Here is a 111420-nt window from a genome sequence, read left to right as displayed (position 1 = left end):
GCCGATGCTGGTCTTGCTGGTCTTGCCGATCTGCGAGTTGGCGTTCTTGCTCGCCTGGGTCTTCTCGTTGAGGGTGATGGTGATGATGTCACCCACCCGGAACGCCTTGCGGTCGCTGTACAGGTTCTGTTCGAAACCGGCCTGGTAGATCGAGCCATTGTTGGCGGCCGCCGGCAACGGCGTGCGCGGCAACACCGGCGCATAGTACGGGTCATTGGGCTTTGGCGTCGGGGCGACACAGCCCGCGAGCACAGCAATCCCACTCAATGCCAGAACAGAAACATAGCGATTCATGACCCATACCTCACGGTGTTGCAGGCGCCTTCGAGGGCGCCCCATAGACTTGATTACAGATTCTGCGTTACGAACGAAAGCATCTGGTCGGCGGTGGAAATCACCTTGGAGTTCATCTCGTAGGCGCGCTGAGTGGTGATCATGTTGACCATCTCTTCAACGGTGCTGACGTTGGACGTTTCCAGGGTGCTTTGCAGGGTGGTACCAAAACCGTTGAGGCCCGGGGTGCCGATTTGCGGCGCGCCGCTGGAGGCGGTTTCCAGGAACAGGTTGTTACCAATGGCCTGCAGGCCGGCCGGGTTGATGAAGTCGGCGGTTTGCAGGTTGCCGATCACCTGGGACGCCGGGTTGCCGGCCACGGTGATCGACACGGTGCCGTCGTTGCCGACGGTGAAGGTCTGGGCGTTGTTAGGCACAACAATCGCAGGCTCCAGCGCGAAACCGTTGGCGGTCACGACCTGGCCGTTGGAGTCCAGGTGGAACGTACCGTCGCGGGTGTAGGTGGTGGTGCCGTCCGGCTGCAGGATCTGGAAGAAACCTTTGCCGTTGACGGCCAGGTCCAGCGGCTGACCGGTTTGCTGCAAGTTACCGGCGCTGAAGTTCTTCTGGGTGCCAACAATCGCCACACCGGTACCCAATTGCAGGCCCGAGGGTAATTCGCTGTCCTGGGTCGACTGGGCGCCCGGCTGCTTCTTGATCTGATAGAGCAAGTCCTGGAACTCGGCGCGGTCACGTTTGAAACCCGTGGTCGACACGTTGGCCAGGTTGTTGGAAATGGTGGTCAGGTTGGTGTCCTGGGCGGACAAACCTGTTTTGGCAACGTATAGAGCCGGAAGCATGTTCTTCTCCTTCGTGCGCCTGTTTTATGGCGCCGCGCTACAAAAATTGGGGTGTGGCTGCTATCAGCTCATCGCCAGGACGCGGGTCATGGCCTGGTCGTCTTCTTTGGCGCTGTTCATCATCTTGATGTGCAATTCAAACTGCTTGGACAGAGCCAGTACTGCCGTCATTTCTTCGACGGCGTTCACATTGCTCGCCTGCAGGAAACCCGACGTCAGCTTGACGTTGGCATCGGCCTGGGCCGGCTGGCCATCCTTGGTGTGGATAGTGCCGTCCAGCCCCTTGGTCATGTTCTTGAGGTCGGGCTGCACCAGCTTGATCCGGTCCACTTCAGCCATCACCCGTGGGCCTTCGCCCATGGCGCGAATGCTGATAGTGCCGTCCTGGCCGACTTCGATCTGCTGCTGGGGCGGCACGGCAATCGGGCCACCGTTGCCCATGATCGGCATCCCATTGCCGGCCCGCAGCACGCCCAATGCATCGACGTTCATGCTGGCGCTGCGCACGTAAGACTCGCCGCCATCGGGGTTTTGCACGGCCATCCAGCCGTCGCCGCTGACGGCCACGTCGAGGTCACGGCCGGTTTCAATCATCGCGCCAGGGGAAAAGTCCGTGCCTGGGCGTTCGGTCAAGGCAAAGGCCCGCGCCGGAAAGCTGTCACCAAACACCGGCATCGAGCGCGCCTGTTCCAGGTCACGCTGGAAACCATTGGTGGAAACGTTCGCCAAGTTGTTGGCGTGGGCCTTCTGCGCCAGTGCATTCTGGCTGGCGCCGGTCATTGCCACGTAAAGGTACTTATCCACGCTCTTTCCTCTTTCTGACGGACGCTTGCCGCCCACCGCTGTACTAATGAGGCTTAAGCAATTTGCGAACCAACTTTTAGAATTCAGGAAAAGTCCAGGCGGGGCGGGGGTTTGCGGTTTGAGTTGCGGAAATGGCGGCTTGAGGGGAGTCGAAAAAACGGCGGACTTATGCCGTTAACGGCAAGCGCGGGTATCAAGACCGACAAAGATCAACTGTAGGAGCTGGCTTGCCTGCGATGGCGGTGTATCAGCTACCACCTGTTTTGCTGACCCACCGCTATCGCAGGCAAGCCAGCTCCCACAGGTTTAACCGCGTTCGGCCTTGAGCACTTCGTAGTCGCGCAGCTTGTTGGCGATTGTGGTGTGGGATACGCCCAGCCGCTTGCCCAACAAACGGCTGCTGGGATGCTCCGCATAAAGCTGCTCCAGCACCGCCTTCTCGAAACGCCCGACAATCTCCTCCAGCCCGCCTTCCAGGGAGAAATCCCCCAGCGGCTGACGCACGCCATAATCCGGCAGGCGAATGTGCTCCGCCTTGACCGTGCCGCCCTCACACAGCGAAACCGCCTGGAACAGCACGTTCTCCAACTGCCGCACGTTCCCCGGCCAGTGGTAATGGCTGAGTCGATCCATCGCCGGCGGCGCCAGCTTGGGCATCGGGCAGCCGATTTGCCGGCTGGCCTGGTCCAGAAAGTGCTCCACCAGCGGCGGTAAACCATCAAGGCATTCGCGCAGTGGCGGGATATGCAGCGAAAGCACGTTCAGGCGGTGATACAAATCCTGACGAAACTCGCCTCGCGCACACAGCTCCGACAGGTCTACCTGGGTCGCGCAAATCACGCGCACATCCAAATACACCTCTTCATCACTGCCTACCCGGCGAAAGCAACCGTCTTGCAGAAAGCGCAGCAACTTCACCTGCAACCGCGCGCTCATTTCCCCGACACCATCGAGAAACAGCGTACCGCCCGCCGTTAGCTCCAGCAGCCCCAACTTGCCCTCCGCACGCGCCCCTTCAAAGGCGCCGGGGCCATACCCAAACAACTCGGTCTCGGCCATGGACTCGGGCAAACCGGCGCAGTTAAGCGCCATCAACGGCGACTGGCCGCGTGGGCTGGCCAAATGGCAGGCACGGGCCAGCAGCTCTTTGCCGGTGCCGGTTTCGCCTTCTATTAATAGAGGCGCATCCAGCGGCGCCATGCGCCGTGCTTCACGCACCACGGCGGCCATGACCTTGGAGCTTTGGAAAATACTGTCGAAGCCGCGTAGCTCTTGCTTGCGCACATTGTAGATACGCTCACCGACCCGGTCGGCGCGGTGCAGGGTCAACACGGCGCCGGCCATGGCTTCACTGTCGTCGTGTTCAGAGGATTGCAGCGGCGCGATATCGGCGAGAAACACGTCACCCTTGACCTTGACCCGCAGGCCATTGATCCGCGATTTGCTGGCCCGCACCAGTTCCGGTAAGTCGAAGTCTTCGGCGTAGCGCGACAACGGAATGCCTGGCACCTCATCCACGCGTACACCCAGCAACTGCGCCGCCGCGCGATTGGCTGCGACGATGGAGCCGCCCATGTCGATGGACAGCACCGGAAACTCCAGCGCCCCCAGCAGTGCATTGAGCTCCATGTGCCGACGTTCGCTGGGCATCAGCCCTACCCGCTTCACCCCAAATACCCCGGCAATCGCTTCGAACTGCGGGCGCAGTGCCTGAAACTGCAGGTTCACCAGGTTCGGGCAATACAAGTAGATGGCATTGCCATGCTCGCCGCCGACCTCGCCCTTGGCGACGTTCACGCCGTACTCAACCAACAGGTTAAGGATGTCCCGCAGGATGCCGATGCGGTTCTGGCAATGCACTTTGATACGCATGAGAGGGCCCGAAGAGGTAGAGGCGCTGCGTCTTTTTGCCGCTGGGCGCAGATAATCGTCAAGATTATGTGACAGCTGTGAGGCGATTCACACCCAAAATACGCCATATGCAGAACGAATCGCCTCATGCGTAACGAAAACTTTACGAAAACCAGTAACTTTTCCTACGGAACTGTGGCAACCGAGGATGGCTTCCTGGGCCAGGCGGCGTATCAATAGGCTCATCCCAGGACATAACAAGAACGAATGCCTAGCAGGAGAGCAGTATGAAGCAGACGCAGTACGTGGCCCGCGAGCCCGACGCGAACGGTTTTATCGACTACCCGCCAGAAGAACACGCGGTGTGGAACACCCTGATCACGCGCCAGCTGAAAGTCATCGAGGGCCGCGCCTGCCAGGAATACCTGGACGGCATCGACAAGCTCGGCCTGCCTCACGAGCGCATTCCGCAACTGGCCGAAGTCAACAAGGTGCTGGCCGAGACCACCGGCTGGCAAGTTGCCCGGGTACCGGCGCTGATCCCCTTCCAGACCTTTTTCGAATTGCTTGCCAACAAACAGTTTCCGGTGGCGACGTTTATTCGTACCCGTGAAGAGCTGGATTACCTGCAGGAACCGGACATTTTTCACGAGATCTTCGGCCATTGCCCACTGTTGACCAACCCCTGGTTCGCGCAATTCACCCACACCTACGGCAAACTCGGCCTGGCGGCCACCAAGGAACAGCGTGTGTACCTGGCGCGCCTGTACTGGATGACCATCGAGTTCGGCCTGGTGGACACGCCTGAAGGCCGGCGTATCTACGGGGGCGGCATTCTGTCGTCGCCCAAAGAGACGGTGTACAGCCTCTCCGGCGCGCCCGAGCACCAAGCCTTCGACCCGCTCGAAGCGATGCGTACGCCGTATCGCATCGACATCCTGCAACCCGTGTACTTCGCCCTGCCCAACCTCAAGCGCCTGTTCGAAGTGGCGCAGGAAGACATCATGGGCATGGTCGAACGCGGCATGCAGCTGGGGCTGCACGCACCGAAGTTCCCACCCAAGCCAAAAGCTGCTTGAGCTGCGACTTTCAGGGCCAGGTGAGTCTGTTCCCCGGCCGCGCGTTGCTTTAGGGTGACGCCACTGACGACCGTTTTCCAAACACTCGATTTCAGGAATACCCACATGACCACGTTGAACCAAGCCCACTGCGAAGCCTGCCGCGCCGACGCCCCGCAAGTCAGCGACGAAGAGTTGCCGGTACTGATCAAGCAGATCCCCGACTGGAACATCGAAGTACGCGACGGCGTGATGCAGCTGGAAAAGGTCTTCCTGTTCAAGAATTTCAAATTCGCCCTGGCGTTCACCAATGCGGTGGGCGTGATTGCCGAAGCCGAAGGCCACCACCCAGGCCTGCTCACCGAATGGGGCAAAGTCACCGTGACTTGGTGGAGCCACTCCATCAAGGGCCTGCACCGCAACGACTTCATCATGGCCGCGCGCACCGACGAAGTGGCGAAGGATGCCGAGGGTCGCAAGTAATGCATTTCGACGCGATCGGCCGGGTACCCGGGGACCCGATCCTCGGGCTGATGGAGCTGTATGCCCAGGACACCAACCCGAACAAGTTCGACCTCGGCGTGGGCGTGTACAAGGACGACCAGGGCCTGACGCCGATCCCGCACTCAGTGAAGCTGGCGGAGCAGCGCCTGGTGGAGCAACAGACCACCAAGACCTACATCGGCGGCCACGGCAATGCTGCATTTGGCACGCTGATCTCTGAGCTGGTACTGGGCGCCGGTTCACCGCTGCTGAACGAACGCCGTGCCGGCGCCACCCAGACGCCAGGCGGCACCGGCGCGCTGCGCTTGAGTGCCGACTTTATCGCACACAGCCTGCCCGGCCGTGGCGTCTGGCTGAGTAACCCGACCTGGCCGATCCACGAAACCATCTTCGCCAAGGCTGGCCTCAAGGTCAGCCATTACCCGTATGTGGGCAGCGACAATCGCCTGGATGTGGCGGCGATGCTGGCCACGCTGTCCGAGGTGCCAAAGGGCGACGTGGTGCTGCTGCATGCCTGCTGCCATAACCCGACGGGCTTTGACTTGTCCCAGGCTGACTGGCGCCAGGTGCTGAAAATCGTCCAGGAGCGCGAGCTGCTGCCGCTGATCGACTTTGCCTACCAGGGTTTTGGCGACGGCCTGGAGCAGGATGCGTGGGCGGTACGGCTGTTTGCAGCTGAACTGCCCGAGGTGCTGATCACCAGCTCTTGCTCGAAGAATTTCGGCCTGTACAGCGACCGTGTGGGCGCGCTGATTGTGTGCGCGACGAACGCCGAGAAGCTTGCAGATGTGCGCAGCCAACTGGCATTTATTGCACGTAATTTATGGTCGACCCCGCCGGATCATGGTGCTGCTGTGGTGGCGACCATTCTCGGTGACGCAGGGCTGAAAAAGCAGTGGGCCGAGGAAGTTGAAGCGATGCGGGCGCGGATTGCGCAACTGCGTTCCGGGCTGGTGGAGGCGTTGGCGCCCCATGGGTTGTCGGCGCGGTTTGCACACATCGCGGCGCAACGCGGGATGTTTTCCTATACCGGCTTGAGTGCCTCGCAGGTGCAACAACTGCGGGAAAAGCACAGCGTGTATATGGTCAATTCCGGGCGTGCGAACGTGGCGGGGATTGATGCGACGCGGTTGACGCTGCTCGCGCAAGCAATCGCAGATGTAAGCAACATTTAAACTCGCAAAAACCACCCGTGGCGAGGGAGCTTGCTCCCGCTGGGCTGCGCAGCGGCCCCAAGATTTTTTGGGCGCGCTACGCACTCCAGCGGGAGCAAGCTCCCTCGCCACAGGTTATTCATATCCAAGCAAAAAACAGCGGTTCAGCCCGCAACCATTTCGGCCTTGAGCTGCGCCTCTTTGGCCTGCGCATCCGCCAACCGATACAGCTCGATATGCCCATCCCAGTGCTCGATCAACGCCGTGCATGACTCCACCCAATCCCCGCAATTGAGATAGTCCACCTCGCCCACCTTGCGAATCTCTGCATGGTGAATATGCCCGCACACCACGCCGTGCAATTCGCGCTTGGTCACTTCGTGGGCGATCGCTTCTTCAAAATCACTGATAAAGCTGACGGCCGTCTTGACCTTGTGCTTGAGGTAGGCCGACAGCGACCAATAGCCATAGCCATACCGCGCCCGCCAGTGGTTCAGCCAGCGGTTCAGCGTGAGGGTGAACTCATAGGCCGAATCACCGAGGAACGCCAGCCAGCGGTGATAGCGGGTGATCACGTCGAACTGATCGCCATGGATCACCAGCAAATGCCGGCCATCGGCAGTCACGTGCACGGCCTCGTCAACCAGCTGGATATTGCCGAGGATCAGCTTCGAATAGCGCCGCAGGAACTCGTCATGGTTGCCGGTGACATAGATCACCTCGGTGCCGCGCTTGCTCATGGTCAGCAGGCGGCGGATCACGTTGGTGTGGGCCTGGGGCCAATACATGCCGCTGCGCAGTTTCCAGCCGTCGATGATGTCGCCCACCAGGTAGACCTTGTCGGCGTGGTAGCCCTTGAGAAATTGCGAGAGGTGTTCGGCCTGGCAGTCCCGCGTGCCCAAATGCACATCGGAAATCCACAGGGTACGCACGCGTTGCTTGCGGCTGGGTTTGGCGAGTTCGGCGCTGGTCATGGGCATGCCTCACGGTGTTTTCGCGAGCTTGCGCCCATGGGATTAATAGCCCATGACAGTGTGGCGTCAGTCTGATGACAGCGCCCAAGCCTTACGAAGCGATGTAAACTGCGGGCCTGCCCAGGAGACTGCGATGAGACCGAACCTCACGCTACGCCACTACGTTGAAGAGCCCATCGCCCACAGCCACGACCACGCGCAGCTGGTGTTTGGCCTGTCCGGGCATCTGGACTTCGAGGTGGACGGCCGTGGCAGCCAGGTGCAGCACAGCAGCGTGATGGTGCTGCCCTACGCCGCTCATCATGCGTGCATCAGCCGCGATGGCAGCCGCTGCCTGGTGCTGGACGTGCCCGATGAACACTGGTTGGCGCAGTCCCTGGGCGAGCATGCCGACGCCAGCCGCCGCTTGCTCGACCAACCCGCACACCTGCTCCTGGACAATCGCCAAAGCCAACTGGTGCAGTGGCTGGCGAGCAGCCCGGTAGATGACCCGCTGATCGCCCAACAAGGCGCGGTATTACTGCTGGCCAGCCTCAACCTTGCACAACCGCTGGCGGGCAAGCGCCTGCCGTATGCCGCGTTCAATGCACATATCCAGCGGCACGCCGCGCACCCGCTGCAAGTGGCGGACCTGGCGAAGATCGCCGACCTGTCCGTGGCCCGCCTGCATGCCCGGTTTGTCGCGGAGTGCGGGCAAACACCGATGGACTACATCCGCACCCGGCGCTTGCAGATGGCGCGCGGCCTGTTGCGCGACAGCCAGTTGCCCATCGGCGAGGTCGCCGCGCGAGTTGGCTACGGTTCGCAAAGTGCATTTGCTGCGGCGATGCTGCGCGAGTTTGGCCTCTCGCCCCGAGCCTTCAGACAAGCACCGTGCAATGTAGGAGCTGGCTTGCCTGCGATAGCATCACCGCGCGCCATCTGAACGACCGAGTTGCCTGCATCGCAGGCAAGCCAGCTCCCACAGGGAGCTTCACCAGGCAAGAGTCCTGCGACAAAACTCGCGAGCCCAACGACAGACGCAGACGCCTGCAACCCTCTAGACTGCGATCCTGTAAACCCGTTGTTCAAGGATCGCAATGACTCCCCGCACAGCCCTCGGCGCCCTGCATATCGGCGCATTGATGTTTGGCCTCACTGGCGTATTCGGCAAGCTGGCGGCCGCCTCGCCGGCAATTATCGTGTTCGGCCGCGCTGCGTTCGCCGTGATTGCCCTGGCGATCTTTGCGCGCTTTGCCAGCAACACCGCCTGGCACAAGTTGCAAGCCCGCGACTGGCGCCGCCTGCTGGTCAGCGGCCTGCTGCTGGCCGGGCATTGGGTGAGTTTCTTTATTGCAGTAAAGGTCGCCGGTGTGGCTATCGCCACCCTGGGCTTCACCACCTTCCCGGCGTTTACGGTGATCCTTGAGGGCCTGATTTTCCGCGAGCGGATTCGCGCCAATGAGATCCTGCTGGTGGTGCTGGTGAGCATCGGCCTGGTGCTGGTCACGCCGGACTTCAACCTCGCGAGCCAAGCCACCAGTGGCCTGTTATGGGCCGTCGGATCCGGCTTGTTGTTCTCGCTGCTGTCACTGAACAACCGCGCCAGCGGGCGCATTCCGCCGGTGCAAGCCGCCTTGTGCCAGAACGTGGTGGTTGCGCTGTGCCTGTTGCCGGTCGCGGCGCCCGGGCTGGCCGAGGTGCGTGCGCTGGACTGGCTGTGGATCGGCCTGCTCGGCGTGTTCTGCACAGGACTGGCCCACAGCCTGTTTGTCGCCAGCCTCGCGGTGCTCAAGGCGCGCACCGCGGCGGTGGTATTCGCCATGGAGCCGGTGTACGGCATCACAGTGGCCTGGCTGCTGTTTGCAGAAACACCCACGTTGCGCATGCTGATGGGCGGCGCGCTGATCATCGTCGCCATCGTGGTGTCCGGGCTGATGGGCAGCGCCAAGCCGGCCAAGCAGCCGGCCGCCACGGCCGACGCTCACTGAGTACGGTCGTTATGCCCCAGGTCCCGTTGCGGGTCGATCTGGTCGCGCACCCGCTGCTTGAGCACTTTGGCTTCCGGGAAGCCACCGTCGGCCTTGCGCTCCCAGATTTGCACGCCGTCGCAGGTGATGCGAAACGCACCGCCGGTGGCCGGTTCCAGGGCCACTTTACCGAGGTCATCGGCAAACGTGCTCAACAGCTCCTGAGCCAGCCACGCGGCGCGCAGCAGCCACTGACACTGTGTGCAATAGGTGATGACAATCTCGGGTTTGGCCACAGACATGAATTGACGGACTCCTGTTTGGCGAGTTGAAAGGATCGAGTGGCTATAATACCGGCCTTTATCGTCCTGCCTTGAGATTGATGATGCGCCGCCTGTTGTCCTGCCTGTTGCTGTGCCTGTTCCCCGTTCTCGTCCAAGCCGTCGAAAACCCACGCCCGAAGATCGGCCTGGTGCTCTCCGGTGGCGCCGCCCGAGGCCTGGCACACATTGGCGTGCTCAAGGCCCTGGAAGAACAAGGCATCCACATCGATGCGATTGCCGGCACCAGCATGGGCGCGGTGATTGGCGGGCTGTACGCCTCGGGCTACAAGATCGACGAGCTGGAAAAACTCGCGTTGAGCATCGACTGGAAGCTTGCCCTGTCCGATGCGCCGCCCCGGGAAGACGTGCCGTTCCGGCGCAAGCAGGATGACCGGGATTTCCTGGTCAAACAGAAACTCAGCTTCCGTGACGACGGCAGCCTTGGCCTGCCACTGGGGGTGATCCAGGGCCAGAACCTGGCCCTGTTGCTGGAAAGCATGTTCGCCCACAGCAGCAACACCCGGGATTTCGACAAACTGCCGATCCCCTTCCGCGCCGTGGCCACCGACATCACCAGCGGCGAGAAAGTGGTGTTCCGCAAAGGCCATTTGCCGCAGGTGATCCGCGCCAGTATGTCGATCCCGGCGGTATTTGCCCCGGTGGAGCTGGATGGCCGGCTGCTGGTGGACGGCGGCATGACCGATAACATCCCGCTGGATGTGGCGCGGGAAATGGGCGTCGACATCGCCATCGTCGTCGACATCGGCACGCCGCTGCGCACACGCAAGCAACTCAACACCGTGGTGGACGTGCTCAACCAGTCCATCACCCTGATGACCCGGCGCAACTCCGAAGAACAACTCAAGGCCCTGGCGCCACGCGACGTGCTGATCCAGCCGTCGCTGGCCGCGTTTGGCGTGACAGACTTCGGCCGTGCCAAAGACATGATCGACGCCGGCTACCGCGCCACCCGCGCCCTCGACGTGCGCCTGGCGCACCTGCGCCCGCCCGAGCCGGTGGACCCAACACTGATGGCCGCCCGCACGCCCGGCGAGCGCAACCCGGTGATCACCGCGATCAAGGTGGAGAATGACTCCAAGGTCGGCGACGAGGTGATCCGCTACTACATCCGCCAGAACCTCGGCGAGCCCCTGGACCTCGCCCGCCTGCAAACCGACATGGGCACGCTCTATGGCCTGGATTACTTCGAGCAGGTGCAATACCGCGTGGTAAAAAAGGGCAAGGACAACACCCTGGTCATCAGCGCCCGGGGCAAACGCAGCGGCACCGACTACCTGCGCCTGGGCCTCAACCTGTCGGATGACATGCGCGGCGACAGCGCCTTCAACCTCGGCGCCAGCTACCGCATGAACGGCATCAATCGCCTCGGCGCCGAATGGCTGACGCGGGTGCAGATCGGGGACCGGCAGGAGCTGTACAGCGAGTTCTACCAGCCGATGGACACCGGCTCGCGCTACTTCGTCGCGCCCTATATCAGTGCCCAGGCGCAGAACGTTGAACTGATTGAAGACAACAACCCGATCTCCGAGTACCGCCTGGAACGCTACGGCTTCGGGCTAAACGTGGGCCGGCAGATCGGCAACAGCGGCGAGATTCGTTTCGGCGTCGGCGAAGCCTGGGGCAAGGCAGATGTACGCATTGGTGACCGGGATTCGCCGAGCATCAACTTCAGCGAAGGCTTTTATGAGCTGAAGTACTCCTTCGACTCGTTCGACAATGTGTACTTCCCGCACACCGGTGAAGACATTGGGCTGGCCTTGCGGGAATTCGAACCGGGGCTGGGCTCTGACCAGCGCTATCGCCAGTGGGAGTTCAAGCTGGACAAGGCCATGAGCAGCGGGCCGGACACGCTGATTCTCGGCGGGCGTTATGGGCGCACCCTGGATAAGTCCGACGTGGTGATTTCCAGCTTCCTGCTGGGGGGCGCGCGGCAGTTATCGGGCTTCCGTGAGGATGCGATTGCCGGGCAGAACATCAGCCTGATGCGCGCGGTTTACTATCGACGGCTGACGCCGCGGTCTTATTTGCCGCTGGAGTTCCCGCTGTACCTGGGCGCGTCACTGGAACGTGGACGGGCGTGGAACAACGACAATGAGTACGACAGCGGGTATATCAACGCGGCCAGTATTTTCCTGGGGTTTGATACACCACTGGGGCCGTTGAATTTCAGTTACGGGTTTAACGATGACAATCAGCAGGCGGTGTACCTGAACCTGGGGCAAACGTTCTAAGCACACCACAACCCCATGTGGGAGCGGGCTTGCTGTGGTGAGCGGGCTTGCTGTGGTGAGCGGGCTTGCCCCGCGCTGGACTGGGCTGCGAAGCAGCCCCATCAACCTGCGGTGAACCCGACGGGGGACAAGCCCCCTCACCACAGCAAGCCCGCTCCCACACGTTTTATCTCCGGCGCATCGGAAATCAGGACTTCTCGAGGTTTGCGAGGATGTGCTCATGAACCCGCATGCACACCCCCAGATCCTCTTCTTCAACACCCACAAACAGCTCATGGCGCAAGGCCGTGGCGATGGTTTCAATCTGTTCGATCAACGGCTTCGCGGTGTCGCACAGCACGATGCGCTTGGCGCGGCGATCTTCCACCACGGCCTGGCGTTGCACCAAACCCTGGCCTTCCAGGCTGTCGAGCAACCGCGCCAACGTGGGCCCTTCTACCCCGACGCTTTGCGCCAGCTCACGCTGGGTCGGCGGCTCGGTAAAACGCGCCAGATGCAGCAGCACCAGCCAGCGTGCCTGGGACAAACCCAGGCCTGCCAGGCGACGATCCAGCTCGGCACGCCAACCTCGGGACATCTGTGCCAACTGCATGCCAAAACGGTGTTGATCGGTGAACGGCATAAAAAACTCATGGGTTAGACTGAAAATAAAGTGTGGCTAATTATTAGCCAGCTAATCATGACCCATGCCAGTAGGCAAGACCTGGTATGTACTGTTTCGTTACATTGGCCTAACTGCGGCATCAAATCTCGAATTCGGACTGCAACGCGGCCCTCACACAGTACAAAACGCCCTCGGGGACACGGCCGGTAAACAGCGGCGAAATCTCGGAAACAGGTGGCAACTCGCCTTCTCCATCGAGGAAGGCATCCTGGATTTCACCGAGCAAATCCTCCGGCAAATCAAGCGCCTGCTCCAACGACAGCTGCTGCTTGCCGATGGACTCGGCGAGCAGTGTGTAGACGTTCTTTTCCGAGCACTGCAACTGCCCGGCGATCTGGATCGGCGTCATGCCGGCCCGGGCCAGGCTGATCAGCTCGTGGCGGATGTCGGCGACCTCTTTCGGTGCCTCGACCTGGCCGCCGAGCACTTCGAGGAATGCCTGGCCATAACGCTCCAGCTTGCGTGCGCCGACACCGCTGACCCTGGCCATTTCGCCCAGGGTGGTGGGGTGCTCGCGGAGCATTTCCAGCAAAGTTGAGTCAGGGAAAATGACGTAAGGCGGCACGCTGTGTTCCTGAGCGAGCTTTTTGCGCAGCGCGCGCAAGGCTTCCCACTGTTCGCGCTCTTCGAAGCGCACCAGTTGGCTGGCCTGGCTGGTGCTGCTCTTGGCGGTGGTTTGCGGCTTGAGGTCGCGGCGCAGCTCCAGGCTGACTTCGCCCTTGAGCAGCGGCCGGCAACTGTCGTTCAGGCGCAGGCCGCCATAGCCTTCGAGGTCTATGTCTACCAGGCCACGGGCGACCATTTGCCGGAACAGCGAGCGCCATTCGCCTTCAGCGCGGTCCTTGCCCACACCATAGACCGAGAGTTTTTGGTGGCCGAAGCTGCGGATCTTTTCGTTGTCCTTGCCCAGCAGCACATCTACCAGATGGCCCACGCCATAGCGCTGGCCGGTGCGGTAGATCGCCGACAAGGCCTGGCGTGCCGGCTCGGTGGCATCCCAGGTCTGCACGCCGTCGACGCAGCTGTCGCAGTGGCCGCAGGGCTGGGGCATGTCTTCGTCGAAGTACGCGAGCAAGGTCTGGCGACGGCAGCGGGTTTCTTCGCACAGCGACAGCATGGCGTCGAGCTTGTGCTGTTCCAGGCGCTTGTGCCGCTCGTCACCTTCGGAGTTTTGCAGCATCTGCTTGAGCATCACCACGTCTTGCAGGCCATAGACCATCCAGGCATCCGCCGGCAGGCCGTCACGGCCGGCGCGTCCGGTTTCCTGGTAGTACGCCTCGAGGGATTTTGGCAGGTCCATGTGGGCCACGAAGCGCACGTTGGATTTGTCGATGCCCATGCCGAACGCGATGGTGGCGACCATGATCAGGCCTTCCTCGTTGAGGAAGCGCTTCTGATGGTGAGACCGCGTTTCATTGGGCAGGCCGGCGTGGTACGGCAGCGCCGGGTAACCTTGCTCACTGAGGAATGCGGCGACTTCGTCGACCTTCTTGCGCGACAGGCAATAGACGATGCCGGCGTCGCTGCGCCGGTCGGAGAGGAACGCCAGCAACTGCTTGCGCGGCTGTTCCTTGGGCACGATGCGGTAAAAAATATTGGGGCGGTCGAAGCTGGAGAGAAAACGCTCGGCGTTTTGCAGGTGCAGGCGCTCGACGATTTCTTCGCGGGTGCGTTTGTCGGCGGTGGCCGTCAGGGCAATGCGCGGGACGTTGGGAAACAGTTCGGCCAGTTGGCCCAGTTGCAGGTATTCGCGGCGGAAATCGTGGCCCCACTGGGACACACAGTGGGCTTCGTCGATGGCGAACAGGGCGATTTCCAGGCTCTGCAGGAACGCCAGCATGCGCGGTTGCACCAGGCGCTCGGGGGCGAGGTAAAGCATCTTCACTTCGCCGCGCTTGATGCGGGCGGCGAGGTCACGCTGCTGTTCGGCGCTGAGGGTGGAGTTCAGAGCCGCGGCAGCCACGCCGAGCTCTTCGAGGGTAGCCACCTGATCGTCCATCAAGGCGATCAACGGTGACACCACCACCGCCAGCCCTTCACGCAAAAGTGCCGGCACCTGGAAACACAGCGACTTGCCGCCGCCGGTAGGCATCAACACCAGGGCGTCACCGCCATTGGCCACGCGCTCAATGATCGCACCCTGGCGGCCACGAAAACTGTCGTAGCCGAAGATGTCCTTGAGGACGCGTTGAGCCTGCTCGAGCATGAAAAACTCCAAATATCGCCGAAATCCCTCTGTACAGGCTGGTCGAAAAAGCGCGCTTGAGTGGAAATTAATCCGTAAGCGAACTTTTCCCGCGACGGGCGCCTGGCCTGTAGGGGCATCACAAAACGCGGCAGTATACCCGAGCGTCACCCGGCAAAGGGTGCCGTTGAGGATATAGCCGGGACGGGAGATGCTGAGGTTGCATTGCGCCAGATAGACCCATTTGATCCCTTCGCGAGCAAGCCCGCGCCCACAGAATCTGTGCTGCGGCTGGCCTGGGCGCTCAAGAAAGCCTAGAATTGCCCATCGTTTATTCCCAAGGTAGCCCGTCAATGTCCTTCGCTGAGCAACTAACCCGCCTGCAAGCCTTCCTCGATGCCGATGAGCTGCACGACGAGGCGCTGGACTACGTGGCCGCCCACGGCTATCTGACCGCGCTGTCGATCTGCTCTGACGTCGTGCCCGACCGTGAATGGATCGACGCCCTCTTCTCCGAAGAGCCTCACTACAGTGATGCCGCCCAGCGCGAAGAAATCGAATCCACCCTGCTGGCCCTCAAGGCTCACATTGGCCGCCAACTGGCTTCCGATGAAGAGTTCGAACTGCCTTGCGACCTGGACCTGGGCGAAGACCCGGACGACTCCGAACTGCGCGGCTGGTGCATCGGCTTCATGGAAGGCGTGTTCCTGCGTGAAGAGGCCTGGTTCGAAACGGCTGAAGAAGAAGTCAGCGAAATGCTGCTGCCGATCATGGTCGGTTCGGGGCTGTTCGACGAACAACCTGAATTCTCCGACATCGCCTCCGACGCCAACCTGATGGACGACATGATCGTGCAGATCCCGGAAGCGCTGACCGCCCTGTACCTGCTGTGCAATGCACCTGACGAAAAGCCGGCGATCCTCAAGCCTCGCCACCACTAAGACCGTTGCCCGTGGCGCCCATGGGCAACGCTCTGTGATCACGCGTTACGTTCTGCTGGCCATCGGCTGGTTGAGCGTGGCGCTCGGGGTGATCGGCATTTTCCTGCCGGTGCTGCCCACCACGCCCTTCCTTCTGCTGGCTGCCGCCTGCTTTGCCCGTAGCTCCCCGCGCTTCTACCAATGGCTGGTGGAACACCCGCGCCTGGGGCCGTGGATCCGTGACTATCTGGATGGCAACGGGATTCCGCTCAAGGGCAAGGTGTATGCCATTGGGTTGATGTGGGTGAGTATCGGGTTTTCCTGCTACCTGGTGCCGCTGATTTGGGCGCGCGGGTTCATGCTGACCAGTGCGGTGTTGGTGACGGTGTATATTTTGCGGCAGAAGACATTAGCCAAGCGTTGAAGCACGCTCAAGACGAGCAATGACCTGTGACCAGGGAGCTTGCTGTGGCGAGGGAGCTTGCTCCCGCTGGAGTGCGCAGCGCTCCCGCTTTTTTTGGGGCCGCTGCGCAGCCCAGCCGGAGCAAGCTCCCTCGCCACAAAAGCCACTCACCAGACAGTCTTGCCAGAGGGTGTTTAGCGCATCGGCGGCAAGCCATACGCCGCCAGATCAAAATCCGCCAACTTGCGAATAATCTGGTCGGCATGGTGATACTTGCTGTCCGCCATCGCCTCATCCGGCACGGCAATCGCGGTCATGTACGCAGCTTTGGCCGCGGTCACGCCAAACGGCGAATCCTCAAACACCAGGCAGTCTTGCGGCGCCACACCCAAACGGCGCGCCGCCGTGAGGAAGATATCCGGAGCAGGCTTTGCCGCCCCTACTTCCGGGTCATCTGCCGTGACGATGGTGTCGAACAACCCAAACCACTCACGGTGCAACGTGGTCTTGTGGCCAAACGAGTTGCGCGACGAACTGGTGCCTACGGCAATCGGAATGTTATGCGCCTTCAAGTGCCGCACCAGCGCTTCAGCGCCCGGCATACCCAGGGCCTTGGGGAAACGCTCGCTCATCAGCGGCTCGCGGATCACCAAAAATTCTGCGGGGGTAATCGGCAGCTCCAGCGCCTTGACCACGTAGTCGGCCAGGTCCTGGGCGCCACGCCCAATGATGTGCTGCTTGATCCCCCAGTCATAGGTGCGGCCGTAGCGTTCGGCGATGATCTGCGTGACTTCGGTGTAGATGCCTTCTGTATCCAGCAACAACCCGTCCATATCGAAAATAACAGCCTTGATCGGGACAGCGGTACGCGGTGCATTCATCACTACAGATCCGTGGGCAAAAGGACTAAAAGGATTCAGCACAATAACGGCCCGCCTACGCTGCAAGCAACCGTTAAAGGCCGGTGTTGATAATTACTCTCAATTGACTTAACGTCGCGGCGCTTCCAGGCTCTGATCTCCTTTTGAGTTTCGCTGTGACTGACAATGCCGCCAGGCTGCAACTCTACCTCGACCACCGCCCCGCACTGATCAACTACGCCAAGGTTGTGGTGGGCGAGCGTGCGCGCGCCGAAGACGTGGTGCAGGACGCGTTTTTGCGCTTCTGCGCCAGCGCCGATGACGCCGTGGAACAACCGGTGGCGTACCTGTACCGCATCGTGCGCAACCTGGCACTGGACGCAGTGCGCCGCCAGGCCACGGAAAAACGCCAGCAGCAAATGCCGCCCCAGTGGATGCGCCCGGGCGGGGAACTGTCGCCAGAGCAGCGGGTGGTCCACGGGGATGACGCCAGTCGTATCGCGGCCGCCCTGGCGGGTTTGCCCGAGCAAATGCGCGTGGCCGTGGAGATGCATCGCCTGGGCGGCTTCACGTTGCAGCAAACCGCCGATCATCTCAATATCTCGCTTTCTACCGCCCATCGCCTGGTCAAGGACGCCATCGTTCACCTGGCCTCCAGTGTCGCCACTCACATCGAGCACAGTAAGGAACGCCCATATGCATGACGCTCACCTGCCTCGGTACGTCTCGGCACAGAGCCTGGAAGACGCCGGCCAGTGGCTGCTGGACCTGCAAACCCATCCCGAACGCTTCGAAGATTTCGACCGCTGGCTGCACAGTGACGATGAGCATTTCGAGGCCTGGGCCCGGGTCAATCGCGTGTGGGACACCGTGGGCAAGCAACCGGCCACGACGAAACGCCACTGGCCGCGACGCACGCGCCTGCCTCTTCTCGCCGCCGCGTGTGTCAGCGCAATGGCCGTGTGCGCGGCCCTGGTGTTGAGCCCGGGCTGGGGCGCCGACTACAGCACCAGCACCGCACAAACCCGGGAAGTCATCCTCAGCGATGGCAGCCGCTTGACCCTGGCGCCGCAAAGCGCGGTCAACGTGAGCTTCAACGACCGTCAGCGCGAGGTCATGCTGGTGCAGGGAGAGGTGTTTTTCGAGGTAGTCCACGACGCCAGGAAGCCCTTTGAAGTACGCAGCGAAGACGCCGTGATCCGCGTACTCGGCACCGCCTTCGACGTCGCCCGCCGCAGCAGTGGCCTCAGTGTGGAAGTTCGCGACGGCACCGTAGGCGTCAATGGCCAGTACCGCTTGGCTGCCGGGCAACGCGTGTGGATCGACCGCGAAAGCGGCCTCGGCACGCAGTCCGCGGTAACACCAACCGAAGTTGCCGGATGGGTCAACGGCTCACAGTTCTTTGAAAACGCCAGCGTGGCGCAGGTGGTGGAGCAACTGGACCGCTATCAACGCGGCTGGATCGTGATCCAGGATCCGGCCCTGGCAAACAAACGCGTCACCGGCCTCTACGACATGCGCGACACCCAGCGAGCCTTGCAAGCGCTGGTCGCGCCGATCGGTGGCGAAGTGCGCCAGTACTCCGCATTGCTCACGGTGATTGGCAGCAAAAAACCCACTGCTGAAAAATAATTGCAGTGGCGCTGAAAAAAACGCCCGAGGTGTACGTCTTTGTAGCTCCTTGTATTGCGAATGACTCGCAATACCAAACACCAAGGCGATGAACCATGGGTTACCGATCACCTGCCGCACTGGCAATCTTGTGCGTAGCCATCAACAGCTCGATATTTCAGCCAACCCAGGCAGTGGCGGCAGAGCCCGCGATGGCGCCCGGTGATCAGGCCACCCGTTTCTTTGACATTCCCGCCCAACCGCTGACGACTGCGCTGGGCGCTTTCGCACGCCAGGCCAACCTGCAACTGGGGCTGGAAGCCGGGCTGGTGGACGGCCTGCAAGCCCAGGCATTGCGTGGCAACTTCACCCAGGAGCAAGCCCTGCAACGGCTGCTGGGCGAGGCGCAGGTCAGCTGGAAAATCGACGGCCAGCGCAGCCTGATCCTCAGCCGTCGCAGCCAGGCCACCGCAGCTCCAGGCGACCTCGACGAATCGGAAATGCTCGGCCCCGTCACCATCAAGGGCGGCGAGACCAGTCGCTTGATCGGCGACGCAGCGCAGGTCTACACCAAGGCCGGCTCCAGCGTGTACATCTCCGGCGAAACCATCAACCGCTTTCGCGGCTCCTCCCCCGCCGACATCCTCAAGGGCGTGCCCGGCGTGCAAACCGGTGACAGTCGCAACGGTGGCGCCCTCGACGTCAATATCCGCGGCATCCAGGGCCAAAGCCGGGTGCCGGTGACCGTCGACGGCAGCCAGCAGGCAATTGATGCCTACCGGGGCTACAGCGGCATGCAGCAACGCAGCTACATCGACCCGGACCTGATCAGCTCCATTACCGTCGACAAGGGCCCAAGCATGGGTGCCGACGCAGCCGGTGCGATTGGCGGCATGGTCAAGATGAAAACCCTGCAACCCAAAGACATTCTCAAGGACGGCGAAACTTACGGCTTACGCCTCAAGGGCGACATCTCGAGTAACAGCGTCGAGCGACCCACCGAATACAAATCCACGCCCCACCATGGCAGTAACGGGCTGACCGATCCTGACTCGCATTCCGGCAGCGTCGCGTTCGCCAGCACCAGCGACGTCGTGGATTTTGTTGCCGCCTATTCCCAACGTGCGAACGGCAACTACTACGCTGGCAAAAAGGGCTTCAAGGGCTATCAAGTGTTTCAGCAGGTGCGCCGGTACGACCCAAAAACCCGCAAGTACATTTATGTCACCCAGGAAGCCAACAGCGCGGCCAAGTTCTTCAAGCCAGACAGCGAAGTGTTCAACACCTCCAGCGACACCGAATCGGTGCTGCTGAAGACCATCATCAAGCCATCCCCAGACCAGGCGCTGGAACTGACCTACCGCTACACCGATGGCGAATATGGCGAGGTGATGCCCTCGCAGGTGATCCGCAACACCTCCGGCAGCGTACCGCAATGGCAGCCCGGCACCATGCGCATCAACGCCTACACCGCGCGTTATACCTTCAAGCCCGAAGACAACCCGTTGATTGATTTCAGTGCCAACGCCTGGACCACCAAGGCCCAAAGCGAAGCGTTCAACGGCCTGGTCACGGTGACTCCGCTGTATGGCCATGACGATGACGCCGACCCGCTCGGCGAAACCTACCAGGACGCTTTGCGTAACCGCACCAAAGACAAGCGCTGGGGCGTGGACCTGAACAACACCTCGCGCTTCGACACCCGGGCGGGCAAGTTAGCCTGGTCCTATGGCGGCTCCTACCAGGAAGAAAACCTCGGCCCCGATGACAACTCACCGGTGTTGCAATCGGACCTGGAAAAAAACCGCTTCATCCGCAGCGGCGAGCGCCAGGAAGGCAGCCTGGTGAGTTCCCTGGAATGGAAACCGGTCACGGCCCTGACCATCACCGCCGGTGGCCGCTACAGCGAATTCAGCAGCAAGGACCACAACCGCAAGGCCAAGGCGGCCACCTTCGATGCGGACCGCAACCCCACCAGCTACACCTATGCCGCCCCTATCGAACGGGACGATCATGCCTTTGCGCCGTCATTCGGGGCCAAGCTGAACGTCACCGACAACAGCTTCATCTACCTCAACTACAACCAGGGCGTGCGCATGCCGAGCCTGTTCGAGTCCACCCTGGGCTTGTTCACCGCTGCCGTGCCTGGCGACCACCTCAAGCCCGAGCGCAGCAAAAACTGGGAGTTCGGCGTCAGCACCCTGAAAAACGGCCTGCTGGTGGAAGGCGATACCGCTGCCGCCAAACTCGCCTACTTCAACAACAAGATCGAAAACTACATCACCCGTGACTACACCGACATCTTTGCCGGCAACCTGCAGAACGTCGACAGCTTCACGGTCAAGGGCATCGAGGTGCAAACCAGCTACGACATGGGCCGGGTGTTCACCGACGTCTCCGCCACCTACTACCTGAACGCCAAGACCTGCGCCCCGGACATCGCGAAAAAGCTTCGCGAAGAGGATGACCCCAACACGCCCAACTGCGTCGACGGCGGCTTCCCGGGTTCCTACACCAACACCCAGAACCCACCCAAATATTCGATCAACACCACCCTGGGCAGCCGCTGGTTCGACAATAGTCTGGTGCTGGGCGGGCGCATGGTCTACAACAGCGCGCCCACCGCCAAGCTCAACAAACCCTGGAACGACGGCATCACCACCAACCAGATGTACTACCGCAAATCCGCGATCTTCGACCTGTTCGCCAGCTATGAAATTGTCAAAGGCACCCAACTGGATTTCTCGGTACAAAACCTCACCAACGTGTACTACCTCGACCCACTGGCACAGAGCTTTATGCCCGCACCGGGGCGAACATTGCGTACGGGGCTGACGGTAAAGTTCTGACATGACCCACGACTACCTGAACCCGCCCCGCAAAACGTTGTGGAGCGTGGCAACACTGATCACCCTGGGCAGCTACGCGGGCATCACCGCGTGGTTGCTTTACTCGCCCACGGTGTCGGTGGCCGAGGCCGCGCCGGCAGCCATGATCATCGAACTGGCCGCCGCGCCCGTGGCGCAAGCCGTGGAGGATGACCTGCAAGTCGCGCCGGACAAAGTGGTGCAGAAACAGCTGAATACGCCGTCGGAAAAACCGCCGAAAGAAGTGGTGAAAAAGGTCATACCGGCAAAGAAACCGAGCCCGGCCAAGCAGGCCACATCGCCTCTCAAGGACACGGCCCAAGGCAGCTATTCATCGGCGCCGGAACACGCTCGGGATTTTGAAGCAGCGCCAGAGAAACACGAGGAACAACCGGCGCCGTCGGCCACTACCGCACCACCCAAGCTCGATGCGCAAACCGCTGACACCACGGCGGCAAACCAGTCGTCTCGTGGCAATGTTGACCCGGCGCTGAAGCTGCAATGGGAAGCGCAATTGCTGGCGCATCTGGAGCGATTCAAACGTTACCCGCAAAACGCGCGTGACCGTGGCGACCGGGGCGTGGCGTATCTGCGGTTTGAAATTGACAGCAACGGGAAAGTGTTGAGCACGAGCGTGGTTCGCTCGGCAGGTTTTGCCGAGCTGGACGCCGCGACGCTGGACATGATCAGCCGGGCCTCCCCGGTACCGCGCCCGCCGGAGGGCAGCAAGCTGCGGTTTACGGTGCCGGTGGTGTTTGCCAAATAAGTCGTCATGCAACGCAACAGTTTTAAAAGCTGCGGTTTGAAGCAGCGGTCTAGGGTTTGTAGAGACACGTAACCTGCAGCTCATCCGCTGGTTAAAATACCTCTTGCAAGACTTATAAAAGACTTATTAATCTCTGATGAACTCAATCCTTTGGACCCGTAAAGCAGTGAAGCAGTTATTACGCTTGCATTCACACCATCAAAGGCAAGTTCGCGATGCAGTGTCCGCTCTCGAATACATGCCTGATGTCGCCAACGTCAAAGCGCTGGTGAACTACAGCAAGGGTTATCGATTGCGCGCAGGCAACTATCGAGTACTTTTCGACTGGGACGGGAAAATCCATGTGATCAGCATTCAAGAGGTAAAGAAACGTGACGAACGTACCTACTGACATACAAATCATTAACGACCTCGAGGGGAACCCTGCCTTTGTGGTGATCCCTTTTGAGCAGTACTTGGCTCAACAGAACCACCAAGATCTCATTCCACATGCGGTCGTCAGCCGTATCGTAGAGGGTGCCACGCCCATCCGGGCCTGGCGCGAGCACCTCAACCTGACACAAGAGGAAGTAGCCAAACGCCTTGGCATTTCCCAACCGGCGTATGCCCAGCAGGAGGCGGTCAACAAACCTCGTAGGGCGACACGGGAAAAGATTGCAAAGGCATTCGGCATCAACGCAGATCAGTTGGAACTATAAGGCTTACTCGGGAAAATCCGCCCCCTCAGTTACTTCAGCCCACGCATCAAAATCCGCACTCAACGCCTTCACCTTGGTCCGCGCAAAGGTCAACGCAGCCTTGCCCAACAACAGGCGCAATGGCGGCTGCTCCGCCTCCACGGCCTTGACGATGGCAATCGCCGCGCGCACCGGGTCACCCGGCTGCTTGCCGCTGTAGTTGCGGACCATGTTGGCCCGGGCCACCGCCGTTTCCTTGTAGTCGGCAATCCCGTGAGCCGCCTCGTTGGCCGAACGCCCGGCCCAGTCGGTGCGGAACGGACCCGGCTCGACCAGCAATACCTTGATGCCCAACGGCGCGACTTCCTGGGACAGCGCCTCGGAAAGGCCCTCCACCGCAAACTTGGTCGCATTGTAGAAACTCAACGACGGGAATGCCGCCACGCCACCCACCGAGGAGATGTTCACGATGCTGCCGGAGCGCCGAGCACGCATGCCGGGCAAGGCCGCACGGGTCATGGCGCTCAGGCCCCATACGTTGATTTCGAACATGTTGCGCACATCATTCAGATCGCTTTCTTCGAAGGAGCCGAAGTAGCCAACGCCGGCGTTGTTGACCAGTACGTCGATATGGCCGAAACGCGCTTCAGCCGCTTTGACAGCCGCCTCGACCTGGGCCTGGTCGGTAACGTCCAGCGTCAGGACCAGGGCGTTGTCTTCGTGCCCGGCGACGATGTCCTGCACCTGTTGCGGATTGCGCGCGGTCACCACGGTCGGGTAGCCAAGGCTCAGGGTGTGCAACGCCAACTGGCGGCCGAAACCGGTGGAGCAGCCCGTGATGAACCAGACAGGTTTTGCGGTGGAAGTCGTCATAAAGGGCCAATCCTCGTGTGTGTAGGAAAAGTATGCGCGCCGCCGTTCTTGCTAAAAAGATGCATAATCCGCAAGCCCCTTTCGGAAATACCACACAATGGACACGCCCGACTTTCAGCAATTACGCCTGTTTTTGCAGGTCGCCCGCTCGAAAAGCTTTACCCAGGCGGCCGCCGCCAGCAGCCTCTCGGTGTCGACCGTCAGCCATCGCGTGCGCGCCCTGGAGAAACAGCTGGGCGTGCAACTGCTCAACCGCACCACCCGCAGCGTCAGCGTGACCGAGGCCGGCGAGCAGTTGATCGAGAAGATCGCGCCGCTGTTGGAAGAACTGCAAACCAGCCTGCACAGCGTAGCAGCGGCCACGGTCGACGCCTCGGGCACCTTGCGCCTGAACATTCCCTCCACCGCCAGCCGAATGGTCCTGCAACCGTTGCTCCAGCGTTTCCTGCGCAAATACCCGGGCATCAACCTGGAAGTGGCCGTGGACAACAGCCTGGTGGACATCGTCGCCCAGGGTTTTGACGCAGGCATCCGCTACGACCACGTGCTGGCCGAAGACATGGTGGTGGTGCCGGTGGCGACGCAGTTGCGCTTCGTCATCGTCGCCACGCCGGAGTATTTGAAGGGGCGCAAACTGCCCACCCATCCCCACGATTTGCTGGAGCATGAGTGCGTCAACTACCGCAGTGCGCAGACCGGCTCGCTGCACCGCTGGGACTTTGAAAAAGCCGGCAAACAGATGCGGGTGACGGTAAAGGGCCGCCTGGCAACCAATGACATTGAGTTGATGGTACGAGCCGCACTGGACGGGTTCGGCTTTGCCTATGTGGCGCGCTCCAGCGTCGAGCAGTACCTGCAACGCGGTGAGTTGGTGGAGGTACTGGACGACTGGATTGCCCACAGCGCGCTGTATTTGTATTACTTCAACCGTACGAACACGCCGAAGAAACTACGGGTGTTTATCGAGTTCCTGAAAGAAGAATTCGGGACCTGATCCCTTCAAAAAGCGAACCCCATCATGCTCTACCGTTTCGCCGCCGACGGCCTGGTGCTGTTTCATTTGACGTTTATTCTGTTCGTGCTGTTTGGCGGTTTGCTCGCCCTCAAATGGCGGCCGGTGATGTGGCTGCATCTGCCTGCTGCCGCCTGGGGCGTCGCCGTTGAAGTGTTCCACCTGCCCTGCCCGCTGACGCGTTGGGAAAATCTGTTTCGACACCTGGCCGGGCAGGACGGTTATGGCGGCGGGTTTATCGAGCATTACATCCTGGCTCTGATTTACCCGGCCGGGCTGACGCCGCAGATTCAGTTGGCGCTGGGCGCGCTGGTGCTGCTGATCAACATCGCGGTGTATGTGCGGTTGATCAAGCGCCGCTAGGCTTGCGTGGTGCGCGTATCTGCCAGCGAAGTGATCGGCGTTGAAGTGCTGCCGCCGATCATCACCCGCCTGCGCCGGCAGCATCCGCACCTCAAGGTCGAACTGGTGCTGAGTAACCGCCTGCTCGATCTGCTGCAACTGGAAGCCGACATCGCCGTGCGAATGGTCCGACCCAGCCAGGAACAACTGCTGGCAAAGCGTATCGGCGTGATCGAAGTCGGCCTGCACGCATTTGCCCTGCAAATGGACACCTGGGTCACCATGCACGAAGACCTGCGCAACAGCCCACGCTGCCGCGTCACCTTTGATGCCCTGGTGGCCGGTTTGCAGCATTACGTACAGGATTGAGACAGCTTCGCTGGTGAAGAATCAGAGTCCCTCAATCCCTTCATAGACGCCCCCATGTCCGAAGCCTTCGAAGTCCCCAGCCCCCACGAAAAACACGTCGAACACACCACCGAACATGCCCACGGCCGCGGGGACAATTTCGCCAGCCGCATCGCCGTAATGACCGCCATCATGGCCACCGTCGGCGCCATGCTCAGCTATCAGGCAGGCTCTACTGAAAGCGAAGCGGCGATGGACAAAAACAACGCCGCCATCTTCAAGACCGAAGCTGCCAACCAGTGGAACTACTACCAGGCCAAATCCAGCCGGCAGAACCTCGCGGAACTGGCCACGCATATCCCAGGCGTCGACGCCAAGCACTACACCGACGAGATCGAGCGTTATAAAACCCAGAAGGAAGACGTGCGCAAACAGGCCGAAAAGCTCGAAGCCACATCGAAAGAATGGGATGAACAGTCAGAGCAGGCGCTGCATCAGCATCACCGCTGGGCACAGGCGATGACCGCGATTCAGATCGCGATTTCGTTGGCCGCGATTACGTTGCTGACAAGGAAGGAGTGGTTGAAACGCATGGCGTATACCGCCGGTGGTGTGAGCGTGGTGTTGGGCGGGATGGCGTGGTTGCATATTTGAGAGCTGGATTTTCATCGCCCTTCAAAAGCATGGTGAAGCCAAAAAAGTTTTGGATTGATGTAAGTTGGGTTGAGCCAGGCAGAGGTGGTAACGGTATATACGCCGCTGTGGGAGCCTTCTCAGCCAATACAAAGCGCAAGTTTATCGGTGACCCGGACGGGCTATCGGACATAGCAACGCGCCGCAAAACCGATGCAATGCTTTCATCCGCCCTCAAACACAAAACAACCGACCATGTCCGACGCCATCTGCGGCAAATTGACGGTGATGAACAACTGGGCATTCCGTCGCTGAACTGGGTTGACGGTGACACGCTTGGCAATATCCAGCGTATGACCAAAACGACCTATGAATCCCTGACCTTCTACGTGCCGGAGGTACGAAATGCCTATTACGACTTCGCAAACAAAACCTTCCGAGACACTGCGGGCCGACAGCTTCTGGATGGAAATCTGGCAAAGTGGAGCTTTGAGCATCCAGGAAGCCGAAAGGCGGGCGCAGGGCTCGCGACGCTTAAAAGAGGCCTACTCGTCGGTACCCTTCTACGCGAAGAAGGCAGCTCAAGACTCTCAATTCTGGAGCAAATTTTACGCGAGCCGCGTGAATTCGTAGAAAAAGGCAATCTTGCGGGAATCTTCTACTGACCATCTGGTACCCCCTCCTCCTAGACTCACTCATATTCACCAGACCCCTCGCGTCAGAAAACATCGGCATATTCCGGCATATCCGCTTGGGGTCCTACATCTACTCGCTATATAGTAAAACGCATAACGCCTGACACTATACAGCCGAGGAAAAGCCGGTGACCGCACAATCATCCAAGGAAGCTGTGGGCATCGCCTACAGCATCGACTCAATGCGCTACGCCCAGGCCATGACCTGGCGCGCCATCGAAGCGCTGTCCAAACTCATCCGCCCCGGCATGCTCGAATCCGAAGCCCGCGAACTCGGCAAAAAAGTCCTCGCCGACCTCGACATGCAGCGCATCTGGCACCCCCTGCTGGTGCGCTTTGGCGCCAACACCCTCAAAACTTTCAAGGAGCGCTCCGACGGCGACCCGGTGCTGGGGGAAAACGACATCTACTTCATCGACATGGGCGCCGTGTGGCAAGGCCATGAAGGTGACGCCGGGGCGACGTTCAGCACCGGCAACGACCCCGAGATGGCCGCGTGCGCGAGCGCGGCGAAAGCGTTGTTTGACCGGGTGGAACAGCGCTGGAAGAACGACAAAGTCGTCGGCCTGGAGCTGTATCGTTTTGCCGAAGAGCAAGCGAAGGACATGGGCTGGGTGTTGAACCTGGACATCAAAGGGCACCGCGTCAGCGATTTCCCGCATGCGATTTATCGTGGCGGCGATCTTGGGGATTTTGACCAGTATCCGAATGAAGGGCTGTGGATCCTGGAGATACAGATTGCGCACCCGAGCGGAGCTTATGGTGCGTTTTACGAAGATTTGTTGGCTTAACTTTTTCAAGGAACAAAGATGGAACGCTCGACCGAATTTCCCGTGCTGTTGTTTTCCTACGGCACGTTGCAGGACAAGGCTGTGCAGTTGGCCAACTTTGGGCGGGAGTTGGTGGGCCAGCAGGATGCGATGCTGGGGTATTCAAAAAGCTGGGTAGAAATTACCGACCCTGAGGTGTTGGCGGCCAGTGGCAAGACCCATCATCCGATCGTTGCTCCGAGCGGGCGCAATGAAGACATCGTTGAGGGGATGGTGTTTCAGATTACCGAGAAGGAGCTGGCGGCGGCGGATGCGTATGAAGTGTCGGACTACAAGCGGGTTTCGGTGGGGCTGGCTTCAGGGTTGACGGCTTGGGTGTATGTGCAGGCTTGAGAGGGTGCAGCTCGTCAACCGGAGTGATTTCCTACAGATCAATCGGAAGGTGTGCACTCCCCCGCTTGATGATGCCAAGCCGATAGTCCCTCGGTCGCCCTCATGGCGACCGAGTTTGGCGACTCGAAGACAAATCTGAAAACTAAAACTCGGCGAACCAGTTTTCCAGGTGAGGGCTGCTCAGTATTCCTGAACCCATTGGCTTGATCCCGCAAAAACGAAAAAGGGACGACCTCTCAGTCATCCCTTTTTTGCGAACATTACCCACCTAAACGCAACGCGTGCCACGAGCCTTATGCTCGTATTCCCACCCCTTGCACGCCAACCCTACATGCTTGGGAATCAGAGCGGCCCCGCTGCTGTAGGAAGTAATAGTCCTACGGGTGAAGCCCAGCTCTACAGCCGCGGCGGAGAGCGACAGGTTGTTGTTGAGCATCCACTTTCTGAAGTCCTGCGTCAGCATGACCTCGCCGGACTGCTCCAGTGCCAAACGATGTAAGGTGACGGCGGACAACTCAAGGTCATTGCCCCAAGTCACGTCAAAGCCCCACTCACCGACTTCAACCCGACCAAATAGAGACAAGTCCTGAAGCGGTTTTAGAACCGGAAAGGTATTTATGTGATCAGTGAGATCAACGGTATGCCGCTTGCCGTTGTTCCACTCAATTTCGATGGCATGCTTGCCGGCAACTGATTGCACAGCAGAGATGCGAAGCTTGCTGGTCATAAGTCAGTTCCTCCGGTTTTGTTCATTCCATACGCGCCAAAGATCAGTGGTATGGACTCTTGCCCAAAGCAGGGCAGCTTTCAAGGCCTTGGTTTCGGCACCTTTGCCGAGAACCACCAGCCCTTCTATCTGAACCAACGACTCTCCGTCTGGCGTTTGCACGTGAAAGTGCGGCGGCGCGTGGTCGTCGGGATAGATTTTTATTTTCCAGTTTCGTTCACTGTGAAGGGTAGCCATGGGAACAGATGCTAGAGAAAATATTTCTCTAGCACAACCCTGTATTCAAACCCTAGAAACCACAAAACCCCTGACTTCTCTCGAAACCAGGGGTTTTGTTTACATCGAATTTGGCGGTGAAGGAGAGATTCGAACTCTCGATACAATTTCTTGTATACACACTTTCCAGGCGTGCTCCTTAAGCCACTCGGACACTTCACCGTATCTCGTCAAACTGATTCAGTCTGTCGAGGCGCGCTAATGTAGTCGAAAGCTTTTCCGATGGCAAAGGTTTTTTTCAGAATTTTCATGCGCTTAGACGGTTATGCCGTTCCAGCCCTCTGCGGCGCCATGCACACTACGGCGATTCTGCCATTCTCGGGCACACACGGCGCTTGTCTATAGTAGCTGCTGCGCCCTGCCGAAGGCTGCCTGCGGGTGGGCATGCGGGAAAAGTCTGACTGGGTAGTCAGTCACGGCGCTTTACCAGGGCGGGCGCGGTGGGTAACGTCTGCCGTCTGTCCTTCTATTACAAGCATTACAAGGAATCGCGTCATGAGTGAGTTGATTGCCTACCACCTCGAAGACGGTATCGCGACCCTGACCCTGAGCAACGGCAAGGTGAATGCCATTTCGCCGGCAGTGGTCAGTGCGTTTAATGAAGCGCTGGACCAGGCCGAGAAGGATCGGGCGGTGGTGATCATCACGGGCACGCCAGGGATTTTGTCCGGTGGCTATGATTTGAAGGTGATGACCGCTGGCCCTAAAGAAGCAGTGAGCCTGGTGACGTCGGGCTCGACCCTCGCCCGCCGCCTGTTGTCGCACCCGTTCCCGGTGATCGTCGCTTGCCCGGGGCACGCAGTCGCCAAGGGTGCGTTCCTGTTGTTGTCGGCGGATTACCGGATTGGGGTCGACGGGCCGTTCAGCATTGGCCTGAATGAAGTGATGATCGGCATGACCATGCACCACGCCGGGATCGAGCTGGCGCGCGATCGCCTGCGCAAGTCGGCATTTCACCGGTCGGTGATCAATGCCGAGATGTTTAACCCGCAGGACGCATTGGGCGCCGGGTTCCTGGATAAGGTGGTCGCGCCGGAGGAGTTGCAGGCTGCCGCGCTGGAGGCGGCTCGCCAGTTGAAGAAGATCAATATGAACGCCCACAAGCACACCAAGCTGAAGGTGCGTAAGGCGCTGCTGGAAGCGCTGGATGACGCGATCATTCAGGACCAGGGGCATATGGGTTAATCAAACCCGCACCTGCTGAATCGAAGCCCGACCTTGAGTCGGGCTTTTTCTTACAAAGAATTCCAGATTGCCTACAACCGCTCTAAACAGTATCTGTCCCCGCATGTTGAAACATGCGCTTAAACATCGCCTATCTCCCGACTCTATAGGGGCAATTGCCGAATACAGTGCACATCCGTACACTGCGCCACCTTTTGTCCCGATGGGCTGTGTCGATGCTTTTTTTGTTACGCATGTTGTTGATGGGCCTGCATTTTATGATCGCCGGCGTGCTGGGCGTGCTGCTGGGGGTCTGCCGGCCGTTTAACCCGGACAACAGCCGTTACTGCGAGCGCCTGTATGCCGTGCCGGCGATGTGGCTGCTGCGCCTGCGGGTAAGGGCTGAGGTTGACTCGCTGCGCAACAAGCCCAGCAGTTGCGTGATCATTGCCAACCATCAGTCCAACTATGACCTGTTTGTGTTCGGCACCGTGGTGCCGTACCGCACGGTGTGTATCGGCAAGAAGAGCCTGAAATGGGTGCCGTTGTTCGGCCAGTTGTTCTGGCTGGCGGGCAATGTGTTGATTGACCGGGGCAACGCACATAAGGCGCGGCGCTCGATGCTCACCACCACACACACCTTGCAGCATAAGGACACGTCGATCTGGGTGTTTGCGGAAGGCACGCGTAACTTCGGCGAAACGTTGCTGCCGTTCAAGAAAGGCGCGTTCCAGATGGCGATCGCCGCGGGCGTGCCGATTGTGCAGGTGTGTGTCAGCACGTATGTGAAGCACATGAAGCTCAACAGCTGGAACAGTGGCGACATTCTGATTCGCTCGTTGCCGCCGATTCCTACGAAGGGGCTGACGATGGATGACATGCCGCTGTTAATGCAGACCTGCCGCGAGCAAATGAAAGATTGTATTGAAGCAATGGACCGAGAGTTGGAAATCGCCCCCTGTAAAAGCGAGCTTGCTCGCGAAGGACGTTAACGATTACGCGTTCATTCTGGATTAACCCGCCGCTCTCAGGTTTTTCGCGAGCAAGCTCGCTCCTACAGAGGGCGCGTTCAGGCTAAGCTGCACAACAACTGTCATCCAATAAAGAAGCGATCAGCACTATGGGTAGAGTTGTTGCGGCCGCCGTCTATAGCGCCGGTAAGAAAGTCACCGATATCACCCTCGACGAAGGCGCCGCCTGGGCCGCCAAGCCCGACCACTTTGTGTGGATCGGCCTGGAGGAGCCCAGCGCCCTGGAACTGGCCAACCTGCAACGCCAGTTCAACCTGCACGAGCTGGCCATCGAAGACGCCCTGGAAAAACACAGCCGCCCCAAGCTTGAAACCTTCGGCGACGCGCTGTTTATCGTGACCTACTCACCCGTGCGCGATAACGGCAAGCTGGAGTTTATCGAAACCCATATCTTTGCCGGCAACGGCTACATCATCACTGCCCGCAATGGCCACTCGGCGTCCTACGGCTACGTGCGCCAGCGCTGTGAGGCGCGGCCGCTGTTGCTGGAGCATGGGGAAGATTTCGTACTCTATGCCCTGCTGGATTTCGTTACCGAGAACTACCAGCCGGTGAGCGAGGCCATTCATGCCGAGGTCGATGAGCTGGAGCGCAACGTGTTGTGCAACTCCCTGAGTGAAGCGGATATCCAGAAGCTCCACGGCCTGCGCCGCGATGTGCTGCGGCTCAAGCGCTACGTGGCGCCGATGGTGGAGATCAGTCAGGAGTTGCAGAAACTGAGCTTCCCGTTTATCGACAAGAACATGCGCCCGTATTTTCGCGATGTGCAGATTCACGTCACCCGGCAGATGGAAGACCTGACGACCCTGCGGGATATCGCCAGCCAGACCATCGAGATTGGGGTGTTGCTGGAAGCCTCGCGCCAAAGCGTGGTGCAGCGCAAGTTCGCCGCCTGGGCAGCAATTCTGGCGTTCCCGACGGCGGTGGCCGGGATCTACGGGATGAACTTCCAGAACATGCCAGAGCTGCAGTGGCACTACGGCTATTTTGCGGTGCTGGGGTTTATTGCGGTGGGGTGTACGGGGTTGTGGGCCAGCTTCAAGCGCTCAGGCTGGCTGTAGAAAACTGCTCTTGTGGCGATTGCTGTTGTGGCGAGGGAGCTTGCTCCCGTTCGGCTGCGCAGCAGTCGTGCTTTTAAAAGCGGGGGCGCTTCGCACCCCAGCGGGAGCAAGCTCCCTCGCCACACAAAGCTAATCAATCAACCCGAATTGATTAGGCCACGTCCGCTTTTGGTTTGTGCGCCACAAACCGCATCATCCATTCCGCCACGGTGACGCCGTGGTGGTCTCGTTCCAGGCTGGCCACCCCGTTGGTGTAGACCTTCTCACCCAGCGTTGTCTGAAGAATCTCCAGCAGTTCGCGGGAATAGTCGTGGATAAATTCCGGGTGGCCCTGGAAGCACAGCACCTGGTCTTCGATGTGGTACGCCGCAAACGGGCAAAATTCGCTGGAGGCGATCACGGTGGCGTTTTCCGGCAAGGTGGTGACCTGATCCTGATGGCTGATCAACAGCGTCAGCTCTTCCACCACCGGGCTCATCCACGGTGCCTTGGCGTTCAGTTTGTAGTCGTGGATGCCCATGCCCCAACCTTTGGTCGCCCGCTCGGTCTTGCCGCCCAACAGCAGAGCTAACAACTGGTGGCCGAAGCAGATGCCGATCAGTTTGTCACCGCGTGCATGGCGGTCCAGCAGGTAGGTCTTGAGGGTCTGGATCCAGGGATCGGTGCCGAAGGAGTCGGCCTTGCTGCCCGTCACCAGGTAGGCGTCGAACACTTCGCCATCCGCCGGGTATTCACCCTGCACCACGTTATAGGTGACGAACTCGGCGGCAATTGGCTGTTTGGAGAACAGGCGCTTGAACATCTGCCCGTAACCTTGGTACTGATCGATCAGTCCAGGACGCAGGATATCGGTTTCCAGGATGCACACGCGTAACGACATAAAAAATACCTGACACGGCGATGGGAATAATGAACACCCCCAGAGCCTGCCTTGAAATACCCTTCCAAGGCAAGCCCCACATTTGGTCACCGAAACACTTCACCCTGTGTGGCTTTCTCCAACAGCAGCGCCGGCGGTGTGAAGCGCTCACCGTATTGCTCGGCCAGGTAGCGGGCGCGGGCGATAAAGTCGTTCAGGCCGTACTGGTTGATGAATTGCAGCGCCCCGCCACTCCAGGCGGCAAAGCCGATACCGAAGATCGAGCCGACGTTGGCGTCCGCCGTCGACATCAATACGCCCTCCTCCACACAGCGCACGGTTTCAATGGCCTGGATAAACAGCAGGCGATCGCGCACGTCCTGCGCCGAGATCCGTTGACCGGGCTTTTCAAAGCGGCTTTTCAGCTCCGGCCACAGGTGTTTCTGTCCGCCCGCCGGGTAATCGTAGAAGCCTCCACCCGCCGCCTTGCCCGGGCGTCTGTATTCGTTGAGCAACAGGTCGATCACTGCAAATGCCGGGTGCTGGGGTAACGGCTTACCTTCGGCCTGTAGGTCCTTGGCCGTTTGCTGGCGGATATGGCTCATCAGGCTGAGGGAAACTTCGTCAGAGACCGCCAGCGGCCCCACAGGCATGCCGGCCTTGCGCGCCTCGGTCTCGATCATCGGCGCGGCCACACCTTCGCCGAGCATGGCGATGCCTTCGTTGGTGAAGGTGCCGAACACCCGCGAGGTGAAGAACCCGCGACTGTCATTCACCACGATCGGGGTTTTCTTGATTTGCAGTACGAAATCGAAACCTCGGGCCAGGGTTTCGTCGCTGGTGTGGGCGCCCTTGATGATTTCCACCAGTGGCATTTTGTCCACCGGGCTGAAGAAGTGCAGGCCGATAAACTTGCCCTGGTCTGGAACGGCGGAGGCTAACCCGCTGATGGGCAAGGTGGAGGTGTTGGAGGCGATCACCGCTTCGGCACCCACCACGCTTTGCGCGGCCGCCGAGACCCTGGCCTTCAGCTCACGGTCCTCGAAGACGGCTTCGATGATCAGGTCGCAGCCGGCAAGATCAGCATCGGATTCAGTAGGAAGAATCCGCGCGAGGATGGTTTCCCGCTGTTCGGCGGTCAATTGCCCACGGCCGACCTTCTTGTCCAGCAACGCTGCCGAGTGTGCCTTGCCCTTCTGCGCCGCCGCCAGGCTGACGTCCTTGAGCACCACCTCAACGCCTGCCGAAGCGCTGACGTAAGCAATGCCCGCGCCCATCATCCCGGCGCCGAGCACGCCGACCTTGCGCGTCACATACGGCGCAAAACCCTCGGGCCGCGAGCTGCCGGCGTTGATTTGATTGAGCTGGAACCAGAAGGTGCCAATCATGTTTTTCGCCACTTGCCCAGTAACCAGCTCGGTGAAGTAGCGCGTCTCGATCAGGTGCGCGGTGTCGAAATCCACCTGGGCGCCTTCTACGGCAGCACACAGGATCTTCTCCGGGGCCGGGAAGCAGCCGTTGGTTTTGGCGCGCAGTATCGATGGCGCAATGGCGAGCATTGGTGCGACTTTCGGGCTGGACGGCGTGCCGCCGGGGATCTGGTAGCCCTTGATGTCCCAGCGCTGTTTCGCCTCTGGATTGGCCACAATCCACGCCCGGGACTTGGCCAGCAGCTCGTCGTGGTCAGCCGCCAGTTCATCGATCAGCCCGGCTTGCAGCGCCTGCTGTGGCGTAATCTTTTTACCTTCCAGCAAGTAGGGCAAGGCCTTTTCCAGCCCCAGCATACGCACCATGCGCACCACACCGCCGCCGCCCGGCAAAAGCCCGAGGGTGACTTCCGGCAGGCCGATCTGCACTGACGTGTGGTCCAGCGCCACGCGGTGCTGGCACGCCAGGCAAATCTCCCAACCGCCGCCCAGCGCGGCGCCGTTGATGGCGGCCACCACTGGTTTGCCGAGGGTTTCCAGGGTGCGCAACTGCGCCTTCAACACCAACACGCTGTCGTAGAAAGCCTTGGCGTGAGGCTTATCGACCTTGATCAGCTCATTGAGGTCGCCGCCGGCAAAGAAGGTCTTTTTCGCCGAGGTGATAATCACACCGGCAATCGAATCCTTCTCGGCGTGCAACCGGGCGACGGTGGCCGCCATGGCCTCGCGGTACACCCCGTTCATGGTGTTGGCACTCTGGCCGGGCATGTCGATGGTCAGCACCACTATCTGGTCCTGGCCTTTTTCGTAACGAATGGCATCGGTCATGACTGATTCCTTGGGCTCAGAGGCGTTCGATGATGGTGGCGATACCCATGCCGCCGCCGACACACAGGGTGGCCAGGCCGTAACGCTGCTGGCGCACCTCCAGTTCGTCGAGCAAGGTGCCGAGAATCGCGCAGCCCGTGGCGCCCAGCGGGTGGCCCATGGCGATGGAGCCGCCGTTGACGTTGACCCGGCTAGCGTCAATGCCCATGTCCTTGATGAACTTGAGCACCACTGAGGCAAACGCCTCGTTGACTTCAAACAGGTCGATGTCTTCCACCCGCAGCCCCGCTTTCGCCAGCGCCTTGCGCGTAGCCGGCGCCGGGCCGGTGAGCATGATAGTGGGGTCGGTGCTGGTGACCGCTGTGGCGACGATCCGCGCCCGGGGTTGCAGGCCGAGTTCGCGGCCCTTTGCTTCGGAACCGATCAGCATCAGCGCGGCGCCATCGACGATTCCGGAACTGTTGCCCGGTGTGTGCACATGGTTAATGCGCTCGACGTGGCTGTAGACCCGCAATGCCGTGGCATCGAACCCCATCTGGCCCATCATTTCGAAGCTGGGCTTGAGTTTGCCGAGGCCTTCAAGCGTCGAGTCGGCACGGATGAACTCGTCCTGGTCCAGCAACACGATGCCGTTTTGATCCTGCACTGCGATCAGCGATTTGTTGAAGGATCCGTCTGATCTGGCCCGCGCCGCTTTCTGCTGTGAGTGCAGGGCAAAGGCATCCACGTCCTGGCGCGTGAAGCCTTCCAGCGTGGCGATCAGGTCGGCGCCGATGCCCTGCGGGGTGAAGTGGCTGTGCAGGTTGGTTTGCGGGTCGAGCACCCAGGCGCCGCCGTCACTGCCCATGGGCACGCGGGACATGGACTCGACACCGCCGACCACCACCAGGTCTTCAAAGCCGGAGCGCACTTTCATCGCCCCGAGGTTCACCGCTTCCAGGCCCGAGGCGCAAAACCGGTTGACCTGCACACCGGCGACACTCACGTCCCAGTCCGCCACCAGCGCGGCGGTCTTGGCGATGTCGGCGCCTTGGTCGCCCACCGGCGTGACGCATCCCAGGACAATGTCATCCACTTGCCGGGTGTCGAGGTCGGTGCGCTGTTGCAGCGCGGCCAGCAACCCCGCCACCAGGTTTACCGGCTTGACGCTGTGCAAGGCGCCGTCGGCCTTGCCTTTGCCACGGGGCGTGCGTATCGCATCAAAGATCAAAGCTTGGGTCATGACGTCCTCGAATCACTGTGCAACGAATCGTGCCCCTACCTTAGGCGCCGGGGCGCCGGATTCAATGACCGAACCGCTCATTGACCTTGACGGTCACGCTCAGACGAACGGTAGGAGGCTACGCGAATCGGTTGATTAATCGTTTTAGCTGTCTAGCTGTAGGGCTGGCGTCTGGCTGGCAATTGGCCTCATGCCTTTTTAAGCAGAATCCCTCATGAGATGAGACGAAATGGATCTAAGCCATGTAGAACGAGGGCTCTAAGGTTGAATCTGTAAGAGAAGTAAAAGGTTGCTGCCGGGTTTTGCTGGAGCACCTGTAGGAACTGTAAGAAAAGAGTCATGTAGTACCGTCATAGTTAAATCGACCGGCACGCATTTGACGCTCAGGAATAACAACAAAAGGCAGTCAGCCATGTTCAAACATTCGAAAGTACGTCAGGCGGGACTTATTCTTTTCGCCACCACCCTGATTCTGATCTTGCCCAATCTGACCAAGGTCATTGGGTGACCACTCGCACTCCACATTCTGCGCACACACAGCGCCAGGATCGCAGCCTTTGGCAGCGCCTTTCGGGATATTGCGTATAGCGATCCCGTTAGGGGCTGCCGTTTTGCGCGCCGGTTTCAGGTTGTTTTGCGGTATCGTGCATTCGCATCGACACTCAAACACGGGCCCTTCCTTGAAACAGATCATCCTCCTCCTGACCCTGCTGCTGGCCGTGCCGGTGTCTGCCGCGCAATTGACCATCGAGCTGGATCACGCCAGCAAAACCTGGGAAACAATCGAACTGCTCAAGCGCCCGGATGTACAGACGGTGCAGATCGTTGATGACGTTTCCTACAAGCGCAACATGACCTATCGGGCAGTGCCACTGGCGGCGCTGTTGCCGGGCATCAAGCCGGAGAATCATCTGCAGGCGGTGGCCCTGGACGGCTTTGCCGCAGAGTTGACGGCGGCGCCGCTGCTTTCAAAAAGCGGCGCGCGTGCCTGGTTGGCGGTGGAAGATCCGGCGCATCCGTGGCCGCCGCTGGCGGATGGCAAACCCAGTGCCGGGCCGTTTTATCTGGTGTGGACGAATCCGCAGTCAGGAAACATCAGCCCTGAGCAGTGGCCGTTCCAGATCTCGGGGATCAAGCAATTGAAGACGGTGGCGGAGCGCTTTCCGGCGCTGTTGCCAGACCCGAAACTGACGGCAAATGACCCGGTGAATCAAGGGTTCGCGCTGTTCCAGAAGAACTGCCTGGCGTGTCATCGCCTGAACGGCGCCGGCGATGCGCAGGTGGGGCCGGACCTGAATATTCCGTACAACCCCACTGAATATTTCGCCGGCGATTTCCTCAAGCGTTATATCCGCGACCCACAAAGCATGCGGCATTGGCCGCAGGCGAAGATGCCGGCGTTTGCCACCAGCGTGCTGCCGGATGCGGACCTGGATCTGCTGGTGGGGTACTTGAAGCATATGGCAGGCAGGAAACAACCTTAAGGCTCAGGTAAACCTGTGGCGAGGGAGCTTGCTCCCGCTGGGCTGCGCAGCAGCCCCAATCAGACAATCACATTTCTCCAGACAGAACTCGGGGGCATGCTTTGGGGCCGCTTCGCTGCCCAGCGGGAGCAAGCTCCCTCGCCACAAAAAGCTTTCCTGGCACAGAGAGCTTTCCTACTGCTGCTGCACCGATATCACCGGTGTCGGCGCCACAAATACCTTGGCATGCATCTGCTCATGCCCTCCCCCACGACGCATGCCCCGCACCGGGCAGGCGTCCAGGTAATCCAGGCCCACCGCCAGCTTCAAATGCCGCTCTGGCCGGGCCAGTTGGTTAGTCACGTCAAAGCTGTACCAGGCATCATCCAGCCAGGCTTCGGCCCAGGCATGGCTGGCCAGGTGCTCGCAGTCTTCGCTGTACAAATACCCCGACACATACCGCGCCGGAATCCCCAGGCTGCGGGCGCAGGCGAGGAAGGCGTGGGTATGGTCCTGGCACACCCCGGCACGCCCCGCGAAGGCTTTGGCGGCGCAGGTGTCGACTTCGGTAGCGCCCGGCGAATAGGTCATGTACTGGTTCAACGCATGCATCAGGTCGATCAACGCACTGCGGTCGCGGCGCTGGTGGCAGTGCTTTTCGGCAAAGCTGCGCAGGGCCTCGTCCGGCTCGGTCAAACGGGTGCAACGCAGGAACGGAAACGCCGACTGGCTTTCATGCTCGGCCTCGCGCAATTCGTCGATGTCCACCTGGCCACGGGCACCGATGATGATGGCTTCGTGGGGCTCGTCCATGGTCAGCACGTGCAGGATGTTGCCGAACGGGTCCAGTTGCGCTCGCACCGGCCGGGGCAGGTCCAACTGCCAGCTGAGGACGTGCTGGCGCTCGCTGTCGTGGGGCGTGAGGCGCAGGTACTGGATGCTGGCACGCACCTGGTCTTCGTAGTGGTAGGTGGTTTCGTGGCTGATGGAAAGTCTCATGCCGCCTCCAGGTAGGAACTGTAAATAGCATCACCCAACTCGCGCACGAGCGGGATGAAGTCGGTCAGCCATGCGTGCAGGCCTTCCTCAAGAATTTCGTCGATCGCGGTAAAGCGCAGGCGCGCGTCCATTTCCGCCGCCAGGCGCTGGGCCGGGCGCCCGTTGATGCCGGGCAGGCTGCCAAGGATCTGGTCGATCTCTTCACTGCACGCGCGCAGCGAACGCGGGACGTCGGCGCGCAGCAGCAACAGTTCGGCGACTTGCCGGGCGCCGGGGGCGTCGCGGTAGATTTCGGTGTAGGCCTCGAAAGACGACAAGGCCCGCAACAACGCACTCCACTGATAGTAGGCGTGGGCGGTGCCATCGGTGACCGCTTCGGCCTGGTCGCCGGCCATTTCGTAACGGGCATCCAGCAGGCGCAGGGTGTTGTCGGCGCGCTCGATAAACGTGCCCAACCGAATAAAACGAAACGCGTCGTTACGCATGATGGTGCCGTAGGTGGCGCCCCGGAACAGGTGGGAACGCTCCTTGACCCATTCACAGAACCGGCTCATGCCATAGCGACTCAGGCCCTGCTGGGCAATGTCGCGAATTTCCAACCAGGTGGCGTTGATGTTTTCCCACATGTCGGCGGTAATTCGCCCACGTACCGCATGGGCACTGGCCCGCGCGGAACCCAGGCAGCTGTAGATGCTTGCCGGGTTGGCGGCATCCAGCGCGAAGAAGTGCAACAAACGTTCGGCGTGCAGCTCACCGTGGCGCTCGCGGTAATCGTCGAGGGTGCCGGTGATCAGCAACGGCATCGCCAGTTCATGCAGGCCATCGCCACGCCCGTCCTGGGGCATCAGCGACAGCGAATAGCTGACGTCGAGCATCCGCGCGAGGTTTTCCGCGCGCTCCAGGTAGCGCGACATCCAATACAAATCCGAGGCAGTTCTACTCAACATATTTCAATCCTCGACCACCCAGGTGTCTTTGGTACCGCCGCCCTGGGACGAGTTGACCACCAGCGAGCCTTCGCGCAGCGCCACACGGGTCAGGCCGCCAGGGACCACGCGGGTTTCCTTGCCTTGCAGCACGAATGGACGCAGGTCGATATGCCGTGGGGCGATGCCGTTCTCGACAAAGGTCGGGCAGGTCGACAGGCACAGAGTGGGTTGTGCGATATAGGCGTGGGGCTTGGCCTTGATGCGTGCGCGGAAGGCTTCGATTTCTGCCGCCGTAGCTGCTGGGCCGACCAGCATGCCGTAGCCACCGGAGCCTTGGGTTTCCTTCACCACCAACTCCGGAAGGTTGGCCAGCACGTGGGACAGTTCACTGGGATTACGGCACTGGAATGTAGGAACATTCTTCAGGATCGGCTCTTCATCCAGGTAAAAACGGATCATCTCGGTGACGAAGGGGTACACCGACTTGTCATCCGCGACCCCGGTGCCGATGGCATTCGCCAGCACCACATTGCCCGAGCGATACGCCGCCAGCAGGCCCGGTACGCCGAGCATCGAGCCCGGGTTGAAGGCCAGCGGGTCGAGGAACGCATCGTCGAGGCGGCGGTAGATCACGTCCACCGCTTTGGGGCCATCGGTGGTGCGCATGAACACACGGTCATCACGCACGAACAGATCGGCACCTTCTACCAGTTCCACACCCATTTCCCGGGCCAGGAACGCATGCTCGAAGAACGCACTGTTGAAACGCCCCGGGGTCAGCACCACCACACTGGGGTTATCCAGCGGGCTGGAGCTTTTCAGGGTGTCGAGCAGCAGGTTGGGGTAATGGTCGATCGGCGCGATGCGCTGGGCGGCGAACAGTTCGGGGAACAGGCGCATCATCATCTTGCGGTCTTCGAGCATATAGCTCACACCGCTTGGGGTGCGCAGGTTGTCTTCGAGGACGTAGTAAGTACCGTCGCCATCGCGTACGAGGTCGACGCCGGAGATGTGGGAATAGATATCGCGGTGCAGGTCCAGGCCCTGCATCGCCAACTGGTATTGCTCGTTGGCCAGCACTTGCTCGGCAGGGATGATCCCGGCCTTGATGATGCGTTGCTCGTGGTACAGGTCGGCGAGGAACATGTTCAGCGCCTTCACCCGTTGGATGCAGCCACGCTCGACAATCCGCCATTCGCTGGCCGGAATACTGCGCGGAATCGTGTCAAAGGGGATCAGGCGTTCGGTGCCTTGCTCATCGCCATAGAGGGTGAAGGTGATGCCGGCCCGGTGAAACAGCAAATCGGCTTCGCGCCGGCGCTGGGCCAGCAATTCAGGGGGCGTCTCGGCCAACCAGCGGGCAAATTCGCGGTAATGGGGGCGCACCAGCCCTGCCCCGTCGTACATCTCATCATAATAAGTGCGGATCATGCCGTACTCCTTGTCACCCGGACGCAAGAACCATCGCAAGGCCCGTGCCAGCGGCATAAACACTTAAGTATCAATCAGTTGGATATAAGCGCAGACCTCACTGCACCGTCCCGGTGCAGCAAATGCCCGCTGTCATGGGCGACGCCTCATTGCAATGCAGGCCATGACTATCAACAGCATAGTCAGAGTTGATTTCACTGCCCGGCTATCCTTGCGGATAATCACCTCCATCAGCTGAACAGGACAGGTCCTACAGCTTCATCCATTGAGCAACATCGCTTGTACCGAATCGCTCTCCTCCTTTGCGATCTTCCCTTTGGCCACCCTGCTCGGGTGGCTTTTTTTTGTGCAGGATTTTTCCCGATCCAGAAACAAAAACGGCCGACCCAAAGGTCAGCCGATACGCTGTGAAGTTGTTCATCCTGCTACATGGGTAACCCACGCACCTCCTGTTTTACGCCCCATCCTTCAATGATCCCGCCCAAGGGCTCGACCACCGCCTCAAAGTCTTGCTCAAAGTCTCCTATGCCGTCGTAGGTGGCGAACATGATTTTGCTCAGTTCCAGGTACCAGGCGCCGTCATCCCGCGCGCTGACCTGGGCATTCAGCGATTCTCCACGAAACCGACCCGCAGCCCGGCGCGCACGTTCCTCATCCGGGAAAATGGCGTAGAACTCGATGGGGTGGAAACGCGAGAAGTCAAAGCCGCCCTCTTTCATGCGGCGCAACACGTTGGTGCTGATGTCTTCTTGATAGGCTGTGCTCATGAAACGTCCTCCTCAAACTGATGGATAGACTTTCCGTGCGTCCCATGGCCCGCGCTGCAAGGGCGCGGGTGTTACGGCAATGAGGTCGCCGCTGGGAGACAAGCATGTAGCTGACAAGACCAGACCTTAGCGATTCATTTCGCTGATCTCGATTGCAGAGTAGCGCGAAGCTATCACCTCCACCAGAGGGTCATGGAGGACGTACAGGAAATGTTCAGGCGTCTTTGGTGACAGTGAGGATTTCAATGCTGTTCAGGTCTTTCAAACTCTTGACCGTAGGCTTCTCGGTACGACCTTCCAGGTCGTTGAGATCCAGTTCTTTCAAAGCTGGCGCGACACGATTGCGAAGCAAGTGCGCGGCCTCTTCCAAGGTAGGCTCGTGCTCACAGTCGAACTGCACGACCTTTATCTGACCATCATCGTCAGTGAAGGAAACATTCCACTTTGGCATCAGTGCCTCCTCGATAAAACCCAAGAGTGGGCTTACACATATCTGGACCTTGATGGCTCGCAAATCGTTCCAATCAAGGCAGGAGGCACACGATCAAAGGGCGCTTACTTCTCGGCGTGTTCTTTCAGGGCTTTCAAGGTGTTGAACGGTGCGTCCACCACAAACTTGTTGGCCAGCCACGACGGCACGCTGCCACCTGGCTCGGTGTGCACCTGGTAGGTCACTTCGGTCAGGTTGTCGCCTTTAGGCACCAGCTTCCAGTAACCATCAACCTGCGCCACGCGCACATAGCCTTTGACTTCGGGCTGGTAGGTCGGCACTTCCAGCAGCTTGCGAGTGACACTGCCATCGGCGGCCTTGGTGGTGGTGATCTCCAGGATCGAATCGCGATCGGTCACCGGGAACGGTGCCTTGAACTGGGTGTAGGTCCAGCTCTTGTCGCCGTCCTGCTTGAGCAGTTTTTGCGACTTGCATTCGTGGATCCAGGAACAGGCCCCCGCCACGTCCTCCTGCAACGCCTGGATCTTGGCCAGCGGCGCCTTGATGGTGGTCACACCGCGATAAGCCTTGTATTTGGAGCCGGCAATTTCACTCAACGACACTTTGATGCCGTCTTCATCCTTGGCGGTCTGCCAGTCTTCAGCGTGTGCTGCACCCGCGAACAACACGGTAAAACCGCACAACACAGCAATTCGTTTCAGTGAACCCATGGTCTTATTCCTTATTGTTGAAGTTCAGTACTTTGAACAGCCCACTAAGCCGCCGTCATCTGTTCCCACCAACCGATCAACTTGATCGCTTCTGCCTGGCTGTTGCCACAGACCTCGATATCCGCCTGGAACGAACTGCACACCGCCGGCCGCTCTGGCTGGCCAAACAACTGGCACAGCTGTTCGACCGACAGATGCAGGCAGCGTTCGCCCGCAGGTTTGCCGGCAGGCATTCCCGGCAACGCAGAACTGATGGATGGGGCAATGCAGCAAGCGCCACAGCCTTCACGGCATTTCATGAAGAACAGATCCTCGACAACTTTAGCGTTATGGCCACGTAAGACTACGCCCTTAAACAGACGTTTTAAATTGGCTTAACAGGGGTTTTTCACTGAAAACAAACGTGACTGATCAGTCTGCGACAGAAGGTCAGGGGTGCGCGTCACTTTTACTCGTCGGGTTTATTGCTTGAATTCAAAATCCAGCGCCGCCCCTTCAACTTCGCGCCGCTCTTCGTTGCGCAGTTGCAGTTGCATTTCGTTACTGAGCAGGCGTCCGTTGATCTGGAACGCGCTGTTGTCGGTGGGTTTTTCGGCAAACATCGGCGGCAACAGTGGCACATTCTTCGGCTGCGGCATGGTGCCAAGGGGTTGCAGGTGGCGAACCATGTTGGAGGGAAGGCTTAAATCCAGCTGCGCGGGCGGTAGCGGTGTCTTGGCGACTTCGTGGGCCGATTTGGATTTACTGGCAACAGGGGCACGCTTTTTAACCGGCGCTGCTTTTTTCGCCGGTGCCTTCTTGGCTGGAATCACCTTTTTTGCCGGGGCGTTTTGCTGCCTGCTGGCAGCAGGCACCGTTTCACTGGCAGGGGCCGCCAGCACGGCACTCGCGGTACACAGGCTTAACACGCAGATCAGCAGGGCAGCAGGAAAGGTATAAGTCATATCGCCAGCAGCATTAACGGCAGAAGGCCATATGCTCGCTTGTTGAGGGCGGCATGACAAGCATGGTAATTAGCCAGCTACCCGTTGTGCCCCCTTTTCGTGCCTCAAAACCCTGCGGCCGTTTCCTGGCATAACTGGCTTGCAAGCATGCCGAGGGTCATCAATGCGCGCTCCGCCTCGCGGTTCCACGGCGTACCGCAGTTCAGGCGAATACAGTGGTTAAACTGTTCTGTATTACTGAAGATCAACCCCGGTGCAATGCTGATGCCCTGCTGCAACGCGCGCACGTGCAGTTCCTGCGTATTGACCCTGCCGGGCAAACTGACCCACAGGATAAAACCGCCGGTCGGACGGGTCATCTGTGTGCCCTCGGGAAAATACTGCTGCACGGCTAATTGGAAGGCACTGAGATTCTTGCGATATTCCTGGCGTATATAGCGCAAATGTCGGTCGTAACCGCCGTTTTCCAGGTACGCCGCCGTGCCCATCTGCGTCACGCTGCACGCCGAATGGGTGCTGAACATCTGCAAACGCTGGATTTCCTGCTGGTACTTGCCGGCGATCATCCAGCCTATGCGGATGCCCGGTGACAAGGTCTTGGAGAAACTGGAGCAATAGATGACCCGGTCCAGGCGGTCATAGGCCTTTAGCGCCTTGGTGCGGCCCAGCTCAAACATCAATTCGCCGTAGATATCGTCTTCAACCACCTGGATATCGAAATCCGACGCCAGGCGCAGCAATTGTTTCTGCCGCTCCTCGGGCATGGTGCCGCCCAGCGGATTGCTCAGGCGCGTGGTCAGCACCAGCGCCTTGATCGACCATTGGTTGGCCGCCAGTTGCAGGGCTTCCAGGCTCATGCCGGTGGCCGGGTCGCTGGGGATTTCGATGACTTTGAGGCCAAGCAAATCCGCCAGTTGCAACAAGCCGTAATACGTCGGCGACTCGGCGGCAATCAAGTCGCCGGGCCGCGTCAGCACCCGCAACGACATCTGCAACGCATCGACACACCCGTGGGTGATCACCACTTCGGACGGGTCGACCACCACCCCGGCATCGCGCATACGGATCGCCACCTGGCGGCGCAACGGTTCAAAACCCGGGCTGAACATGTAGCTGAATGCCCGTGGGCTCTGGAACCGCGTGACCTTGGCCAGTTGCTGGTGCAACGCCCGCACGGGCAAGTAGTCGACACTCGGCACGGCGGCGCCCAGCGGGAACACGCCTTCGCGGCGGGATTCCACCAATACTTGTTGAATGATGCTGCTGCGGGTGACCAACCCCGGACGCTCGACCCGGGCGATGTCCGGCGTGGGCGCGGTGAGCGCTGGCGTCTGGTGCACGTAATACCCGGACTGCGGCCGTGCGCGAATCAAACCCTGGTCTTCCAGGTTCGCGTAGGCCTGCAACACGGTGGCGTGGCTGACGTTGAGCTGGGAGCTCATTTTGCGCACCGAAGGCACGCGCTCGCCCGGTTGATAGACACCGCGGCGGATATCCTCAGCCAGTTGCTGGGCGATACGTTGGTAGAGCAACAGATTGGTCATGACGCAGCACTCGATTTCACGGGTATTTTATTTTTGTGTGAAACATACCGGCACAGTTTAGAAGTGTACGGGGACAGTTGCCACAATAGTCGAGCACGCGCGGCAGTGATAGAAAAAACTGTAAGGGTGGCGAACTGAATCGCGGGCATAAAAAACCCGATCACTGATCGGGCTTATGTGGGAGCTGTCGAGCTTCAGCGAGGCTGCGATGCAGGCACTGCGGTCTCGCAGGTCCACCGAGGCGCTCCTGTCGCAGCCTCGCTGGGCTCGACAGCTCCCACAGGAATCACCTTTCACCTTGAGAATCAGGTTTAGCGGGCAGCGCCCAGCTGGCCTTTCTCATCAGAGAACACAATCTCGACCCGGCGGTTCTGCGCCCTGCCACGCTCCGAAGCGTTGACTTCTACCGGGTACTGATCACCGTAGCCTTCTACCTGGATACGCTTTTCATCAATCCCCAGGTCGCTCAGTACATCCGCTACCGCTTGGGCGCGGTCCCGGGACAGTTTGAGGTTTTCCGGCTCGCCACCGGTATTGTCGGTGTAGCCCTCGATGCGCACCACGCGCTTGGGGTTCAATTGCAAAAACTGTACGACTTTGAGCACCGTGCGGTTGGCCGAGTTTTGCAACTCTGCCTCGCCGGTGTCGAACAGCACGTCGCCCAAGGTCATCACCAACCCGCGATCTGTCTGGACGGTGGTCAGGCTGGCGATCTGTGCCTCAAGCCATTTGCCCTGTTGCTGCACGCTGCTCAACTTGGCTTCCCGCAGGGCCAGTTGCAGGCGCTGGCGCTCCAGTTCCAGCTTGACGCCGCGCTCCTGGTTGAGCGCTTGCTCGGTGTGTTCCCGGGCAATCGCGCTGTAGCGCTGGCTCAAGTAGGCGTAATGCGCCACATCGGCGCCGCTGCCCCAGAAGCTGGAAAACCGGTCGGCACGGGCCAGGGATTCGCCAGCGCGAATCACGTCCTTGGGCGCAATACGCAGCACATTCGAGTCTTCCTTGACCTTCTGGAAGTCACTGCTGGCCTGTTGCAAGGCCAGGTTACTGTCCGGATGGGTCGCGCAACCGCCGAGCGCACTGCCCAGCAACACCACGCAGCTCAACCCTCGAATCAACGGGCTCATTGGGCGTCTCCCAACTGCAGTTGCTTGCGCAGGCGGGTGATACGGGTGTTGAGCACGTTCAGTTGTTCCTGGCTTTTGCGGGTCAGCACCTGGGCTTCTGCCAGGCGGGCGTCCAGCTCGGCTTCTTCAGCCTGCATGCGGGCGTCCTTGTAGGACTCATCAACCATGTCGGCCTTTGCCCGGGTGAACTTGCCTTCAGCCAGCTTCAGCTCGGGTGAGTCTTCGGCGACGGCGCCCACGGCGTTGGCTTGTTCCAGGGCTTGCTGGGTCAGGCGCATTTGTTCATTCGGCGCAGGATCGGCTGCACATCCCGCCAGAGCTACAACGGCGAGGGCCGCGAAAAGAGGTCGAATAGTCACTGAAAATCCCTACTTTGTTGGGGTGCCGACGGGTTGCTGCAACTGCGCTTTCCAGCGCGCAAGATTGCTCTGCAGCGCGGTTTCCGCCAGACCGGACGCGGGCAATTCTGTCATCTTTTTGGCGAGCTGTCCGCGCAACCACGGATCGTTGCAGGCAGAGTTGTGGGAAATGGCCAGGTACAGGCCCGGTTGGTCGATGGGCAGTTCGCGCGCCACCAGGTCGTTGCTCATGCCCAACGTCTGGGCCATGGCCATGCCGGAATAACGCCCGGCGAGCACGTAGTCGACTTCCCCCAGCAGCAATTTCTGGAACGCCGGGGTCAAGGTGGGCAAGCGTTGCAGGGTCAGTTGCTCACCGGCGAAGGTTTCGAAACCGCGGCTCAGGCGCGCCCTTTCCGACACGGCGCCCTTGTGACCGTGCAGGTCGCTGGCCTGGTTGTAGGCAAGGGTCGAATCCTTGCGGGTCCAGACCAGATAATCGGTCTGCACCAAGGCCGGGTGGATGTAGTCCAGGGAGTCCAGGGCGTCGACGGTCAGCGGCGCATCGGCGAGGAGGTCCATGCGCCCGCTGCGCACTTCGTCCAGGGCCGCGGAGCGTTTACCGCCGTACAGCAAGTCGATTTTCACCCCGAGGTCCTTGGCCACTTGCTGCAACATGTCGGCGGTGGCGCCGATCAGGTGCGTGGGTGCCTGGGGATCACGCCACAGGTAAGGCGGTGCATCCGGGCTGCCGGTGATCACCAGGCGATCACATTTGCCGGCCGCCAGCGATACCGTCGGCAGCAGCGACAAGGCCAGCAGCACAGTCCAGGGACGCAATTGCATGGCAGGTTCTCCGATTCGAAAATTTCCGGACAAAAAAAAGCCCGGTCAAAAGACCGGGCTCTTTATAAGTGAAGCGGCTGGATTAGACCAGCTTCTCCAACTCGGGTACGGCTTCGAACAAGTCCGCCACCAGGCCGTAATCAGCCACCTGGAAGATCGGTGCTTCTTCGTCCTTGTTGATCGCAACGATCACCTTGGAGTCTTTCATACCGGCCAAATGCTGGATCGCGCCGGAGATACCGACCGCGATGTACAGCTGTGGCGCAACGATCTTGCCGGTCTGGCCGACCTGCATGTCGTTGGGTACAAAACCTGCGTCGACGGCCGCGCGGGAAGCGCCAACCGCGGCGCCCAGCTTGTCGGCCAGGGCGTACAGGTGCTTGAAGTTGTCACCGTTCTGCATGCCACGACCGCCCGAAACGACGATCTTGGCAGCGGTCAGTTCCGGACGATCGGACTTGGCCAGCTCTTCGCCAACGAAGCTGGAAGTACCAGCGTCATGAGCAGCAGATACCGCTTCAACCGCAGCCGAACCACCTTCAGCAGCAACCGGGTCGAAACCGGTGGCACGCACGGTGATGACTTTTACCGACGCAGTGGACTGCACGGTGGCGATAGCGTTACCGGCGTAGATCGGGCGCTTGAAGGTGTCGGCGCTTTCGACCGAGATGATCTCGGAGATCTGGTCAACGTCCAGCTGCGCAGCAACGCGTGGCAGGATGTTTTTGCCGTTGGAAGTAGCGGCAGCCAGGATGTGGCTGTAGCCAGCGCCCAACTCTGCGACCAGAGGGGCAACGTTTTCCGGCAGTTGGTGAGCGTAGGCCGCGTTGTCGGCGACCAGTACTTTGCTCACGCCAGCGATTTTTGCAGCGGCTTCTGCCACCGCGCCAATGTTCTGGCCAGCAACCAATACGTGAACATCACCACCAATTTTGGCGGCAGCGGCCACGGTGTTCAGGGTGGCCGGGGCCACAACCTTGTTGTCGTGTTCTGCGATTACCAAGATAGTCATGATCAGATTACCTTCGCTTCGTTCTTCAGTTTCTCGACCAGTTCAGCCACCGACTTGACCTTGATGCCCGCGCTGCGTGCAGCCGGCGCTTCGACTTTTACGGTCTTGTTGGTGGAGGCGGTGGAAACGCCCAAAGCGTCCGGAGTCAGCACTTCAAGCGGCTTCTTCTTGGCTTTCATGATGTTTGGCAGGGACGCGTAGCGCGGCTCGTTCAAACGCAGGTCGGTGGTGACGATGGCTGGCAGCTTCAGGGAAACTGTTTGCGCGCCGCCGTCGATTTCACGGGTCACAGCAACGCTGTCGCCGCTCACTTCGACTTTCGAGGCGAAGGTGCCCTGGCCGTAACCGGTCAGCGCAGCCAGCATCTGGCCAGTCTGGTTGTTGTCGCTGTCGATGGCTTGTTTGCCGAGGATCACCAGCGAAGGCTGTTCCTTGTCGACAACAGCTTTCAACAACTTGGCAACGGCCAGGGACGTCAGCTCTTCAGCGGATTCGACGAGGATGGCGCGATCGGCACCCAGCGCCAGGGCGGTACGCAGCTGCTCTTGAGCAGTGGTCGGACCGATGGAAACGACGACGATTTCAGTCGCAACACCTTTCTCTTTCAGGCGTACGGCTTCTTCCACGGCGATTTCGCAGAAAGGGTTCATCGACATCTTGACGTTAGCGAGGTCGACGCCGGAATTGTCCGCCTTGACGCGAACTTTCACGTTGTAATCGACAACGCGTTTGACAGCTACAAGAACCTTCATGGATTCCTCGTTACTCTCCGGTGAAAAGAAAGTCGCCTAGGCGAACCTGGCGGTTGATGCTCATCGGCACACAAGGGCACCTCCAAAAACACCGGCAATCGTCGGCAGGGGACCTTGCTCACGGGAGTGATGACCGTTCGTCAGCGGTGACTGAGAGGTCATTCATTATCGTGGCGTGTAAACTGCGCGCCATCGTGGCTCGCGCGTCACCCTTATTTACCTTCAGCCTGTCTTTCGAGGTGGCCTTGAAACCCACAGTCTGCCTACGGGATGCGCAAAACCGACCGTATATTGACCGGAACGCCTATTCCGGTCAATACGCCAAAATGGCCAGTTATAAGCCGCGTTGCTTTGATTTACCTAGCGTGCGGGCAATTCAAACAAACGTTTGTATTGGACGCTGAGAGTGGTGTAGATATAATGCGCCACCTAGAGAGAAAGGTGGGTCGTCCCCTGCCCCTTGCATGAGATTTATGTGGGCATTGCCGGACGAATTACCGAACCTCCACCCATTAGAAAAAAAAGCCGTTGAGCCTTGAGTAGGAGATAGCCTGTGGAACGCGAATACATGGAATTCGACGTGGTCATCGTCGGCGCCGGCCCGGCGGGCCTGTCTGCCGCCTGCCGACTGAAGCAGAAGGCCGCCGAAGCCGGTAAGGAAATCAGCGTCTGCGTGGTCGAAAAAGGCTCCGAAGTCGGCGCTCACATCCTGTCCGGTGCCGTGTTTGAACCCCGTGCCCTGAACGAATTGTTCCCGGACTGGAAAGAACTCGGTGCGCCGCTCAACACGCCGGTGGTGCGCGATGACATCTATGTACTGCGCAGCCCGGAAGCCTCCACCAAGGTGCCTGACTTCTTTGTGCCCAAGACCATGCACAACGAAGGCAACTACATTATCTCCCTGGGTAACCTGTGCCGCTGGCTCGCCCAGCAGGCCGAGAACCTGGGCGTGGAAGTCTACCCGGGCTTTGCCGCCCAGGAAGCGCTGTTCGACGAAAACGGCGTGGTGCGCGGGATCATCACCGGCGACCTCGGCGTCGACCGTGAAGGCCACCCGAAAGAAGGCGTGTACACCCCGGGCATGGAACTGCGTGGCAAGTACACGCTGTTCGCCGAAGGCTGCCGTGGGCACATTGGCAAGCAACTGATCGAGCGCTTCAAGCTCGACAGCGACGCCGACGCCCAGCACTACGGCATCGGCCTGAAAGAAATCTGGGAAATCGACCCAGCCAAGCATCAGCCAGGCTTGGTGGTGCACACCGCCGGCTGGCCGCTGGACATCATGAGCGCCGAGAACACCGGCGGTTCGTTCCTCTATCACCTGGAAAACAATCAGGTTGTGGTGGGTTTGATTGTCGACCTGTCCTACAGCAACACTTTCCTGTCGCCGTTCGACGAGTTCCAGCGCCTCAAGCACCACCCGGTGCTGGCCCAGTACCTGGAAGGCGGCAAGCGCATCAGCTACGGCGCCCGTGCCATCTGCAAGGGCGGCCTGAACTCGCTGCCAAAAATGGTGTTCAAGGGCGGCGCACTGATCGGTTGCGACCTGGGCACCCTGAACTTTGCCAAGATCAAGGGCAGCCACACCGCCATGAAGTCCGGGATGCTCGCGGCCGATGCCGTGGCTGATCGCCTGTTCGCCGAGTCCGAAGGCGGCGACGAATTGACCGCTTACGTCGACAGCTTCAAATCCAGCTGGCTGTACGAAGAATTGTTCGCCAGCCGTAACTTCGGCCCGGCGATGCACAAGTTCGGCCCGATCATCGGTGCCGGCTTCAACTGGTTCGACCAGAACATCCTCGGCGGCAAAATGCCGTTCACCCTGCACGACACCAAGCCGGATTACGCCTGCTTGAAGCTGGCCAAAGACAGCAAGAAAATCGCCTACCCCAAACCCGACGGCAAGCTGAGTTTCGACAAGTTGAGCTCGGTGTTCATCTCCGGCACCAACCACGAAGAAGAACAGCCGTGCCACCTGAAACTCAAAGACCCTAGCATCCCGATCGGCACCAACCTGCCGCTCTACGATGAACCGGCGCAGCGCTACTGCCCGGCCGGTGTGTATGAAGTGATCACCCAGGAAGACGGCGAGAAGCGCTTCCAGATCAACGCCCAGAACTGCGTGCACTGCAAGACCTGTGACATCAAGGACCCTTCGCAGAACATTACGTGGGTAACACCGGAAGGCGCGGGTGGGCCGACTTACCCGAATATGTAAATCCGCTGCTTGAACAGAAGGCTCCCAAATGGGGGCCTTTTTTGTAGCCCATTGTTCGTAGCAGCTGTCGAGCCCCGGCGAGGCTGCGTCGGGCGCGCCACTGATCTGGAACCGAGTCGCGGCTGACGCAGCCTCGCTAAGGCTCGACAGCTGCTACGGGAATCAACAAGAGTTACGCCGCCCGTTCATCCCCGGGGCTGCGCTCGAAGTAGCGCTTATATTCCCGGCTGAACTGCGACGTACTCTGATACCCCACACTATGGGCCGCCTGCGCCACGCCCATGCCTTCCACCAACAGCAACTGCTGTGCCTTGAGCAACCGCAACCGCTTGAGGTACTGCACCGGCGACAACAGCGTGCAACGCTTGAAGTGCTCGTGAAAAGTCGACGCGCTCATGTGCGCATAACCCGCCAGCGTCTCGATATTCAGTGGCTCGGCGTAATGCGCATGCAGGTGGTTCAACGAGGTCGCCACCCGCGAAAACTGCCCCTGCTGCTCCACCAGCGCCCGCAGCACATCCGCCTGTGGCCCGCGCAACGCCGTGAACAATAATTCCCGCACCCGCGCCGGGCCCATGATCCGGCTCTCCAGCGGATCGTGCAGGCACCGCAACAGCCGTTCGACACAGCCGCGCATCGCGTCATCCAGCACCACCGAACTCATCGACTCCAGGGTCTGCGCCGCCGGCGGTGGCCCGCTCTGGATGCCCATCGCCATCACCAACTCACCCAGCACTACCCGGTCAATCCCAACCGTCACGCCCAACAGCGGCGCATTGGGCATGGCAAAGGTCTCGCACTCGAACGGCACCGGCATCGCCTGGATCAGGTAATGCCCGGCACCGTATTCCAGGGTCCGCGGGCCCAGGTACGCGACCTTGCTGCCCTGGGCGACGATCATCAGGCTGGGCTCGTAGATCTGCGGGCCGCGCGCTACGTCGCAACTGGCACGCAATACCTGCACACCGGGCAAGTTCGTGGGCGAGAAACCATCACGGGGTGTCAGGGGTTCGATCAAGGCAACCAATGCGGCATTGGCGTCGACATGGCGGGTCAACAACATGGCAAAAACTTCGCGAAAAAGGGGATGACACCATCATCGCAGGTCTGGCGCCACAGGGATCCAATCCAGGTGCACTCCCGGACGAATAGGCATGAGACTCGGAGCAATCGCCATGGCCGCACCCAGGCACGGCGCGCAGAATGCGCCACCTCACTTGTTACTGCTCCCGCGAGGTTTCTCCATGTACACCGCCATCGGTTACGCCGCCCAGTCGGCCACCACTCCCCTCGCCCCCATGTCCTTCGAACGCCGCAGCCCGCGCGCCGATGACGTGGCGATCGAAATCCTTTACTGCGGCGTCTGCCACTCCGACATCCACCAGGCACGCAACGAATGGGGCATCGCCGTGTACCCACTGATGCCGGGCCACGAGATCGTCGGCAAAGTCACCGCCGTGGGCGCCAGCGTCACCGCGCACAAAGTCGGCGACCTGGTCGGCGTTGGCTGCATGGTCGATTCCTGCCGTCACTGCGATGCCTGCCACGCCGACCTCGAGCAATACTGCCTCGAAGGTCCGACCATGACCTACGCCACCCCGGACCGGGTCGATGGCAGCAATACCATGGGCGGCTACTCCGACAGCATCGTGGTCAGCGAACATTTCGTGGTGAAGATCCCGGCCAAGCTCGACCTGGCCAGCGCCGCGCCGATCCTCTGCGCCGGCATCACCACCTACTCGCCGCTCAAGCACTACGGCGTGAAGGCTGGCGACAAGGTTGGGGTGCTGGGCATGGGCGGTCTGGGCCACATGGGCATCAAGTTCGCCAAGGCCATGGGCGCCGAAGTGACGTTGTTCACCCGTTCTGCGAGCAAGGCTGAAGAAGGCCGTCGCCAGGGCGCCGACCACGTGATCGTGTCCACCGATGCTGAACAGATGAAAGCCGCTGCCGGGCATTTCGACTTCCTGCTGGACACCATTCCGGTGCAGCACGACTTGAACCCGTACCTCGACGTGCTGCGCTTTGACGGCGTGCACATCCTGGTGGGCTTGATCGAACCGGTAGACCCGCCCGTCAATGCCGCCAAGCTGGTGTTGGGGCGTAAAGTGCTGGCCGGTTCGTTGATCGGCGGCATTGCCGAAACCCAGGAAGTCCTGGATTTCTGCGCCGAGCACGGCATCACCTGCGACATCGAAATGCTCGACATCCGCCAGATCAACGAAGCCTACACCCGCATGATTGCCGGTGATGTGAAGTACCGCTTCGTGATCGACATGGCGACCCTGAAAGCCTGACAAACCGCCCCCCCCGTAGCAGCTGTCGAGCCTTGGCGAGGCTGCGTCTGCGGTGTATCAGGTACACCGCGAACGCAGCCTCGCCAAGGCTCGACAGCTGCTACGGGGGAAGATCAGGCCTTTGCGCCCAACTCCGCTGACAGCCGCGCTGCGACCTGCTTGATCACAGGGATCAGCTCGGCCATTTTCTCAAGCGGCATGTAGGGCACGGTACTGGCGATGCTGATGCCGGCGACGATTCGCCGGCTGGCATCGCGCACCGGTGCCGCGACACAACGGATCGACGGTTCGTTGTCTTCCAGATCGAACGCATAACCGCCCGCCACGTATTCGCGCATGCGCTGTTCAAACTGCGCCCAGGATTGCTCGGGGTGCTGCGGCCACTGCAGGTTTTTCCCGCCCGCTGGCAAGCTGACCTGATACAGGCGCTGCCACTCCTCCACCGTGTCATCCAGCAACAACGCCTTGCCGATCCCGGTGCGCGCCAGCGGCATGCGATGGCCTACCCGCGAGCGCATTTCCGGGCCGTTGCGGCCGGGGTTCTTGTGCAGGTACAGCACGTCGTCATATTCACGGATAGCCAGGTGGATGGTGTCGCCGGTGAGGGCCGACAGCTCGTCCAGATAGGGTACCGCCAGGCTGACCAAAGGCAGTTCTTCACGGGCCTGGAAACCCAGCTCGATCAATTTGGGGCCCAACAGATAGCCGACTTGCGGCACCACGCGCAGGTAGCGCTCTTCCACCAGGCAACTGGCCAGGCGGTGCGTGGTGCTGCGGGTGGTGCCGATGCGCTTGGCAATCTCCTTGAGGTCCCGCGCGCCGGCGGCCACGGCCTGCACCACGCCCAGGCCACGCAGCAGGGTTTGAGTGCCGGTGGGCGCGGCATCTTTGACGGGAGTTTGGGCGATTTCCTGCATATCGGGCCTATTGGGAAGTACGAAAACGGCGAGCATTATGGGCGGTCACGCCTGTTGTGGCGAGGGAGCTTGCTCCCGCCGGGGCGCGAAGCGGCCCTAAAACAGGCGACCGCGTTTTACCTGGATGAATGAGGTGCCTGGTATTGGGGCTGCTACGCAGCCCAGCGGGGCAAGCTCCCTCGCCACAGAAAGCCTCATCGCTCGAGAAATCAGCGCTGCTTCATCCTGTCGATAATCACCGCCAGCAACAGGATCGAGCCGCGGATCACGTATTGGTAGAAGGTGTCGATGTTCTTCAGGTTCATCGCGTTCTCGATGATCGCCAGAATCAGCACCCCGGCAATCACATGCCGGATCATCCCGATCCCGCCGCTCAACGACACCCCGCCCAGTACGCACGCCGAGATCACCGTCAGCTCAAATCCCTGGCCGATCATCGGTTGCCCCGAGGTCATGCGCGATGCCAGGATCACCCCGGCCAACGCCCCAATTACGCCGTGCACGGCAAAGATGATGATCTTGGTGCGGTCGACATTCACCCCGGCCAACAACGCCGCTTCCTGGTTGCCGCCGATGGCCATGGTGTTGCGCCCGTAGGTGGTGTAGTTCAGCAGCCAGCCAAAAAACACAAAGCACAGCACGGTAATCACGATGGGTACCGGCACGCCAAACAGCTGGCCGTTGCCAAAGACGAAGAAACGTTCGTCCATCACGCCCACCGCCTTGCCGTTGGAAAAGATATACGCCAGGCCGCGCACGATCTGCATCGTCGCCAGTGTCGCAATCAACGCGTTGATCCGCAGCTTGGCGATCACGATGCCGTTGATCAGCCCCACCACCAGGCCCATGGCCAACGCCGCCGACACGCCGAAGAACACGCTGTCGGTGTCGCGAATCACGATCCCCGCCACCACGCCCGAACAGGCGATCACCGAGCCCACCGACAAGTCGAAGTGCCCCGACGCCAGGCAAAACAGCATGGTGCAGGCTGCAATACCCACAGTGGAAATCGCCAGCCCCAGCCCGCGCATGTTCAGCGGCGACAGGAAGTTGTCGATGAAAATGGCGCTGAGTACAAAGATGCTCAAGGCCGCCAGCAACATGACCCAATCGTCGAGAAACTTGCGCTGGTTGAACCCCGGCCAGAAGCTTCTCGCGGTTTTTACCTGTGACATACCTACCCCTCGTATTCTTCAGTCCCGCGTACGCGGGAGAGCCAGTTGCAGCAGCCGTGCTTCGTCCGCTTGGTCGCGGGTCAATTCGCCGGTCAGGGCGCCTTCGCTCATCACCAGGATGCGATCGGAGATGCCCATCACTTCCATCAGGTCGCTGGACACCACGATCACCGCAATGCCACTGGCGGCGAGGTTGTGAATGATCTGGTAGATCTCCGACTTGGCACCGATATCGATGCCACGAGTCGGCTCATCCAGCAGCAAGACTTTCATCGGCATCGACAGCCAGCGACCGAGAATCGCCTTCTGCTGATTGCCGCCCGACAGGAACAGAATCGGTTGGTCGGCCGACGGCGTGCGTACGTTCAGCGCGCTGATCTGGCGCTGGGCGTTGGTGCGTTCCCAGCCGCCCTGGATCAGCCAGCCGAAGCGCGCATGGTCGCGGCGCGCGCTGATATTGATGTTCTCCGCAACACTGGCGCGGGGCACGATGCCTTCCTTCTTGCGGTCCTCGGGGCACAGCAACACACCCGCCGCAATCGCATCCCGTGGTGTCTTGAACGTCTGCGCCTGGCCATGCAACACCAATTCGCCCTGGGTGCTGCGCGACAGCCCGGCCAGCAGGCGCAACAGCTCAGTGCGCCCTGCCCCGACCAAACCGAACAGCCCGAGAATCTCGCCCTTGTTGACCTGCAAGCTCACCGGCTCCTGCAACCCCGGCCCGAGCAAGCCCTCCACCCGCAACGCTACACCGGAGTGCTCGCGCGGCCGGTAGTCGTAGATGTCCTGGATATCGCGCCCGACCATGCAGTTGACCAACTGGTCGACGTTCAACTGCGTCATGTCCTCGAACGTGCGCACGAAGCGCCCGTCCTTGAACACCGTCACCGCGTCGCAAATCCGGAACACTTCTTCCATGCGGTGCGACACGTAGAGGATCACCCGGCCTTCGTCCCGCAGCCGGGCGATGATCACCATCAACCGCTCGATCTCACGGGCCGAGAGGCTGCTGGTGGGTTCATCGAACGCAATCACGTGGGCGTTGCGCGACATGGCCTTGGCGATTTCCACCAATTGCCGCTGGCCGAGGGACAGGCTGCCAAGGCGCATGTTCGGATCGATTTCATCCGCCAGGCCCTTGAGCAATTCCCGCGCCTTGCGCACCATCGCGCCGCGATTGACTACGCCAAAGCGCGAGGGCATGTGCCCCAGCAGCAGGTTTTCGGCGACGGTCATTTCCGGCACCAGTTGCAGCTCCTGGTGAATCACCGCAATACCGCTGGCAATGCTGTCGGCTGCCGATTTGAAGCTGACACTGCGTTCACCCAACTGCAAACTGCCGCTGTTGGGCGGATAAAAACCGCCGAGGATTTTCAGCAGCGTCGACTTGCCCGCACCGTTCTCGCCCATCAGCGCGTGCACCGAATGGGGCCGCGCCTCAAAGCTGATCTGCGCCAGGGCTTTCACCCCGGGAAACTCCTTGCCGATGCCGTTGAAGCGCAGGCTGTCTGCAACAGCGCTGTTCATTTCCACAGACCGATCTTGCTCAACTCTTCCTTGAAGTTGGCGCGGGTGATCAGGGTCACGTTATCCAGTGCGGTGAACTTGGCCGGCTCGGTGCCTTTGGTTACCCACTCGAACATCGCGGTGGCGGTTTTATAGCCTGAGGCGTCCGGACTGAGCAGCATCGAGCCATAGAAACCGGTATCCGATTTCTTGAGTTCTTCGATGGCGTCGGTGCCATTGATGCCCACGCCGATCACATTCGGCGCCTTGAAGCCGGCGCTTTCGGTGGCGCGCACGCCGCCCAATACGGTGCTGTCGTTCATGCCGCCGATCAGCAGGTTTTTCGCGCCGCTGGGCAGTTTCACCAAGGCTGAGTTGGTGGAGTCCATGGCGCCCGGCACGTCGAGGGTTTTCTGTGCGGTGAACAATATATGATCAACCGGCAGGCCGGCGGCCTTGAGGCCTTCTACCGAACCATCGGTGCGTTTCTTGCCGGTCTCCAGCTCGTCAAAGGTGTTGATGACGGCGTAGGTTTCCTTCCAGTCCCAATTGCGATGCTTGGCTTCGGTGGCCATGGCCTCACCTTGTTTCTGGCCGATCTTGTAGGCGTCCAGGCCGACGTAAGGCACGTCTTCCATGGGCTTGCCCTTGGCGTCGACAAAGCGGTCGTCCACTGCCAGCACTTTCAGGTTATTGAGCTTGGCCTTGGCCATGATCGCCGGGCCGAGGGACACGTCCGGCGGGCAGATCACGAAGCCCTTGGCACCGTTGGCGGCCAGGGTGTCGATCGCAGAAAGGGTTTTTTCACCGTCAGGCACGGCGATCTTGATCACGGTGAAACCATGGTCCTTGCCGGCTTTTTCGGCGAAGGCCCATTCGGTCTGGAACCAGGGTTCTTCGGCTTGCTTGACCAGGAAGCCGATCTTTACTTCTTCAGCAGAGGCCAGGCCGCTGAGAGCCATCGTGAGTGCCAGGGTGCCTAGTGTCTTCTTGAACATGAACCACCTCTTCTTGTTATTTGGAAAAGTGTTAATCGTGGTACATCACCGACCGCCCGCCATCGATCATCAGGCAGGTGGCATTGATAAAAGGTGCTTCGTCAGTGGCGAGAAACAATGCAGTCATCGCCACTTCAATCGGCTGGCCGATGCGCTTGGGCGGGTGCAGGTCGAAGGCACGCTGACGCTCGGCGTGAGGGTCGGCAAAACCGTTCCAGTAATCGACGTTGAGTTGGGTTTCGATATAGCCCGGCGCGATGGCGTTTACGCGAATGCCCTTGGGCGCGTATTCGATGCCCAGTGCACGAGTCAGCCCGAGCAGGCCGTGCTTGGCCACCGGGTACGGGAAGCAACCGGGAATGATGTGGCTGGAATGGGTGGAGGCGATGTTGATGATGTTGCCGATGCCTTGCTCGATCATGTGCGGCAACACGGTGCGGCAGCCGTACCAGGCGCCGTCGAGGTCGATGGCAAAGCAGCGGCGCCAGTCTTCGTCGGTCATTTCCAGCGGGTCGCGGAACACGTTGACGCCGGCGCAGTTGACCAGCACATCGACGCGGCCAAAACGTTCGATGGCCACGTCCACCAGGGCGCGCCATTGGTCCTTGGAGGTGATGTCGATGGGTTGCGCATGGATTTGGGCGCCACGCTCGCGCCAATGGGCGGCGACTTTCTCGACTTTCTCGCCCTGGATATCACCGATTACCAGGCGCGCCTGCTGGGCCTGGAAGCAGGCGACGATGGCCTCGCCAATTCCTTGGGCGGCGCCCGTGATGACCACGACTTTGTTCTTCAGTCGCTCGCCGTAAGTCGGCTCGGGCACCGGAGGTAACGACAACGGTTGTGCCTGCATCGCTTCACCTGTTTTGTTTTTGGTAGTGAGTGCTGATGCAGAAGACTATAAACCCAGAAACCGGAACATCTCAATATATAAATTATCATCCCACATAGTGAGTAAATGTATAAAAAAACCGGCTGTGATAGCCGGCTCTTTATGCGCTTTTAACCTTGGGCGAAATCCCTCAGGGCGTCGCCTTCCATGCGGTAGCGAACCCACTCTTCCTGAGGTTGTGCGCCGATGGACTTGTAGAACGCGATGGCCGGTTCGTTCCAGTCCAGCACGCTCCACTCAAAACGCCCGCAACCGTTGTCGCAGGCGATTTTCGCCAGGTGGCGCAGCAATTTCTTGCCCGCCCCGCCGCCGCGTTGCTCGGGGTTGATGTACAGGTCTTCGAGGTACAGGCAGTTGCTGCCGAGCCAGGTGGAATAGCTGAAAAAGAACACCGCAAAGCCGATCGGCAAACCATCGCGCAGGCAGATCAGGCCGTGGGCGGTAGCGCCTTCACTGAACAGGCTGCGCTCGATGTCGGCCACACTGGCGATCACTTCATGGCGAGCTTTTTCGTAGTCGGCAAGCTCCGTGATGAAGGTCAGGATCTGCGCAGCATCGCTGGGCACGGCGGGGCGAATCTCGATGGTCATGGACTGGCCTTGTCAGGGGAAGAAGGCACCCATACTAAGGCGGTTTAATGACCGATTGCAGTGCAATTTGATTCGCGGCTAACCTGTAAGCCATCGACCTTTGAGAATTCCCATGCCTTTCACGCCAATGACCGACCTTGCTGCGACTTTATTGCCTCACGCCCTTGAGCCATCGGAAGACGGCGCCCACGACCTGTCCCATTTGCAGCGCGTGTGGCACAACGTGCGGTCGATCCAGGCGCTGGAAGGGGGCAATCTTGAGGTGCTGCTGGCGGCGGTGCTGCTGCATGACTGCGTGGCCGTGGAGAAGAATTCGCCGTTGCGGTCCAGGGCGTCGCAAATGGCGGCGGACAAGGCCGGGGAGATTTTGCAGGCGTTGGGTTGGCCGCCCGTGACGATTGCGGCGGTGACACACGCCATCGAGACCCACAGCTTTTCGGCGGCCCTGACGCCGGTGACGCTTGAGGCGAAAATTGTGCAGGATGCCGACCGCCTGGATTCCCTGGGCATGATCGGCGTGGCTCGCACGTTTTATGTCGCCGGGCGTATGGGCAGCGGGCTTTATGACCCGGCAGATCCAACAGCGCAGCATCGCGAGTACGACGACAAGCGCTTCTGCCTCGATCATTTCCAGACCAAACTCCTGCATCTGGCGGGCGGATTTCAGACACCAACCGGGCAACACATGGCGATGGTTCGCCACGAACGGTTGAAGGGATTCATGGACCTGTTCATCGAAGAAATCGGCACGCCATACTCCGCTGCGGGCTAACGCAAGAACCGTTAACCACAGAACAAACCCAAAGGCTGGGCATGGTAAAAAGTTGGGCATAAATCCAACAGACGCAAGGCTTCTCCATGCACGCCTCACCTGCGGTTGGCGGAAAACTGTTTGCCCTTTTCTGCCTCGCCAGTTACCTGCTTTCCCTGTCCTATGGCTCGACATTCCTGCTGTCGCTGCTGATCCATTCCCGTGGAGGCGACGAACACGACGCCGGCAGCGTGATCTCCATGGCCATGTTAAGCACCTTTGTGGCGGTGCTGCTTTGCGGGCATCTGGCGGACCTGCTGGGGGCCGCCAGGTCGATCGCCTTGCTCGGCGGGTTGCTGGTGGTGGCCTGCCTGGGCTTTGCGTTGGCGCCGGGGTTTGGCGAGGGCTTGATGGTCTTCGGCTTGTCGTTGGGGCTGGGCTGGGGCGTGTTCTATACGCTGGGGCCGATCATCGTGGCGATGCTGGTGGAACCGGCGCAGCGGGCCAAATATTTCGCCCTGCTGTCGGGCAGCATGATGACCGGGATCGGCTCCGGGCCGCTGCTCGGGCGGGCGGCGAGCGCCCTGGATTTTTCGCTGACGGCGGCGTTTCATATCGCGGCGCTGGCAAGCCTGGTGGGCGTGGTGATTTTCTGGCGGCTGGGCGCAGCGCTGAGTCAACACACCGCGCCGGTGTCGAAGATTTCCTGGTCGGCCACACGCAAGGTGCTGTCGTCCCGGGCGGTGTTCGCGATCATCATGGTGGGCCTCGGCGGTTGCGTGTTCGGCGGGCTGTCGAGTTTCCAGACCAGCTATGCGGCGGTGCACGGGCTGGACTATTCGCTGTTCTTCCTGGGCTTTATGAGCGCGGCGATTACCAGCCGTCTGTTGATCGCCAGCATCGTGGTCAAGCGAGATCCGTATTGGGCTGCCTGCGTGTTGTCCGGCTTGATGCTGGTGTCGATTTTCCTGTTCGGGTTCATGGTCGGTGACAGCTTCAGCTACCTGCTGGCAGCCGTCACCCTGGGCGTTGGATATGGCCTGACGTATTCGGTGATCAACGGTCTGGCGGCCAACGAGGCGCCCGCCGGCACTACGCCCCAGGCGCTGTTGCTGTTCAGCCTGGCGTACTTTATCGGGGTGTTCGGCTTCCCGTTGCTGGCGGGCAAGGTCATCGTCGAATACGGCATGCCCACTCTGTTGATGAGTGTGCTGGCCGTGGCTTTGCTCAACTGGCTGATCACAGTGGCCCGGTTGATCTGGCGGCGAATCGCGCCACACAAAATCTTACAAGCGACCTAAGACCGTTCGTCGGTATCGAGGCACGAATCGCAAACAGGGGCGGACCAATATCAGGTAAGGACATTAATCATATGGAGACACCATCATGACGACTTCCAAGTTTGCCGCCCTCGCCCTCACCGGTTTGCTGTCTGCCGTTTCGTTGAGCAGCTTTGCCGCCTCGACGGGGTCCAGTACCGGCCCGACCAACCCTGTCGGCAGCCCACCTAATCCGGCCACCCAAGAGTCGAAGGATTCGATGGGCACCGGCATGGACACCAACGGCGGCGCGATCATCGACAACAGCCAGGACCCGCACACCCAGGGCAACGACACCAATCGCAACAGCGGCGCGGTGCCTAACGGCAAAATGGGCCCAGGTGCTACTTCGCCCTCGATCAACAAAGGTGATGATTCAAACATCCCCGGCGCACCCAAACAGCCAGCGCCTTAACGTGCTGGAAAGACGAACACCCGATCATTTCCCAGTGAAGAGGTATGCATGAACGTCGATCACAACCTTGAAAAAGAAGTCCTCACCCGTCTGCTCCACGCTCACCCAAGTGGGCTGGGCAAGGAAGTGCTGGACAACTACCGAGGTGAAAAAATGGTGGCCAGCGCCTTGGCCACGTTGCAGGAACGCGGTTGGATCAAGGAAGGCCACGTGACCTGCAGCGATGCCGGGGAACACGCGCTGAACTTGCCGATCAAGCTCACCGCGTCCGGCGTGGAAGCGGCCCGCAAGCTGGAAAGCGAAGCGGGCCAGTAACGCACAATGTCTGGTCTGGCCCTTGTCGAAGGGCCAGAAGGAGTATCGCAATGCCTCGTGGAAGCAAAGCCAAATACACCACCGAACAGAAGCGCAAGGCCGCTCATATCGAAGAGAGTTATGAGCACAAGGGCGTGTCGAAAGAAGAGGCCGAGGCCCGCGCCTGGGCCACCGTCAACAAGCAGTCCGGCGGCGGCGACAAGGCTGGCGGTTCAGGCAAGCGCAAGGCGCCGGCGAAGAAGTCCGAGGACCGGCATGAGTCGGCCAAACGGGCGGCGGCCAGCCGCGAAGGGCACCCGCGCAACAGCCGGGTTTCTTTGGGTACGCAGACCAAGGAAAGCTTGCTGAAAGAAGCGCGCGCCAAGGATATTCCCGGGCGCTCGACGATGCGCAAGGATGAGTTGATCGAGGCGCTGAAACGCGCGGGCTGACGCATCTCCCTTAACCGCCCCCCTATCAAAGGTGGGAGCGGGCTTGCCCGCGAAGGCGGTGTATCATCCAAAACACTTGGCACTGATACACCGCATTCGCGGGCAAGCCCGCTCCCACATTTTTTGGTCGGGTTTTCAGCCACGGAGTCAGCGGTTAGCGGCCACCAGTAGCATCATCGGCCGCTCAAGCTCTTCCGCCAGTGCCGGACGGGCCTTCAGATCCGCTTCGCTAGGGCCCCACTCGTCGACATGAGTCAGGGTGAACCCCGCCTGGATCAACAGCGTCAGCAACGTGCCCACGGTACGATGTTGCTTGATCACACCCTCCGCCAACCAGTTTGTCACCCGTGGCCCTTGCAACTGGTAGCTGTCCACCGGCCAACGCTTGCGCCCTTGCTCATCAATCAGCCAGCCCGGTTGCCTGGGCGCCATGAAGATCGGGTGCTCGATGGAAAACACCAACCGCCCGCCGGGTACCAACGCTCGATGGATGCGTTCGAACAAGCCTTTCAAGTCGACGATGTAATGGAAGGCCAACGAGCTGTAGGCCAAATCGAATGCAGCGGCAGGAAGGTCAAGCTGTTCAAGGTCGGCGATGGCGTAGGCAATGGCCGAAGATGACGTCATCTCCTTCGCCCGCGCCAGCATCTTGTGTGAGACATCCAGCCCCAGCACTTGCTCGGCGCCCTCCTCTTGGGCCCAGCGACAGAACCAACCGTAGCCGCAACCCAGGTCCACTACTTTCAAGCCCGGCATCGGCGGCAGCATGGCCTGCAACGCCGGCCACTCCGGGGCGCCAGCAAGGCCTTCCACCGAGCGCCCCATTTTGCTGTAGCCCTCGAAGAAAACCTCGGTGTCGTAGATGTTCTGGGTCATGGCGTCGCTCCGTGCTCAATGGCGACTATTCTGCCGAATCAGCCCGCGCTCAACAACGCATCCACTTCAGCCGTGCCCGGTGAGGTCGCAGGCCCCCAGCGCGTGACCGCCAAGGCCGCCGCCGCATTCGCACGACGGGCCGCAGCAGCCGGCGCCAGGCCGCTGGCCAAACCTGCGATAAACACCCCGGCATGGGCATCGCCCGCGCCGTTGCTGTCTACCGCCTGGACCTTGAATCCTGGCACATGCTCGGCCCGCCCGTTACGGCTGACCCAGCAGCCATTCGGCCCGTCGCGTACCACCCGTAACGCGTCTGCAGGCAAGTGGTCATCAAGCTTGAGCAATGCGCCTGCAAGATCGCTGGCGCCAGTGAATGCCAGCGCTTCGGGACCGTTGCTGGTCCAGATGTCGATACGCGGCAACAGGGCGACCATCAAGGCCGAGTCCGGCGCCTTCACCAGCGGGCCCGGGTCGAACACCACAGTAATCTGGCGCGGCAACGCCAATAGCCAATCGAGCAACGCCTGGGCCTTGCCCTCCAGCAGCAGGCTGTAGCCGCTGACGTACACATAATCGTCGGCGTGAGGCACGGCGCACGCCAGGTCTTGCGCGAGCAAGTCACCTTCGGCGCCGATATGGGAAATGAAGGTGCGCTCGGTAGTGGCTTCGGTCAGGGACACGCACAAACCGGTGTCCTTGTCGTCGCTGGCGGCCAGGGCCATTTCAATGCCCTCGGCGTGCATCGCCGCGCGCGCCAGGTCGCCAAAGCGGCCGGTGCCATGGCGGCCCAGATAGACCACCGGCAACCCGTTGCGCCGGGCAGCAGCCATCACATTGAAACCGCCGCCCGCCTCGAAGCTGGCGGAGTTGGCCAATACATCGCCGCCAGTGGCAGGCAATGTGTCGAGGGACATGACCAGATCAACGATGACCTGGCCGCTGTGCAGCAATCTAGACATTTGCGCTCTCTACCAAAGCCGGGCGACGGTCAGCCGCGCCACCCAGTACTGCATAAATCCCGCCGGCCACCAGGAAGGTGACGATCCAGCCCAGGCCGTTGTGGCCCAGCCACGAATCGGACAACGGCCCGGCGAACCAGATGTTCTCGGCCGTGGTGCCGATGGTGGTGAAGCTGACACCCAGCATAATCGCAATCGCCCAGGCGCCAAATGCACGCCATTCAACCCCGCCGCGGTACCAATAGGCGCTGCTTGGCGTCACGTCCAGCAAGTCTTTGGGGCTGTAGTAGTGGCGATGCAGCAGGTCGACCACAAAAATCCCGACCCAGGCCGTGATGGGTACGGCCAGCAACGAAATGAAGGTGATGAACGGGCCGTAGAAGCTGTCGGCGATCAGCATGAAGTAGATCGAACCGGCGAAGATTGCGACGATATCAACGATTACCGCATGCACGCGCTTGACCTTCAAACCAAGGGTCAAGGTGGTGAGGCCCGCCGAGTACACCGACAGGTTATTCGACAGCAGCAACCCGCCGAACGCGGTGATCAGGTACGGCACGGCCATCCAGGTCGGCAGCATGTCGCGGATCGCGATGATCGGGTCAGTGGCCGACGCCAGGTCGTTATTGCCTACCGACAGCAGGCCGCCCAGGGTGATCAACAGCACCAGCGGAATCCCTGCACCGAACGCCGCAGACGCCACCAGGCGCACGGCCTTGACGCTGCGGTGCTGGTAGCGCGACATGTCGGCACCGGCGTTGGCCCAGCCGATACCGGTACCGGCGGCCATGGTGCCGACGCCGATGATCATCGCGCTCAACGGTGCAGGCGTGGCGTTGAATACCGCGCTCCAGTCGATGGTGGCGCAGAGGAAGCCACCCACCAGGATATTCAGCGCACCGAACACGTAGGTGGCCCACTTCTGGATCACCAGCAAGGTGGCGTGGCCCAAGCCCGATACGGCGAGGGTCAGCAGCACGAAGATCCCGATAAACAGCAGGGTCAGCACTGGCGCGCTTTTGGCTGCAACCGGCGAGTTGAACAGGATCGAGCACAACGACAGCAGCACGAAGGCGGCGGTAGTGGTGTTGACGGTTTCCCAGCCAAGGCGCGACATCAGCGATACCAGGGTTGGCCCGATATTGCCGCGTACGCCGAAGATCGCCCGCGACAGGGTCAGGCTCGGTGCCCGGCCACGACGGCCGGCGATGGAGATGATGCCGACCACCGCAAACGATCCGGCGGCGCCAAGAATTGCGACGATGATTGCCTGCCAGATCGCCAGGCCGCGAAACGCCACCAGGGTCGCGCCCAAAGGCAATCCGAGGATGCTGATGTTGGCCGCGAACCAGACCCAGAACAGTTGCAGCGGATGGCCATTGCACTCGCCTTCCGGGACCGGCTCGATGCCGCGTGTTTCCAATTGCCCGGCGCTTTGGCCGGAAGAAGACGTACTCATGGTGGGGTGCTCCTGATGCCTGTTTTTTTGTGGTTGTGGCAGTTTCGCAAGTCGAATCTTTATTCCGGTCATCCTGACTCGGCGAATCACTGTAGGAGCGAGCTTGCTGTGGTGAGGGGGCTTGCCCCCCGCCGGGTTCACCGCAAGTTAATGGGGCTGCTTCGCAGCCCAGCGCGGGGCAAGCCCGCTCACCACACCAAGCGCGTTCCTACAGGTTGATGTGTGGTGCTCAACGCAGATCGAGCAGCCCCTGAACCAAGGGTTCCAGGTGCAGGCCGTTGACCTGTTTGACCTGCTCGATCATCGCCTCAGGCCAGCACTGCATCCCCAGGCACGCACCGAGCATGGCGCCGAGAATCGCGGCGATGGTGTCGGTGTCGCCGCCAAGGCTGGCGGCCATGCACAGGGCTTCGAAGGCGTTTACTTCACCCACCGCGACTTGTTGCGCGAGGGCAAACGACACCACCACCGATTCCTGGGACGCCACGGAGGTGCCGATCAATTCGTAGAGCAGGTCGGTAAACAGCGCCTTGTCGCCACTGTCGACGCTCAAGGTGCGCGCCCAACTGATGCGGGTGGCGATGCGCCCACCGGCAATCCAGTGGCCGTGGTTTTCTGCCTGTTGGGCGATCTGCGTGCCGATATTCAGCGCTTCGCCCAGGTCGACACCGTTGATCCCGGCAGAAACCACCGCCGCCACTGCTGCGGCGCTGGAGATGCCCAGGTTGGTGTTGTGGGTGACCTGGCACGCCTGGATCACCGCCTGGATAAACTGCCCGGGGTCATTGACGTTTGCCGCGATGCCCACCGGGGTGATGCGCATGGCGGCGCCGTTGGTGGTGCCGTAGCGCCCGGATTCTTCCGGGGTATGGCCTGCCAGGATCATGTCGATCGCGCGTTTGGTCGACGGGCCCAGCAAGTCCTGGGAGCCTTTGGCGCGCATCACCGCTTCCCAATCGATCAGGCGTTGGGCGAGCTCGGTGGGTTCAATTTTGCCTTGCCCGTCCACCAGCAACTGGCCAACAAGGATCGCCTGCTCGGTGTCATCGGTGATCGAGCCCTTGGGCATGTTCGGCGCGATCGGCTGATCGGCGTCGGCATCTTCCAGGGCGGTGATCGCGCCGAAACGTGCCTTGACCTGCTCGCGGCTCAGGGACTGGGTGGGCATGCCCAACGCATCGCCCAAGGCCAGGCCGTAGAAGGCGCCGAGGGCGCGGGTAGTGGCGGTCATGTCGGTGTTCCAAATTGTAGGTGCAGGCGAAAGTGCAGAGGGTCGAGCAGGCTTTCGACGGATTCCATGAAGCGGTCCTGGCGGTCGTAAGTGGTGCGCAGGGCCTTGAGGAACACCGTGCCTGCCGGGCGACCCAAGAGCTGGGCATCTTCCTCGCTCAACGGCTCGGCGCCGATCCATTGGCTGCCGGTGGCGCCGACGTAGCCGTAGGCGGCCAGGGTGATGGTCAGGGAATTATCGATCAGGCCGACGTGCGGCAGGCTTTCCAGGCCACCGGAGGCCGGCATCAGCGAGCGCTCCAGGGACACGAACGTGCCGTCGGCGGCGCGACGGCGGCGGTCGAGGGCGATGAATTGGTCGCTGCCGTGACTGCTGAACAGGTCCGGGCGGGTGACCGATTCCAGGCGCAGGATCTCGGAGCTCACCACCGCGCCGGTGTCGGCCAGCGCCTGGGCCCAGCCGCTGCGCTGGTCCAGCACCATGCCGTCAAAGGTGACGATGGAGCCGACACCGCTTTGGGTGGCGATGTAGCTGCGGCGCTTAAGCTCCGCCAGGGCTTCACGCAGGGTACCGCGGCTGACGGAGAACTCTTCCGCCAGTTGGTGCTCGCCCGGCAGCAGGACACCGTCGGCCATCACTCCACCCTCGATACGGCGGATCAGCTCGTCGACGACGCGTTTTTTCTTATCAAATCGGACATGTCTAATCATGTACAAATTGATAACCGAAGCGCCCGGTTACAGCAAGCGAATTATTTCAGGAGGAAGGCAAAAGTCCGCCTCAGGGCTCCAGGCCGATCGGGAAAAATACCCCGCCGCTCCAGACGCCGAGCCAGTTCTTACCGTTGATCGGACGGGTCACCGCCAACTCCACCAATTGATAGAACGCGTTGCGGTGAACCAGGGCTTCGAGGTTGGTACGCACCCGCAAGTAGGGCGAGGGTTCCTGTGTGTGCGGGTCGATCACAACCCGCAGCGGATGTTCGATACCGGCCTCAACCGGTTCATCCACATTGGTGGTAAAGCGCAGCACCTGACTTTCGCCCTGCCCTTCTACCTCCAGGGTGACGGCTACGAAGGGCGCATCATCGACCTTGATCCCGACCTTTTCCACCGGAGTAATCAGGAAGTAATCATCGCCATCGCGGCGGATGATATTGGAGAACAGCTTGACCATCGGCTTGCGGCCAATCGGCGTGCCCATGTAGAACCAGGTGCCGTCGCGGGCGATACGCATGTCGATATCGCCGCAAAACGTCGGGTTCCACAGATGCACCGGCGCGGGTCCCTTGCCCTTGGGCAATTGCGCCAACAGGTCATTGGCTTTGGCCGTATCGGTCATGCTGCCCTCCTTGTGACTTACTGATCGCTCATGCCCAACAGGCTGCGCGCGTAGTGCGCCAGGGGCTTGCCGATCAGATCGTCAGGTTTGTTGTCGTGGAACGTCAGTAAACCGCCACGGCTATGAATGCGCACAGTATCAATCAAATACTGGGTGCTGGTCTCGATCAACATCACCTGAATGGTGCCGGTGTCGAGGCCCAGGCGATCCACCGCCTCCTGGTCAGACCATTCATCGGCGTTGCCGATACGGTCATCCGCCTGGGCGAAGCGGCAATACAACAGGTAATGCGCGCCGGCCGCCCGGGCTTCCGACATCGCCTGCTCCAGGCCTTCGGGCTTGCGAGCGCGACGAACCATCGGGAAGTATTCGACAAACCCGTTGAAAGCTTCCTCGGCCACCACGTTAGGCCGTGGATAAGCGCTGCCTGGCGGGGTGAACGCACCCTGGGCGATGAAGACAAAGGAGTCCGGCTGTATGCGGATCGAATTGACGCGGCGGGTATCGCTGTGGTCCAGCAACCCGGCATCGCTCATCTGATAGCGCGTGCCTTCGGCCATATCACTGACGGTCATGCAGCCACCCAGGGCGAGTGACGCCAGCATCAAAACCAGACTACGCATCCTAATTCTCCAGAGGCCGGTGACGGAAAACCGGCGAATGGGCACGAGATGCAGATTTTGCGCCAGCTTGCGGGACTAGCCGCCGATGATCTTCATGATGGTCGCTCCACCGGAGAATGCGACTTCCTGCTTGTCGCCCAAGGCCTTGACCAGCAAGCGCTGCAAGGCCGGCAGAGCCTGGTGGCGGGGTTTGTCCAGCAGGTCGCCAACGTAGTGGCGATTGCTCGACGACAGGCAACCATGCAGCCAGCCGGTGGACGACAGCCGCAAGCGCGAACAGGTGCGGCAGAACGGTACGCTTTCGTTGGCGATGACACCGAAGAAGCCCTTGCCCGGCACTTCGTAGCGCACGGCAGTAGCGTCCACCGGGGCGTTGGCTTGCAGGTATTCGTGATGCTCGCCAATCAGCCCGAGCAATTGCTGAAGGCTGACGAATTGCTGCAGGAATGCGTTGGAGTCGGTGGCCAGGTGGCCCATGCGCATCAATTCGATAAAGCGCAACTCGTAGCCACGCTCCAGGCAGTAGTCGAGCAGCGGCATCACCTGGTCGAGGTTCTGGCCGCGCAACGGCACCATATTGACCTTGATCTTGATCCCGGCGGCACTGGCCTGGTCCATGCCATCGAGCACGGTGGCCAGGTCGCCACCGCGAGCGATACTGCGGAAGGCGTCGGCGTCCAGGGTGTCGAGGGAAACGTTGATGCGGCGGATCCCGGCGTTTACCAGCAGTGGCAGTTTGCGCGCCAGCAGTTGGCCGTTGGTGGTCAGGCTGATGTCGCTCAGGCCCATCTGCCCCACCGCGCCCATGAAGGCTTCCAGCTTGGGGCTGACCAGCGGCTCACCGCCGGTAATGCGCAGGCGCTCGATGCCGGCGGCCTCGATCAAGTATTCAACGCCGCGCGCCATCGCCTCGGCAGACAGTTCATCCTGCGCAGCCACCAGCCGCTTGCCGTTGGGCACGCAGTAGGTACAGGCGTAATTGCAGGCTGAGGTCAGGCTGATCCGCAAATTGCGGAATCGCCTGCCTTGACGATCAACGATCATGGATCACTCCGGCAGAGGATAATTCGGGCGCACTAAAACCTGACTGAAAAATCAAGTTTTAGCAAGGTCCTTGCCTGAGTATATTCCTGGTTTACTGCGCTGGGCAGGAAATCATATCGCCATCACGCTGGCGAATGACTCAAGTGGCCGGCGTTTCGGCGTTCGGCAAATCGGTACTGTGCTTGCGCTTGTTGCCCATGCGCACGCCGATGTCCATCAGGAACTGGAAGAAACCTTCCTGGTCTTCCAGCACATTGCTCCAGAACGGCGAGTGGTACAACGCCACCGCGCCATGCACCAACGCCCAGGCCGCGCAGTAGTGAAAATACGGCGGCACGTCTTCGAGCTTGCCTTCGCTGATGCGGCCCTTTATCAGCAGGGTCAGGCGTTCGAAGTTCGAGGCACGGATCTTGTGCAGCTCCTCGACCATTTCCGGCACCTGGTGGCCCTTCACGACTTTTTCTTCGAGGCGATCAAACAGGCGGTAGCGCTGCGGGTCACGCATGCGGAACTCGAAGTAGGCGCGCGACAGCGCTTCCTTGTCCTTGTCGACATCGGCCGAGTGCAGCAGCTCGTTCAAATCGCGCTCGTAGTCGAGCATCAGGCGCAGGTAGATCTCGGCCTTGGACTTGAAGTGCTTGTAAATGGTGCCTTTGCCGATACCCACGGCATCCGCAATCATCTCGACGGTGACGCTGTCTTCACCCTGGTCGAGGAACAGCTTGAGTGCGGTGTCGAGAATTTCCTGCTCGCGGCGGCGAAACTCACGGACCTTGCGGGGTTCTTTGTGCATAAGAAAAAGGTCTGCAGAGATGGAGATTGGGAGGGTGGCGTGCCCCAAGCGGCGCTTGTCGGAACGTTTTACCCGGTGCGCGGGATTATCCCGACTGAACGGTCGTTGGGCAACGCCTATATGAACAACCTTTGCACTTAACTTACAGCGCGCCAACGAATAAGCCGATTTGAGTCAGAAATAAAACACGACATTGCTGCACGTGCATCGCGATCAATGAGAACTCAACCGAAGCGGGCGTATTCCAAATCTGTTTAAAAAACGATCAGATGCGGCTGGACTGAATCGGATACTGATCAATACTTGAAATGTCGGCGTGACATCTCCCCCAAGTGACACGTCGACCTGGGTACCGACGGACTGTGTGCCCTTGTTTTACTCCTAATGGTCTTAACCCGGATTCACCCCCCAGAACCCGGGTTTTTTTTGCCTGCGATTTAGCCGGCCACGTGGGCCAGCGGGAACAGGCGCTTGAAGTTGTCGGTGGTCTGTTCGGCAAAACGCTCGTAAGACTCGCCCCGCAGCATCGCCAGGTAATCCGCAACATCCCGTACGTATTCCGGCAGGTTGGGTTTGCCGCGATGGGGAATCGGCGCCAGGTACGGCGAATCGGTCTCCACCAGCAGCCGGTCTGCTGGCACCTGGCGTGCGACATCGCGCAGGGCGTCGGCATTGCGAAAGGTGACGATGCCCGACAGGGAAATGTAGAAGCCCAGGTCGAGGGCGGCCTTGGCCATGTCCCAGTCTTCAGTAAAGCAGTGCAGTACACCGGCCTGGGGCAGCGTGGCTTCGCGCAGCAGGGTCAGGGTGTCGGCACGGGCGCCACGGGTGTGGACAATCACCGGCTTGCCGGTCTGCTGCGCAGCTTGCAGGTGCAAACGGAACGACGCCTGCTGCAACTCGGCGGCTTGCGGTTCGTAGTGGTAATCCAGGCCGGTCTCGCCGATGGCCACTACGCGAGGGTGATTGAGTTCGCCGAGCAACCAGTCGAGGGCCGGGGCTTCGCCGGGCTTCAGGTCCAGCGGGTGAATGCCCACCGAGCAGTCGACGTCGGCATATCGATCGGCCAGGGCTTTGACATCGGCGGCGTTTTGCGCGCTGACGCCGATGCACAGGAAGTGCCCGACTCCACGCTGGCGCGCGGCTTCAAGGGCGGCATCGAGGGAGCCGCCGTGCTGGGCCAGGTCGAGGCGATCAAGGTGGCAATGGGAATCTACGAGCATAAGGATCTACAACTTGAGTCACGGAAAGTGTCTGGCCAACGATACACCCGTCGGCCACTGAAATTAACGCCGGCCGAGCAAACCGACCCACTGCACCAGCAAGGCCTCAAGCAACAGCACGCGGTTGAGGTTGGCCTTGCCCAGTACCTTCTGGCGTTGGGCGAGGATCCAGTCCTGAATAGTCAGGACCTTGTCCTGGGCACTCTTCTGCGCCAGGTATTGCACCACCTTGCGCATGTCCGCAAGGCCCAGGCCGTTTTCGTCCTGGGTCAGTTGGTAGCGCAGGACCAGGCTCGACCAGTCGCAGAACCAGTCGAACAGCAGCAGCAAGGGAATGTCTTTCCAGGCGCTTTCGGCCAATTGCGTGGCCGATACTTCCTGCTTGAGCAGCTTCTTCACCCCGTCCACCACCAGTGCGCGCTGTTCCCGCACGCCCTGGGCCTGGAGTTTGACCGCCGCCAACGGCGAACCCGCCGCCAGGGTCAGCAACTCGACGCGCTCGGCCTCACCGCACTCCGGCAACGCCTGGGCCAGCCACTGCAGGCTCATGGCTTCGCTGGGCAACGGGCAAGCCTGTTGCACGCAGCGACTGCGGATGGTCGGCAGCAGGCGGCTGGACTGGTGGCTGACCAGCAGCAGCACGGTATCGCCGGAGGGTTCTTCCAGGCTTTTAAGCAAGGCGTTGGCGGCGTTGATGTTCATCGACTCTACCGGCTCGATCAGCACCACCTTGCGCCCGCCCATCTGCGCGGTCTGCACCACGAAGCTGACCAGGTCACGCACCTGGTCGACCTTGATCGCCTTGTCGGCTTCTTCCGGTTCCAGCAAGTAGTTGTCCGGGTGGCTGCCAGCCCTGAGCAGCATGCAGGATTTACATTCCCCGCAAGCTTCCAGGCCGTTGGGGCGCTGGCACAACAAGCTGGCCATCAGCCGCTCGGCCAGGGCCCGTTTGCCGATGCCCACCGGGCCGTGAAGCAGGTAGGCGTGGGCGTGCTGGGCACGGCCTGCCAGTTGCTGCCAGAGGCTGTCCTGCCACGGGTAGGCTTCAGCCACGGACACGCTCCACGAGTTTCGGCAACAGGGCGTCAATCGCCTGCTGCACTTGGGTCAGGGGCAGCGCGGCGTCCAGCAGGTAATAACGGGCGGGATCGGCTTCGGCGCGCTTGAGAAACGCGCTGCGCACAGCCTCGAAAAACACCCGGGTTTCCAGTTCGAAACGGTCGAGTCGACCGCGTGCGGTAGCGCGGGCCATGCCGACTTCAACCGGCAGATCGAACACCAGGGTCAGGTCGGGACGTAAATCGCCCTGAACGAAGGTTTCCAGGGTCGCAATGCGCTCCAGGGACAAGCCACGACCGCCACCCTGATAGGCGTAGGTCGAATCGGTAAACCGGTCACAAATCACCACGGCGCCACGGGCCAGCGCCGGACGAATGACTTCGGCCAGGTGCTGGGCGCGGGCGGCAAACACCAACAGCAGCTCGGTGTCCGGGTTCATCTGTTCGTCGCCCGGGGTCAGCAGCACTTCACGGATGCGCTCGGCCAATGGTGTACCGCCGGGCTCGCGGGTCAGCAGCACCTCGATACCTTCGGCGCGCAGGCGCTCGGCCAGGTATTCGCGGTTAGTGCTTTTGCCGGCGCCTTCAGGGCCTTCCAGGGTAATAAACAAGCCAGTCACAGGCAGTCCTTAGTCAGAGTCATTGCGGGCTTTGCGGCGCGGCATCGTCGGGTGCCGGAGACACTTCGGCAGGCGTATCCACCGGCGCGTCCGCAGGTTTCGCCGCCGGCGCAGGCGCGGGGCTGGAACGGTAATCGGCGCGACGCTTCATCTGGAACTCACGCACCGCAGCGTTATGTGCATCCAGGTTATCCGAGAAAATATGGCTGCCATCACCGCGGGCGACAAAATACAGGCTGCTGCCCGCCACCGGGTTCAGTGCGGCATGAATCGCCTCACGCCCGACCATGGCAATCGGCGTCGGCGGCAGGCCGGCGATCACGTAGGTGTTGTAGGGTGTGGCTTCCTTGAGGTGCGCGCGGGTCAGCTTGCCGGTGTAGCGCTCGCCAAGGCCGTAGATCACGGTCGGGTCGGTTTGCAGCAGCATGCCGATCTGCATGCGCCGCACAAACACCCCGGCAATCTGGCCGCGCTCTTGCGGTACGCCGGTTTCTTTCTCGACCAGCGAGGCCATGATCAGCGCTTGATAGGGCTCGGTGTACGGCGCGTCGGCCGCGCGCTTGGCCCACTCTTGGGCGAGGACATCGTCCAGACGGTTGTAGGATTTCTTCAGCAACTCGACGTCGCTCATCCCGCGCACAAACCGATAGGTGTCGGGGAAGAAGCGACCTTCGGGGAACATGCCTGGGTGGCCGAGTTTCTCCATGACTTCGCTGTCGCTCAGGCCCGACAGGGTTTGCTCGATTTTTTCATGCTTGGCCAGGGCCGCGCGCACCTGGCGAAAGTTCCAGCCTTCCACCAGCGTGATGCTGTACTGCACCACTTCGCCACGCTGCCACAGACCGATCAGGCCCTCGGCGGTGAGGCCCGGGGTCATGCGGTATTCGCCGCTGTGCAGCGGCTGGCCGTCGAGGTTGAAGCGCCAGTAGAGACGCAACCAGAACGCATCGTTGAGCACGCCGTCATTTTCCAGGCGATTGAAGGTGCCGGTGGGCGTCGCGCCGGCCGGTACGTCCAGCAATTGCTCCTGGGTCAGATTCAGGGGCTGCTCCAGGGCCGAGTTCAGCTTCCAGGCCGAAGCGCCCAGCAGCAAACCCGCCAGGACCAGACCGATCTCCAGCAACAATACAAATTTACGTCTCAAATCAAATACCCAATAGTGCGCGAACAATGCCCTGCAGTTTACGGGTGAGCGGCCCAACCGGCCAGCTCATCGCAGCACATCCGCGCACCGGCCAAAGGCCAAATACGCTGTTGCACACAAAGACTTCGTCGGCCTTTTGCAACTGCTCAAGGCTGATATCAGCCACGCGCGTCGGGATGCCCAACGCCTGCGCCTGGGCCAACAGCTCGGCCCGCATGACGCCGGCGACGCCACAGCGATTCAGATCAGCGGTCAGCAACACGCCGTCACGCACCAGAAACAGGTTGCTGAAGACGCCTTCGACGACTCGACCGGACATATCCAGCATCAAACCTTCGGCGTGATCGGCACCCTGCCATTCGTTGCGGGCGAACACCTGCTCCAGCCGATTGAGGTGCTTGAGGCCGGCGAGCAACGGTTGCTCGGACAAACGCGTGGTACACGCAAACAGGCGAATGCCTGAGGCTGCATGTTCCGGGGGATAAGTGGCAGGCGGGCTGCCTTGCAGAATGCGCCGCGCCGGGGCGCCAGCGCTGATGCCATAACCGCGCTGGCTGTCGCCACGGGTCAGGATCAACTTGAGTACACCGTCACCGAGGGCGGCGGCATAGGCCAGCAATTCGCTGCGGATCAGCGGTTGATCCGCAACAATCGCCAACCGCCTGCAGCCCTCATCGAGGCGCTGCAGGTGGCGGTCGAGCAATACAGGCTGCCCGGCCTTGACGGCAATGGTCTCGAACAGACCATCACCGTACGCCAGGCCACGGTCTTTCAGGGGCACTGCGCCCGCCGGTTGACCGTCGACCCAGCTTTGCATCACTCGGCGAACCGGCGGAACACCAGGGAACCGTTGGTGCCACCAAAGCCGAACGAGTTGGACAACACCACGTCGATCGGCATCTTCTGCGGCTCGTGGGGCACGAAGTTCAAATCACACCCAACATCCGGCTCGTCAAGGTTGATGGTCGGCGGAGCGACCTGATCCTTGATGGCCAGCACACTGAAGATCGCCTCGACCGCGCCGGCCGCACCCAACAGGTGGCCGGTCATGGACTTGGTGGAACTGACCGCCAGTTTGTAGGCGTGCTCGCCGAACACCGACTTGATGGCCTCGGCTTCCGCCAGGTCGCCCGTCGGGGTGGAAGTGCCATGGGCGTTGATGTACTGCACCTGGTCAATGTTGACCTTGGCATCACGCAACGCGTTGGTGATACAGCGTGCAGCGCCTGCGCCGTCAGACGGCGGCGAGGTCATGTGGTACGCGTCACCGCTCATGCCGAAGCCAATCAGCTCGGCGTAGATAGTGGCGCCACGGGCCTTCGCGTGCTCCAGCTCTTCGAGTACCAGCGCACCGGCACCGTCGGCCAATACAAAGCCGTCACGGCCCTTGTCCCACGGACGGCTGGCACGGGTCGGCTCGTCATTGCGGGTCGACAGCGCACGGGACGCGCCGAAGCCGCCCATGCCCAGGCCACAGGCAGCCATCTCGGCGCCGCCGGCGATCATCACGTCAGCTTCGTCATAGGCGATATTGCGCGCCGCCATGCCAATGCAGTGCGTGCCCGTGGTGCACGCCGTGGAGATGGCGTAGTTAGGCCCCTGGGCACCCAAGTGGATAGACAGGAAACCGGAAATCATATTGATGATCGAACCAGGCACGAAGAACGGCGAAATTCGACGCGGGCCGGAATCGTGCAGCGTGCGGCTGGTTTCTTCGATATTGGTCAGGCCGCCAATACCCGAACCCATGGCCACGCCGATGCGCTCACGGTTGGCGTCGGTGACTTCCAGGCCGGCATTACGCACCGCCTGAAAACCGGCTGCCAGGCCGTATTGAATGAACAGGTCGAGTTTGCGGGACTCTTTGACCGAGAGATATTCCTCGACATTGAAGTCCTTTACCGAGCCGCCAAAACGGGTGGAATAGGCAGAAAGGTCCGTGTGTTCGATCAGACCAATACCACTGCGGCCAGCCAGAATGCCCTGCCAACTGCTCGGCACATCCGTACCCAGTGGCGATAACATACCCATACCGGTGACTACGACGCGTCTACGCGACACAGCACTCTCCTTTTTCTAATGACGACACTTTGCATCAGGCTTAAAGGAAAAAACCGCACGCCATAGGGCAGTGCGGTTTTTCCATCACAGCAAGCGACGATTACAAACTATTACGCCTGGTGGGCAGTAACGTAGTCGATAGCGGCTTGAACGGTGGTGATTTTTTCAGCTTCTTCGTCCGGGATTTCGGTCTCGAATTCCTCTTCCAGAGCCATCACCAGCTCAACGGTGTCAAGGGAGTCGGCACCCAGGTCTTCAACGAAGGAAGCGCTGTTGGTCACTTCTTCTTCTTTAACGCCCAGTTGCTCGGCAACGATTTTCTTGACGCGCTCTTCGATGGTGCTCATACCTTGTTTTCACTCCTAATGGACAAATTCAGGCAGCTGGCCAGTGGGTAAGTGTATAGAAAGACTTTTCAGCTTTTCAACTGAAAGCTTCACCCTCGTACCCTATTGGCCATCTGCCTATAAATAGATTGCAGCTTTATAACGGATTTTAGACAGCTCGTATGACATTTTTTTGAAGCGATCCGTCACAATTTAACTCATGTACATCCCGCCGTTAACCGGGATTGTAGCCCCAGTCACGTATGCCGCACCGTCGGATGCCAGGAAAGCGACCACATTCGCGATCTCTTGAGCCTGGCCCAGACGGCCCAGCGGAATCTGCGTCAGCAACGCTTCACGCTGCGCTTCAGGCAGTTCGCGGGTCATATCGGTGTCGATGAACCCAGGGGCCACCGAGTTGACCGTAATCGACCGCGAGCCCACTTCACGCGCCAGTGCACGGCTGAAACCTTCCAGGCCGGCCTTGGCGGCTGCGTAGTTTACTTGGCCTGCGTTGCCCATGGCACCCACTACGGAGCCAATATTGATAATTCGCCCCCAACGGGCCTTGGTCATGCCGCGCAAAACACCCTTGGACAGGCGAAACAGACTGTTCAGGTTGGTATCAACGACGTCATGCCACTCGTCGTCTTTCATGCGCATCATCAGGTTATCGCGGGTAATACCGGCATTGTTCACCAGAATAGCCGGTGCACCGAATTGCGCTGCAATTTCAGCCAATACAGCAGCAACGGATTCATCGCTGGTCACATTAAGCTCAAGACCGGTGCCCTGAACGCCGTTTTCCTTCAACGTCGCAGCAATACGTTCAGCGCCGGCGGCGGAGGTGGCAGTGCCGATGACTACAGCGCCCAGACGGCCCAGCTCCAGGGCGATCGCCTGGCCAATGCCACGGCTTGCGCCGGTAACCAGTGCAACTTTACCTTGCAGACTCATGCAGGCTTCTCCTTATGTCAGGCCAGGGCTGCGCGAGCGGCAGCGAAGGCATCCGGGGTATTGAGGTTGGCGGTCGACACGCCTTCGGCGCAACGTTTGTTCAGGCCGGCCAGGACTTTGCCTGGGCCGCACTCGACCAATTGGGTAGCGCCGTTGGCGGCCAGGGCCTGCACCGACTCAACCCAGCGAACCGGCTTGTAGAGCTGCTCGAGCAGGTCGCGCCTGAGGGTTTCCAGGTCTGGGGCAACTGCAGCGCTGACGTTTTGTACCAACGCAATCTTTGGCGCTTGCCAGTTGATCGCCGCAACGGACTCGGCGAAACGCTCGGCAGCCGGGCGCATCAGTTCGCAGTGGGACGGCACGCTGACCGGCAGCGGCAACGCACGCTTGGCGCCACGGGCCTTGCAACCTTCAATTGCACGCTCGACAGCCGCCTTGGCACCGGCGATCACCACCTGGCCAGGGGAATTGAAGTTGACGGCGCTGACCACTTCGCCCTGGGCCGCTTCGGCACAGGCCGCAATCACGTCAGCATCTTCCAGGCCGAGAATGGCAGCCATGCCGCCCTGCCCCGCTGGAACCGCTTCCTGCATCAACTGGCCACGACGCTCGACCAGCTTGACCGCTTCACCGAGGGTCAGGCTGCCAGCGGCCACCAGGGCGCTGTATTCGCCCAGGCTGTGACCGGCGACATAGGCCGGGCGCGCACCGCCTTCAGCCAGCCACAGGCGCCACAGGGCGATGGAAGCGGTCAGGATAGCCGGTTGGGTCTTGTCGGTTTGGTTAAGCAGCTCTTCCGGACCTTGCTGGGTCAGTGCCCACAGGTCGTAACCCAGGGCATCGGAAGCTTCCTTGAAAGTGTCCAGGACCTGCGGATATTCCGCGCCCAGCTCGGCCAACATGCCGAGGGACTGCGAACCCTGCCCTGGAAAGACGAATGCGAGGGATGTAGACATGTAACAAGCCCCTAATGATCTGGTCGTCGGAAATTGGCGCTCCAAACGTGGGAGCGCAAGAAACTGACAGATTGGATGGTCAATTGAACTGGCCGGTCACATTTAAGCATTTCCGGCGCCATTCGCCTAAGGCAACAGATCCTCAAGGCGGCTGTGCAAGCGTTGCGGCAGGTTTTCCTGGATCTCGATCAAGGCACGCTGGATGGCACTTTGAAAACCCTGCACCCCCGCCGAGCCGTGACTTTTCACCACGATGCCCTGCAACCCCAGGAAACTCGCGCCATTATGCCGCGCCGGTGCCAGGTCAGCCTGCAGGCGCCGCATCAAGGGCAGCGCCAGGGCGCCCACCACGCGCGAGGCAAGGTTACGCTTGAACAAGGCCTCAATGCGCGCGGCAATCATCGTCGCCAGGCCTTCGCTGGACTTGAGCAGGATATTGCCGACAAATCCGTCGCACACCACCACGTCAGCTTCGCCACGGTACAAACCGTCACCCTCGACAAAACCGATGTAGTTCAAGCCTCGCGCGCCTTGCAACAGCGTCGCCGCCAGCTTGACCTGCTGATTGCCCTTGATGTCTTCGGTGCCGATATTCAGCAACGCCACCCGAGGCCGGGCCACGCCCAGCGCTTCGGCCGCCACCGAGCCCATCAACGCAAAGTGCAACAGATGCTCGGCGCTGCAATCGACGTTCGCCCCCAGGTCCAGCAACTGGCAATAGCCTTGCTGGGTGGGGATGGCCGCGACCATCGCCGGCCGGTCAATCCCTGGCAGGGTTTTGAGCACATGCCGGGACAACGCCATTAACGCACCTGTATTGCCTGCACTGACACAGGCCTGGGCCTTGCCATCGCGCACCAACTCAAGGGCCACCCGCATCGAAGAATCAGGCTTGCCGCGCAAGGCCTGCGCAGGCTTTTCATCCATGGTGATGGTTTCGCTGGCCGGTGTAACAGTCAGGCGCACACGATCCACCGCCGGATGGCTGGCAATCAGTTCTTCAAGTAAGGAGGGTTGACCGACGAGGGTCAGGTGCAGCGAGGGCGTAGCAGACAGGCAAGCAATGCAGGCCTGAACAATGCTGCGGGGACCGAAGTCCCCGCCCATTGCGTCAATCGCGATGACTTGAGCAGACAAGTGATTACTCGTCAGCGCCCTTGTCGATCACTTTACGGCCACGGTATACGCCTTCTGGCGATACGTGGTGACGCAGGTGAACTTCACCAGTGGTTTTTTCTACAGACAGAGTGCTTGCCGTCAGGGCGTCGTGCGAACGACGCATGTCACGGGCAGAGCGGGATTTTTTGTTCTGCTGAACAGCCATAATTGATTAACTCCTAAACGTTTGGGTCACGCTTTAACTGCGCCAATACACTGAACGGGTTGGACCGCGTTACCTCGTCCTCGCTCGGTTCGGGCTCATCGAGACCCGCCGGCTGCTGGCATTCTTCCGGATGATGAGCAGGCACAATGGGCAAGGCGAGCAAAAGCTCCTCCTCGATCAGTGACTGCAGATCCAAAGGATCTTCGCCCAGTTCCAGCACGTCATAACCTTTCGGCAACGACTGGGTATTCGCACCCTCTTTCACCACAGCATAACTGCATTCGCTGTGGATCGGCAGGGTGACCAGCTCAAGACAACGCTGGCAAACCATTTTGACCTCGGTGTCGATAAAGCTGTGGATTACCACAGACTTACGTTCATCTCGTTCAAAAACGAATTTAGCCTGCACCGTACCGACAGTGTCGGAAAGCGGGTCGCAGAGTCTCTTCAAATCGGCCAGCAGCACTTCACCTTGAAGGGTAGTGCCACGATCAGCCAATTTGCGCGGGTCAACGTGAGGTGGAATCGGGTCATTCAACATAGGCGCAGCATTATAGGGATGCACCCAGCCATGTCAAAGGAAATTAGACCCTGTCCGTCGTCGGGCCCTCCCGCTAGAATCCGCGACTGCCTTAAGGAGACGCCCATGCTGCCTTTATTACTCGCTTCCAGCTCGGTTTATCGCCGCGAATTGCTGAATCGTCTGCGCCTGCCATTCATCTGCATCTCGCCGGATATCGACGAAAGCCACCGCCCGGACGAGTCCGCCGTGGAGCTGGTCAAGCGCCTGGCTGAAGAGAAGGCCCGCGCCTTGGCCAGCAGCCATCCCGGCCACCTGATTATCGGCTCGGATCAGGTCGCCGCGCTCGACGGCCAGATCATCGGCAAGCCCCATACCTTCGAGAAGGCCCGTGAGCAGTTGCTGGCGGCGAGCGGCAAGCGCGTCAGCTTCCTCACCGGCCTGGCCGTACTGAACAGCGCCACCGGGCACTGCCAGGTCGACTGCATTCCGTTCACCGTACATATGCGCACGCTGGACGCAGCCCGCATCGAGCGCTACCTGCGCCTCGAGCAGCCCTATGACTGCGCTGGCAGCTTCAAGGCCGAGGGCTTGGGGGTGAGCCTGTTTCAAAGCACCGAAGGGCCGGACGCTACCAGCCTGGTCGGCCTGCCACTGATTCGACTGGTAGACATGCTGCTGGCCGAAGGCGTACAGATTCCCTGAGGACACCACAAACAAATGTGGGAGCTGGCTTGCCTGCGATGCAGACACCTCGGTACATCAGTCGCACCGAGGTGATGCTATCGCAGGCAAGCCAGCTCCCACATTTTAAGCCATGTCGCGCTCAAGATCTCAGCGCAGGGTCGGCCCCTGGAAACCCATGTACAGCGCCAGCTTCTCGGCCACACTGGCACCGAGCTTTTTCGAGAAACGGTCAAACGGCGATTCCTGAACGGTGAAGTCCACCAGTTCTTTCTCGCCAACCACATCGCGCGCCACCGAACTGGCACTGCCCAGGCCGTCGATCAAGCCCAGCGGCAGCGCCTGCTCGCCAGACCAGACCAGCCCGGAGAACAGCTCCGGATGCTCTTTATCCTTGAGCCGATCACCGCGCCCTTGCTTCACGCTGGCGATGAACTGCCGGTGAGTGGTGTCCAGCACGCCCTGCCAGAACTGGGTTTCATCGGCCTTTTGCGGCTGGAACGGATCCAGGAACGACTTGTGCTCGCCCGACGTATAGGTACGCCGCTCAACCCCCAGCTTCTCCATGGTGCCGACAAAGCCGTAACCGGCTGCCGTCACACCAATGGACCCCACCAGGCTGGCCTTGTCGGCGTAGATCTGGTCGGCGGCGCTGGCAATGTAATAGGCACCCGAGGCACCCAGGTCGGAAATCACCGCATACAGTTTGATGTCCGGATGCAAGGCACGCAGGCGACGAATCTCGTCATACACATAACCCGACTGCACCGGGCTGCCGCCGGGGCTGTTGATGCGCAGGATCACGGCCTTGACCTTGGAGTCTTCGAAGGCGGCCCGCAGGCTGCTGACGATATTGTCGGCACTGGCGGACTCCTTGTCGGCAATCACCCCGCGTACTTCGATCAATGCCGTGTAGTTACCGCTGCGGGTGGCGCTCTTCTCCATGTCCATCAGCGGGCTGAACAGCGCCAGCATGCCCAACAGATAAATAAAGGTCAGAAGCTTGAAAAAGATCCCCCAACGCCGCGAGCGACGTTGCTCCTGCACACTGGCCAGCAGGGTCTTTTCCAGCAACTTCCAGCTTTTGTCATCGCCATTGTTATCAGCGTTGGCCTTCTCAGGCGCTTTCCACTCATCGGTCATGCCATCTACCCCAGCAAAGACTTAATAGGCCCGACTGAGCCAGGCCTGCAATTCAGAAAAACGGTCAATCGTCAGTCTCGGCTCGTACACCTGCAACGCCTCGGCGGCCTGGGCGCCGTAGCTGACCGCCACGGAGTCCATGCCAGCATTGCGCGCCATCATCAGGTCGAACGACGCATCACCCACCATCAACGCCTGCCGAGGCGACACGCCACATTGAGCAAGGATCTGCTCAAGCATCAGAGGGTGAGGTTTGCTGGCGGTTTCATCCGCCGCGCGGGTCGCGTCGAAATAATCTTCCCAGCCGTGGGCCTTGAGCACCCGATCCAGGCCGCGACGAGCCTTGCCGGTCGCCACCGCAAGGTGATACCCGTCGGCGCGAAACGCTTCCATGGCCTGCGCTACGCCTTCAAACAGCGGCGAAGGCCGGGCATCGAGGGCCATGTAGTAATCGGCGTAGTGCTGACGAAACGCGATCAACTCGTCGTCGCCAATCTCCGGGTACAGGGTGCGAATCGCTTCCGGCAAGCCCAGGCCGATAATGCCCTTGACCGCCAGGTCGTCGCACAACGCATAACCGGAACGTGTCGACGCTGCGTGCATCGACTCGACAATCCGACCAATGGAATCGCACAGGGTGCCATCCCAATCAAAGATCAGCAGCTTGTAGTCAGGGTGCGACACTCAGGCGCTCCACGGTCTTGGCCCACATTTCATCGACAGGCGCCTGCAGCTTCAATTCGCCGCCATCCGGCAGCGGCACGGTCAGCATGTAGGCGTGCAGGAACAGGCGTTTGCCGCCCAGGTCGCGGATCTCCTTGGAGAAATCCTCGTCACCGTACTTGGTATCACCGGCAATACAGTGGCCTGCGTGCAGGGTATGCACACGAATCTGGTGGGTGCGGCCGGTGACCGGCTTGGCCTCGACCATGGTCGCGAAGTCACCGAAACGGCGCAGCACCTTGAACAGCGTCAGCGCCTCCTTGCCCTCCTCGTCCACTTCGACCATGCGCTCGCCGGAACGCAGGTTGCTCTTCTGCAACGGCGCACGAACGCTTTTGATCGAGGTCGCCCAGTTGCCGCGCACCAGCGCCATGTAGCGCTTGTCCACGCCGTCACCGCGCAGGGCAGCGTGCAGGTGACGCAACATGCTGCGCTTCTTGGCGATCATCAGCAGACCGGAGGTGTCACGGTCCAGACGGTGGACCAGTTCCAGCTCCTTGGCATCCGGGCGCAACTGACGAAAGGCTTCGATCACCCCGTAGTTGAGGCCGCTGCCGCCATGCACAGCGATACCGCAAGGCTTGTTGATCACGATCAGCTTGTTGTCTTCGAACACAATCGAGGCTTCAAGGCGCTGCAGCAGGCCTTGAGCCAGAGGGACCGGCTCGTCCCGCTCAGGCACGCGCACCGGCGGCACACGGATGATGTCGCCCGCCTGCAGCTTGTACTCGGGCTTGATCCGCCCCTTGTTCACGCGCACTTCGCCTTTACGCAAAATGCGGTAAATCAAGGTCTTGGGCACGCCTTTGAGCCTGGCAAGAAGAAAGTTGTCGATGCGTTGGCCGGCATATTCCGGCGAGACCTCAAGCAGCTGGACGCTGGGGGTCTGGGGGGCGGTAGTCGTCATGGCGGCGATGATAACAATTTTTTATGGAATTGAAGCACTTAATCATTGCTGCTATAGTCGCGAACGCCGCCAAAAGCGGCCTGGACAGAGGACTAGCGGCAAACTGCCGGCCCTGACCATCGCAATTCATCAGGACGCGAGGCCGTCCTACGGGGCTTTCGCCACTTTGGAAGGCTCGAGATTGTAACAAGCGCAGGTGACATGAGGCCTGAAGCGAGTGCAAAAAGCAGAGTGATTACTCGCCTTTTGCGCCGATATTTACGGCCAGTTCACAAAGTGCAGTCAATCTTGAGCCAGACCACGGCGAATGCTTCGGAAACAACGCCTGTTACGAGCTGAGTGAGAGCACAGTCGCCCACACCCGGTCTTGTTTAGCCATGAGCGTGTTCCCCCCATTGGAGAACACGGTAAATGCCAACCCGCTGCGGATTCTGCGCGCGGCAGCACCCGAATTATCAGGGATACGTGTAGGGTGGAGATGCACAACCGTCGGACTGTGTAGCACTAGGCTTATATTTAGACGCTTCATCTCGTCCACAGTCGCCGGTTGATTCCTCCTCCTGACTGAGTGCTTAAGTCACCACAGCAAGCAGGAAGCGTACGTCGCGATACCGCCCATTTTGGCGGGTATTGCTGGACACTGGAGTGGCCAACCACTCTTGACGCACCTGACACCGACCGTGAGAAGTCGTGTGTGCCGAACGCCGTTTCCGGCAGCCCGGAAACCGACGGTACAACATGAAAAGAATGCTGATTAACGCAACTCAACCCGAAGAGTTGCGTGTTGCACTGGTAGACGGCCAACGCCTCTACGACCTGGACATCGAGTCCGGTGCACGCGAGCAAAAGAAGGCCAACATCTATAAAGGCCGGATTACTCGTATCGAACCAAGCCTTGAGGCTGCCTTTGTCGATTTCGGCTCCGAGCGCCATGGCTTCCTGCCCCTCAAAGAAATCTCCCGCGAATACTTCAAGAAAGCCCCCGAAGGCCGCGTGAACATCAAGGACGTCCTGAGCGAAGGCCAGGAAGTCATCGTTCAGGTAGAAAAAGAAGAACGTGGCAACAAGGGCGCCGCCCTGACCACCTTCATCAGCCTGGCTGGCCGCTATCTGGTCCTGATGCCAAACAACCCGCGTGCCGGCGGTATCTCCCGTCGCATCGAAGGCGAAGAGCGCAACGAACTGCGTGAAGCGCTGAACGGTTTGATCGCTCCGGCCGACATGGGCCTGATCGTGCGCACTGCCGGCCTTGGTCGCAGCAGCGAAGAAATGCAGTGGGACCTCGACTACCTGCTGCAACTCTGGACCGCTATCAAAGAAGCGTCCCTGGACCGTTCCGCGCCGTTCCTGATCTACCAGGAAAGCAACGTGATCATCCGCGCCATCCGCGATTACCTGCGCCAGGACATCGGCGAAGTGCTGATCGACAGCGTTGAAGCCCAGGACGAAGCCCTGACCTTCATCCGCCAGGTGATGCCGCAGTACGCCAGCAAGATCAAGCTGTACGAAGACAGCGTTCCGCTGTTCAACCGTTTCCAGATCGAAAGCCAGATCGAGACCGCTTTCCAGCGCGTCGTCGAACTGCCTTCCGGCGGCTCCATCGTGATCGACCCGACCGAAGCCCTGGTGTCCATCGACATCAACTCGGCACGCGCTACCAAAGGCAGCGACATCGAAGAAACCGCCCTGCAGACCAACCTGGAAGCGGCTGAAGAAATCGCCCGCCAGTTGCGCCTGCGTGATATCGGCGGCCTGATCGTGATCGACTTCATCGACATGACTCCAGCCAAGAACCAGCGCGCCGTGGAAGAGAAAGTCCGCGAATGCCTGGAAGCTGACCGTGCCCGCGTACAGGTCGGCCGTATCTCGCGCTTCGGCCTGCTGGAAATGTCCCGTCAGCGCCTGCGTCCATCGCTTGGCGAAAGCAGCGGCATCGTCTGCCCGCGTTGCAACGGCACCGGCATCATCCGTGACGTTGAATCGCTGTCGCTGGCGATCCTGCGCCTGATCGAAGAAGAAGCCCTGAAAGACCGCACTGCCGAAGTCCGCGCCCAGGTGCCGATCCCGGTTGCTGCGTTCCTGCTCAACGAAAAACGCAACTCGATCACCAAGATCGAACTGCGCACCCGTGCTCGCATCGTCATCCTGCCGAACGATCACCTCGAGACGCCGCACTTCGAAGTGCAGCGCCTGCGTGATGACAGCCCGGAAGCCCACGTCAACCAGTCCAGCTACGAAATCGCTGCTGCCGCTGCCGAAGTGGAAGAAGTCCAGCCAGCCGCTGCGACCCGCACCCTGGTTCGCCAGGAAGCCGCCGTCAAGACCGCACCAGCCCGTGCCAACGCACCGGTTCCGGTTGAAGCGCCTGCTCCGGTTGCAGCTCCAGCCGCCCTGCCTGAGCCAAGCCTGTTCAAGGGCCTGGTGAAGTCGCTGGTCAGCCTGTTCGCCACCAAGGAAGAGCCAGTGGCTCCCGTTGTGGTCGAGAAGCCTGCCGCCGAACGCCCTGCACGCAATGAAGAGCGTCGTAACGGTCGCCAGCAGAGCCGCAATCGCAACGGTCGCCGTGACGAAGAGCGCAAGCCTCGTGAAGAACGTGCACCCCGCGAAGAACGCGCCCCACGTGAAGAGCGCGCCCCGCGCGAAGCCCGTGAAGAAACCCCAGCCGTAGCCCGTGAAGAGCGTGCACCACGCGAAGAACGTGCACCGCGCGCGCCACGCGCTCCTCGTGAAGACCGCAAGCCACGTGGCGAGCGTGAAGAACGCGTGCGTGAACTGCGTGAGCCGTTGGACGCAGTCCCAGCGGTAGCCACTGCTGCCGTCACCGCTGCCACTGCTGAAGAGCGTCCAGCTCGTCAGCCGCGTGAAGAACGTGCGCCACGCCCTCCTCGTGAAGAGCGTCAACCACGTGCCGAGCAGGCTGCTCCGGTCGGTGAAGAAGAAGAACTGCTGTCCAACGAAGATCAGCATCAGGAAGACGGCCAGGACAACGCCGAAGGCGATCGTCCACGCCGCCGCTCCCGTGGCCAGCGTCGTCGCAGCAACCGTCGTGAGCGTCAGCGTGATGCCAACGGCAATGAGATCGAAGGCTCGGAAGAGACCGGCGAAGCAAGCGCTACCGACGAACCGACTGGCGCCGAACTGGCTGCCGGCCTGGCCGTTACCGCGGCTGTTGCCAGCTCGGTCATCAGCGCACCTGCTGAAGCCCAGGCCAACGAGCAAGCTGAAGCCGCCACCGCTGCCATCCAGGAACACACGGTTGTTGAGACGCCAGTCGTCGAAGCACCGGTGGTTGAAGCAACGACGCCTGTCGAAGCGCCAGCTGTTCCGGAAGTGGAAGTAGCGCCGGCTCGTCACGTTCGTGAAGTTCGTGAAGTTCGCGAGCCTCAGCCTGAAGCTGAAGTGGTCGCCGAGCCAGCGGTTGTTGTTGAACAACAGCCCGTGGTTGAAGCGGCCGTTGAAGCACCGGTTGCCGAGCCAACCCCTGAAGTGCGTGAAGTTCGCGAAGAACAGACCGCGTTCCAGTGGACTGCCGAGCCTGCCGTAGTGGTTGAAGCGGTTGAAGCACCAGCGCCTGCGCCAGTGGTCGAAGAAGCTCCAGCGCCTGTCGCTGAAGCTGAAGTAGTTGTCGCCGCTGAACCGGTCGCCGTTGTTGCCGAGCCTGCTCCAGTGGTTGAAGCGCCCGTGGTTGCCGAAGTTGCCGCTCCGGTGGTTGAAGCCGCTCCGGCCAACGCCCTGACCGAAAACGGCCGTGCGCCGAACGACCCACGTGAAGTGCGTCGTCGTCGCAAGGAAGCTGAACTGGCGGCTGCCGCTGCTGCTTCGGCGCCTGTTGAAGCTGCACCGGTTGTCGCTGACGTGGTCGAAGCAACCCCTGCGCCGGTCACTGAAGCCGTGGTTGAGCACACTGCCCCTGCTGTCGACGAGAACCCACGTTCCGTTGAGGAAGTGGCAGAGCACAGCCCTAAAGCCCTGGAAGAAGAACACGAGCCTAAACCCCTCGTCTGATTCCATCGGCCACTAAAAAGCCCCGCCTGAGTGATCAGGCGGGGCTTTTTTATGTCTGCATTTCAGCTAGCGATAGTTCAGCAAAGCCGGCACATCCACATCCCACAACACACCGGGATCATCGACTGCTACTTCCTGTACAGTCGCCTGGGCGAACAACGGCTTTGCCCCACGGTCGCCCGTCAGCGCCATTAATGCCGCTGCGAATGAACGGCCAAACCCTACCGGGTGCCCATACTGACCTGCATGCACCGGGACACTGATACTGTCGTCCTCAAGGCCTGCAATCACCTGCCCGATACTCGTCGGCAAGATAAACGGCATATCCCCCAGCACCACCAGCCAACCAGCAGACGTACCACCTGCCGCCACTGCCGCCGCGATGCTGTCGCCCATGCCCGGCGAGCGCAAAAGCAGCACTTCACAACCATACTGCTTTGCCAGCCGAATGACTTCGATGCGATCTGGCGACGTTACCAGCCAACGCCTGGCAACCGCCGGTGGCAAGTTCACCAATACCTGCTCAATCACCGATCGTGTAATGCCATCACGACCCACACAGGGCGCCAGCAACTTGTCCTTGTCCGCACCTGCCTCGGCCCGGAAACGACTGCCCTGCCCCGCTGCCAGGATGACCGCGGTGATGCCCGTCAACTGACCGCAGCCTGCAACGGTTTTTTCTGCAACAGATCAATCCCGTTCTTGATAGCAACAATTTCCGCCATCAACGACAACGCGATCTCCGCCGGCGTATGGCTGCCAATATGCAGGCCAATCGGGCCATGCAGCCGTGCAATGGCGTCCGCACTCAACCCCAGCGCCGCGAGGTTTTCCCGGCGCTTCTGGCTGTTGACCCGCGAACCCAGGGCGCCAATGTAGAACGCCTTGGAATTCAGCGCGGTCAGCAGCGCCATGTCATCCAGGCGCGGGTCATGGGTGAGCGCGACGATAGCTGTGCGTTCGTCGGTCTGGATATTCAGCACCGCTTCATCAGGCATGCCCGGCACAAAACGGCCATGCTGCTCCTCCCAGCCATAGACAAACTCCTGGCGCGGGTCACAGATCAGCACTTCGAAATCCAGCAACCGCGCCATTTCCGCCACATAGCGCGACAGCTGCCCCGCGCCGATCAGCAACAAGCGCCAGCGCGGACCATAAATCGCGCGTAGCCGCTCGCCGTCGAAACTGACCGTATCGGTCTTGCTCGCTGCATTCAACACCACTGCTCCGGTGGCCAGGTTCAATTCACGGGCGACAATCTCGTGCGCCTCGCAGCGCGCCAGTAGTTCTGCCACCCACGCTGGATCGCCCACCCGCTCTTCGGTCAGGCGCAGGGTACCGCCACAAGGCAGGCCAAAACGCGCCGCCTCATCCCGCGTGACGCCGTAGGTGACAAGCTGCACCGGCGGCCCGTCTTCAGGCAGCCGGCCATCCTGCAAACGGGCGATCAAGTCGTCCTCAATACAGCCACCAGATACCGAGCCGATCACCACTCCGTCACCGCGCAGGGCCAGCATCGCCCCCGGTGGACGCGGCGCGCTGCCCCAAGTCTGGACCACGCTGTACAGCATCACCGGCTGCCCGGCGCGGCGCCATTCCAGCACGCTGCGCAATACATTCAGATCGACACTGTCCATCAGGCCTTCGCCTCCTGCCAACCCTGCAACTGATAGCGAACCGGCAGATTGCGAATGCGCTTGCCGGTGGCGGCAAAAATCGCATTGCACAGTGCCGGCGCAATCGGCGGCACGCCCGGCTCACCCACACCGCCCAACGGCACGTCGCCTTTTGGCGTGACCAGGTGCACCGCAACCTCCTTGGGCGCCAAAGAAATGCGCGCTACTTCATACATATGGAAGTTGTCCTGCTGCACCTTGCCGTCCTTGAAGCTGATTTCACCCAGCACCGCATTGCCCAGGCCCATCACGCAGGCACCTTCGAATTGCGAGCGAATGCGCTCCGGGTTGATCTGCGGGCCGCAATCCACGGCAATGTCGGCCTTGTGCACGATCAAGGTGCCGTCATCTTTGACTTCCACCTCGATCACCGCTGCTACGTAAGTGACGAAGCTGTAGTGCACCGCCAAGCCCAAGCCGCGGCCCTTGGGCAAGGTGCGGCCCCAACCGGCGGCCTTGGCAGCGGTTTCCAGCACCCCACGCAAACGTGCGGTATCAATGGGATAGCGCTCTGGCGATTCGCCGTAGTTCCACTCATCGCTCAACGTCCTGGGATCGATCTGACGGTCGGGCCCGAGGAGTTTGAGTTGATACTTGAGCGGATCCTCGCCGGCCTTGTGCGCCAGTTCATCGACAAAGCTCTGAATCGCGAAACCATGAGGAATGTTCGACACCGAGCGGTACCAGCCGACCCGCGTATGGGCCGCCGCTTCCGGATTTTCCAAGCGCACGTTGGGAATGGCGTAAGCCATGTTGGTAAAGCCCATGCCCAGTTCGAACGGCGCCTCATGGACCATGTTCGGCGCAAACAACGCGGTAATGCTCGGCGCCACAGTGCGGTGCAACCAGGCGCTGGGCAGGCCATCCTTGTTCAGGCCGGCCTTGAGGTACTCGGCGGACACGGTATGGAAATAAGAGTTATGGATATCGTCTTCACGGGTCCATTGCACCCGCACCGCCTTGCCGGGGAATTCCTTGGCGAGCACGGCGGCTTCGACGATAAAGTCCGGCTTGGACTTGCGGCCAAAACCGCCACCCAGCAGCGTGACATTGAAGGTGACATTGTCGAACGGCAGGCCCAGGCGCTCGGCAATGCGTTCGCGGGTCACCTGCGGCGCCTGGCTGGGCGCCCACGCTTCGCACTGGCCCTTGTCGTAGCGGGCGACGGCGACCATCGGTTCCATCGGCGACTGGGACAGGTGCGGCAGGTAATACGCGGCATCCAGGGTGCTGTCGGCATCGCTCAGGGCCTCGTCGATGGTGCCGGTATTGCGCACCACTTTGCCCGGTTTCAACGCAGCAGCTTCCAATTCCTTGCGGTAGTCGATGGAGTTGTAGCTGGCATTCACGCCGTCATCCCAGACGATGTTCAAGGCGTCGCGGCCCTTGATAGCCGCCCACGTGTTGCTCGCAACAACTGCCACACCGCCCAGCGGCTGGAACTCCGAGGGCAAGGGCCGGCTCTCGATTTGCAGCACCTTGATCACCCCGGGGACTTTCAACGCCGCACTGGCATCGAAGGATTTTACCTTGCCGCCATACACCTTCGGCCGGGCGATGGTGGCGTAAAGCATGCCTTCAAAATGCACATCGGCACCGTAGACCGCCCGACCGTTGACGATGTCGGCACCGTCGATAGCCTTGATGCCTTCCTTGCCGATATAGCGAAATTCCGACGGCTGCTTGAGCGTCACGCTGTCCCGTGCCGGTACCGCCAGCGCACCGGCAGTGGCAGCGAGGGCGCCGTAGCCCAACTCGCGCCCGCTCGGTTGGTGAACCACTTTGTGCAACTGAGCATGGCATTCGCCTACCGGGACTTTCCATTGCTCGGCAGCGGCTTGTTCCAACATCGTACGGGCGGCGGCGCCACAACGGCGCATCGGCTCATACCAATGACGCATGCTGCGGGAACCATCAGTGTCCTGGTTGCCAAAACGCACTTCATCACCCTGTGCTTGCTGGACTTTCACCTGCGCCCAATCGGCATCCAGTTCATCGGCCACTACCATGCTCAGGCTGGTGCGTACCCCCTGGCCCATTTCAGAGCGGTTGCAGATCACCGTCACGCTGCCGTCGGTGGCAATGCTTACGTAGACCTTGGGATCGTCGATCACACCATGGGGCATGGCGTCACCGCCGTACTTCTTCGCCGCGTCGGCGGCAAACGCGTCCGGCAAGCCCCAACTGGCGGCAATGACCAAAGCCCCCGTGACACCCACACCTTTGAGGAAACCTCGACGACTGAGGTTGTTCAGGACGAAATCAGCGGGTAACCGGCTCATGCCTTGGTCCCCTGCAGGTGAGTGGCGGCCTGGCGGATCGCGGTCTTGATCCGGTTGTAGGTGCCACAGCGGCAGATATTGCCGATCATGGCTTCCTCAATCTGCGCGTCGCTGGGATTCGGGTTGGTTTTCAGCAATGCAGTGGCGGACATGATCTGCCCACCCTGGCAGTAACCGCACTGGGCCACGGCCGTTTCGAGCCAGGCTTGCTGTACCACCTGGCCGACCGGGTCGGTGTGCAGGTTATCGATGGTGCTGACATCCTGGCCCTTGACCGAGCCAATCGGGGTGATGCAACTGCGTGCCGGCGAGCCGTCGATATGAATGGTGCACGCGCCGCACAGGCCCATGCCGCAACCGAATTTGGTGCCGTTGTAACCGGCCACGTCGCGGATCGCCCACAGCAGGGGCATATCTTCGGTGACATCCAGTTGATGGTCTTGACCGTTAAGTTTGAGGGTAATCATGGGCACGCCCGCATAGTGAAAAGGTTATGGGGTCGAGCAATCTGTCGCTTGGGTGCCAAGCGGGTCGGTTCACGCAGATGGCTCAGGCTAATCGGCTCTCTTGTGAAAACGAATCTTCACCGGGCCTTTGATAAACAGCGTCTATGAACTGATTAAGAAACATCGATAGTCAGCTAAGTTAACTCAGCCGCAATAAAAAAGCCCTGCAATGCAGGGCTTGGTGCGTCAAAAAACAAGCTTAGTTCAATAGCGGTTGGGCTCCATTTCCAGCACAACCTTGAAACGTTTTTCGATGTCCTGCTGGATACGGAGCGCCAGGCAGGCAATGTCCTGGCCCGTGGCCGCGCCGTAGTTCAGCAGCACCAGCGCCTGCAAGCGATGTACGCCGGCATCACCCTCGCGAAAACCCTTCCATCCGGCCTTGTCGATCAACCAGCCGGCGGCCAGTTTCATTTGCCCGTCAGCCTGGGGATAAGCCACCAGGTCCGGGTATTGAAGCTGCAATTCGCCAGCCAGCGCCTGGGACACCAGCGGGTTCTTGAAGAAGCTGCCGGCATTGCCGAGTACCGCCGGGTCCGGCAGTTTCTCGCTGCGAATGCTGCAAATGGCGCGGCTGACGTCGCTGGGGGTAGCTTGCGTAATGCCTTGCTCGGCCAGGCGCTGCTGCACCGGCCCGTACTCAAGCCTCAGATGCACGGCGCGACTCAGGGCAAATCGCACCCGCAGGATCAGCCAGCGCCCCGCTTCGTGTTTGAACAAGCTGTCACGGTAGGCAAAGTTGCATTCGCCCAGGCTGAAGTCCCGAAGCTCGCCGGTGTGGCGGTCGAGGGCGGTCAGGCCGGCGAACACGTCCTTGATCTCTACACCGTAGGCGCCGATGTTTTGCATGGGGGCGGCGCCAACGGTGCCCGGGATCAGGCTAAGGTTTTCCAGGCCGGAAAAGCCCTGGGCCAACGTCCACAGCACAAACGGATGCCAGGCTTCACCGGCCTCCGCTTCCACCACGACGTGCACGCCGTCGTCGTGCAATACCCGGATGCCCTGGCTGGCCATGCGCAGCACCAGCGCGTCGATATCCTGGGTCAGCAGCAAATTGCTGCCGCCGCCAATCACCAGTAACGGCAGTTGTTGCCCGGCCGCATAGGCCAAGGCTTCACGCACGTCAGCGTCGGTGCGGGCCTCGGCAAACAGCCGGGCACGCACGTCGATACCAAAGCTGTTGAACGGCTTGAGCGAAACCTGCGCCTGTACCTGCAACGTCATAACCGGCCCTTCAATTCAATCACCAACAGATCGCAGGCGCGCTCGATCAGGTCCAGGACGGTTTCGAAGCCCTGGTCGCCTTCGTAGTACGGGTCTGGCACTTCATCCACCACCGAGTCGTAACGGCGCAGGAACAGGTCCAGCTCCGCCTTGCCCTGGGCCGGCTGCATGGCCTTGAGGTTGCGCAGGTTGCTCTGGTCCATGGCCAGGATCAGGTCGTAGCGGGAAAAGTCGGCACGCGACACCTGTTGTGCACGCTGGGCCGACAAGTCGTAGCCACGCTGCAGCGCTGCACCCTGGCTGCGCTTGTCGGGTGGGTTGCCGACGTGCCATTCACCCGTACCGGCGGAGGCCACGTCAACCTGACCAACCAGGCCGGCTTCGCGCAATTTGTGGCGCAACACGCCTTCTGCCGTCGGTGAACGGCAGATGTTGCCCAGGCAGACGAACAGAACCTGCATCAGGCCCCCAGCAAGCGACGGACGCGCTCGAGGTCTTCAGGGGTGTCGACACCGGGCGGCGGCGCTTCCAGGGCATCGCCCACGTGGATGCGTACGCCGTGCCACAGGGCACGCAGTTGTTCCAGGGATTCGGTGTTTTCCAGCCAGCACGGGCCCCAACTGACGAAGTCATGCAGGAACCCGGCGCGGTAGGCGTAGATTCCGATGTGGCGACGGTAAGGCACGCCGGCAGGCAGCACGTCCGGTTGTTTGGCGAACGCATCCCGCGCCCACGGCAAGGTGGAGCGGCTGAAGGTCAGCGCCAGGCCGTTGATGTCGCTGACCACTTTCACCACGTTGGGGTTGAACAGCGTCTGGATGTCTTCAATCGGCTCGGCCAGGGTCGCCATGCGCGCTTCACCATGGGCTGCCAGGTTGGCGGCAACCTGGTCGATCACGCTGGGCGGAATCAACGGCTCGTCGCCTTGCACGTTGACCACGATGGCATCTGCCGCCAAGCCCAACTGGGTGGCCACTTCGGCCAGGCGGTCGGTGCCGGAGTTGTGGTCTTCACGGGTCAGCACCGCTTCGGCGCCAAAGCGTTTGCAGGCCTCGATGATGCGCGGATCATCGGTGGCCACCACCACCCGCTCGGCGCTGCTTTTGCAGGCTTGCTCCCACACCAGCTGGATCATCGGCTTGTTGCCGATCAGCTGCAGCGGTTTGCCGGGCAGGCGGGTGGAGGCGTAGCGGGACGGGATGACAACGGTGAAGGCGGTGGTCATTTATCCAGGCGCTCATCGGTGTTCAGGGTACGGGCTTCGCTTTCGAGCATTACCGGAATGCCATCACGGATCGGGTACGCCAGGCCGGCGCCCTTGCTGATCAGCTCGGTTTTGTCGGCACTGAGCTTGAGCGGACCTTTGCAGATCGGGCAAGCAAGGATATCGAGCAGTTTGGTGTCCATGAGTAGGTCCTGGAGAGCAACGTTTTAAGGCAAAAGGCGAGCGGGCAGCAAGCGCATCAACTGCGTGTCAAACCAGGCGATAAACGCCGGTGACGGTACCGCGTCCACCGCAAGGTACCACCAGTCGGGCCTGGCAAAGGCGCGGCACTTCACCGCGTCCTTTTCAGTCATGACCAACGGCAGTGCCGGTGTAAAATTCAAGACCTCGGCGCTGTAGGGCGCGTGGTCGGCAAAAGCATGGGGTATCGGCCGCCAGTGTAGCGTTTCAAGGGTATTGAAGAAACGTTGCGGGTTGCCGATGCCGGCTACCGCATGCACCTGCTGCCCCACCGGGAAGTAATCGATGGGTTTGCGCTCGCCGGTGTGCAGGTTGACCAGCGCTGTGGGCAGCAGGCGGAAGGCAAAACCGTCGTCACGATCGGCACCCGCGCCGTTATAAAGCAGCGCATCGACGCTTTGCAAACGCTCGACCGGCTCGCGCAACGGGCCCGCCGGCAGGCAGCGGCGGTTACCCAGCCCACGGGCGGCATCAATCAATACCAGTTCCAGGTCACGGGCCAGGCGATAATGTTGCAGGCCATCGTCGGAGAGGATCAGGTCCAGGGTTTCGCTGGCCAACAGCGCCTGTACGGCACGGCTGCGGTCAGGGTCGATCATCAGCGGTACGCCGCTGCGTTGCACGATCAGCAGGGGTTCATCCCCCGCCAGCGCTGCGGTTTGATCGGCCTGTACGCGCCATGGAAGCTGTGGCGGTTTGGCGCCATAACCCCGACTCACCACACCGACGCGCAGACCGCTGCGCTGGCAATGGTCGATCAGCCAGAGAATCAAAGGGGTCTTGCCGGTGCCACCCACTGTGATATTGCCGACCACCACGACCGGCACCGGCGACTGATAGATCTCGCCCTCGCCCGCCAGGAACCGTGCGCGTTTGCGCCGTACCACCCGACGATAGAGCGACTCCAGCGGCTGCAACAACGCGAGCGCCGGATGGCCTTCGTACCAGGCCTTGAGCAAACGATCGGTCATGGCCATCAGGGTTGGCTCGCCGCCTCGACCGTGGTCATGCGCAAATGGCTGAAGCCGAGCTTGCCGGCAGCGTCCATCGCGGTGATCACGGCCTGGTGCTTGGTGTTGCCATCGGCGCTGATCGACAGTGGCAAGTTAGTGTCGCCACCGGATTCTTTCTGCAATGCATCCATCAGGCTGGCCAGGTCGTTTTTTTCCAGCAACTGGTTATTCACCGAGAACACGCCGTCGGCGCTGATGGCTATATCCAATTGTTTGGCCTGCTGGTCGTCCGCCGGTGAGCCGCTGACGGCTTCGGGCAGGTCGACGCGCAGTTGGGTTTCCCGGGTAAAGGTGGTGGTGACGACAAAAAACAGCAGCAGGATAAACACAACGTCGATCAACGACGCCAGGTTGATATCGACGTTTTCCCGTCGCTTGCGGCGAAATTTCACGCGTTGCCCTCAACCAGGTCCACGTCACGATCGCCCTGCACCACTTCCACCAGCTTGATGGCTTCCTGCTCCATGCCGACGACCAACTCGTCGATACGTCGTTGCAGGAAACGGTGGAAGAACACCGAAGGAATACCGACCATCAGGCCCGCCGCCGTGGTGATCAAGGCCTTGGAAATACCACCGGCCAGAACGGCGGCATTGGTGGTCATGCCCGAGCCCATGAAGGAACTGAAGATATCAATCATGCCCAGCACCGTGCCCAGCAGGCCGAGCAACGGCGCCATGGCGGCAATGGTGCCCAGGGCATTGATGTAGCGCTCCAGCTCATGGATGACCCGGGCAGCGGCCTCCTCGATGCATTCCTTCATGATCTCGCGACCATGCTTGGAGTTGGCAAGGCCGGCGGCAAGGATTTCACCCAGGGGCGAGTTGGCCCGCAGCTCCTTGAGTTTTGCCTTGTCGAGTTGCTTGTTCTTGATCCAGCCCCAGACCTGGCCCAACAGGTGGTCGGGTGTTACACGGCTGGCACGCAGGGTCCACAGGCGTTCGGCGATGATGCCGAGTGCGGCGATGGAACTCAAAATGATCGGCAACATCATCCAGCCGCCGGATTTGACCAATTCCCACACAGTGAATGCCCCCTCGAAAAAGTGCGCCACTTTACCATAAGGGTCCGGTGGAAGGGCTGGCCTGCCCCAGAGCATGCTGTCGCAGGGGCCGGTCTTTGGTAACGCTGTTTTACGGCGGGGGCTCGCGCCAGAAGCGGCGCTGGCTGCGCGCAGCCACCGGCGGCTGGAAGGCGCCCAGTTGCAGGCGAAGCGCACCTTGTTCGGCACTGTCATAAATTGTGCTGCCCACGGCCCGGTAACGCTCCAGTACCTGGGGATGTGGATGACCAAACCCATTGTTGCGACCACGGGAAATCAAAACGGCCTTGGGCACAAGGCGCTGTAGAAACGGCCATGAAGACGAACTGCGGCTGCCATGGTGAGGCGCTTGCAGCCAATCGACAGGCGCGCCCAAGGGCGTGGCCAGCAATGCCCGCTCGGCTTCACGGTCAATATCGCCGGTCAGCAACAACCGCTCGCCATTGGCCTGCACCCGCAACACACAGGACATCTGATTACCGTCCGTCGCATCAGGCCATTGCCACAGCTCGAACGTCACGCCGTCCCATTCCCACTGCTCCCCACTGACACACGCTTGAGTACCGAGCACCGCTGGCAGCCGTGCTGTCTCACCGCCCACCACACGCTTGACCGGCAATCCCTGGGCAATGGCCAGGGCACCGCCGGCATGATCGGCATCGGCATGACTGAGCAGCATCAGGTCCAGCGCCGCGACCCCCAGCCTGCGCAATGCAGGCAGCACCACGCGAGCGCCAAGATCGAGCTCGCCGGCGCGTGGCCCAGCGTCATACAGCAACACATGGTTGCGGGTGCGCAGGATCATGGACAGCCCTTGGCCGACATCCAGTTGCACCACCTCCACCCGCCCATGAGGCACTGATTCCCGAGGTGGAAACACCGCCAGCAGCAACATTGGCCAACCCAGCAGCCGAAACGGAACGCCCTTGGGCAGCAGCAACAGCACCGCCCCCAGCAGGCTCACCAGCCAAAAGCCAATGGGTACTTGCGCTGGTATCCAGGCCGGCAAGTACTGCGCCAGCAGCGCCAGTGCCTTGAACAACCAATCCAGCGTGCCGCCCGCCAGCCATAACAAACCCTCACCTATATAAGGCAGCGGCAATAAAGCTGTCCCCAGCAAGGCCAGGGGCAACACCACCAGGCTGATCCACGGTACGGCCACCAAATTGGCCAGCGGCCCGCTCAGGCTGACGGGCAGACCGAGCACCAGCAGCAGCGGAAACAGCCCAATGGCAATCAACCATTGGGCCCGGGTCCAGGCCTGCCAGACGCTCCAGAGGCCCAGCCGACCACTGAACGCCAGGATCAGCACCGCCACAGCCGCAAACGACAGCCAGAACCCCGGTTGCAGGCTGGCCAACGGTTCGAGGACCAGCACCGCATTCAGTGCCAGCAACAACGGCCACCATATCCCCAGGTGTCGAAACCGCAGGCGCCACAGCAACACCAACCCCAGCATTACGCAGGCCCGTTGCACCGGCACCTCGAAACCCGCCAGCAAGCCGTAACCCAGCGCTGCGGCAAACGCCAAGCCGCAGGCCCAGGGCAGCCACGGCAAGGGTTTGGGCCAACACCCAAAGCGCGCCAAGCCAGCGACCAGGCCATAGATCAACCCCGCCAGCAGCCCGATGTGCTGGCCGGAAATCACCAATAAATGCACGGTGCCGGTCGCTTGCAGAACCTGCCAATCCTCGGCGGCCAAGCCGGAACCATCCCCAAGCACCAGCGCGGCCAGGCCGGCCTCGCGCCCTTGGGCATCCACCGCCAACAGCCGCTGGCGAATTCCGTCGCGCCAGGCATGCCGTGCAGGCGCCAGCCGTTGCCCGTCTTTGACCGAACCGGTGGCACCAATCCGCTGGGCCAGCAACCAGGCCTCATAGTCAAAGCCCTCGGCATTGAGTAAACCCGAGGGACGCTTGAGCGTCACCGCCAACCGCCAGCGCTCACCACTCTGAACCGGCGGGCCGCCACGCCATGACACCCGGATACGCTTGGGAAGCAGGTCCTTGCGTGACCGGCTGTCGGCCAGTTCGAAGCGCACACCGTCGCCCGTCTGCTGCGCTAACCCGGTAACACGCCCTTCCACCCAGCGGGTCTGGCCGTCCAGCCGCGGGGCCAGCCGATCATCCAGCGCCCACTGTGCACTGAGGCAGGCCCAGCCCAACCCGAGCAGGAAAAACCCCAGCGGATAGGTGCGAAAAGGCAACAGCATCAGGGCCAGCACCGGCATCAACAGCAGCCAGCCGCCGGGTGGCAACACCGGTAAAAAGCGCAAGGCGAGCAGCCCCAGCGCGAGTGTGAACATCCCTGTTCTCATGGATCTTTCCTTGGAAGCGACCCATTGAGTCTTAGCCGGGCCAGCGATGCGGCCTATTATTATTTGTCACAAAGTCTGAATTTCCCGTTCCTGGAATGCGGGCATACTTGCCCCTCGAACTGACCTGGACCCCTTATGCCACGGCGCTTATTCAAACGGTACATGCCCGACCCGACCAGCATCAGGGAACACAAGTCCTTACGCTTTCTGGGCAAGCTGCTGCATGACCCGAACCTCTGGCACCTCAATCGGCACTCGGTCGCGCGGGCCATGGCGGTTGGCCTGTTCGCAGCCTTTATCCCGATTCCCTTGCAGATGTTGCTGGCGGCGGTCCTCGCCATCAGCGTGCGCGGCAACATGCCGATTGCCGTCAGCCTGGTGTGGCTGACCAACCCGATCACCATGCCGCCGGTGTTCTTCTGCACCTACATGACCGGTGCCTGGTTGATGAACTTACCGCCTCGCAGCATGCCCGACGAACTGACCTGGGAATGGATCAGCGGGCAGCTGTCGACGCTGTGGCAACCCTTCTTGCTGGGCTCGGTGGTATTGGGGGTGGTAATGGCGGCGTTGGGGTATTGCCTGACTATGGGCTACTGGCGCTGGTGGGTGGCGCGCCAGTGGAAAAAACGCAAGCAGCGCAGGCTGTAAGCGCTAGCGGGCCAGCAAACGCATATGCACGCGCAAGCCCTGGCCGGTGTTTTCCGCCCACAGGCTGCCGTCCTGGCGCTGCACGGCATTGCGCGCAATGCTCAAGCCCAGGCCAAAACCGCCGTCGCCGGGCCGTGAACCGTCCAGCCGAGTGAATGGCGCAAAAATCCGCTCCAACTCCAACTCGTCAATTCCGCCGCCCTGGTCTTCCAGCCACAAATGCCAGTGCTCACCTTCGCGCTGCCCGCCCAATTGCACCGTGCCGTTGTGCGGGGAATGCCGGATGGCATTGCGCAGGATGTTCTCCAACGCCTGGGCCAGCAGGTTCAGATGGCCGCGCACCCAACAATCAGCCCCCAGCCCGCACTGCAAGCGTGAAGGCGACCAGCCACTTTCAAAACAGGCGTTTTCCCGGAGCATGTCCCACAGCGCCTGCACCTGGATGTCTTCCTTGGGCAGCGGCGCGCGTTCGGTGTCGAGCCAGGCCAGTTGCAGGGTGTCTTCCACCAGGCGCTGCATGCCGTCGATTTCCCTGCCCAGGCGCTCGCGCAGCCGGGTCAGGTCTTGCTCGCTGTCGCTGGCCACGCGCAAGCGGCTCAACGGTGTGCGCAACTCATGAGACAAGTCCCGCAGCAGTTGCTGTTGCAGGGCCACCGTGCCTTGCAGGCGTTCAGACATCTGGTCGAAGGCGCGGCCCAACTCCCCCAGTTCATCCTGACGGCTGGTGGTGTCGTGGGACAGCCGGGTACTCAGTTGATCGGCACGCCAGGCGTTGGCCTGCTCGCGCAGGTGGTTGAGCGGCATGATCAACAAGCGGTAGAGGCCGATGCACAGCAACAGGGTGAACAGGCCGGGAATCACGCCATTGGTGACGATTCGCCAGAACAACTGGTTTTGCCCGGGCATGAAGCGCCGTGGCAATTCGATCACCAGGGAGCCCGCCCCTGGGTCCAGCGGGAACGGGATTTTCAACCATGGCAGCCCCTTGGCATGCCGGCTGACAGGCCAGTCCAGGCCGCGCAAAAATGTCAGGCGCTGGCTTTCCTTGTCGGTCAGCGGGTAGCTGCTCAGGGATTGCAGGTCGTTACCGATGACGCCCACCCACGTGCGCTCGCGCTGGCCCAAGGTGTGCAGCCACGCGTCCACCCCGGCGTTGCCACTCTTGTTCCACGCCAGTTCCGCGCCGGCTGCATAACCGCTCAGGGTGGCGCGCGCCTCGCTGGACAAAAAGGCATTCTGCTCTTCCATATACCGGCCCCACGACCAACTGAGCCAGATCATCAGCAAGCAGAAGGCGATCAGCAGGCAGGCCAGTTTCCAGAATAACGAATGCTTGCCCGGCAGCCGTTTGAGCGTGGCATTAAAGCCCGTCATCGTGACCGCTCAACACGTAGCCCTTGCCCCACACCGTGCGTACTTCCCGCTCGCTGTAGCCAATGGCCTTGAGCTTGCGACGGATCTGGCTGATGTGCATGTCCAGGCTGCGGTCATGGGGCGCATAGCCGCGCTGGAATACATGCTGGTAAAGGAAGGCTTTGCTGAGGACTTCGTCGCCGTTGCGGTGCAGGGTTTCCAGCAGGCGGTATTCGCTGCGGGTCAGGCCGGCCCATTGTTCCCGGTGGAAAACATCACACAACTCGTCATCGAAACGCAGGCTGCGGGCATCGTCGCGCACCGCTGCCAGGGCCGGCAAAGGTCGCCGGTCCAGGGCAACCCGGCGCAGGATCGCCTCGATGCGCACCCGCAACTCGGCCATGCTGAACGGCTTGGGCAGGTAATCGTCTGCCCCCAGGCGAAAACCGCTGATGCGGTCGGCTTCGGCACCCAGGGCCGACATAAGGATTACCGGGATCGAATGGCTCTGGCGCAAGTGCGTAAGCACCGACAATCCGTCCATGCCCGGCAACAGGATGTCCATCAACACCACGTCGAAGCTTTGATCGCGGGCCATTTGCAGGCCCTGCTGGCCGTTCTGGCACCAGGTCACCTGGAAGCCACAGCGGCCCAACTGCTCATGGACATAGGCGCCAAGTACAGGGTCGTCTTCAATCGCCAGGATACTGGGTAAGCCAAGTGCTACGGGATTCATTAGCGTCTGCAAGTCATTCTCAATGACTGATTATTCAAGATTGGCCCCCCAACAGCAACCGCCGCCGGGCATCCAAGGGTCCAAGGTTTGCGTCAGGTCATTAATTTGCAAGATTCCACACCGCGCAAATGGCTACACTGCGCGGGTGGCGCGGGCCGGATGCCGGCGTGAAATTCGACAACAGTGTGGTAGCAGGAGAGTGGCGTGCTTACGAGAATGGGAATAAAAGGCCGCGTACTGTTGCTGACCTTATTGCCTACCAGCCTGATGGCATTGCTGCTGGGCGGGTATTTCACGTGGATGCAGCTTTCAGAATTGCAGTCGCAATTGCTGCAACGGGGCGAGATGATCGCCGAGCAGTTGGCACCGCTGGTGGCGCCAGCACTGGGCACCAAGAACACCGACCTGCTGGAGCGCATCGCCACCCAGTCCCTGGAACAAACCGACGTGCGCGCCGTGTCGTTCCTCGGGCCCGACCGCACGCCCCTGGCCCACGCCGGCCCGACCATGCTCAACCAGCCGCCGATCGGCAACAGCTCGCACCTGTTGCAGCGCACCGGCAACGACGCAACCCGCTATCTGCTACCGGTGTTCGGCCGCCATCGCAACCTTGCCGGTGAGCTGATCCCGGACGAATCCGACCGCCTGCTGGGCTGGGTCGAGCTGGAACTGTCCCACAACGGCATGTTGCTGCGCGGCTACCGCAGCCTGTTCGCCAGCCTGCTGCTGATCGCCATCGGCCTGATCTGCACCGCGGCCCTGGCCTTGCGCATCAGCCGTACGATCAACTCGCCGATTGGGCTGATCAAGCAGGCGGTGGCGCAACTCAAGGATGGCAACCTGGAAACCCGCCTGCCACCGCTGGGCAGCCAGGAACTGGACCACCTGGCCTCGGGCATCAACCGCATGGCCGAGACCCTGCAAAATGCCCAGGAAGAATTGCAACACAGCATCGACCAGGCCACCGAAGACGTGCGGCAAAACCTGGAAACCATCGAGATCCAGAACATCGAGCTGGACCTGGCCCGCAAGGAAGCACTGGAAGCCAGCCGCATCAAGTCGGAGTTTTTGGCCAACATGAGCCATGAAATCCGCACGCCGCTGAACGGCATCCTCGGCTTTACGCACTTGCTGCAAAAAAGCGAGCTGTCGCCCCGTCAGCTGGATTACCTGGGCACCATCGAAAAGTCCGCCGACAACCTGCTGGGCATCATCAACGAAATCCTCGACTTCTCGAAGATCGAGGCCGGCAAGCTGGTACTCGACAGCATCCCGTTCAACCTGCGGGACCTGTTGCAAGACACCTTGACCATCCTCGCCCCTGCCGCCCATGCCAAACAGCTGGAACTGGTGAGCCTGGTCTACCGCGACACGCCGCTGTCGTTGGTGGGCGACCCGCTGCGGCTCAAGCAGATCCTGACTAACCTGGTGAGCAACGCGATCAAGTTCACCCGCGAAGGCACCATCGTCGCCCGTGCCATGATTGAAGACGAGCAGGAAGACAGCGTGCAACTGCGCATCAGCGTGCAGGACACCGGTATCGGCCTGTCGAACCAGGATGTGCGGGCGCTGTTCCAGGCCTTCAGCCAGGCGGACAATTCGCTGTCACGGCAACCCGGTGGCACTGGCCTGGGGCTGGTGATTTCCAAGCGCCTGATCGAACAGATGGGCGGCGAAATCGGCGTCGACAGCACGCCGGGCGAAGGCTCGGAATTCTGGATCAGCCTGAACCTGCCGAAAACCCGCGACGATATCGAAGACCTGCCTTGCGCGCCGTTGCTGGGCCGGCGCGTGGCCGTGCTGGAAAACCACGAGCTGGCGCGTCAGGCCCTGCAACACCAGTTGGAAGACTGCGGCCTGCAAGTCACGCCGTTCAACAGCCTGGAAAGCCTGACCAATGGCATCACCAGCGCCCACCAGACCGAACAGGCGATTGACCTGGCGGTACTGGGCATCACCGCCAACGACATTCCGCCGGAGCGTTTGAACCAACACCTGTGGGACCTCGAACACCTGGGCTGCAAGGTGCTGGTGCTGTGCCCCACCACCGAACAGCTGCTGTTCAACCCCTCGGTGCCCAACCCCAACAGCCAATTGCAGGCCAAACCCGCCTGTACGCGCAAACTGCGCCGCGCCCTGGCCGACCTGATCAGCCCGCGCCCGCTGCGCAGCGAACCCGGCGAGCCGCTGTCCAGCCGCGCGCCACGGGTGCTGTGTGTCGACGACAACCCGGCCAACCTGCTGCTGGTGCAAACCCTGCTGGAAGACATGGGCGCCAAGGTCCAGGCGGTAGAAAGCGGTTACTCGGCCATCGAAGCGGTGAAGCAAGAAGCCTTCGACCTGGTGCTGATGGACGTACAAATGCCCGGCATGGATGGCCGCCAGAGCACCGAGGCGATCCGCACCTGGGAAAGCGAACGCCATGGCACCCCGCTGCCCATCGTCGCCCTGACCGCCCATGCCATGGCCAACGAAAAACGCGCACTGCTGCAAAGCGGCATGGATGACTACCTGACCAAACCCATCAGCGAACGGCAACTGGCCCAGGTGGTATTGAAATGGACCGGGCTGGCCCTGCGCAATCAGGGCCCGGAACGCGGCGCCGAAACCATTGGGCAAGCCACGCAGTTGCCCGTGCTGGACCACGAGGAAGGTTTGCGCCTGGCGGCCGGCAAGGCCGACCTGGCGGCGGACATGCTGGCGATGTTGCTGGCATCGCTTGAGGCCGACCGTGAAGCGATTCGCGTGGCCCGTGACGCCAACGACCGTAACGCCCTGATCGAGCGGGTTCACCGCTTGCACGGCGCCACCCGATATTGCGGCGTGCCGCAACTGCGCGCGGCCTGCCAGCGGGCCGAAACCCTGCTCAAACAGGACGACGCCAAGGCCATGCCGGCCCTGGACGAACTGGACATGGCGATTGCCCGGCTGGCCAGCGAGGCGCGGGTGAGCGCGTAAAACTTCGGGGCAATGTGGCGAGGGAGCTGCTGTGGCGAGGGAGCTTGCTCCCGCTGGAGTGCGAAGCGCTCCCAGGATTTTGGGGCCGCTGCGCAGCCCAGCGGGAGCAAGCTCCCTCGCCACAGCAAGCTCCCTCGCCACAGCAGCTCCCTCGCCACAAAATCAGCTTTCCATCATCAAGAAGGAATATTTGATGCGCATCATCCTTTTCAGCAGCCAAACCTACGACCGTGACAGCTTTCTCGCCCAACCGTTGCCCGAAGGCATGCAGCTGCAATTCCAGCCGGCCCGGCTGAATCTGGAAACCGTGGCCCTGGCCGAACACCACGAAGTGGTCTGCGCCTTTATCAATGACGACCTCGGCGCCCCGGTGCTGGAGCAACTGGCCAACGGTGGCACCCGCCTGATCGCCCTGCGCTCGGCCGGTTACAACCATGTCGACCTGCCCGCCGCCAAGCGGCTGGGCCTTACCATCGTGCGCGTGCCCGCCTACTCGCCCCATGCGGTGGCCGAGCACGCAGTCGCGCTGATCCTGGCCCTCAACCGCCGCCTGCACCGCGCCTACAACCGCACCCGCGACGGTGACTTCAGCCTCCATGGCCTGACCGGTTTCGACCTGGTGGGCAAGACCGTCGGCGTGGTCGGCACCGGGCAAATCGGCGCCACATTCGCCAGGATCATGGCCGGGTTCGGCTGCCAGTTGCTGGCGTATGACCCTTACCCCAACCCGCAGGTCGAAGCCCTCGGCGCCCGCTACGTGAGCCTGCCGCAATTGCTCGCCGACTCACAGATCATCAGCCTGCATTGCCCGCTGACGGCAGACAGCAAACATTTGATCAACGCCCAAAGCCTGGCCCATATGCAGCCCGGCGCGATGCTGATCAATACCGGGCGTGGCGGCCTGGTGGACACCCCGGCGCTGATCGACGCGCTCAAGGGCGGCCAGCTCGGTTATTTGGGCCTGGATGTGTATGAAGAAGAGGCCCAGTTGTTTTTCGAAGACCGCTCCGACCTGCCCCTGCAAGACGACGTGCTGGCGCGCCTGCTGACCTTCCCCAATGTGATCATCACCGCGCACCAGGCCTTCCTGACCCGTGAGGCGCTGGGGGCAATCGCCGGCACCACCCTGGACAACATCGCTGCGTGGGCGGGCGGGCGGGCACAAAACCTCGTCGAAGGATGATCAGCGGTCACATCGCCGCGCCATGATGGGAGGCGGCCCGTGATAGGATGCCGCGCCTATTTGGAGGATCCATGGCCGAACACGATTTCCGCTTCAGCTTGCTGAACCCGCAACACACCCTGATCGAATGCCGCGCCCTGGTGCCGGGCCGTTATCAGGTCACCGGCAACGGTGGCTCGATCAAGCACGGCGACGTTTTGATCGTCACCCTGCGCGGCAGTAAAACCCTGTCGATGCGCCTGACCGTCGAAGGCGATGCGCGCTACTCCATCCGCCCGGCAGGCCAGTGGGTCGCCATGGCCCAGGGGCCGAAGTTCGGCGAACTGGAAATTCACACCTGGAAGGTCAACTGCGACAGCTGCGACAACGTGCTGGAGTTTGAATTCGCGGTGGAAACCAAGCTGACTAAGCAACCGCTGCAACCGGCCGCCACCGCGCGGGTCACCGAGTTGGGCTGGGCCACCCTGGGTGACAAGCACCGCTGCCCGAAATGCCAGAAGGCCGCGCAATGAAAGCCGTGCTGATGCTGGCCGTGCTGGGTGCAGGCCTTGCGGGCTGCGCCAGTGATGAGGTCAAGCTCAAGCAGGATCACAGCTACGTGGTGGAATGGATCGGTGAGCGGCCTTTGATGGATTACGCGCACCTGACCGTGACCCTCGGCGCCGATGGCCGGGCCTACGGCAACGGCGGCTGCAACCATTGGTTCGCGCCCTACACCCTGGACGGTGACAAACTGAGCTTCGGCAAGGTCGGCAGCACCCGCAAACTTTGCGGTGAAGCGCTGATGGAGCAGGAGCACCGCTTCTTCCAGGCCCTGCAAGGCGTGCAGCGCTGGGACATCTCGCCGATCGAACAGACCCGTTTCTGGCCGGCGGATGGCAAACCGTTGCGGTTGTGGCTGGAAGAAGGCTGATTCCGCGTTTCTGTGGGAGCTGGCTTGCCTGCGATGGCGTCACCTCGGCCTGGCTGACAGGCCGAGTTGCCTGAATCGCTGGCAAGCCAGCTCCTACACTTAACCGCGCAGCGCCTTGAGCTTGGCCAGCACGCCTTCGGCCGTCTGCTCGCCCATCAGTTGTTCGCGCACCTTGCCCTTGTCATCAATGATGTACGTCACCGGCAAGGCTTCGCTGCGGGGAATGTCGAAGATCCCGTCCGGGTTCTGCGCCAATACGGTGAACTTGATGCCCAGCTTGTCGCTGGCGCTCTTGAGTTCTTCACCCTGGGCATTGTCGAAGTTCACGCCGAACACACCTACCGACTGGCCCTTGAGCTGGTCGGCCAAGGCGTTGAGTTCGGGGATTTCGGTGCGGCAAGGGCCACACCACTCGGCCCAGTAGTTGACCACCAGCCATTGCTTGTCCAGGCGTTCGGCGGCCACTTTCTGACCGTATTGGTCAACGCCATAATCATTGCCACAGCCACTGAGCAGCAGTGTACCGATGATTGCCAATGCGCCTAACAGTCGCCTCGTCATGGGGTAATCCTTCGTAAAAATGAACGTTGGCTGCGGCCTATCGCCTCTCATGGTTTAAGGACATGGCGCAGCGCGGGTAGAATACCCGCCACCTTACGCAAGATGCGACCCGCACATGACCGATCTGACGCTTTATCACAACCCGCGCTGCTCGAAATCCCGCGGTGCGCTCGAGCTGCTGGAAGCCCGTGGCCTCACACCAACGGTGGTGCGCTACCTGGAAACCCCGCTCGACGCCGCGCAATTGCAGGCCTTGCTGGGCAAGCTGAACATCAGCGCGCGGCAATTGCTGCGCACCGGCGAGGACGAATACAAAACCCTAAACCTGGCCGACGCCAGCCTCAGTGAAGCGCAGTTGATCGCCGCCATCGCCGCTCATCCGAAACTGATGGAACGCCCGATCCTCGCGACCGCCGACAAGGCTGTGATCGGCCGCCCGCCAGAAAACATCCTGGAGCTTCTTTCGTGAGTGCGCCGTATGTGCTGGTGCTTTATTACAGCCGCAACGGCTCGGTCAGCGAAATGGCCCGGCAAATTGCCCGAGGCGTCGAGCAAGCCGGGCTTGAGGCGCGGCTGCGCACCGTGCCGGCCATCTCCAGCGAGTGCGAAGCCGTGGCGCCAAGCATTCCGGTCGACGGCCCGCTGTATTGCAGCCTCGACGACCTGAAGAACTGCTGCGGCCTGGCGCTGGGCAGCCCGACCCGGTTCGGCAACATGGCCGCGCCGCTCAAGTACTTTCTCGACGGCACCAGCAACCTGTGGCTCACCGGTGCCCTGGTCGGCAAGCCAGCAGGTGTGTTCACCTCCACTGCCAGCCTGCACGGTGGCCAGGAAACCACGCTGATGTCGATGCTGCTGCCGTTGCTGCACCACGGCATGCTGATCACCGGCCTGCCCTACAGTGAGCAGGCGCTGCTGGACACCAAAGGCGGCGGTACGCCCTACGGCGCCAGCCACCATTCCGGTGCCGACGGCAAGCGCGCACTGGACCAACATGAGATCGCCCTGTGCCGCGCCCTCGGCCTGCGCCTGGCGAAGACCGCCGCGCTACTGGAGAACGGCCGTGGCCAGAAAGCCTAAGGTACTGCCGCCCCGGGCGTGGCTGGAGCCACGGGTCAAGACGGCGCGGGTGTTGAGCCTGCTGGCGTTTTTGGGCTTGGTGGGACTGCTGTGTGCCTACTACCTGGTGTTCGCCGACCTGCACGGCGCGCGGCCGTGGGTGATTCTGCTGATCGAGTTGGTGCCGCTGCTGTTGCTGGCACCGGGGATGATCCTGGGCAGCGCGCGCGGGCATTCATGGATGTGCTTTGTGGTGAATTTGTACTTCATCAAGGGTGCGCTGGCGGCGTATGACCCGAACCGCCAGTGGTTTGGGGTGCTGGAGATGCTGGCAAGCCTGGCTGTGTTCTGCACCGCGTTGATGTATGTGCGGTACCGGCATCAGCTGAATCGGCGGTTGGCGGGGGAAGGTTTGCCTGCTTGATGCTTTTGTAGTGCCTGACCTGTCGTTATCGCAGGCAAGCCAGCTCCCACAGAGGAATGCATTCCAAGTGTGGGAGCTGGCTTGCCTGCGATAGCATCAACCCGGTATCAATGATTCACGGTATACGCCAGCATCATCGACAACTGGCACATCGGGCGCCCGCTCTCGGCATGCCACTGGTTGAACGCGCCCTGCACCGTGGCCAGGTCCCGCAGGCTGGTGGGCACCTTGTCGACAATCTTCTGCGCATTCAGCGCCGCCACCACGTCATAGCTCGGCACAAACGTATCCTTGCCCACCATGCGCAAAAAGCGCGGCGCCGACAGCCCG

Annotated in this window: 118 protein-coding genes and 1 tRNA gene (2 of these 119 cut by a window edge); 42 read left to right on the top strand and 77 right to left on the bottom strand. The window is 60.9% G+C overall.

What is annotated here, in order from left to right; translation table 11 throughout:
• From flgH to ACZRN6_RS04905, 4 genes are all read right to left on the bottom strand, one after another.
• Positions 1–294, bottom strand: the start of a protein-coding gene (gene flgH, locus ACZRN6_RS04920; RefSeq protein WP_003214607.1) for a flagellar basal body L-ring protein FlgH. 402 nt of this gene lie to the left of the window's left edge; the window shows 294 of its 696 coding nt (coding positions 1–294); its start codon is at positions 292–294; its stop codon lies off the left edge, out of view.
• Between the two features lie 53 nt (positions 295–347).
• On the bottom strand, positions 348–1133 hold the full coding sequence (flgG, locus tag ACZRN6_RS04915) for a flagellar basal-body rod protein FlgG (RefSeq protein ID WP_003214609.1): 786 nt from the start codon (positions 1131–1133) through the stop codon (positions 348–350).
• Between the two features lie 63 nt (positions 1134–1196).
• The gene (locus ACZRN6_RS04910; RefSeq protein WP_003214611.1) at positions 1197–1937 is read right to left on the bottom strand and encodes a flagellar basal body rod protein FlgF; all 741 of its coding nucleotides are present in this window, start codon (positions 1935–1937) and stop codon (positions 1197–1199) included.
• Between the two features lie 306 nt (positions 1938–2243).
• Positions 2244–3809 carry a sigma-54-dependent transcriptional regulator gene (locus ACZRN6_RS04905; protein ID WP_464007332.1) on the bottom strand — a complete coding sequence of 522 codons (1566 nt, stop codon included), beginning with the start codon at positions 3807–3809 and terminating at the stop codon, positions 2244–2246.
• 266 nt (positions 3810–4075) lie between these two features.
• On the opposite strand from ACZRN6_RS04905, the gene phhA reads away from it, so the two are divergent.
• The 3 genes from phhA to ACZRN6_RS04890 all read left to right on the top strand — a co-directional run bounded on the left by phhA (position 4076) and on the right by ACZRN6_RS04890 (position 6525).
• On the top strand, positions 4076–4867 hold the full coding sequence (gene phhA, locus ACZRN6_RS04900) for a phenylalanine 4-monooxygenase (RefSeq protein WP_322146686.1): 792 nt from the start codon (positions 4076–4078) through the stop codon (positions 4865–4867).
• A 105-nt stretch (positions 4868–4972) separates the two neighbouring features.
• Positions 4973–5329 carry a 4a-hydroxytetrahydrobiopterin dehydratase gene (locus ACZRN6_RS04895; RefSeq protein WP_088426331.1) on the top strand — a complete coding sequence of 119 codons (357 nt, stop codon included), beginning with the start codon at positions 4973–4975 and terminating at the stop codon, positions 5327–5329.
• On the top strand, positions 5329–6525 hold the full coding sequence (locus ACZRN6_RS04890; RefSeq protein WP_464007331.1) for an amino acid aminotransferase: 1197 nt from the start codon (positions 5329–5331) through the stop codon (positions 6523–6525). The genes ACZRN6_RS04895 and ACZRN6_RS04890 overlap by 1 nt, the downstream gene beginning before the upstream one ends.
• 143 nt (positions 6526–6668) lie before the next feature.
• Here ACZRN6_RS04890 and ACZRN6_RS04885 read toward each other — a convergent pair whose 3' ends face one another.
• The gene (locus ACZRN6_RS04885) at positions 6669–7478 is read right to left on the bottom strand and encodes a UDP-2,3-diacylglucosamine diphosphatase (RefSeq protein ID WP_322146690.1); all 810 of its coding nucleotides are present in this window, start codon (positions 7476–7478) and stop codon (positions 6669–6671) included.
• 133 nt (positions 7479–7611) lie between these two features.
• On the opposite strand from ACZRN6_RS04885, the gene ACZRN6_RS04880 reads away from it, so the two are divergent.
• Positions 7612–8403 (top strand): AraC family transcriptional regulator, encoded by a 792-nt coding sequence (locus ACZRN6_RS04880; protein WP_322146692.1) that lies wholly within the window; start codon positions 7612–7614, stop codon positions 8401–8403.
• A gap of 154 nt (positions 8404–8557) precedes the next feature.
• Positions 8558–9448, top strand: coding sequence for a DMT family transporter (locus ACZRN6_RS04875; RefSeq protein WP_322146694.1), 891 nt, complete (start codon positions 8558–8560; stop codon positions 9446–9448).
• On the opposite strand, the gene ACZRN6_RS04870 is transcribed toward ACZRN6_RS04875, so the two are convergent.
• Positions 9442–9729 carry an Rdx family protein gene (locus ACZRN6_RS04870; RefSeq protein WP_167663663.1) on the bottom strand — a complete coding sequence of 96 codons (288 nt, stop codon included), beginning with the start codon at positions 9727–9729 and terminating at the stop codon, positions 9442–9444. The two genes, ACZRN6_RS04875 and ACZRN6_RS04870, sit on opposite strands and share 7 nt — an antisense overlap.
• An 83-nt stretch (positions 9730–9812) precedes the next feature.
• On the opposite strand from ACZRN6_RS04870, the gene ACZRN6_RS04865 reads away from it, so the two are divergent.
• Positions 9813–12002: a patatin-like phospholipase family protein gene (locus ACZRN6_RS04865; protein ID WP_322146696.1), complete on the top strand. Its 2190-nt coding sequence runs from the start codon at positions 9813–9815 to the stop codon at positions 12000–12002.
• Between the two features lie 187 nt (positions 12003–12189).
• Here ACZRN6_RS04865 and ACZRN6_RS04860 read toward each other — a convergent pair whose 3' ends face one another.
• Entirely contained in the window at positions 12190–12624 is a 435-nt protein-coding gene (locus ACZRN6_RS04860; RefSeq protein ID WP_464007330.1) for a MarR family transcriptional regulator, read from the bottom strand.
• Positions 12625–12745: 121 nt separating this feature from the next.
• Positions 12746–14872, bottom strand: coding sequence for a DNA helicase RecQ (gene recQ / locus ACZRN6_RS04855; RefSeq protein ID WP_322146701.1), 2127 nt, complete (start codon positions 14870–14872; stop codon positions 12746–12748).
• 332 nt (positions 14873–15204) lie between these two features.
• Between recQ and ACZRN6_RS04850 the strand changes: the two genes are divergently transcribed.
• The gene (locus tag ACZRN6_RS04850; RefSeq protein WP_017477430.1) at positions 15205–15792 is read left to right on the top strand and encodes a UPF0149 family protein; all 588 of its coding nucleotides are present in this window, start codon (positions 15205–15207) and stop codon (positions 15790–15792) included.
• Between the two features lie 34 nt (positions 15793–15826).
• A complete protein-coding gene (locus ACZRN6_RS04845) occupies positions 15827–16195 on the top strand; it encodes a YbaN family protein (RefSeq protein WP_464007329.1) in 369 nt (122 codons plus the stop codon).
• 173 nt (positions 16196–16368) lie between these two features.
• On the opposite strand, the gene ACZRN6_RS04840 is transcribed toward ACZRN6_RS04845, so the two are convergent.
• Positions 16369–17055, bottom strand: a complete 687-nt coding sequence (locus ACZRN6_RS04840) for an HAD-IA family hydrolase (protein ID WP_464007328.1) — start codon at positions 17053–17055, stop codon at positions 16369–16371.
• Between the two features lie 155 nt (positions 17056–17210).
• On the opposite strand from ACZRN6_RS04840, the gene ACZRN6_RS04835 reads away from it, so the two are divergent.
• The 6 genes from ACZRN6_RS04835 to ACZRN6_RS04810 all read left to right on the top strand — a co-directional run bounded on the left by ACZRN6_RS04835 (position 17211) and on the right by ACZRN6_RS04810 (position 22976).
• The gene (locus ACZRN6_RS04835) at positions 17211–17738 is read left to right on the top strand and encodes a sigma-70 family RNA polymerase sigma factor (RefSeq protein ID WP_464007327.1); all 528 of its coding nucleotides are present in this window, start codon (positions 17211–17213) and stop codon (positions 17736–17738) included.
• Positions 17731–18666 (top strand): FecR family protein, encoded by a 936-nt coding sequence (locus tag ACZRN6_RS04830; RefSeq protein ID WP_464007326.1) that lies wholly within the window; start codon positions 17731–17733, stop codon positions 18664–18666. Before ACZRN6_RS04835 ends, ACZRN6_RS04830 begins: the two co-directional genes overlap by 8 nt.
• A 95-nt stretch (positions 18667–18761) precedes the next feature.
• A complete protein-coding gene (locus ACZRN6_RS04825) occupies positions 18762–21494 on the top strand; it encodes a TonB-dependent receptor (protein ID WP_464007325.1) in 2733 nt (910 codons plus the stop codon).
• Between the two features lies 1 nt (position 21495).
• Positions 21496–22278, top strand: coding sequence for an energy transducer TonB (locus ACZRN6_RS04820; RefSeq protein ID WP_464007324.1), 783 nt, complete (start codon positions 21496–21498; stop codon positions 22276–22278).
• Between the two features lie 136 nt (positions 22279–22414).
• Positions 22415–22669 (top strand): type II toxin-antitoxin system RelE family toxin, encoded by a 255-nt coding sequence (locus ACZRN6_RS04815; protein WP_322146712.1) that lies wholly within the window; start codon positions 22415–22417, stop codon positions 22667–22669.
• Entirely contained in the window at positions 22650–22976 is a 327-nt protein-coding gene (locus tag ACZRN6_RS04810) for a helix-turn-helix domain-containing protein (protein WP_464007323.1), read from the top strand. Before ACZRN6_RS04815 ends, ACZRN6_RS04810 begins: the two co-directional genes overlap by 20 nt.
• Before the next feature lie 3 nt (positions 22977–22979).
• On the opposite strand, the gene ACZRN6_RS04805 is transcribed toward ACZRN6_RS04810, so the two are convergent.
• The gene (locus ACZRN6_RS04805; protein ID WP_464007322.1) at positions 22980–23828 is read right to left on the bottom strand and encodes an oxidoreductase; all 849 of its coding nucleotides are present in this window, start codon (positions 23826–23828) and stop codon (positions 22980–22982) included.
• A 97-nt stretch (positions 23829–23925) separates the two neighbouring features.
• Between ACZRN6_RS04805 and ACZRN6_RS04800 the strand changes: the two genes are divergently transcribed.
• From ACZRN6_RS04800 to ACZRN6_RS04770, 7 genes are all read left to right on the top strand, one after another.
• A complete protein-coding gene (locus ACZRN6_RS04800) occupies positions 23926–24822 on the top strand; it encodes a LysR family transcriptional regulator (protein WP_464007321.1) in 897 nt (298 codons plus the stop codon).
• 24 nt (positions 24823–24846) lie between these two features.
• Positions 24847–25203: a DUF2784 domain-containing protein gene (locus tag ACZRN6_RS04795; RefSeq protein ID WP_322146718.1), complete on the top strand. Its 357-nt coding sequence runs from the start codon at positions 24847–24849 to the stop codon at positions 25201–25203.
• A 9-nt stretch (positions 25204–25212) separates the two neighbouring features.
• Positions 25213–25551 carry a LysR substrate-binding domain-containing protein gene (locus ACZRN6_RS04790; RefSeq protein WP_464007320.1) on the top strand — a complete coding sequence of 113 codons (339 nt, stop codon included), beginning with the start codon at positions 25213–25215 and terminating at the stop codon, positions 25549–25551.
• A gap of 54 nt (positions 25552–25605) precedes the next feature.
• Positions 25606–26184, top strand: coding sequence for a DUF4337 domain-containing protein (locus ACZRN6_RS04785; protein ID WP_322146720.1), 579 nt, complete (start codon positions 25606–25608; stop codon positions 26182–26184).
• Positions 26169–26828 carry a hypothetical protein gene (locus tag ACZRN6_RS04780; protein ID WP_464007319.1) on the top strand — a complete coding sequence of 220 codons (660 nt, stop codon included), beginning with the start codon at positions 26169–26171 and terminating at the stop codon, positions 26826–26828. Before ACZRN6_RS04785 ends, ACZRN6_RS04780 begins: the two co-directional genes overlap by 16 nt.
• 158 nt (positions 26829–26986) lie before the next feature.
• Positions 26987–27649 carry a M24 family metallopeptidase gene (locus ACZRN6_RS04775; protein ID WP_464007318.1) on the top strand — a complete coding sequence of 221 codons (663 nt, stop codon included), beginning with the start codon at positions 26987–26989 and terminating at the stop codon, positions 27647–27649.
• An 18-nt stretch (positions 27650–27667) separates the two neighbouring features.
• The gene (locus ACZRN6_RS04770) at positions 27668–28021 is read left to right on the top strand and encodes a gamma-glutamylcyclotransferase family protein (protein ID WP_464007317.1); all 354 of its coding nucleotides are present in this window, start codon (positions 27668–27670) and stop codon (positions 28019–28021) included.
• A gap of 268 nt (positions 28022–28289) precedes the next feature.
• Here ACZRN6_RS04770 and ACZRN6_RS04765 read toward each other — a convergent pair whose 3' ends face one another.
• The 3 genes from ACZRN6_RS04765 to ACZRN6_RS04755 all read right to left on the bottom strand — a co-directional run bounded on the left by ACZRN6_RS04765 (position 28290) and on the right by ACZRN6_RS04755 (position 29186).
• On the bottom strand, positions 28290–28748 hold the full coding sequence (locus tag ACZRN6_RS04765; protein WP_464007316.1) for a DUF2442 domain-containing protein: 459 nt from the start codon (positions 28746–28748) through the stop codon (positions 28290–28292).
• 3 nt (positions 28749–28751) lie between these two features.
• The gene (locus tag ACZRN6_RS04760; RefSeq protein WP_169385986.1) at positions 28752–28985 is read right to left on the bottom strand and encodes a DUF4160 domain-containing protein; all 234 of its coding nucleotides are present in this window, start codon (positions 28983–28985) and stop codon (positions 28752–28754) included.
• A gap of 111 nt (positions 28986–29096) precedes the next feature.
• Positions 29097–29186: transfer RNA gene (locus ACZRN6_RS04755), tRNA-Ser, on the bottom strand.
• Positions 29187–29519: 333 nt separating this feature from the next.
• Here ACZRN6_RS04755 and ACZRN6_RS04750 point away from each other — a divergent pair.
• The 3 genes from ACZRN6_RS04750 (at position 29520) to ACZRN6_RS04740 (ending at position 32280) form a co-directional block, all read left to right on the top strand.
• Positions 29520–30209: a crotonase/enoyl-CoA hydratase family protein gene (locus ACZRN6_RS04750; protein ID WP_322146730.1), complete on the top strand. Its 690-nt coding sequence runs from the start codon at positions 29520–29522 to the stop codon at positions 30207–30209.
• 215 nt (positions 30210–30424) lie between these two features.
• Complete coding sequence (locus tag ACZRN6_RS04745; RefSeq protein ID WP_464007315.1) at positions 30425–31180, top strand: lysophospholipid acyltransferase family protein; 756 nt, start codon at positions 30425–30427, stop codon at positions 31178–31180.
• Positions 31181–31308: 128 nt separating this feature from the next.
• Positions 31309–32280 carry a magnesium and cobalt transport protein CorA gene (locus ACZRN6_RS04740; protein ID WP_322146734.1) on the top strand — a complete coding sequence of 324 codons (972 nt, stop codon included), beginning with the start codon at positions 31309–31311 and terminating at the stop codon, positions 32278–32280.
• Positions 32281–32431: 151 nt separating this feature from the next.
• Here the strand turns inward: ACZRN6_RS04740 and ACZRN6_RS04735 are convergent, their stop codons facing one another.
• The 3 genes from ACZRN6_RS04735 to ACZRN6_RS04725 all read right to left on the bottom strand — a co-directional run bounded on the left by ACZRN6_RS04735 (position 32432) and on the right by ACZRN6_RS04725 (position 36616).
• A complete protein-coding gene (locus ACZRN6_RS04735) occupies positions 32432–33160 on the bottom strand; it encodes an amidotransferase (RefSeq protein WP_464007314.1) in 729 nt (242 codons plus the stop codon).
• Between the two features lie 86 nt (positions 33161–33246).
• Positions 33247–35394 (bottom strand): 3-hydroxyacyl-CoA dehydrogenase NAD-binding domain-containing protein, encoded by a 2148-nt coding sequence (locus ACZRN6_RS04730; protein WP_464007313.1) that lies wholly within the window; start codon positions 35392–35394, stop codon positions 33247–33249.
• 16 nt (positions 35395–35410) lie between these two features.
• Positions 35411–36616 carry an acetyl-CoA C-acetyltransferase gene (locus ACZRN6_RS04725; protein ID WP_322146740.1) on the bottom strand — a complete coding sequence of 402 codons (1206 nt, stop codon included), beginning with the start codon at positions 36614–36616 and terminating at the stop codon, positions 35411–35413.
• A 680-nt stretch (positions 36617–37296) separates the two neighbouring features.
• Between ACZRN6_RS04725 and ACZRN6_RS04720 the strand changes: the two genes are divergently transcribed.
• Positions 37297–38100 (top strand): c-type cytochrome, encoded by an 804-nt coding sequence (locus ACZRN6_RS04720; RefSeq protein WP_322146742.1) that lies wholly within the window; start codon positions 37297–37299, stop codon positions 38098–38100.
• Positions 38101–38274: 174 nt separating this feature from the next.
• Here ACZRN6_RS04720 and ACZRN6_RS04715 read toward each other — a convergent pair whose 3' ends face one another.
• The 14 genes from ACZRN6_RS04715 to ACZRN6_RS04650 all read right to left on the bottom strand — a co-directional run bounded on the left by ACZRN6_RS04715 (position 38275) and on the right by ACZRN6_RS04650 (position 49926).
• Positions 38275–39078, bottom strand: a complete 804-nt coding sequence (locus ACZRN6_RS04715) for a transglutaminase family protein (RefSeq protein ID WP_322146744.1) — start codon at positions 39076–39078, stop codon at positions 38275–38277.
• A complete protein-coding gene (locus ACZRN6_RS04710; RefSeq protein WP_177071199.1) occupies positions 39075–40025 on the bottom strand; it encodes an alpha-E domain-containing protein in 951 nt (316 codons plus the stop codon). The genes ACZRN6_RS04715 and ACZRN6_RS04710 overlap by 4 nt, the downstream gene beginning before the upstream one ends.
• Positions 40026–40028: 3 nt before the next feature.
• Entirely contained in the window at positions 40029–41438 is a 1410-nt protein-coding gene (locus ACZRN6_RS04705; protein WP_464007312.1) for a circularly permuted type 2 ATP-grasp protein, read from the bottom strand.
• A 425-nt stretch (positions 41439–41863) separates the two neighbouring features.
• Positions 41864–42205, bottom strand: coding sequence for a ribonuclease E inhibitor RraB (locus ACZRN6_RS04700; RefSeq protein ID WP_003193463.1), 342 nt, complete (start codon positions 42203–42205; stop codon positions 41864–41866).
• 214 nt (positions 42206–42419) lie between these two features.
• Complete coding sequence (locus ACZRN6_RS04695; RefSeq protein WP_322148735.1) at positions 42420–42680, bottom strand: hypothetical protein; 261 nt, start codon at positions 42678–42680, stop codon at positions 42420–42422.
• 80 nt (positions 42681–42760) lie between these two features.
• Positions 42761–43366, bottom strand: a complete 606-nt coding sequence (locus tag ACZRN6_RS04690; RefSeq protein WP_322146761.1) for an START domain-containing protein — start codon at positions 43364–43366, stop codon at positions 42761–42763.
• A gap of 44 nt (positions 43367–43410) precedes the next feature.
• Positions 43411–43665, bottom strand: coding sequence for a YkgJ family cysteine cluster protein (locus ACZRN6_RS04685; RefSeq protein ID WP_322146763.1), 255 nt, complete (start codon positions 43663–43665; stop codon positions 43411–43413).
• Between the two features lie 162 nt (positions 43666–43827).
• Positions 43828–44310, bottom strand: a complete 483-nt coding sequence (locus ACZRN6_RS04680; RefSeq protein ID WP_322146765.1) for a translation initiation factor 2 — start codon at positions 44308–44310, stop codon at positions 43828–43830.
• Positions 44311–44414: 104 nt separating this feature from the next.
• Entirely contained in the window at positions 44415–45854 is a 1440-nt protein-coding gene (locus ACZRN6_RS04675) for an aminotransferase-like domain-containing protein (protein WP_008434911.1), read from the bottom strand.
• A 311-nt stretch (positions 45855–46165) separates the two neighbouring features.
• Entirely contained in the window at positions 46166–46978 is an 813-nt protein-coding gene (locus ACZRN6_RS04670) for an OmpA family protein (protein WP_464007311.1), read from the bottom strand.
• Positions 46975–47337 carry a DUF4398 domain-containing protein gene (locus tag ACZRN6_RS04665; protein WP_322146770.1) on the bottom strand — a complete coding sequence of 121 codons (363 nt, stop codon included), beginning with the start codon at positions 47335–47337 and terminating at the stop codon, positions 46975–46977. Before ACZRN6_RS04665 ends, ACZRN6_RS04670 begins: the two co-directional genes overlap by 4 nt.
• A 9-nt stretch (positions 47338–47346) precedes the next feature.
• Complete coding sequence (locus tag ACZRN6_RS04660; protein WP_322146772.1) at positions 47347–48162, bottom strand: substrate-binding periplasmic protein; 816 nt, start codon at positions 48160–48162, stop codon at positions 47347–47349.
• An 82-nt stretch (positions 48163–48244) separates the two neighbouring features.
• On the bottom strand, positions 48245–49174 hold the full coding sequence (locus ACZRN6_RS04655; RefSeq protein ID WP_322146773.1) for an electron transfer flavoprotein subunit alpha/FixB family protein: 930 nt from the start codon (positions 49172–49174) through the stop codon (positions 48245–48247).
• Between the two features lie 2 nt (positions 49175–49176).
• A complete protein-coding gene (locus ACZRN6_RS04650) occupies positions 49177–49926 on the bottom strand; it encodes an electron transfer flavoprotein subunit beta/FixA family protein (RefSeq protein WP_078825741.1) in 750 nt (249 codons plus the stop codon).
• 553 nt (positions 49927–50479) lie between these two features.
• Between ACZRN6_RS04650 and ACZRN6_RS04645 the strand changes: the two genes are divergently transcribed.
• Positions 50480–52144: an electron transfer flavoprotein-ubiquinone oxidoreductase gene (locus ACZRN6_RS04645; RefSeq protein WP_464007310.1), complete on the top strand. Its 1665-nt coding sequence runs from the start codon at positions 50480–50482 to the stop codon at positions 52142–52144.
• 172 nt (positions 52145–52316) lie between these two features.
• On the opposite strand, the gene ACZRN6_RS04640 is transcribed toward ACZRN6_RS04645, so the two are convergent.
• A complete protein-coding gene (locus tag ACZRN6_RS04640) occupies positions 52317–53207 on the bottom strand; it encodes an AraC family transcriptional regulator (RefSeq protein WP_322146778.1) in 891 nt (296 codons plus the stop codon).
• Between the two features lie 181 nt (positions 53208–53388).
• Here ACZRN6_RS04640 and ACZRN6_RS04635 point away from each other — a divergent pair, with 181 nt between their 5' ends.
• Positions 53389–54441: an NAD(P)-dependent alcohol dehydrogenase gene (locus ACZRN6_RS04635; protein ID WP_226477026.1), complete on the top strand. Its 1053-nt coding sequence runs from the start codon at positions 53389–53391 to the stop codon at positions 54439–54441.
• 113 nt (positions 54442–54554) lie between these two features.
• On the opposite strand, the gene ACZRN6_RS04630 is transcribed toward ACZRN6_RS04635, so the two are convergent.
• The 6 genes from ACZRN6_RS04630 to ACZRN6_RS04605 form a co-directional block, all read right to left on the bottom strand.
• A complete protein-coding gene (locus tag ACZRN6_RS04630) occupies positions 54555–55358 on the bottom strand; it encodes an IclR family transcriptional regulator (protein WP_322148736.1) in 804 nt (267 codons plus the stop codon).
• Positions 55359–55567: 209 nt separating this feature from the next.
• Entirely contained in the window at positions 55568–56533 is a 966-nt protein-coding gene (gene araH, locus ACZRN6_RS04625; protein WP_322146780.1) for an L-arabinose ABC transporter permease AraH, read from the bottom strand.
• Positions 56534–56551: 18 nt separating this feature from the next.
• Positions 56552–58060 (bottom strand): L-arabinose ABC transporter ATP-binding protein AraG, encoded by a 1509-nt coding sequence (gene araG / locus ACZRN6_RS04620; RefSeq protein WP_464007309.1) that lies wholly within the window; start codon positions 58058–58060, stop codon positions 56552–56554.
• On the bottom strand, positions 58057–59037 hold the full coding sequence (locus tag ACZRN6_RS04615; protein ID WP_322146784.1) for a substrate-binding domain-containing protein: 981 nt from the start codon (positions 59035–59037) through the stop codon (positions 58057–58059). The genes araG and ACZRN6_RS04615 overlap by 4 nt, the downstream gene beginning before the upstream one ends.
• 31 nt (positions 59038–59068) lie before the next feature.
• Positions 59069–59890 carry an SDR family oxidoreductase gene (locus ACZRN6_RS04610; protein WP_464007308.1) on the bottom strand — a complete coding sequence of 274 codons (822 nt, stop codon included), beginning with the start codon at positions 59888–59890 and terminating at the stop codon, positions 59069–59071.
• A 149-nt stretch (positions 59891–60039) separates the two neighbouring features.
• The gene (locus tag ACZRN6_RS04605) at positions 60040–60519 is read right to left on the bottom strand and encodes a GNAT family N-acetyltransferase (protein WP_063027972.1); all 480 of its coding nucleotides are present in this window, start codon (positions 60517–60519) and stop codon (positions 60040–60042) included.
• A gap of 112 nt (positions 60520–60631) precedes the next feature.
• On the opposite strand from ACZRN6_RS04605, the gene ACZRN6_RS04600 reads away from it, so the two are divergent.
• The 5 genes from ACZRN6_RS04600 (at position 60632) to ACZRN6_RS04580 (ending at position 63750) form a co-directional block, all read left to right on the top strand.
• Complete coding sequence (locus ACZRN6_RS04600; RefSeq protein ID WP_464007307.1) at positions 60632–61291, top strand: HD domain-containing protein; 660 nt, start codon at positions 60632–60634, stop codon at positions 61289–61291.
• An 86-nt stretch (positions 61292–61377) separates the two neighbouring features.
• Positions 61378–62571 (top strand): MFS transporter, encoded by a 1194-nt coding sequence (locus ACZRN6_RS04595; protein ID WP_464007306.1) that lies wholly within the window; start codon positions 61378–61380, stop codon positions 62569–62571.
• A gap of 85 nt (positions 62572–62656) precedes the next feature.
• Positions 62657–63004: a hypothetical protein gene (locus tag ACZRN6_RS04590; protein WP_322146793.1), complete on the top strand. Its 348-nt coding sequence runs from the start codon at positions 62657–62659 to the stop codon at positions 63002–63004.
• Positions 63005–63052: 48 nt separating this feature from the next.
• Entirely contained in the window at positions 63053–63319 is a 267-nt protein-coding gene (locus tag ACZRN6_RS04585; protein WP_322146795.1) for a hypothetical protein, read from the top strand.
• 50 nt (positions 63320–63369) lie between these two features.
• Positions 63370–63750, top strand: coding sequence for a termination factor Rho (locus ACZRN6_RS04580; protein ID WP_322146797.1), 381 nt, complete (start codon positions 63370–63372; stop codon positions 63748–63750).
• Positions 63751–63897: 147 nt separating this feature from the next.
• Here the strand turns inward: ACZRN6_RS04580 and ACZRN6_RS04575 are convergent, their stop codons facing one another.
• The 21 genes from ACZRN6_RS04575 to ACZRN6_RS04475 form a co-directional block, all read right to left on the bottom strand.
• Positions 63898–64626: a class I SAM-dependent methyltransferase gene (locus ACZRN6_RS04575; RefSeq protein WP_464007305.1), complete on the bottom strand. Its 729-nt coding sequence runs from the start codon at positions 64624–64626 to the stop codon at positions 63898–63900.
• A gap of 38 nt (positions 64627–64664) precedes the next feature.
• On the bottom strand, positions 64665–65585 hold the full coding sequence (locus ACZRN6_RS04570) for a PfkB family carbohydrate kinase (RefSeq protein WP_464007304.1): 921 nt from the start codon (positions 65583–65585) through the stop codon (positions 64665–64667).
• Positions 65578–67044, bottom strand: coding sequence for a purine-cytosine permease family protein (locus ACZRN6_RS04565; protein ID WP_464007303.1), 1467 nt, complete (start codon positions 67042–67044; stop codon positions 65578–65580). Before ACZRN6_RS04565 ends, ACZRN6_RS04570 begins: the two co-directional genes overlap by 8 nt.
• Positions 67045–67273: 229 nt before the next feature.
• A complete protein-coding gene (locus ACZRN6_RS04560) occupies positions 67274–68275 on the bottom strand; it encodes an ADP-ribosylglycohydrolase family protein (RefSeq protein WP_464007302.1) in 1002 nt (333 codons plus the stop codon).
• Entirely contained in the window at positions 68272–68985 is a 714-nt protein-coding gene (locus tag ACZRN6_RS04555) for a GntR family transcriptional regulator (protein WP_464007301.1), read from the bottom strand. Before ACZRN6_RS04555 ends, ACZRN6_RS04560 begins: the two co-directional genes overlap by 4 nt.
• A gap of 70 nt (positions 68986–69055) precedes the next feature.
• A complete protein-coding gene (locus ACZRN6_RS04550) occupies positions 69056–69616 on the bottom strand; it encodes a DUF1285 domain-containing protein (RefSeq protein WP_322146809.1) in 561 nt (186 codons plus the stop codon).
• 17 nt (positions 69617–69633) lie between these two features.
• Positions 69634–70239: a DUF4823 domain-containing protein gene (locus ACZRN6_RS04545; RefSeq protein ID WP_464007300.1), complete on the bottom strand. Its 606-nt coding sequence runs from the start codon at positions 70237–70239 to the stop codon at positions 69634–69636.
• Positions 70240–70314: 75 nt separating this feature from the next.
• On the bottom strand, positions 70315–71283 hold the full coding sequence (locus tag ACZRN6_RS04540) for a GTP 3',8-cyclase MoaA (protein ID WP_322146813.1): 969 nt from the start codon (positions 71281–71283) through the stop codon (positions 70315–70317).
• A 139-nt stretch (positions 71284–71422) separates the two neighbouring features.
• Positions 71423–72076, bottom strand: coding sequence for a TetR/AcrR family transcriptional regulator (locus ACZRN6_RS04535; RefSeq protein WP_004371278.1), 654 nt, complete (start codon positions 72074–72076; stop codon positions 71423–71425).
• Between the two features lie 437 nt (positions 72077–72513).
• Positions 72514–73299, bottom strand: coding sequence for a TatD family hydrolase (locus ACZRN6_RS04530; RefSeq protein ID WP_464007299.1), 786 nt, complete (start codon positions 73297–73299; stop codon positions 72514–72516).
• Between the two features lie 63 nt (positions 73300–73362).
• Positions 73363–74352 (bottom strand): DNA polymerase III subunit delta', encoded by a 990-nt coding sequence (locus ACZRN6_RS04525; protein WP_322146819.1) that lies wholly within the window; start codon positions 74350–74352, stop codon positions 73363–73365.
• Positions 74345–74977 (bottom strand): dTMP kinase, encoded by a 633-nt coding sequence (tmk, locus tag ACZRN6_RS04520; RefSeq protein WP_464007298.1) that lies wholly within the window; start codon positions 74975–74977, stop codon positions 74345–74347. Before tmk ends, ACZRN6_RS04525 begins: the two co-directional genes overlap by 8 nt.
• Before the next feature lie 19 nt (positions 74978–74996).
• Positions 74997–76121 (bottom strand): endolytic transglycosylase MltG, encoded by a 1125-nt coding sequence (gene mltG, locus ACZRN6_RS04515; protein WP_322146823.1) that lies wholly within the window; start codon positions 76119–76121, stop codon positions 74997–74999.
• Between the two features lies 1 nt (position 76122).
• Complete coding sequence (gene pabC, locus ACZRN6_RS04510; protein WP_464007297.1) at positions 76123–76938, bottom strand: aminodeoxychorismate lyase; 816 nt, start codon at positions 76936–76938, stop codon at positions 76123–76125.
• On the bottom strand, positions 76938–78182 hold the full coding sequence (gene fabF / locus ACZRN6_RS04505; protein WP_322146826.1) for a beta-ketoacyl-ACP synthase II: 1245 nt from the start codon (positions 78180–78182) through the stop codon (positions 76938–76940). Before fabF ends, pabC begins: the two co-directional genes overlap by 1 nt.
• A gap of 110 nt (positions 78183–78292) precedes the next feature.
• Complete coding sequence (gene acpP, locus ACZRN6_RS04500) at positions 78293–78529, bottom strand: acyl carrier protein (protein WP_016973676.1); 237 nt, start codon at positions 78527–78529, stop codon at positions 78293–78295.
• A gap of 192 nt (positions 78530–78721) precedes the next feature.
• The gene (gene fabG, locus ACZRN6_RS04495; protein ID WP_322146833.1) at positions 78722–79465 is read right to left on the bottom strand and encodes a 3-oxoacyl-ACP reductase FabG; all 744 of its coding nucleotides are present in this window, start codon (positions 79463–79465) and stop codon (positions 78722–78724) included.
• A gap of 17 nt (positions 79466–79482) precedes the next feature.
• Positions 79483–80421 (bottom strand): ACP S-malonyltransferase, encoded by a 939-nt coding sequence (fabD, locus tag ACZRN6_RS04490; protein ID WP_464007296.1) that lies wholly within the window; start codon positions 80419–80421, stop codon positions 79483–79485.
• A gap of 126 nt (positions 80422–80547) precedes the next feature.
• Positions 80548–81558: a phosphate acyltransferase PlsX gene (plsX, locus tag ACZRN6_RS04485; RefSeq protein WP_322146837.1), complete on the bottom strand. Its 1011-nt coding sequence runs from the start codon at positions 81556–81558 to the stop codon at positions 80548–80550.
• A 4-nt stretch (positions 81559–81562) separates the two neighbouring features.
• Entirely contained in the window at positions 81563–81745 is a 183-nt protein-coding gene (rpmF, locus tag ACZRN6_RS04480; protein WP_004371305.1) for a 50S ribosomal protein L32, read from the bottom strand.
• Between the two features lie 13 nt (positions 81746–81758).
• Entirely contained in the window at positions 81759–82286 is a 528-nt protein-coding gene (locus ACZRN6_RS04475) for a YceD family protein (protein WP_322146840.1), read from the bottom strand.
• 105 nt (positions 82287–82391) lie between these two features.
• Here ACZRN6_RS04475 and ACZRN6_RS04470 point away from each other — a divergent pair, with 105 nt between their 5' ends.
• Positions 82392–82970, top strand: a complete 579-nt coding sequence (locus ACZRN6_RS04470; RefSeq protein ID WP_464007295.1) for a Maf family protein — start codon at positions 82392–82394, stop codon at positions 82968–82970.
• A 129-nt stretch (positions 82971–83099) separates the two neighbouring features.
• Here the strand turns inward: ACZRN6_RS04470 and ACZRN6_RS04465 are convergent, their stop codons facing one another.
• From ACZRN6_RS04465 to rluC, 3 genes are read right to left on the bottom strand one after another with little or no spacing between them, the layout of a single operon-like run.
• Complete coding sequence (locus ACZRN6_RS04465; protein WP_322146844.1) at positions 83100–84092, bottom strand: S49 family peptidase; 993 nt, start codon at positions 84090–84092, stop codon at positions 83100–83102.
• Positions 84093–84113: 21 nt separating this feature from the next.
• A complete protein-coding gene (locus tag ACZRN6_RS04460) occupies positions 84114–84776 on the bottom strand; it encodes an HAD-IA family hydrolase (RefSeq protein WP_322146846.1) in 663 nt (220 codons plus the stop codon).
• Positions 84763–85722 (bottom strand): 23S rRNA pseudouridine(955/2504/2580) synthase RluC, encoded by a 960-nt coding sequence (rluC, locus tag ACZRN6_RS04455; protein ID WP_076015065.1) that lies wholly within the window; start codon positions 85720–85722, stop codon positions 84763–84765. The genes ACZRN6_RS04460 and rluC overlap by 14 nt, the downstream gene beginning before the upstream one ends.
• Before the next feature lie 738 nt (positions 85723–86460).
• On the opposite strand from rluC, the gene rne reads away from it, so the two are divergent.
• Positions 86461–89727, top strand: a complete 3267-nt coding sequence (gene rne / locus ACZRN6_RS04450) for a ribonuclease E (protein WP_464007294.1) — start codon at positions 86461–86463, stop codon at positions 89725–89727.
• A gap of 66 nt (positions 89728–89793) precedes the next feature.
• Here rne and ACZRN6_RS04445 read toward each other — a convergent pair whose 3' ends face one another.
• The 12 genes from ACZRN6_RS04445 to ACZRN6_RS04390 all read right to left on the bottom strand — a co-directional run bounded on the left by ACZRN6_RS04445 (position 89794) and on the right by ACZRN6_RS04390 (position 101240).
• Complete coding sequence (locus ACZRN6_RS04445; protein ID WP_322146852.1) at positions 89794–90381, bottom strand: nucleotidyltransferase family protein; 588 nt, start codon at positions 90379–90381, stop codon at positions 89794–89796.
• Entirely contained in the window at positions 90378–91364 is a 987-nt protein-coding gene (locus ACZRN6_RS04440) for an XdhC family protein (protein WP_322146854.1), read from the bottom strand. The genes ACZRN6_RS04445 and ACZRN6_RS04440 overlap by 4 nt, the downstream gene beginning before the upstream one ends.
• Positions 91364–93685: a xanthine dehydrogenase family protein molybdopterin-binding subunit gene (locus ACZRN6_RS04435; protein WP_464007293.1), complete on the bottom strand. Its 2322-nt coding sequence runs from the start codon at positions 93683–93685 to the stop codon at positions 91364–91366. The genes ACZRN6_RS04440 and ACZRN6_RS04435 overlap by 1 nt, the downstream gene beginning before the upstream one ends.
• Entirely contained in the window at positions 93682–94152 is a 471-nt protein-coding gene (locus ACZRN6_RS04430; RefSeq protein ID WP_322146858.1) for a (2Fe-2S)-binding protein, read from the bottom strand. Before ACZRN6_RS04430 ends, ACZRN6_RS04435 begins: the two co-directional genes overlap by 4 nt.
• A gap of 243 nt (positions 94153–94395) precedes the next feature.
• Positions 94396–95415: a UDP-N-acetylmuramate dehydrogenase gene (murB, locus tag ACZRN6_RS04425; RefSeq protein ID WP_464007292.1), complete on the bottom strand. Its 1020-nt coding sequence runs from the start codon at positions 95413–95415 to the stop codon at positions 94396–94398.
• Positions 95412–95876 carry a low molecular weight protein-tyrosine-phosphatase gene (locus tag ACZRN6_RS04420; RefSeq protein ID WP_322146861.1) on the bottom strand — a complete coding sequence of 155 codons (465 nt, stop codon included), beginning with the start codon at positions 95874–95876 and terminating at the stop codon, positions 95412–95414. Before ACZRN6_RS04420 ends, murB begins: the two co-directional genes overlap by 4 nt.
• Complete coding sequence (gene kdsB / locus ACZRN6_RS04415) at positions 95876–96640, bottom strand: 3-deoxy-manno-octulosonate cytidylyltransferase (protein WP_464007291.1); 765 nt, start codon at positions 96638–96640, stop codon at positions 95876–95878. Before kdsB ends, ACZRN6_RS04420 begins: the two co-directional genes overlap by 1 nt.
• A complete protein-coding gene (locus tag ACZRN6_RS04410) occupies positions 96637–96822 on the bottom strand; it encodes a Trm112 family protein (protein ID WP_322146865.1) in 186 nt (61 codons plus the stop codon). Before ACZRN6_RS04410 ends, kdsB begins: the two co-directional genes overlap by 4 nt.
• A gap of 24 nt (positions 96823–96846) precedes the next feature.
• A complete protein-coding gene (gene lpxK, locus ACZRN6_RS04405; protein ID WP_322146867.1) occupies positions 96847–97857 on the bottom strand; it encodes a tetraacyldisaccharide 4'-kinase in 1011 nt (336 codons plus the stop codon).
• On the bottom strand, positions 97857–98285 hold the full coding sequence (locus ACZRN6_RS04400; protein ID WP_322146868.1) for an ExbD/TolR family protein: 429 nt from the start codon (positions 98283–98285) through the stop codon (positions 97857–97859). Before ACZRN6_RS04400 ends, lpxK begins: the two co-directional genes overlap by 1 nt.
• Complete coding sequence (locus tag ACZRN6_RS04395) at positions 98282–98917, bottom strand: MotA/TolQ/ExbB proton channel family protein (RefSeq protein WP_010165826.1); 636 nt, start codon at positions 98915–98917, stop codon at positions 98282–98284. Before ACZRN6_RS04395 ends, ACZRN6_RS04400 begins: the two co-directional genes overlap by 4 nt.
• 109 nt (positions 98918–99026) lie before the next feature.
• The gene (locus ACZRN6_RS04390) at positions 99027–101240 is read right to left on the bottom strand and encodes a DNA internalization-related competence protein ComEC/Rec2 (protein WP_464007290.1); all 2214 of its coding nucleotides are present in this window, start codon (positions 101238–101240) and stop codon (positions 99027–99029) included.
• A gap of 147 nt (positions 101241–101387) precedes the next feature.
• Between ACZRN6_RS04390 and ACZRN6_RS04385 the strand changes: the two genes are divergently transcribed.
• The gene (locus tag ACZRN6_RS04385; RefSeq protein ID WP_322146873.1) at positions 101388–101903 is read left to right on the top strand and encodes a DUF2062 domain-containing protein; all 516 of its coding nucleotides are present in this window, start codon (positions 101388–101390) and stop codon (positions 101901–101903) included.
• A 3-nt stretch (positions 101904–101906) separates the two neighbouring features.
• Here the strand turns inward: ACZRN6_RS04385 and ACZRN6_RS04380 are convergent, their stop codons facing one another.
• The gene (locus ACZRN6_RS04380; protein WP_464007289.1) at positions 101907–103277 is read right to left on the bottom strand and encodes a histidine kinase sensor domain-containing protein; all 1371 of its coding nucleotides are present in this window, start codon (positions 103275–103277) and stop codon (positions 101907–101909) included.
• On the bottom strand, positions 103264–103992 hold the full coding sequence (locus ACZRN6_RS04375) for a response regulator transcription factor (RefSeq protein WP_322146876.1): 729 nt from the start codon (positions 103990–103992) through the stop codon (positions 103264–103266). Before ACZRN6_RS04375 ends, ACZRN6_RS04380 begins: the two co-directional genes overlap by 14 nt.
• A 204-nt stretch (positions 103993–104196) precedes the next feature.
• Between ACZRN6_RS04375 and ACZRN6_RS04370 the strand changes: the two genes are divergently transcribed.
• The 4 genes from ACZRN6_RS04370 to ACZRN6_RS04355 all read left to right on the top strand — a co-directional run bounded on the left by ACZRN6_RS04370 (position 104197) and on the right by ACZRN6_RS04355 (position 109046).
• Positions 104197–106950 (top strand): response regulator, encoded by a 2754-nt coding sequence (locus ACZRN6_RS04370; protein ID WP_322146878.1) that lies wholly within the window; start codon positions 104197–104199, stop codon positions 106948–106950.
• A 193-nt stretch (positions 106951–107143) separates the two neighbouring features.
• Positions 107144–108133, top strand: a complete 990-nt coding sequence (locus ACZRN6_RS04365) for a 2-hydroxyacid dehydrogenase (RefSeq protein ID WP_464007288.1) — start codon at positions 107144–107146, stop codon at positions 108131–108133.
• 71 nt (positions 108134–108204) lie between these two features.
• Complete coding sequence (locus ACZRN6_RS04360) at positions 108205–108645, top strand: hypothetical protein (protein ID WP_322146882.1); 441 nt, start codon at positions 108205–108207, stop codon at positions 108643–108645.
• Positions 108642–109046 (top strand): META domain-containing protein, encoded by a 405-nt coding sequence (locus tag ACZRN6_RS04355; protein ID WP_322146884.1) that lies wholly within the window; start codon positions 108642–108644, stop codon positions 109044–109046. The genes ACZRN6_RS04360 and ACZRN6_RS04355 overlap by 4 nt, the downstream gene beginning before the upstream one ends.
• Positions 109047–109145: 99 nt before the next feature.
• Here ACZRN6_RS04355 and ACZRN6_RS04350 read toward each other — a convergent pair whose 3' ends face one another.
• Positions 109146–109607 (bottom strand): redoxin domain-containing protein, encoded by a 462-nt coding sequence (locus ACZRN6_RS04350; protein WP_464007287.1) that lies wholly within the window; start codon positions 109605–109607, stop codon positions 109146–109148.
• 115 nt (positions 109608–109722) lie between these two features.
• Here ACZRN6_RS04350 and arsC point away from each other — a divergent pair, with 115 nt between their 5' ends.
• The 3 genes from arsC to ACZRN6_RS04335 are packed head-to-tail and all read left to right on the top strand — an operon-like array spanning position 109723 to position 111090.
• Positions 109723–110076 carry an arsenate reductase (glutaredoxin) gene (gene arsC / locus ACZRN6_RS04345; RefSeq protein WP_322146888.1) on the top strand — a complete coding sequence of 118 codons (354 nt, stop codon included), beginning with the start codon at positions 109723–109725 and terminating at the stop codon, positions 110074–110076.
• Positions 110073–110687: an NAD(P)H:quinone oxidoreductase gene (wrbA, locus tag ACZRN6_RS04340; RefSeq protein ID WP_322146890.1), complete on the top strand. Its 615-nt coding sequence runs from the start codon at positions 110073–110075 to the stop codon at positions 110685–110687. Before arsC ends, wrbA begins: the two co-directional genes overlap by 4 nt.
• Positions 110671–111090: a DUF2069 domain-containing protein gene (locus ACZRN6_RS04335; protein ID WP_322146891.1), complete on the top strand. Its 420-nt coding sequence runs from the start codon at positions 110671–110673 to the stop codon at positions 111088–111090. Before wrbA ends, ACZRN6_RS04335 begins: the two co-directional genes overlap by 17 nt.
• A gap of 107 nt (positions 111091–111197) precedes the next feature.
• Here the strand turns inward: ACZRN6_RS04335 and ACZRN6_RS04330 are convergent, their stop codons facing one another.
• Positions 111198–111420 carry the end of a DNA-3-methyladenine glycosylase I gene (locus ACZRN6_RS04330; protein ID WP_322146893.1) on the bottom strand. Its footprint extends 449 nt past the window's final position, so only the last 223 of its 672 coding nucleotides appear in the window; the start codon falls outside the window, past its right edge; it ends in the stop codon at positions 111198–111200.

This window comes from Pseudomonas sp. A125 (assembly GCF_055409485.1).
This window is presented reverse-complemented; position numbering and strand designations above follow the sequence as displayed.

Excerpts from the sequence above, each read along its gene's own strand:
- flgG (WP_003214609.1), bottom strand. The coding sequence starts at position 1,133 with ATGCTTCCGGCTCTATACGTTGCCAAAACAGGTTTGTCCGCCCAGGAC.
- ACZRN6_RS04905 (WP_464007332.1), bottom strand. The coding sequence starts at position 3,809 with ATGCGTATCAAAGTGCATTGCCAGAACCGCATCGGCATCCTGCGGGAC.
- phhA (WP_322146686.1), top strand. The coding sequence starts at position 4,076 with ATGAAGCAGACGCAGTACGTGGCCCGCGAGCCCGACGCGAACGGTTTT.
- ACZRN6_RS04895 (WP_088426331.1), top strand. The coding sequence starts at position 4,973 with ATGACCACGTTGAACCAAGCCCACTGCGAAGCCTGCCGCGCCGACGCC.
- ACZRN6_RS04890 (WP_464007331.1), top strand. The coding sequence starts at position 5,329 with ATGCATTTCGACGCGATCGGCCGGGTACCCGGGGACCCGATCCTCGGG.
- ACZRN6_RS04885 (WP_322146690.1), bottom strand. The coding sequence starts at position 7,478 with ATGACCAGCGCCGAACTCGCCAAACCCAGCCGCAAGCAACGCGTGCGT.
- ACZRN6_RS04880 (WP_322146692.1), top strand. The coding sequence starts at position 7,612 with ATGAGACCGAACCTCACGCTACGCCACTACGTTGAAGAGCCCATCGCC.
- ACZRN6_RS04875 (WP_322146694.1), top strand. The coding sequence starts at position 8,558 with ATGACTCCCCGCACAGCCCTCGGCGCCCTGCATATCGGCGCATTGATG.
- ACZRN6_RS04870 (WP_167663663.1), bottom strand. The coding sequence starts at position 9,729 with ATGTCTGTGGCCAAACCCGAGATTGTCATCACCTATTGCACACAGTGT.
- ACZRN6_RS04865 (WP_322146696.1), top strand. The coding sequence starts at position 9,813 with ATGCGCCGCCTGTTGTCCTGCCTGTTGCTGTGCCTGTTCCCCGTTCTC.
- ACZRN6_RS04860 (WP_464007330.1), bottom strand. The coding sequence starts at position 12,624 with ATGCCGTTCACCGATCAACACCGTTTTGGCATGCAGTTGGCACAGATG.
- recQ (WP_322146701.1), bottom strand. The coding sequence starts at position 14,872 with ATGCTCGAGCAGGCTCAACGCGTCCTCAAGGACATCTTCGGCTACGAC.
- ACZRN6_RS04850 (WP_017477430.1), top strand. The coding sequence starts at position 15,205 with ATGTCCTTCGCTGAGCAACTAACCCGCCTGCAAGCCTTCCTCGATGCC.
- ACZRN6_RS04840 (WP_464007328.1), bottom strand. The coding sequence starts at position 17,055 with ATGAATGCACCGCGTACCGCTGTCCCGATCAAGGCTGTTATTTTCGAT.
- ACZRN6_RS04830 (WP_464007326.1), top strand. The coding sequence starts at position 17,731 with ATGCATGACGCTCACCTGCCTCGGTACGTCTCGGCACAGAGCCTGGAA.
- ACZRN6_RS04825 (WP_464007325.1), top strand. The coding sequence starts at position 18,762 with ATGGGTTACCGATCACCTGCCGCACTGGCAATCTTGTGCGTAGCCATC.
- ACZRN6_RS04820 (WP_464007324.1), top strand. The coding sequence starts at position 21,496 with ATGACCCACGACTACCTGAACCCGCCCCGCAAAACGTTGTGGAGCGTG.
- ACZRN6_RS04815 (WP_322146712.1), top strand. The coding sequence starts at position 22,415 with ATGAACTCAATCCTTTGGACCCGTAAAGCAGTGAAGCAGTTATTACGC.
- ACZRN6_RS04805 (WP_464007322.1), bottom strand. The coding sequence starts at position 23,828 with ATGACGACTTCCACCGCAAAACCTGTCTGGTTCATCACGGGCTGCTCC.
- ACZRN6_RS04800 (WP_464007321.1), top strand. The coding sequence starts at position 23,926 with ATGGACACGCCCGACTTTCAGCAATTACGCCTGTTTTTGCAGGTCGCC.
- ACZRN6_RS04795 (WP_322146718.1), top strand. The coding sequence starts at position 24,847 with ATGCTCTACCGTTTCGCCGCCGACGGCCTGGTGCTGTTTCATTTGACG.
- ACZRN6_RS04785 (WP_322146720.1), top strand. The coding sequence starts at position 25,606 with ATGTCCGAAGCCTTCGAAGTCCCCAGCCCCCACGAAAAACACGTCGAA.
- ACZRN6_RS04770 (WP_464007317.1), top strand. The coding sequence starts at position 27,668 with ATGGAACGCTCGACCGAATTTCCCGTGCTGTTGTTTTCCTACGGCACG.
- ACZRN6_RS04765 (WP_464007316.1), bottom strand. The coding sequence starts at position 28,748 with ATGACCAGCAAGCTTCGCATCTCTGCTGTGCAATCAGTTGCCGGCAAG.
- ACZRN6_RS04760 (WP_169385986.1), bottom strand. The coding sequence starts at position 28,985 with ATGGCTACCCTTCACAGTGAACGAAACTGGAAAATAAAAATCTATCCC.
- ACZRN6_RS04750 (WP_322146730.1), top strand. The coding sequence starts at position 29,520 with ATGAGTGAGTTGATTGCCTACCACCTCGAAGACGGTATCGCGACCCTG.
- ACZRN6_RS04745 (WP_464007315.1), top strand. The coding sequence starts at position 30,425 with ATGCTTTTTTTGTTACGCATGTTGTTGATGGGCCTGCATTTTATGATC.
- ACZRN6_RS04740 (WP_322146734.1), top strand. The coding sequence starts at position 31,309 with ATGGGTAGAGTTGTTGCGGCCGCCGTCTATAGCGCCGGTAAGAAAGTC.
- ACZRN6_RS04735 (WP_464007314.1), bottom strand. The coding sequence starts at position 33,160 with ATGTCGTTACGCGTGTGCATCCTGGAAACCGATATCCTGCGTCCTGGA.
- ACZRN6_RS04730 (WP_464007313.1), bottom strand. The coding sequence starts at position 35,394 with ATGACCGATGCCATTCGTTACGAAAAAGGCCAGGACCAGATAGTGGTG.
- ACZRN6_RS04725 (WP_322146740.1), bottom strand. The coding sequence starts at position 36,616 with ATGACCCAAGCTTTGATCTTTGATGCGATACGCACGCCCCGTGGCAAA.
- ACZRN6_RS04715 (WP_322146744.1), bottom strand. The coding sequence starts at position 39,078 with ATGAGACTTTCCATCAGCCACGAAACCACCTACCACTACGAAGACCAG.
- ACZRN6_RS04710 (WP_177071199.1), bottom strand. The coding sequence starts at position 40,025 with ATGTTGAGTAGAACTGCCTCGGATTTGTATTGGATGTCGCGCTACCTG.
- ACZRN6_RS04705 (WP_464007312.1), bottom strand. The coding sequence starts at position 41,438 with ATGATCCGCACTTATTATGATGAGATGTACGACGGGGCAGGGCTGGTG.
- ACZRN6_RS04700 (WP_003193463.1), bottom strand. The coding sequence starts at position 42,205 with ATGAGCACAGCCTATCAAGAAGACATCAGCACCAACGTGTTGCGCCGC.
- ACZRN6_RS04690 (WP_322146761.1), bottom strand. The coding sequence starts at position 43,366 with ATGGGTTCACTGAAACGAATTGCTGTGTTGTGCGGTTTTACCGTGTTG.
- ACZRN6_RS04685 (WP_322146763.1), bottom strand. The coding sequence starts at position 43,665 with ATGAAATGCCGTGAAGGCTGTGGCGCTTGCTGCATTGCCCCATCCATC.
- ACZRN6_RS04680 (WP_322146765.1), bottom strand. The coding sequence starts at position 44,310 with ATGACTTATACCTTTCCTGCTGCCCTGCTGATCTGCGTGTTAAGCCTG.
- ACZRN6_RS04675 (WP_008434911.1), bottom strand. The coding sequence starts at position 45,854 with ATGACCAATCTGTTGCTCTACCAACGTATCGCCCAGCAACTGGCTGAG.
- ACZRN6_RS04670 (WP_464007311.1), bottom strand. The coding sequence starts at position 46,978 with ATGAGCCCGTTGATTCGAGGGTTGAGCTGCGTGGTGTTGCTGGGCAGT.
- ACZRN6_RS04660 (WP_322146772.1), bottom strand. The coding sequence starts at position 48,162 with ATGCAATTGCGTCCCTGGACTGTGCTGCTGGCCTTGTCGCTGCTGCCG.
- ACZRN6_RS04655 (WP_322146773.1), bottom strand. The coding sequence starts at position 49,174 with ATGACTATCTTGGTAATCGCAGAACACGACAACAAGGTTGTGGCCCCG.
- ACZRN6_RS04650 (WP_078825741.1), bottom strand. The coding sequence starts at position 49,926 with ATGAAGGTTCTTGTAGCTGTCAAACGCGTTGTCGATTACAACGTGAAA.
- ACZRN6_RS04640 (WP_322146778.1), bottom strand. The coding sequence starts at position 53,207 with ATGTTGTTGACCCGCCATGTCGACGCCAATGCCGCATTGGTTGCCTTG.
- ACZRN6_RS04635 (WP_226477026.1), top strand. The coding sequence starts at position 53,389 with ATGTACACCGCCATCGGTTACGCCGCCCAGTCGGCCACCACTCCCCTC.
- ACZRN6_RS04630 (WP_322148736.1), bottom strand. The coding sequence starts at position 55,358 with ATGCAGGAAATCGCCCAAACTCCCGTCAAAGATGCCGCGCCCACCGGC.
- araH (WP_322146780.1), bottom strand. The coding sequence starts at position 56,533 with ATGTCACAGGTAAAAACCGCGAGAAGCTTCTGGCCGGGGTTCAACCAG.
- araG (WP_464007309.1), bottom strand. The coding sequence starts at position 58,060 with ATGAACAGCGCTGTTGCAGACAGCCTGCGCTTCAACGGCATCGGCAAG.
- ACZRN6_RS04615 (WP_322146784.1), bottom strand. The coding sequence starts at position 59,037 with ATGTTCAAGAAGACACTAGGCACCCTGGCACTCACGATGGCTCTCAGC.
- ACZRN6_RS04610 (WP_464007308.1), bottom strand. The coding sequence starts at position 59,890 with ATGCAGGCACAACCGTTGTCGTTACCTCCGGTGCCCGAGCCGACTTAC.
- ACZRN6_RS04605 (WP_063027972.1), bottom strand. The coding sequence starts at position 60,519 with ATGACCATCGAGATTCGCCCCGCCGTGCCCAGCGATGCTGCGCAGATC.
- ACZRN6_RS04600 (WP_464007307.1), top strand. The coding sequence starts at position 60,632 with ATGCCTTTCACGCCAATGACCGACCTTGCTGCGACTTTATTGCCTCAC.
- ACZRN6_RS04595 (WP_464007306.1), top strand. The coding sequence starts at position 61,378 with ATGCACGCCTCACCTGCGGTTGGCGGAAAACTGTTTGCCCTTTTCTGC.
- ACZRN6_RS04590 (WP_322146793.1), top strand. The coding sequence starts at position 62,657 with ATGACGACTTCCAAGTTTGCCGCCCTCGCCCTCACCGGTTTGCTGTCT.
- ACZRN6_RS04585 (WP_322146795.1), top strand. The coding sequence starts at position 63,053 with ATGAACGTCGATCACAACCTTGAAAAAGAAGTCCTCACCCGTCTGCTC.
- ACZRN6_RS04580 (WP_322146797.1), top strand. The coding sequence starts at position 63,370 with ATGCCTCGTGGAAGCAAAGCCAAATACACCACCGAACAGAAGCGCAAG.
- ACZRN6_RS04575 (WP_464007305.1), bottom strand. The coding sequence starts at position 64,626 with ATGACCCAGAACATCTACGACACCGAGGTTTTCTTCGAGGGCTACAGC.
- ACZRN6_RS04570 (WP_464007304.1), bottom strand. The coding sequence starts at position 65,585 with ATGTCTAGATTGCTGCACAGCGGCCAGGTCATCGTTGATCTGGTCATG.
- ACZRN6_RS04565 (WP_464007303.1), bottom strand. The coding sequence starts at position 67,044 with ATGAGTACGTCTTCTTCCGGCCAAAGCGCCGGGCAATTGGAAACACGC.
- ACZRN6_RS04560 (WP_464007302.1), bottom strand. The coding sequence starts at position 68,275 with ATGACCGCCACTACCCGCGCCCTCGGCGCCTTCTACGGCCTGGCCTTG.
- ACZRN6_RS04555 (WP_464007301.1), bottom strand. The coding sequence starts at position 68,985 with ATGATTAGACATGTCCGATTTGATAAGAAAAAACGCGTCGTCGACGAG.
- ACZRN6_RS04550 (WP_322146809.1), bottom strand. The coding sequence starts at position 69,616 with ATGACCGATACGGCCAAAGCCAATGACCTGTTGGCGCAATTGCCCAAG.
- ACZRN6_RS04545 (WP_464007300.1), bottom strand. The coding sequence starts at position 70,239 with ATGCGTAGTCTGGTTTTGATGCTGGCGTCACTCGCCCTGGGTGGCTGC.
- ACZRN6_RS04540 (WP_322146813.1), bottom strand. The coding sequence starts at position 71,283 with ATGATCGTTGATCGTCAAGGCAGGCGATTCCGCAATTTGCGGATCAGC.
- ACZRN6_RS04535 (WP_004371278.1), bottom strand. The coding sequence starts at position 72,076 with ATGCACAAAGAACCCCGCAAGGTCCGTGAGTTTCGCCGCCGCGAGCAG.
- ACZRN6_RS04530 (WP_464007299.1), bottom strand. The coding sequence starts at position 73,299 with ATGCTCGTAGATTCCCATTGCCACCTTGATCGCCTCGACCTGGCCCAG.
- pabC (WP_464007297.1), bottom strand. The coding sequence starts at position 76,938 with ATGCAAAGCTGGGTCGACGGTCAACCGGCGGGCGCAGTGCCCCTGAAA.
- acpP (WP_016973676.1), bottom strand. The coding sequence starts at position 78,529 with ATGAGCACCATCGAAGAGCGCGTCAAGAAAATCGTTGCCGAGCAACTG.
- fabG (WP_322146833.1), bottom strand. The coding sequence starts at position 79,465 with ATGAGTCTGCAAGGTAAAGTTGCACTGGTTACCGGCGCAAGCCGTGGC.
- fabD (WP_464007296.1), bottom strand. The coding sequence starts at position 80,421 with ATGTCTACATCCCTCGCATTCGTCTTTCCAGGGCAGGGTTCGCAGTCC.
- rpmF (WP_004371305.1), bottom strand. The coding sequence starts at position 81,745 with ATGGCTGTTCAGCAGAACAAAAAATCCCGCTCTGCCCGTGACATGCGT.
- ACZRN6_RS04475 (WP_322146840.1), bottom strand. The coding sequence starts at position 82,286 with ATGTTGAATGACCCGATTCCACCTCACGTTGACCCGCGCAAATTGGCT.
- ACZRN6_RS04470 (WP_464007295.1), top strand. The coding sequence starts at position 82,392 with ATGCTGCCTTTATTACTCGCTTCCAGCTCGGTTTATCGCCGCGAATTG.
- ACZRN6_RS04465 (WP_322146844.1), bottom strand. The coding sequence starts at position 84,092 with ATGACCGATGAGTGGAAAGCGCCTGAGAAGGCCAACGCTGATAACAAT.
- rluC (WP_076015065.1), bottom strand. The coding sequence starts at position 85,722 with ATGACGACTACCGCCCCCCAGACCCCCAGCGTCCAGCTGCTTGAGGTC.
- rne (WP_464007294.1), top strand. The coding sequence starts at position 86,461 with ATGAAAAGAATGCTGATTAACGCAACTCAACCCGAAGAGTTGCGTGTT.
- ACZRN6_RS04440 (WP_322146854.1), bottom strand. The coding sequence starts at position 91,364 with ATGGACAGTGTCGATCTGAATGTATTGCGCAGCGTGCTGGAATGGCGC.
- ACZRN6_RS04435 (WP_464007293.1), bottom strand. The coding sequence starts at position 93,685 with ATGAGCCGGTTACCCGCTGATTTCGTCCTGAACAACCTCAGTCGTCGA.
- ACZRN6_RS04430 (WP_322146858.1), bottom strand. The coding sequence starts at position 94,152 with ATGATTACCCTCAAACTTAACGGTCAAGACCATCAACTGGATGTCACC.
- murB (WP_464007292.1), bottom strand. The coding sequence starts at position 95,415 with ATGACGTTGCAGGTACAGGCGCAGGTTTCGCTCAAGCCGTTCAACAGC.
- ACZRN6_RS04420 (WP_322146861.1), bottom strand. The coding sequence starts at position 95,876 with ATGCAGGTTCTGTTCGTCTGCCTGGGCAACATCTGCCGTTCACCGACG.
- kdsB (WP_464007291.1), bottom strand. The coding sequence starts at position 96,640 with ATGACCACCGCCTTCACCGTTGTCATCCCGTCCCGCTACGCCTCCACC.
- ACZRN6_RS04410 (WP_322146865.1), bottom strand. The coding sequence starts at position 96,822 with ATGGACACCAAACTGCTCGATATCCTTGCTTGCCCGATCTGCAAAGGT.
- lpxK (WP_322146867.1), bottom strand. The coding sequence starts at position 97,857 with ATGGCCATGACCGATCGTTTGCTCAAGGCCTGGTACGAAGGCCATCCG.
- ACZRN6_RS04390 (WP_464007290.1), bottom strand. The coding sequence starts at position 101,240 with ATGTTCACACTCGCGCTGGGGCTGCTCGCCTTGCGCTTTTTACCGGTG.
- ACZRN6_RS04385 (WP_322146873.1), top strand. The coding sequence starts at position 101,388 with ATGCCACGGCGCTTATTCAAACGGTACATGCCCGACCCGACCAGCATC.
- ACZRN6_RS04380 (WP_464007289.1), bottom strand. The coding sequence starts at position 103,277 with ATGACGGGCTTTAATGCCACGCTCAAACGGCTGCCGGGCAAGCATTCG.
- ACZRN6_RS04375 (WP_322146876.1), bottom strand. The coding sequence starts at position 103,992 with ATGAATCCCGTAGCACTTGGCTTACCCAGTATCCTGGCGATTGAAGAC.
- ACZRN6_RS04365 (WP_464007288.1), top strand. The coding sequence starts at position 107,144 with ATGCGCATCATCCTTTTCAGCAGCCAAACCTACGACCGTGACAGCTTT.
- ACZRN6_RS04360 (WP_322146882.1), top strand. The coding sequence starts at position 108,205 with ATGGCCGAACACGATTTCCGCTTCAGCTTGCTGAACCCGCAACACACC.
- ACZRN6_RS04355 (WP_322146884.1), top strand. The coding sequence starts at position 108,642 with ATGAAAGCCGTGCTGATGCTGGCCGTGCTGGGTGCAGGCCTTGCGGGC.
- ACZRN6_RS04350 (WP_464007287.1), bottom strand. The coding sequence starts at position 109,607 with ATGACGAGGCGACTGTTAGGCGCATTGGCAATCATCGGTACACTGCTG.
- arsC (WP_322146888.1), top strand. The coding sequence starts at position 109,723 with ATGACCGATCTGACGCTTTATCACAACCCGCGCTGCTCGAAATCCCGC.